Genomic DNA, 87,345 nt, shown 5'->3' on the forward strand with positions numbered 1-87,345 from the left:
ACCGCCGCCGGCGTCCAGGAGGCCGCCGACCGCATCCTCGCCGCCCACGCCGCCGGCACCCCGTGCGAGCCCGTCCGCGACCTGATCGACGGCCCCGACGCCGCGTACGCCGTGCAGCGCCGCCTCATCCAGCGGTGGCTGGCCGCCGGCCGCCGCCTGACCGGCCGCAAGATCGGCCTGACGTCGCGGGCCGTGCAGGAGCAGCTCGGCGTGGACAGCCCCGACTGCGGCGCGCTGTTCGCCGACATGGCCGTGCCGGACGGCGCGGAGATCCCGGCCGGGACGGTGCTGCAGCCCCGCGCCGAGGCCGAGGTCGCGCTCGTGCTGGAGCGCGACCTGACGCACGAGCGGCACACCGTCGCCGACCTGATCCGCGCCACCGCGTTCGCGCTGCCGGCCATCGAGGTCGCCGGCAGCCGCATCCGCGACTGGGACATCTCGCTCGAGGACACCGTCGCCGACAACGCCTCCTCCGGCGTGTACGTGCTGGGCAACCGGCCCGTCCGGCTGGCGGACGTGGACCTTCGGCTGTGCGGCATGGTGCTGGAGCGGCGCGGCGAGCAGGTGTCCACCGGCACCGGCGCCGCCTGCCTGGGCCACCCGCTCAACGCGGCGCTGTGGCTGGCCGACGCGATGGTCGCCCTCGGCAGCCCGCTGCGCGCGGGCGACACCGTGCTGACCGGGGCGCTCGGCCCGATGGTCCCCCCGGAGCCCGGGGACGTGCTGGAGGCCCGCATCGACGGCCTCGGCGACGTCCGCGTCGCCTTCGCGAAAGAGCCCGCCGAACAGCCCGCCGAAGAGTCCGCCGGGGAGGGGTCGTGACCGATGTGAACGCGCTGGCCGACGCGCTGGAGGCGGCCGAACGCGACGTGCGGCCCATTCCGAGGCTCACCGACTCGGTGGAACTGGACGTGCCCACCGCGTACGCCGTCCAGCACGCCGTCGTCGAGCGGCGCCGGGCCCGCGGCGAACGGCCCGCCGGCGTCAAGATGGGCTTCACCAGCCGCGCCAAGATGGCCCAGATGGGCGTCGACGACGTGATCTGGGGCCTGCTCACCGACGCGATGGCGGCCGGGCCGGACGTGGACGCCGCCCGGCTCATCCACCCCCGGATCGAACCGGAGATCGTCTTCCTGATCGGCCGGGAGGTCCGCTCGCCCGCCGAGGCGGACGCCGCGGTCGACGCCGTCGCGGTCGGCTACGAGATCCTCGACTCCCGGTACGAGGGCTTCTCCTTCACCCTGCCCGACGTGATCGCCGACAACGCCTCGGCCGCCCGGTTCGGCGTCGGGCCCTGGCACCGGCCCCGCGACGTGTCCAATATCGGGCTGCTGCTGGAGATCGACGGGCGGCCCGCGCAGACCGGCTCGTCGGCGGCGATCCTGGGCGACCCGGTCCGGTCGCTGCGCGCCGCGGCCCGCCTGGCCGCCGCGTCGGGGATCGTCCTGGAACCGGGATGGATCGTGCTCGCCGGGGCCGCCACCGCCGCCGTCCCGCTGGCCCGGGGCGCCCACGTCCGCGTCACCGGCGCGGGCCTGGGCGCCGTGGAGGTGACCGCCCGGTGAACGAGGCGTACCTGGTCGACGGCAAGGCCCGGCCGCGCGGCCGGTTCCCGCACCTCAAGCGGGCGGGCGACCTGGTGTTCGTGTCCGGGACGAGCTCGCGGCGGCCCGACGGCACGTTCGCCGGGGCGCGCGCCGACGCCATGGGCGTCACCGACCTGGACATCAGGGAGCAGACCCGGGCGGTCATCGAGAACGTCCGCGACCTGCTGCGCGCCGCCGGGGGAGACCTGTCCGACCTGGTCAGCGTCACCGCGTACCTGGTGAACATGAACGACTTCGGCGGGTACAACGAGGTCTACGGCGAGTACTTCGACCAGACCGGCCCGGCCCGCACCACCGTCGCGGTGCACCAGCTGCCGCATCCGCACCTGCTCATCGAGATGTCGTGCGTGGCCCACATCCCCCGGGACCGCGCCCCCGACCCCGTCCGGGACGGCGACCCCGGACGGGACCGCAGCCCCCACGAGGAGGCCGGAACATGACCATGCCCAGGACACTGCCGAAACTGTCGCACGGCCGCCCGTTCGACTTCGCCCGCTGGATCGAGGACCACCGCGACCTGCTCAGGCCGCCGGTCGGCAACGTCCAGGTCTGGGACGACGCCGGGATGATCGTCATGGTCGTCGGCGGCCCCAACCAGCGCACCGACTTCCACGACGACCCCACCGAGGAGTTCTTCTACCAGCTCAAGGGCACCATGGTGCTGCGCGTCATGGAGGAGGAAGGGCGGCCCCCGGTCGACGTGCGGATCGGCGAGGGCGAGGTGTTCCTCCTGCCCCCGCACGTGCGCCACTCGCCCCAGCGCCCCGAGCCGGGCAGCATCGGCCTGGTCGTGGAGATCGCCCGCCCCGAGGGGCTGCACGAGGCGTTCGAGTGGTACTGCACCGAGTGCCACCGCCTGGTGCACCGCGCCGAACTGCAGGTGCGGTCGATCGTGGACGACCTGCCCCCCGTGTTCCAGGGCTTCTACGACGGCGACCGCCGCTGCCCCCACTGCGGCGCCGTCCACCCCGGCAAGGAGTGGCCCGAGCACATGCGCCCCCGGACCCGATGAACGCGCCGACGTCCGCCCCCTGCGTCATCGACGTCCACGCCCACGTCTTCCCCCGCGTGTCGCGCGCCGAGGCCCGGCTGCTGGCGGGCGCGGGGGAGCCGTGGCTGCGCGAGCACGGCGACGGCACCGGGATGATGATGAGCGGCGGCGACGAGTACCGCCCCGTGCGCGCCGAGCTGTGGGACGCGGACGCGCGCCTGGCCGCGATGGACCGTTCCGGGGTGGACGTGCAGGTGGTGTCGTCCACGCCGCTGATGTTCGGCTACGCCGCCGAGCCCGCGCGCGCGGCGGACTGGTGCGAGCTGGTCAACGAACGCATCCTCGACTTCTGCGCGCAGGCCCCCGGACGCCTGGTGCCCCTGTGCCAGGTGCCGCTGCAGGACGTCGAGACGGCCTGCGCCATGGTCACCAAGGCGGCGGCGGCCGGGCACCGCGGCGTGCACATCGGCAACCACGTCGGCGCCCGGTACCTCGACGACGCGGCGATCGTCGACTTCCTGGCGCACTGCGCCGCCGAGGGCGTGCCCGTCCTCGTCCACCCCTGGGACATGCTCGGCGGCGACCGCATGCACGGCCGCTACATGCTCCCGTGGCTGGTCGGCATGGCCGCCGAGACGCAGCTGTCGATCCTGACGCTCATCCTGTCCGGCGCGTTCGATCGGCTGCCCGAAACGCTGCGGCTGTGCTTCTGCCACGGCGGCGGCAGCTTCGCCTACCTGCTGGGACGCGCCGACAACGCCTGGCGCAACCGCGACATCGTCCGCCGCGACTCGCCCCGCCCGCCCTCGGCCTACACCGGCCGCTTCCACGTCGACTCGGCCGTGTTCGACCCGCGGGCGCTGCGGCTGCTGGTGGACGTCATGGGCGCCGACCGGGTGATGCTCGGCACCGACTTCCCCTTCCCGTTGGGCGAGGGGGAGCCCGGCGCGGCCATCCGCGCCTGCGCCGGGCTCACCGACGACGAGTGCGCCGCCCTGCTCGGCGGCAACGCCCGCGCCTTCTTCGCCCTGGACGCCCCCTGACGGGCAGCGCCCCGCCACCCCGCGACCGCCCCCGAGAACACGAACTAGCGAGAATGCCCCATATGCAGTCTTTGTCGTCCGAGGATTCCGGCGCCGCCGAGGCGCGGCGGCTGGACGAGACCGACCCGCTGCCGACCCTGCGCGCCGAGTTCCACGTCCCGGCCGCCCCGGACGGCGGCGAGGCCGCCTACTTCGCCGGCAACTCCCTGGGCCTGCAGCCCCGCGCCGCCGCGGAGCTGGTCGGCGAGGAGCTGGCGGACTGGGCGCGGCTGGCCGTCGAGGGCCACCACCGCGCGCGCCGCCCCTGGATCGCCTACCACGAGCTGTTGCGCGAGCCCGCGGCCCGCCTGGTCGGCGCGCTGCCGCACGAGGTCGTCGCGATGAACTCGCTGACGGTCAACCTGCACCTGATGATGGCCACCTTCTACCGGCCGGCCGGGGACCGCACCCGCATCCTGATCGAGGACTCGGCGTTCCCGTCCGACTCCTACGCGGTGGCCAGCCAGGCGGCGCACCACGGCCTCGACCCGGCGGAGGCGGTGGTGCGGCTGCGCCCCCGCCCCGGCGAGCAGCACCTGCGCACCGAGGACGTCGTCGGCCATCTGGAACGCGAGGGCGACCGGGTCGCGCTGGTCCTGCTCGGCGGCGTCAACTACCTGACCGGGCAGCTCATGGACATCCCGACGATCACCAAGGCGGGCCGGGCCGCCGGCGCCGCCGTCGGCTGGGACCTGGCGCACGCCGCCGGGAACGTCCCGCTGCGCCTGCACGACTGGGACGTCGACTTCGCCGCCTGGTGCTCCTACAAGTACCTCAACGGCGGGCCCGGCGCGGTGGCGGGCTGCTTCGTGCACGAACGCCACGCCCGCAACGCCGCGCTGCCGCGCCTGTCCGGCTGGTGGGGCAACGACCCGGCCACCCGCTTTGCGATGCGGCCGGACTTCGCGCCGGTCGCCTCGGCCGACGCCTGGCAGCTGTCCAACCCGCCGATCCTGGCGATGGCGCCCGTGCTGGCCTCGCTGCGGATCTTCGACCGGGTCGGCATGGACGCGCTGCGCGCCAAGAGCCGCCGGCTGACCGGCTACCTGGCCGGCCGGCTCGCCGGGATCGGCGGCCTGGAGGTGGTCACGCCGTCCGACCCGGCCCGGCGCGGCTGCCAGCTGTCGGTCCGGGTGGCCGACGCCGCGGGCCTGGTCCGCCGGCTGGCCGACGAGGCCGGGGTGATCGCCGACGCCCGCGAGCCCGACGTGGTGCGCCTGGCCCCGGCGCCGCTGTACAACACGTTCGCCGACTGCCACCGCGCCGCCGAGGCCCTGGCGGCCCTGCTCCACTGACGACGCTGCGCCGACGCCGGCGCCGACGCCGCGCCTCAGGCCTTCCTGGATCGGTCCAGGCGCTCGCCGTGGCGCAGCCGGTCCAGGCCGAGCCAGATGAACTCCACCGCCATCCGCTCGGCCCGCTCGCGGGGCGTGTCGGGGTGCTCCAGCCACCACGACACCATCGACAGCATCGCCCCGTACATCAGCGGCACCAGCAGCCGCGCCCGCCGCTCGTTGACCTCCAGCGCGGCGGGCGACAGGGCGGGGTCGGCGCGGCGGCGGCGCAGCAGGATGTCGGCCAGCGCGGTGCCCATCCGCTCGCGCAGCTCGTGCAGGCCCGGCCCGACCTCCGGCTTGTCCAGGTGCCGGATCACCAGCGCCCAGGCGTCCGGCTCCTCGGTGGCGTAGTCGAACAGCGCCCCCACGATCGCGGCGATGTTGTCGACGCTCTCGCGGGCGGGCGCCACGGCCGCGTTGAGCCGCCCCGTCAGCTCGGTGACGATCATCTCGGTCACCTCGACGAACAGCTCCTCCTTGGAGCCGAAGTGCTGGTAGAGCAGCGCCTTGGAGACCCGGGCGGCGGCCGCCACGTGGTCCATCTGGGTCAGGTGGTAGCCGCGCCGCCCGAACTCGCCCAGGGCCGCCGCGAGCAGCTGCTCGCGGCGGCGGGCGTGCGACATCCGCCGCCGCGCGCCCGCCCCTGCGCCCGCCGCAGCGCCCGCCGCAGCGCCCGCCGCAGCGCCCGCCGCCAGGGCGGCCGCCTCCGGCCCCTCGTCCGGAGCGGCCGCAGCGTCCCCGGCGTCCCCGGCGTCCCCCGTACCGTCCGTCATCGGCCGAGGTACTTCCCCAGCTCGGTGCGCGCCACCGACCGCACGTGCACCTCGTCGGGGCCGTCGGCCAGGCGCAGCGTGCGCGCCCCGGCCCACATGGCCGCCAGCGGCGTGTCGTCGCTGACGCCCGCGCCGCCGTGCACCTGGATCGCCTTGTCCAGCACGTCCAGCGCGACGCGCGGCGCGACCACCTTGATCGCCGAGACCTCCGAGCGGGCCGCCCGGACGCCCTCGGTGTCGATCAGCCAGGCGGTCTTGAGGGTGAGCAGCCGGGCCTGCTCGATCGCCATCCGCGACTCGGCGATCCACTGCTGGATGACGCCCTGCCGGGCCAGCTCCTTGCCGAACGCCACGCGCGACACCGCCCGCTCGCACATCAGCTCCAGGGCCCGCTCGGCCATGCCCAGGGCGCGCATGCAGTGGTGGATGCGGCCGGGGCCGAGCCGGGCCTGCGCGATGGCGAAGCCGCCGCCCTCCTCGCCGACCAGGTTCTCCACCGGCACCCGCACGTCGGTGAAGCGGATCTCGCAGTGGCCCTCCTGGTCGGAGTAGCCGAACACGGGCAGCGACCGGACGATCTCCACCCCGGGCGTGTCCACCGGCACCAGCACCATGGACTGCTGCCGGTACGCGGGCCCGTCCGGGTCGGTCTTGCCCATCACGATCAGGATCTTGCAGCGGGGGTCGGCCGAGCCGCTGATCCACCACTTGCGGCCGTTGATGACGTAGTGGTCGCCGTCGCGCTCGATCCGGGTGGAGATGTTGCGGGCGTCGGAGCTGGCCACGTCCGGCTCGGTCATGGCGAAGGCGCTGCGGATCTCGCCGTTGAGCAGCGGGACCAGCCAGCGCTTCTTCTGCTCGGGGGTGCCGAACAGGTGCAGCACCTCCATGTTGCCGGTGTCGGGCGCCGAGCAGTTGAGCGCCTCGGGCGCGATGTGCGGGACGCGGCCGGTGACCTCGGCCAGGGACGCGTAGTCGACCACGCTCAGGCCGTGCGAGGGCGTCTCCTCCTCGCACACCGGCGGGTGCAGCGGTTCCTGGCCGCCGGGGTGCCGGGCGGGCAGGAACAGGTTCCACAGGCCGCGCCGGCGCGCCTCGGCCTTGAGCTCTTCGACGATCGGCGGAAGGGCGTGCTCCCGGCCCGCGGCGCGCAGCTCGCGCCGCTGCTGCGCGTAGACGGGTTCGGCCGGGTAGACGTGGGCATCCATGAAGTCCTGCAGCCGGGCGAGATGGTCGCGGGCCCGTTCGCTCAAACCGAAGTCCATTCGGTTAGAGTAACTGACGAGTCAGTCAGTTGTGGAGGGGAGTCGTCGCATGACCCCGAACGACGCCGCAGGCGCCGCACCGGGCGCCCCGCAGGGCCGGCCCGGCCTGGACGGAACCGTGGCACTGATCACCGGCGGGGCCAACGGCATCGGCGCGGCCGTGGCCCGCCGGCTGGCCGCCGAGGGCGCCCGGCTGGTGCTGGCCGACGTCGACGCCGAGCACGGCGCCGCGCTGGCCACGGAGCTGGACGCCGTGTTCGTCCGCTGCGACGTGCGCGAGCCGGCCGACAGCCGCGCCGCGGTCGCCGCCGCGACGGACCGGTTCGGCGGCCTGGACCTGGCCTTCCTCAACGCGGGCGTGGCCAGCGGCTGCGGCCTGGACGGCGACTTCGACCCCGAGCTGTACCGGCGCGCCATGGCGATCAACGTCGACGGCGTCGTGTACGGGGTGCACGCCGCGCTGCCCGCGCTGCGCGCCCGCGGCGGCGGGAACATCATCGCCACCGCCAGCATGGCCGCCCTGACCGCCACGCCGTTCGACCCGGTCTACGGCGCCAACAAGGCCGCGGTGGTCGGCCTGGTCCGCGCCCTCGGCCCCAACCACGCCGCCGAGGGCATCCGGATCAACGCGCTGTGCCCGTCGTTCGCCGACACCGACATCATCGGCCCGCTCCGGGACCACCTGCGGCAGACCGGCTTCCCGATCCTGGACGTCGCCGACGTGGTGGAGGCGTTCATGGCGCTGCTGGCCGCCGACGGGACCGGCGAGGCCTGGTACGTCGTGCCCGGCCGCGAACCCGGGCCGTTCCGGTTCCGCGGCGTCCCCGGTCCGCGCTGAGCGGGCCACCGACCACGCAGGAGGAACACGATGCGCGCGATCCAGATCACCGAGTTCGGCGGCCCCGAGGTGCTGACCCTCACCGACCTGCCCGACCCCGAGCCCGGGCCGGGCCAGGTGCTGGTGGAGGTGTCCCGGGCCGGGATCAACTACGCCGACACCCACCAGGCCGACAACAGCTACCTGTCGGCCACGTCGCTGCCGCTGGTGCCGGGCGGCGAGGTCGTCGGCCGCACGCCCGGCGGCCGCCGGGTCGTCGCCCTCACCGGCACCGGCGGATACGCCGAGAAGGCGGTGGCGGCCGAGGCCCTGGCCTGGGACGTCCCCGACGGCATCGACGACGTGACCGCCCTCGGCATGGTCATCCAGGGCGCGACGGCGTGGGTGCTGCTGCGCAAGAGCGTCCACCTGGAGCCGGGCGAGTCGGTCGTGGTGCACGCCGCCGCGGGCGGGGTCGGCACGCTGGCGGTGCAACTGGCCAAGGCGTGGGGCGCGGGACGGGTGATCGCCACCGCCTCGTCCAAGCAGAAGCGGGAGCTGGCGCTGGAGCTGGGCGCCGACGCGGCCGTGGACCCGGCCGAGCCGGACCTGAAGGCCGCGCTCATCGACGCCAACGGCGGCGACCGCGTGGACGTGGTGCTGGAGATGACCGGCGGCCCGGTCACCGACCAGAGCCTGGCCGCGCTGGCCCCCTTCGGCCGCCTGGCCTACTACGGGATGGCCTCGCGGCAGGACGCCAAGCCGGTCAAGCCCGCCAACCTGCTGCGGCACTCGACCACCATCGCCGGGATGTGGCTGGCGCACGTGTTCCAGGCCCGCGGCGACCTGATGCGCACCGCGCTGGACGAGCTGTTCGCCCTGGCCGCCGACGGCCGCATCCGGGTCGTCAACGGCGGCGAGTACGGGCTGTCGGAGGCCCGCCGCGCGCACGAGGACCTGCGGGCGCGCCGCACCACCGGCAAGCTCGTCCTCGACCCGTCCCGCTGAGCGGGCGCCCGCCCGGGGCCGGCCCGCCCGGGGCCGGGGCGCCTCAGGAGCCCGCCAGGCCGTTCTCGTAGGCGTAGACGACCGCCTGGGTGCGGTCGCGCAGCGACAGCTTGGTCAGCACGTGGCCGACGTGGGTCTTGACGGTCTGCTCGGCCAGCACCAGCTCGGCGGCGATCTCCGCGTTGGACAGGCCCCGCGCGATCAGCCGCAGCACGTCCAGCTCGCGCGGGGTCAGCGCGGCGGCCGCCGCCGGGTTGGGCCGCTGGTGGCGGCGGCGCCGGGCGAAGTCGCCGATCAGCCGGCGGGTGACCGACGGGGCGAGCAGCGCGTCCCCGCCCGCCACCACCCGCACCCCGTTGATCAGGTCGGCGGCGGAGGCGTCCTTGAGCAGGAAGCCGCTGGCCCCCGAGCCGAGCGCCTCGTAGACGTACTCGTCCAGGTCGAAGGTGGTCAGCACCAGCACCTTGGGGCGCTGCTCGGCCGGGTCGGCGCCGGCCGGCACCGGGCCGCCGACCAGTTCGGCGGTGGCGGCCAGCCCGTCCATCTCCGGCATCCGGATGTCCATGACCACCACGTCGGGGTCCAGGGCGCGGGCCAGCTCCACCGCCTCCCGGCCGTTGCCCGCCTGCCCGATCACCTCGATCTGCGGATCGGAGGCCAGCAGCGCGGCCAGCCCGTCGCGGATCATCACCTGGTCGTCAGCGATCAGCACCCGAATCGTCACGACAGCACCCTATGGCCGCCCTCGCCCGCCGATGCTCGGTTTCCGGAGCCGGCGGCCGCTACGGGGCGCCGTAGGGCAGGTCCGCGACGACCGACCAGCCACCCCCCTCGTGCGGGCCCGCCTCCAGCGTGCCGCCCAGCATCGCGACGCGCTCGCGCATGCCGACCAGGCCGTGGCCGCCGCCGTGCGACTCCTCGGGCGTCTCGCGCGGGCCGTCGTCGGTGACCGCCAGCCGCAGCAGGTCGCTCCCGTAGCGCACCTCGATGCGCACCTGCGAGCCGGGCGCGTAGCGCGCCGCGTTGCTCAGCGACTCCTGGACGATGCGGTACGCCGACAGGTCCACCCCGGCGGGCACCGGACGCGGCACGCCCACGATCGCCGAGGTGACCTTCAGGCCGGACCGGCGGGCCGCGGCGACCAGGTCGTCGAGCCGGTCCAGGCCCGGCCGCGGCGTCCGCTCGGCGGCGTCGCCGTCGGACCTCAGCAGCCCCACCACCCGCCGCGTCTCGGTCAGCGCCTCGCGCGCCGCGTCGCGCACCACCGCGAAGGTCCGGCGCGCCTCCTCCGGCAGGTCCGGGATCTTGTAGGGGGCGGCCTCCGCCTGCATCGCGATCACCGACATGTGGTGGGCGACGACGTCGTGCAGCTCGCGGGCGATGCGGGCGCGCTCCTCCAGCACCGCCTGCCGGGCCAGGTCCTGCCGCCGCAGCTCGGCCTGCTCGCGCAGGGTCAGCTCGGCGACGAAGCGGGCGTGGATCGCATCGCCGAAGGCCAGCGCCAGCGCCACGATGCCGGCCAGGATGAGGCCGTACCAGTCGGGCATGGCCCCGATCACCACGGCCGGCACGATCAGCCCGCCGACGCTGATCAGCCCGACCCCCGCGGTGACGCGGCGCTCGTGCCCGACCGCGGTGAGGAACACGATCACCACGAACGCCAGCCACGAGGTGACCGGCCACGGCCAGAAGTACCGCTCCTGCAGCAGGAACGCGCCCAGCAGGAAGCCGGCCGCGCTCACCCGCCAGGCCCGCAGCGGCCAGCGCACCGCGAACAGCAGCGGCGCCGCCTGCAGCAGCCCCAGCACCGCGGCGACCATCGGCGCCGGCCGCGGCTCGAAGACGTTGAGCGGAATGGCGATCGCACCGCCGGTGAACCCGACCGTCATGGCGAACAGCAGCGCCAGCAGCGCGGCGCGCAGCCAGGGCGTCGCGGGCATCAGCAGGCCGGGCGGCTCGGCGGTGTCCCGGCTCACCGCCGGGCGCAGGACGCGCAGCAGGGACAGGCCGAGGTGCCGCGGAGGGACGGAGACGTTCATTTGACGCCGAGCCTAGGCGCTGCGCGGCGGCGGGGCGTGACCCGCAGGAGGGAGATGCCGTCCGGTCCCCGGGTATCAGCCCGCTCGCTTCCATATATTCCTGATTGACTTAATAGGAAATCTGGGTCAGTCTTGATCGCGTGAGCCGCACCGCAACCCTCGTGGCGCGCCTGCACGTCGACCTCCGGCGGCAGGCGAGCAGCCTGTGTCGGTCCGCCTGAGCGCAAGCCCGAGCACGCCCTTCCGCCGCCCGCAGCCGCGGCGTCCCCCGAACACCGAGTCCCTGCAAGCGACCGCCTGCGAAGGGTCCGTTCCGCCGTGTCAACGTCCTCCGTGTCACCGTCGCCCGTGTCACCGTCTTCCGCGTCACCGTCTTCCGCGTCACCGTCTTCCGGGTCCACGTCCGCCGCGTCCAGCCCGCCGTCCCTCGCCCGCGCCCCGAGCCGCGCGCGCCCGGCCCCCGGCCTCGCCAGACGGCAGCGGGCCGCGCTCGCCCGCCTCGTCGCGCCCCTGGTGCTGCTGGTGCTCTGGCAGGCCGCCGCGGGCACCGGGCTGCTGCCCGAACGCCTGCTCCCCGCGCCCACCACCATCGCCTCCACCGGCCTCGACCTGATCCGCGACGGCACCCTGCCCGACGCGATCTCGGTGTCGGTGCGCCGCGCCGCCGTCGGCTTCCTGCTCGGCGCGGCCGCCGGGGTGGGCCTGGCGGTCCTCGCCGGGCTCAGCCGCCTCGGCGAGCACGCCGTCGACCCGCTGATGCAGATGCTGCGGGCGCTCCCGCTGTTCGGGCTGATCCCGCTGTTCATCCTGTGGTTCGGCATCGGCGAGACGCCCAAGGTGGCGCTGGTCGCGCTCGGCGTGGCGTTCCCGCTCTACCTCAACACCTTCTCCGGCATCCGCGGCGTCGACGGCAGGCTCGCCGAGGTCGCGGACGTGCTGCGGCTCGGCCGGTGGGGCCTGGTCCGGCACATCGTGCTGCCCGGCGCGCTGCCCCAGGCGCTGGTCGGGCTGCGGCAGAGCCTCGGCATCGCCTGGCTGGCGCTGATCGTCGCCGAGCAGATCAACGCCTCGTCCGGCCTCGGCTTCATGATCAACAACGCCCGCGAGTTCCTGCGCACCGACGTGGTGGTGCTCGGGCTCGTGGTGTACGCGGCGCTCGGCCTGCTCACCGACGCGCTGGTCCGGCTGCTGGAAAGGAGGGCGCTGACATGGCGCAAGGGCTTCCCGGTGTGACCGAGCGGACCGACCCGCCCGCCGCGGCGGCCGCCCGGCCGGTCGTGCGGGTGCGCGGCCTGACCAGGAGGTTCGGCGAACGCGCCGTCCTGGACGGCGCCGACCTCGACATCGACCGCGGCGAGTTCGTCGCCCTGCTCGGCCGCAGCGGCTCGGGCAAGTCCACCCTGCTGCGCGCCCTGGCCGGCCTGGACCGCGACACCGGCGGCGAGCTGTCGGTCGACGGCACCGTGGCCGTGGCCTTCCAGGAGCCGCGCCTGGTCCCGTGGAAGCGGGTGCGGGCCAACGTCACGCTCGGCCTGCGGGGCCCGGACCCGCGCGCCGCCGCCGACCGGGCGCTCGCCGAGGTCGGCCTGACCGAACGCGGCGACGCCTGGCCGCTCACCCTGTCCGGCGGCGAGGCCCAGCGCGCCTCCCTGGCCCGCGCCCTGGTGCGCGAACCCGACCTGCTGCTGCTCGACGAGCCGTTCAGCGCCCTGGACGCGCTCACCCGCATCACCATGCACCGGCTCGTCTCGGACCTGTGGGAGCGGCACCGCCCCGGCATCCTGCTGGTCACCCACGACGTGGACGAGGCGCTGCTGCTCGCCGACCGCGTCCTGGTGCTGGACGGCGGCGCCATCGCCCACGAGTCCCGCGTCGGCCTGGACCGCCCCCGCCGCCGCGACCACCCCGACCTCACCGCGCTGCGCGCCGCGCTGCTCGCCCAGCTCGGCGTCACCCCCGAGGAAGGAACCGCATGAACCGGCTCAGCACACTGCTGGCGTCCCTGCTCACCGCGACCGCCCTGGCCGTGGCGGCGGGCTGCGGCGGCGGGACGGACGGCGACGGGGCGGCGGTCGGCGCGGACGGCTCGGTCGACCTGTCCAAGGTCACGCTGCGCGTCGGCGACCAGAAGGGCGGCCAGCGCGCCCTGCTCGGCGCCGCCGGGGAGCTCGACGGCGTCAAGTACCGGATCGAGTGGAAGCAGTTCACCTCCGGGCCGCCGCTGCTGGAGGCGGTCAACGCCGGGGCGCTGGACGTCGGCGCGGTCGGCAACACTCCGCCGGTGTTCGCCGCGGCGGCCGGCTCCAAGATCAAGATCATCGCCGCCGCCGACATCGGGCTCACCGGGCAGGCCGTGCTGGTGCCGAAGGACTCGCCCATCCGCACCCCCGCCGAGCTCGAGGGCAAGCGGATCGCCGTCGCCAAGGGCAGCTCGTCCCACTACCACCTGCTGACCGTGCTGAAGCGGGCCGGGCTGACCTTCGCCGACATCCAGCCGCAGTACCTGGCGCCGCCCGACGCGCTGGCCGCGCTCAGCTCCGGCAAGATCGACGCCTGGGCGATCTGGGACCCCTACACCGCCCAGGGCGAGGCCCAGGCCGGCGCCCGGATCCTCGTCGACGCCCGCGGCTACACCACCGGCTACCAGGCGATCGTCGCCGCCGACCGCGCCCTCTCCGACAAGGCGAAGGCGGCCGCGCTGCGCGACTACCTCGCCCGGCAGCGGCGCGCCCTGCTGTGGGCCAACGACCACGTCAAGGAGTGGGGCGCGGTGTGGGCCAAGGACACCGGCCTGCCGGTCGCCATCGCCGAGAAGGCCGCCGAACGCCGCGCCGCCCGGCTCATCCAGGTCGACGACACGCTGGTGCGCAACGAACAGCAGATCGCCGACGCCTTCGCCGACCAGAAGCTGATCCCCGGCCGGGTCGAGATGGCCGACTTCGTCGACCGCCGCTTCAACGACATCGACATCCAGGCCAAGTGACCCCCGCACCGTGACCCCCGCACCGTGACCCCCGCACCGCGAGCGACGAGGACACCGCGATGACGCTGCGCTTCCACTGGTTCCTGCCCACCACCGGCGACAGCCGCGCCCTGGTCGGCGGCGGCCACGGCATCCCGCGCGGGGTGGGGCGGCCGCAGCCCCGCCCCGGCACCGCCGACCAGGTCCGCCCGCCGGACATCGACTACCTGGCGCAGATCGCCCGGTCGGCCGAGCAGCTCGGCTTCGAGGCCGTGCTCACCCCGACCGGCACCTGGTGCGAGGACGCCTGGCTGGTCACCGCCGCGCTGCTGCGCGAGACGTCCCGGCTGAAGTTCCTGGTGGCGTTCCGGCCCGGATTCGTCTCGCCCACGCTGGCCGCGCAGATGGCCGCCACCTACCAGCGCATCTCGCGCGGCCGCCTGCTGCTGAACGTCGTCACCGGCGGCGAGTCGGCCGAGCAGCGCCGCTTCGGCGACCACCTGCCGCACGGCGAACGCTACGCGCGCACCGACGAGTTCCTGACCATCGTGCGCGGCGCCTGGACCGGCGAGCCGTTCGACTTCAAGGGCGAGCACTACCACGTCGAGGGCGCCCTGGTGGCGCGCCCGCCGCAGCCGCCGCCGCAGCTGTACTTCGGCGGCTCGTCGCAGGCCGCGGGCCCGGTCGCGGCCCGGCACGTGGACGTCTACCTCACCTGGGGCGAACCGCCGGACCAGGTCGCCGAGAAGATCGCCTGGATCCGCGGGCTGGCCGCCGAGCAGGGGCGCCGGCTGCGCTTCGGCATCCGCCTGCACACCATCAGCCGCGACACCTCCGAGGCCGCCTGGGCCGAGGCCGGCCGCCTGCTGGACCGTTTGGACCCCGCCCACATCGAGCAGGCCCAGCGCACCCTGGCCGCCAGCGAGTCGGTCGGCCAGCGGCGCATGGTGCAGCTGCACGAGAAGTACCGCAAGAGCGGCTCGCCCCGCGACCTGGAGATCCACCCCGGGCTGTGGGCGGGCGTCGGGCTGGTGCGCAGCGGCGCGGGCACCGCCCTGGTCGGCTCCCACACCGAGGTCGCCGACCTGGTCGAGCAGTACGCCCAGCTCGGCATCGAGGAGTTCATCCTGTCCGGCTACCCCCACCTGGAGGAGGCGTACTGGTTCGGCGAGGGCGTGCTGCCCGAGCTGCGCCGCCGGGGCCTCACCGGCGACCCGCCGGAGGCGCAGGCCGCCGTGTGAGGGCAGGCCGGCCGGGACGTTGGCGCCGCGCCGCATCGGAGTCGTCTCGCTGGGAAGATCCGCTCGCATGACCGCAGGAGACAGCGGAAGACCGGCCGACGACGCCGCGCACGAAGCCGCGCACGAAGCCGCGCACGAAGCGACGGGGCCGTCCCACGCGGCCGCGACCGCCGTCCTGCTGGCGGGCGCGGCCGCGCTGGGCGGCTTCCTGTTCGGCTACGACTCGTCGGTCGTCAACGGCGCCGTCGACGCGCTGCGTTCCCAGTTCCACCTGAACCCGGTGGCGGTGGGCCTGGTGGTGTCGTCGGCGCTGCTCGGCTGCGCGGCCGGCGCCTGGTCCGCCGGGCCGCTGGCCGACCGCATCGGCCGGGTCCGCACCATGCTGGTGGCCGCGGCGCTGTTCGTCGCCGGCGCGCTGGGCTCGGCGCTGGCGGTCGGCGCCGCCGACCTGACGTTCTGGCGGGTGGTGGGCGGGCTGGCGATCGGCGCGGCGTCCGTCATCGCGCCCGCCTACATCGCCGAGATCGCCCCCGCGCGGCTGCGCGGCAGGCTCGGCTCGCTGCAGCAGATGGCGATCGTGCTGGGCATCTTCGCGGCGCTGGCGGCCGACTACCTCATCGCCCGGGTGTCGGACGGCGGCGCGTCCGGGCGGTTCCCGTGGGGCGGCACCGCCTGGCGGTGGATGTTCGCCAGCGCCATCGTGCCCGCCGTGCTGTACGGGGTGATCGCCACCACCATCCCCGAGTCGCCCCGCTACCTGGTCAAAAAGCACCGGCTCGGCAGCGCCCGGCAGGTGCTGGCCAGGGTGATGGGCCGCGGCGACGTCGACACCAGGATCGGCGAGATCGCCCGGTCGATCGCCGCCGACAGGCCCGTCCGCCTGCGCGACCTGCGCGGCCGCCGGTTCGGCCTGCTGCCGATCGTGTGGACGGGCATCCTGCTGTCGGTCTTCCAGCAGTTCGTCGGCATCAACGTGATCTTCTACTACTCGAACTCGCTGTGGCGGGCGGTCGGCTTCACCGAGAACGACGCCATGCTCACCTCGGTGATCAATTCGACCGTCAACGTGGCGGCCACGCTGGTGGCGATCGCGCTGGTCGACCGGGTCGGCCGGCGCCCGCTGCTGCTGACCGGCGCCGCCGGGATGGCGGTCACCCTGGGCACCCTGACGCTCTGCTTCGCCGCCGCGCCCGTCGTGGACGGCGAACCGCGGCTGGGCGGCCCCGCCGGCATGGTCCCGCTGGCCGCCGCCAACCTCTACGTCTTCTCGTTCGCCGCGTCCTGGGGCCCGGTGGTGTGGGTCATGCTCGGCGAGATGTTCGACAACTTCATCCGCGCCGCGGCGCTGGCCGTGGCCGCCGCCGCCCAGTGGATCGCCAACTGGGTGATCACCACGACCTTCCCCGGGCTGTCCGGCGCGTCCCTGGGCCTGGCCTACGGCCTCTACACGCTGTTCGCCGTGCTGGCCCTGGTGTTCGTGTTCCGCGCCGTCCCCGAGACCAGGGGCCGCGAACTGGAGGACATGGACGGCCTCACCGCCGGGCGCCGCGGCCGCACCCCGGCCTGACGGGACCGCCGACCGCCGGGCGGCCACCTGCGCCGTCGGGTAGCATGAGCCCATGCTGGTCGTGTCACAGGCGGTGACCCGTCCGCCGGCGGCGGGCGCGAACCGCGCACTGACGACGACGCCGGGCGACTCCCGGCGCGACGACCGCATGCCTTAGACATCGCAAGCGGCAGGGCCCCGGGAGGTGCTCCCGGGGCCCTGCCGCGTTCCGGGCCGCCGGCGCCTCCCGGGCCCCGCCCGACCCGACGACAGGAGCCCGACCATGGAGCCGGATGCGTCCGACGCGGCCGCCGAGTCGCTAGCATCGAAACCCGCCGATCCCGTCCCACCATCGCGAGGAGAATCCGTGTCCACCGTGTCCGAACTGCGCATCACCCTCGACGGCGACGAGCGGGTGGTGCCGGCCGGAACCACCGCCGGGCAGGCCCTGCAGGCCGACGGCCGGACCGTGATCGCCGCGCGGGTGGACGGCGAGCTGCGCGACCTGGACCACGAACTGAGCGACGGCGCCGTGGTGGAGCCCGTCGAGATCGGCTCCGCGGACGGCCGCGCCATCATGCGCCACTCCACCGCGCACGTGCTCGCCCAGGCCGTGCAGGACCTGTTCCCCGAGGCCCGCCTCGGCATCGGCCCGCCCGTCGAGAACGGCTTCTACTACGACTTCGACGTCGCCGAGCCGTTCACCCCCGACGACCTCAAGCGCATCGAGAAGCGCATGCGCGAGATCGTCAAGCAGGGGCAGCGGTTCTGCCGCCGCCCCGTCAGCGACGAGCAGGCCCGCCGGGAGCTGGCCGACGAGCCGTACAAGCTGGAGCTCATCGGCCTCAAGGGGGCCGCGGGTTCGGACGACGGCGCGGACGTCGAGGTGGGCGCCGGCCAGCTGACCATCTACGACAACCTCGACGCGGGGAGCGGCGAGCTGCGCTGGAAGGACCTGTGCCGGGGCCCGCACGTGCCCACCACCAAGGCCATCCCCGCGTTCAAGCTGATGCGCTCGGGCGGGGCGTACTGGCGCGGCAGCGAGAAGAACCCGCAGCTGCAGCGCATCTACGGCACCGCCTGGGAGTCCCGGGAGCGGCAGGACGAGTACCTGAAGTTCCTGGAGGAGGCCGAGAAGCGCGACCACCGCAAGCTCGGCGCCGAGCTGGACCTGTTCTCCTTCCCCAACGAGATCGGCAGCGGCCTGGCCGTCTTCCATCCCAAGGGCGGCGTGGTCCGCAAGGTGATGGAGGACTACTCCCGGCGCCGCCACGAGGAGGCCGGGTACGAGTTCGTCAACACCCCGCACATCACCAAGGGCGCCCTGTTCGAGACCTCCGGGCACCTCGGCTGGTACAAGGACGACATGTTCCCCGCCATGGAGGTGGACGGCGGCGAGTACTACCTCAAGCCGATGAACTGCCCCATGCACAACCTGATCTACCGGGCGCGGGGGCGGTCGTACCGGGAGCTGCCGCTGCGGCTGTTCGAGTTCGGCAACGTCTACCGGTACGAGAAGTCCGGCGTGGTGCACGGCCTCACCCGGGTGCGCGGCATGACCCAGGACGACGCGCACATCTACTGCACCCGCGAGCAGATGGTCGGCGAGATCAAGAACCTGCTCGCGTTCGTGCTGGACCTGCTGCGCGACTTCGGCCTCAGCGAGTTCTACCTGGAGCTGTCCACCCGGGACGACTCGGAGAAGTTCATCGGCTCCGACGAGTACTGGGAGCAGTCGACCGCGGCGCTGCGCGAGGCCGCCGCCGACTCCGGCCTGGAGCTGGTGGACGACCCGGGCGGCGCGGCGTTCTACGGCCCGAAGATCTCCGTGCAGGCCAAGGACGCCATCGGCCGCACCTGGCAGCTGTCCACCATCCAGGTGGACCTCAACCAGCCCGACCGGTTCGACCTGGAGTACCAGGCCGCCGACGGTTCGCGGCAGCGCCCGGTCATGCTGCACCGCGCGCTGTTCGGGTCGATCGAGCGGTTCTTCGGCGTGCTGCTGGAGCACTACGCCGGCGCCATGCCGCCGTGGCTGTCCCCGGTGCAGGTGGTCGGCATCCCGATCGGCGACGCCCACGTGCCGCACCTGGAGAAGGTCGCGGCGCGGCTGCGCGAGCGCGGCATCCGGGTGGAGGTCGACGCCTCCGCCGACCGGATGCAGAAGAAGATTCGCAACGCGCAGAAGCAGAAGGTGCCGTACATGCTGCTGGCGGGCGACGACGACGTGTCCAAGGACGCGGTGTCGTTCCGCTACCGCAGCGGGGAGCAGAAGAACGGGGTCCCGATCGACGAGGCGGTCGAGGAGATCGTCAAGGCGGTCGAGGCCCGCATCCAGATCTGACCCGGGCCCGCACCGGGCCCGCTCCGGCCCTGCCGCGGCGGCCCGGGCCCGCACCGTGCCCGGGCCGCCGCATGATCGTTGCGCGGTTTGCCCGCGCGGCGCCCCCTCGGCGCGAGACACTCTGCGTAAGCAAGCCCATCCGAAGGGGCGCCCCCGTCATGGACGATCGCTACATCGAGGAAGTCGCCCGGCTCATCGCGCAGGCCGACGCCCCCGCCGCCTGCCCCGGCTGCGGCGGACACGACCAGATCACCGCCGCCGTCCCCCTGGACCCCGACACCGCGGGCGTGGCGGCCATCCCGGTCACCTACTGCCGCACCTGCGACGCCGGAGACCCCACCGCCGCCGAGATCTTCGCCTGCATGGACCGGGCCCTGCGCGACGACGGCTGACCCGCCGTCCGCGCGACCGTCTCCGAGCGGCCACCCGCCGCGCGCGCAAGTTGGTAGCCTCAGCGGGCGGTTTCGACGAGCGGGAGACGGCGCGATGAGAACCACGCGGCGGCCGGGGACGGCGCACCGTCCGGTCGTGGTCCGGGTGCTCGGGTACGGCGGGTCCGTGGTGCTGGCCGTGGCGGCCGTCGTGGTGCTGCTCATGCCGCTGTTCGACGGCGGGCGCGGGGCGGCGTCCAGCGAGGCGGCCGACCGGATGACCCCCGAGGCCACCGCCTCCGGGAGCCGGGCGCCGTCGGACGGCGCCGCCCCGGCGGCCGACCCGGCGGCGACGCCGACGCCGACGGCCACCGCGTCCCGGCAGGGCGGGACGGGCCCGTCCGCCCCGCGGCAGCAGTCCGGGCCGAGCCCCGAGCAGCAGACCGGCACCACCGTCACCTGGTGCCCGGAGGGCAGCGCGGTGTACCGCGCCGGCGACGGCGGCCTGGAGGTGACGGTGAACGCGTCGGCCAGCGGGTTCGCGCGGGCGCAGGTGTCGCTGCGCAGCGGGTACACCGCCGACAAGCAGGCCACGGTCCGCAGCGGCGTCCCGCACACGTTCCAGTTCACCGGCGTCCCGGCGGCCGAGGTGGAGCACGTGAAGGTCACCACGATCTCGGTCGGAGTGTCCACGCAGACGTGCTACGCGCGTCCCGCGGCGTGATCCCCCGGTGACCCTCTCGGGGTGGCCTACACCGGCGGCTCACTCGGGCACGCGCACGTCCTCGACCGACACGTTGACGGCCAGCACGCGCATGCCGAGCATCAGCCCGATGACGCGCGCCACGTTCGCCTTGACCGCCTTGGCCACGTCCATGATCACGCTGCCGTACTCGACCGCGACGGCCAGGTCCAGGGTGACCGCGTTGTCCCGCAGGTGGATCCGCACGCCGGGGGTGCCCGGCCGGCCGGCCCGCTCCGGGCCGCCCGCCAGCCCGGCGACCCCGCCGACCTCCAGCGCGGCCAGCCTTGCGATCTTCTCGACGACCTCGTCCTCGATCGTCACGCGGCCCTTCACCGTCGCGGTCGTGCCGGGGGAGGGCGGGGCGTCCTCGCCCGCGGGCCGGTCGGCGGGCCCGGAATCCGGCGCGGGCGGCCGCCCGGCCTCCGCACGCGGCGGAGCGGGGGCCGCCGGGGGTGAACCGGAGGCCGGGGGCGGCACCGGCGGCGGGGAGCTCAGCGGCACCCCGGCCGAGGAGGGGACGCCGCCGGCGCGTCCGCCGAGGCCGGGGAAGAAGGGCGCGGACCGGACCTCCGGGTGCGGCGCGTCCCCGCCCTCCCCGGGGCGGCCCTTGTCGAGATCGGTCATCGATCGGTCCACCCTTTCTGACAGGAAGTCCATGGTGGCGTAGGCGCGCCTGTCACGTCACGCGAAGCGGACGCCGAACGGCTGCCCGCGCGGGGCCGCGGCGGGGCGGGCCGGCCGGCATCCCCGGCTTCAGGCCGTCCGGCTTGCCTCTCTATGCTGCTGGTCAGGCCGTGGACAATAAGGAGAGCGCCGCCTTGAGCGTAGAGCCGGAGGAGCCCGTGGTGGAGGAGGCGCGCAAGGACGCGCCCGAGTCGGGGAAGAGCCCCGGGAAAGAGCCCGTCGTCGAGGAGGAACGCGGCGGAGCGGGCGTCCCGGACAGCTTCCAGCGGCTGTGGACCCCGCACCGCATGGCCTACATCAAGGGCGAGAACAAGCCTTCGGGCGCGGGGGCCGAGGACGGCTGCCCGTTCTGCGAGATACCGAAGATGACCGACGAGGAGGGCCTGATCGTGGCCCGCGGCGCGTCGGTGTACGCGGTCCTCAACCTCTACCCGTACAACTCCGGCCACCTGATGGTCGTCCCCTACCGGCACGTCGCCGACTACACCGAGCTCGACGCGGCCGAGTACACCGAGCTGGCCGAGCTGACCCGCAGCGCCCTGACCGCGCTGCGCAAGGCCAGCGGCGCCCACGGCTTCAACGTCGGCATGAACCTCGGCCAGGTCGCGGGGGCGGGCATCGCCGCGCACCTGCACCAGCACGTGGTGCCGCGCTGGGGCGGCGACACCAACTTCATGCCGGTGGTCGGGCGCACCCGGGTGCTGCCGCAGCTGCTGCGCGAGACCCGGCAGATCCTGGCCGACGCCTGGCCGCAGGCGTGAGCCCCGCGATCGGTGATGATGGGGGCATGACACGACGCGAGCGGCCGGTGCTGGTCTACGACGGCGACTGCGGATTCTGCACCACGTCGGTGCGGTTCATCGAGCGCCGTATCCCGACGTCCGCGCAGATCGTCGCGTTCCAGTTCGCGGATCTGGACGCGCTCGGCACCACCGCCGAGCGGGCCGAGTACGAGGTCCTGTGGGTGGACCGGGCGGGCCGGGTGAGCGGCGGGGCGCAGGCCATCGCGCGGCTGCTGATGGACGCGGGCGGGCCGTGGCGGCCGGTGGGCGCGGTGCTGCGGGTGCCGCCGGTGCGGTGGATCGCCCACGGCGTGTACCGGCTCGTGGCCGCCAACCGCCACCGCATGCCGGGCGGCACCGCCGCGTGCGCGCTGCCCGCCGCCCAGCGCCCCGGGGCGCGGCAGCACGGCTGACCAGACCGGCGCCCCGTCCCGCCCGGGAGGCGGGCCGGCGTTCAGGACGGCAGCGGCTCCTTGCCGGCGGACGCGGCGGGGGCCCCGGCGGTCCGGCGCAGCGCCCGCACGCGCGGCAGCGGCAGCCGCTCCAGCGGCAGGAACGCCAGCAGCCAGATCGTGTGCGGCAGGAAGTGGATGGCCAGCAGCGCGTAGGTGACCAGGTGGAACCCCGCGAAGAACACCACGCCCGCGTACAGCGGGCGGCCGCGCGCGAACAGCAGCAGCGGTGAGGCCAGCTCCGCCACGAACATGATCCACTGGCCGGCCTTCAGCGGCAGCGGGTGGTCGAGCAGGACGCGGCCCAGCGGGGTGCCGCGGCGGTCGAGGGCCCACTGCACGGTGGAGCCGTTCGGCCAGTCCGGGAACCCGCCGATGCGGACCTTCGCCCACGCCGACAGGAAGTAGGCGGCCACCACCGCCACCTGCACGCACCGCACCGACCAGCCGGACGCCTCGCACGGCGCGGGGTCGCCGAGGCGGGCCCGGCCCACGGTGGGCAGCACGAACAGCGCGACGACCAGCGCCAGATGGTCGTGGTCGACCTTGCCGTAGGACATGCTGACCGTGACCCACCACAGGTACCCGCCCGCGGCGACGAAGCCGGACGCGCGCGGCGCCAGACGCCCCGTCGCGGCGACCAGACCCGCCGCCAGCGTGACCGCGAGCAGCGTGTACATCGCGGCGGGGGTGGGGGCGGGCAGGTGCAGCCAGCGCGCCAGCCGCACGGGCTGGTACAGGTCGCCGGGCAGCCGGGCGTGCGCGAGCGCGCTGTTGGTGAACAGCAGCATGTCGACCGGCAGGAACCCGTAGGCCAGCAGGCGCAGCCAGGCGACGCGGGCGCGCGGGATCGGGGCGTACCACCAGCGGCCCCAGGGGGTGGCCGCGGTCACCGCACGGTCCACACGGCGCGGTTGCGGACGCTGGTGGAGGCGACCTTGCCGTCGCGCAGCGTCTTGACCTGGTGCACCAGGTAGATCCGGGTCAGCGGGGGGCGGCCCGGGTGCAGCCGCCGCTGGGCGTCGGCGATGCCCTGCAGCAGCGACGGGTCGCGCACGATCCGGGTCATCTGGCCTTCGATCTCGGCGCGTTTCATGCCGGCCCCCACGGCGTCCATCGGCAGCTTGACATGCGTCCCCGCGGCGGTGTCGGCCTCCAGCCAGTGCGAGTGGATCTCACCGCCGTCGTCCTTGACCGAGAACGCGAACTGCGTCATCGGCCCCAGCGGGAAGTCGTCGTCGGTCCCGCGCGCAGTGGTGTAGAGCAGCGTGCCGATCACCGTGGCGGCGGCGAGGGTGCGCCACAGGCGGCCGGGCGTGCTGAGTCGGAAGACCCCCGGATCCACGGCAGCAGGGTAGCGCGATCAAGGGCGCCGGCCGGGGGCGTCGTCCGCCCCGGTGGCGGGACGGACGGCGCCGGAGGCGGCGGGGTCAGCCGGAGGCGGCGGCGACCTTGTCGGCCAGGTGCGACGGCAGCGGCTCGTACCGCAGGAAGGTGCGGCTGAACGTGCCGGTGCCCTGCGACAGCGACCGCAGGTCGACCGCGTACCGGACGATCTCCAGCTGCGGCACCTCGGCCCTGATCATCGTGCGGCCGCCCGGCACCGACTCCGAGCCGAGGACCCGGCCGCGGCGGGCGGTCAGGTCGGACATGACCGCCCCGACGTACTCGTCGGCGACCAGCACGCCCACCTCGTCCACCGGCTCCAGCAGCAGGATCGGCACCTTGGCGGCGGCGTCCTTGAGCGCCAGCGCGCCCGCGGCCTGGAACGCCATGTCGGAGGAGTCCACCGAGTGGGCCTTGCCGTCGTACAGGGTCACCCGGATGTCGACCACCGGGTAGCCGGCGGAGACGCCGCGGGCCATCTGCTGGCGCAGCCCCTTCTCCACCGACGGGATGAACTGGCGGGGGATCACCCCGCCGACGATCTTGTCGACGAACTCGAAGCCCGCGCCGGACGGCAGCGGCTCCACCTCGATGTGGCAGATGCCGTACTGGCCGTGCCCGCCGCTCTGCTTGACGTGCCGGCCGAGGCCTTTGGCGGGGGCGCCGAACGTCTCGCGCAGCGGAATGCGCAGGTCGATCCGCTCCACCTCCACGCCGTAGCGGGAGCTGAGCCGGTCGATGAGCACGTCGGCGTGCGCCTCGCCCATGCACCACAGCACCAGCTGGCGGGTCTCGGAGTTGTTCTCCAGGCGCAGCGTGGGGTCTTCGGCGACCAGCCGCCCCAGCGACTGGCTGAGCTTGTCCTCGTCGGCCTTGGAGCGCGCCTGGATCGCCACCGGCAGCAGCGGGTCGGGCATCGTCCACGGCGCCATCACCACGGGGTGCGCGGGGTCGGACAGGGTGTCGCCGGTCTCGGCGCGGCCCAGCTTGGCGACCGCGCAGATGTCGCCCGCCACGCACGCCGAGATGGGGCGCTGGTGCTTGCCGAGCGGGGACGACAGCGCGCCGACGCGCTCGTCCACGTCGTGGTCCTCGTGCCCGCGGTCCTCCAGCCCGTGCCCGGACAGGTGCACCACCGTGTCGGGGCGCAGCGTCCCGGAGAACACCCGCACCAGCGAGATGCGCCCCACGTACGGGTCGGAGACGGTCTTGACGATCTCGGCCACCAGGGGGCCGTCGGGGTCGCACCGCACCTGCTCGGGGGAGCCGCCGCCGACGGCGGTCACGGCGGGGATGCCGTGCTCCGGCGGGGACGGAAACGCCTGGGTGATGACCTCCAGCAGCTCCAGCATCCCGACGGCCGGCCCGGCGTCGGCGCCGTGCGGGACCGCGGTGGCCAGCACCGGGTAGAAGCTGCCGCGCGCGACCGCGGTCTCCAGGTCCTGGGTGAGCGCCTTGACGTCGATCTCCTCGCCGGCCAGGTACCGGTCCATGAGGGTCTCGTCCTCGCTCTCCTGGATGATCCCCTCGATCAGCGCGGCGCGCTGCTCGGCGATCTGGTCGAGGAACTCGGGGTCGGGCTCGCACTCCACCCGCTCGCCGGTGGAGTAGTCGAAGCAGCGCCGCGTCAGCAGCCCGATCAGGCCGCGCAGCCCGTCCTTCGAGCCGATCGGGAAGTACACCGGCGCCACGCCCTCGCCGAAGACGTCCTGGCAGGTCATCACCACGTCGTCGAAGTCGCCGCGCTGCTGGTCGACCTTGGTGATGACGACCGCGCGGGGCATGCCGACCGCCGCGCACTCCTCCCACAGCTGGCGGGTGAGGCCGTCGATGCCGTCCACCGCGGAGATCACGAACAGCGCCGCGTCGGCGGCGCGCAGCCCGGCGCGCAGGTCGCCCACGAAGTCGGCGTATCCGGGGGTGTCGATGAGGTTGACCTTGATGCCCGCGTGGACCAGCGGGGCCAGGGCGAGGTTGACCGAGCGCTGCTGGCGCATCTCGACGTCGTCGAAGTCGCTGACCGTGGTGCCGTCCTCGACGCGCCCGCGCCGCTGGATGGTGCCGGTCGCGGCGAGCAGCGCCTCGACCAGCGTGGTCTTGCCCGCCCCCGAGTGGCCGACCAGCGCGACGTTGCGCACCTTGTCGGGCCGGCCGGCCTCCGGTGCCCTGCCGGGGCCTCCCGCGTGGCCTCCCTTGTCCGCCATAGCTCCACCTCCTCGGACCGCCCCGTGCGGGGCCGTCTGGAACGGAGCCGGGCCGCGCGGGCCCGGCCCTGACGCCCGAGTGCGGCGCTGGGCCACCTTCATGACGTGCGTGACCGGCGTCACACCCGTAGCACCACCATTTCCCGTGAGGGGCCGGATCTCAAGGGGTGGGCGGCAAACCGTGCCATCTCTTGGTCACCCCGGCGTTCCCGCCGCGACGCCGTCCGTTGGGCGGGCGCATGTTGCTTGTTGCGGGGTATGGGGGCCTGCGACCGTGCGCGTGGGGATTGCGTCAGACTTATTAGCAGGTGCCTGGGTTGCGGGGGTCGGTAGGCATTCCGACCCTGTGCGGTTCGTGCACAACCGCGTGCACTCCGTGGTGACCTCCGCGGCTCGCGCGCACCCCGGGGGTGATCGGTCGCACTACGATGGCCCCCTGCGCGGGCCGTGGGCCCTCGGCTTCAGACGGATACGAGAAGATCGGACGGCGATGCTCAATAAAGTGCGGCCCGCGCTGGGACGCGTCCTGACCCCCGTCGGCCGGACCATCGCGCGCACCGGGGTCACGCCCAACGCCATCACGATCATCGGAACCGCGGGCGTGGTGGCGGGGGCCCTCGGCTTCTTCCCGCGCGGCGAGTTCTTCTGGGGCGTCATGCTCATCACCGCGTTCGTGCTGTTCGACATGCTGGACGGCGCGGTCGCCAGGGTGACCGGGAAGATTTCCAAATGGGGCGCCTTCCTGGACTCCACCATGGACCGGGTCGCCGACGCGGCGATCTTCTCCGGGGTGATGATCGGCCTGTACCGGGACGGCCAGGAGCAGCTGGCCGGGGTCGCCCTGTACTGCCTGGTCGCGGGCGTGGTGGTGTCGTACGCCAAGGCGCGCGCGGAGGGCCTGGGCTACACCTGCAACGTGGGCATCGCCGAACGGGCCGAACGCCTGATCGTGATCCTGGTGGCCACCGGGCTGGACGGCCTCGGCGTGCCGTACGTGCTGGCCGCGGCGCTGTGGGTGCTGGCCGTGCTCAGCACCGTCACCGTGGGGCAGCGGTTCGCGACCGTGCGCGCGCAGGCCCTCGCCGACACCGACCCCCGGCCCGCCGCGCCGGCGCCGTCCCCGGACGCCGGGCGCCGCCGGGACCGGCCGTCCGGCAACGCCTCCGGCAAGGCCCCCGAGAAGGCCGCCGGGGACGCCCGCGAGGGCGGCGCCGCGCGGGCCGAGAACGGCGGACGGCGCAGGTGGCACGTGCGCAGGCTCGACTCGGCCTCGGAGCCACGACCATGAGGACGGGCCTGCGCGACGAGGCCATGGACGTCGCGTACGCCCTGGGGTGGACGGTCGTCCGCAAGACCCCCGAACCGGCGGCCCGCGTGGTGTTCCGGGCCCTCGCCGACCACACCTGGCAGCAGCACGGCCGGGGCGTCCGGCAGCTGGAGCGGAACCTGTGCCGCGTCCTGGGCAAGTCCGCCGTGGACGACGAGGTGCGGGTGCTCAGCAAGAAGGTGATGCGCTCGTACTTCCGGTACTGGCTGGAGGTCTTCCGGCTGCCCGAGTACGGCCGCGACCGCATCATCGGCCGCTCCCGGGTGCAGGGCGCGGAGAAGGTGTTCGCGGCGCTGGAGTCGAAACGCGGCGCGATCCTGGCCCTGCCGCACATGGGCAACTACGAGGCGGCCGGGGCGTGGCTGGTGCACCACGGCCACCCGTTCACCACCGTCGCCGAACGCCTCCGACCCGAGTCGCTGTTCGACCGGTTCGTCGCCTTCCGCGAGAGCCTGGGCATGGAGGTGCTGGCCCACCGGGGCGCGTCGGCGTTCGGCCGGATGGCCCGGCGGCTGCGCGCCGGCGGCGCGGTCTGCCTGGTCGTCGACCGCGACCTCACCGAGACGGGGGTCGAGGTGGAGTTCTTCGGCGCCACCGCGCGCATGCCCGCGGTGACCGCCGCGCTGGCCATGCGCACGGGCGCCGCGCTGTTCCCGGTGACCCTCTGGTACGAGGGCGACTACTGGGCGGCCCGGGTGCACGAGGAGATCCCGGTGCCCGAGGAGGGGGACAGGCGCGAGCGCACCCGGGCCGTGACGCAGCGGCTGGCGCGGGAGTTCGAGGCGGGCATCGCCGCCCATCCCGAGGACTGGCACATGCTGCAGAAGGTGTGGGTGGAGGACATGGCCGCCGACGGCCGCCCCGCCGGGGAGGGCGCCCGGTGAGGATCGGCATCGTGTGCCCGTACACCTGGAACGTCCCGGGCGGCGTGCAGCAGCACATCCGCGACCTGGCCGAGGCGCTCATCGGGTTCGGCCACCACGTGTCGGTCATCACCCCCGCCGACGACGACGCGGCCCTCCCGCCGTACGCGGTGTCGACGGGCCGCGCCGTGCCCGTCCCGTACAACGGGTCGGTGGGGCGCGTGGCGTTCGGGCCCCTGTCGGCGAGCCGGGTCCGGCGGTGGATCAACGAGGGCCGGTTCGACGTGCTGCACGTCCACGAGCCCGCCGCGCCGTCGCTGGGCATCCTGGCGTGCTGGGCGGCCGACGGCCCGATCGTCGGCACCTTCCACGCCTCCTACGAGCGCTCGCGGGTGGTGGCGGTGACCGCGCCGATCCTGCAGAGCGCCCTGGAGAAGATCACCGGGCGGATCGCGGTGTCGGAGGCGGCCCGCAAGACCCTCGTCGAGCACCTCGGCGGCGACGCGGTGCTGATCCCCAACGGGGTGGCCACCGAGCGGTACGCGATGGCCGAGCCGCTGCCGGGCTGGCAGCCGGGCCGCTCCGACGGCGTGCAGACCCTGGGCTTCCTGGGCCGCATGGACGAGCCCCGCAAGGGCCTGCCGGTGCTGCTGCGCGCCTTCGAGATCCTGGGCCGCCGGCGGCCCGGCCTGCGGCTGCTTCTGGCCGGACCCGGCGACGCCGAGGAGGTCCTCGGCCGGGTCCCGCGCGAGCTGCGCGACCGGGTCGTGACGCTCGGCATGGTCAGCGAGGAGGACAAGATCCGCGCCTACCACTCGGTGGACGTGTTCGTGGCGCCCAACACCGGCGGCGAGAGCTTCGGCATCGTGCTGGCCGAGGCGATGTCGGCGGGCGCCCCGATCGTGGCCAGCGACCTGGAGGCGTTCGACCGGGTGCTGCTGGGCGGGCGCGCCGGGGCCCTGTTCCCGGTGGGCGACCACGAGGCCCTCGCCCGGGTCGCCGGGGAGCTGCTGGACGACGCGCCGCGGCGCAAGCAGCTGTCGGCCGAGGCGCGCGCGGCGGTCCGGCGCTACGACTGGTCCGCCGTCGCGCGCGACGTGCTGCGCGTGTACGAGACGGTCGCCCTGGACGGCGCCGGGGTCGTGGAGTCGCCCGGCGCCGGCCGGGCCGGGCGTGAGGCGCGGCCGTGAGCTACGACTGGATCATCGACGTCCTGCTCTGGATCGCCGTCGTGTTCCTGGTCGGCGTGTACGTGTCCTGGCGTGCCACCCGCCTGGACCGGCTGCACGTGCGCGTGGAGACCGCCCGGGCCGCGCTGGACGCCGCGCTGGTGCGCCGCGCGGCGGTCGCCCTGGAGCTGGCGGCCTCGCGGCTTCTGGACCCCGCGACGAGCCTGCTGCTGGCCACGGCCGCGCACGAGGCCCGCACCGCCGACGCCGAGTCCCGCGAGTTCGCCGAGAGCGACCTGTCGCGCGCGCTGCGGGCCGTGGCCGACCAGCCCGGGTTCGCCGCCGCCGTGGCGGCCCGCGACGACGGCAAGGCCGTGCTGGAGGAGCTGGCGGGCGCCGCGGCCAAGGTCGTCTACGCCCGCCGCTTCTACAACGACGCCGTCGCCGCCGCCCGCATCGCCCGCCGCAAGCTGCTGATCCGGGTGCTGCCGCTGGCGGGCAAGGCGCCCCTGCCGGACTTCTTCGAGATCGACGACGACCCGCCCCGCCTGTGACCAGGCGCCCCGGGGACGGACCGACGGCGCCGGGGCCGAGCCGCCCGGCCGCGCCGTCCGTACCCCGGTACGGCCGCTTCCGTCCGGGCGGGGCCTGCAATATGCCGGTTCGCTACCCTCGGGCGGGTCGCAGGAGGAGGGACATCGTGCGATTCGCAGGGGTTGTGCGGAGCACGCGAGGCGGCCGGGCGGCCGCGGGGCTGGCCTGCGCCGCCGTCCTGGGCGGGGTCCTGGCGGGCTGCTCCGGGCGCGGCGCCGAGGACGCCGCGCCGCCCGTCGCGTCCGGCGGCACCGCCCCGTCGGCGGGCGCGACCAGCTCGCCGACCCCGGCGACCCACCCGTTCACCGGCGGCACGCGCGGGCTGCGCAACCCCGTGCTGGCCGTGAAGATCGAGAACACCCGTCCGGCGATGCCCCAGTACGGCGTGACCGCGGCCGACATCGTCTACGTCGAGCAGGTGGAGGGCGGCGAGACCCGGCTGATGGCGGTGTACTCGTCCCGGTATCCGCGCCGCGTCGGCCCGGTGCGCAGCGCCCGCATCTCCGACCTGCACATCCTGCCGCAGTTCGGCCGGCCCGCGTTCGCCTTCTCCGGCGTGCAGAGCAAGATGAAGCCGTACGTGCGCCGGGCGCCGGTGTACGACGTGTCGCAGGAGAACGGCGGGTCCGCCTACTTCCGGGCCGGGCCCAAGCCGATCCCCTACAACCTGTACGCCGACCCCAGGAACCTGCTCAAACTGGCCCCCCGCGCCGAGCCGCCCCGCGACATCGGCTTCCGGTTCGGCCCCGCCCCCGCGGGCGGCAGGCCCACCAAGACCTTCACCGCGCGCTGGCCGTCGGCGACCATGGCGTTCACCTGGTCGGCCGAAAAGAAGCGGTGGCTGGCGTCGTTCGGCGGACGCGTCGACGTGGGCGCCGAGGGCGACGTCCTGGGCGGCCGCACCATCGTCGTCCAGTACGCCAAGACCACCCGGTCGCAGTTCCACGACTTCCTCGGCAGCTACACGCCGCTGATCCAGACCACGGGCACGGGGCGCGCGACGGTGCTGCGCGACGGCATGGCCTACGACGTGCGCTGGTCGCGCCCCTCCGAGACGCAGGGCACCACATTCACCACCGCCGACGGCAAGCCCATGACGTTCGCCACGGGCCAGGTGTGGGTGGTCCTGGTCAACGACGGCCGACCCTACATGCCCTAGACGTGCCCTGGACATGCCCTGGACATGCCCTGGACATGCCCCAGCCTCCCGGGGCCGACAGGGCGTAAAGGCGGCGGCGCGCAGGATGACGCACTGGCGGGTCCGTTTCTCGCCCGAGCAGGCAATATCATGGGAAATGACGTTGTCGTCCCTTCCATGTGAGGAATGCCCGTGTCCACTACCGACGTCCCCGCCACCGCGAACGCCGCCCCCGAGACCGGGACCGCCCGCGTCAAGCGCGGCATGGCGGAGATGCTCAAGGGCGGCGTGATCATGGACGTCGTCACACCCGAGCAGGCGAAGATCGCCGAGGACGCGGGCGCGGTGGCGGTCATGGCACTGGAGCGCGTTCCCGCCGACATCCGCGCCCAGGGCGGCGTCGCCCGGATGAGCGACCCCGACATGATCGAGAGCATCATCGAGGCGGTGTCCATCCCCGTCATGGCCAAGGCGCGGATCGGCCACTTCGTCGAGGCGCAGGTGCTGCAGGCCCTCGGCGTCGACTACATCGACGAGTCCGAGGTGCTCACCCCCGCCGACTACGACAACCACATCGACAAGTGGGCCTTCACCGTGCCGTTCGTGTGCGGCGCCACCAACCTCGGCGAGGCGCTGCGCCGCATCACCGAGGGCGCCGCGATGATCCGCTCCAAGGGCGAGGCCGGCACCGGCGACGTCTCCAACGCCACCACCCACATGCGCCGCATCCGCGCCGAGATCCGGCGGCTGCAGTCGCTGCCCGAGGACGAGCTGTACGTGGCCGCCAAGGAGCTGCAGGCCCCCTACGAGCTGGTCAAGGAGGTCGCGCAGGCAGGCAAGCTGCCGGTCGTGCTGTTCACCGCCGGCGGCATCGCCACCCCCGCCGACGCCGCCATGATGATGCAGCTGGGCGCCGAGGGCGTGTTCGTCGGCTCGGGCATCTTCAAGTCCGGCGACCCGGTCAAGCGCGCCGAGGCGATCGTCAAGGCCACCACCTTCTACGACGACCCCGACGTGGTCGCCAAGGCCTCCCGCGGCCTCGGCGAGGCCATGGTCGGCATCAACGTCGCCTCGCTCGGCGAGGATCAGAAGTACGCCGGCCGCGGCTGGTGACCGCCGCGGGGGAGTGACTGCGGACCCGCTCCCCCCTCCACACGGTGCCACCGGAAGGTTTACGCTGGCCGCGCGGCCGGTCGGGGGCTGCCACGCCCCCGGGCGGCTCCGGCCGTGGGAGGGGACGACGATGGCTTGGTCGGTCGCGCTCGCCTGCGCCAGCGCGGGGGAGCCCGCCGAGGTGTTCGGCCCGGGGCTGCGGCCCGATCCGGACGCGGCGGCCCGGCTGGCGCACGGGCTCTACCCGGCCGCGACCCTGGTCGAGACCGGCGACACGGTGCTCGACTTCGCGCTGTGGCCGTACGAGGACGAGCTGTTCGTCGGCGCCTACGGCCGGCGCGCCCTGCTGCTGTGCGACCGGCGCCTGTTCTGCCTCGACGACGACGCCCGCCGCGTCGCCGACTCGGTCGCCGCGGCCCTGCCCGGGGCGCGCTGCGGCGTGCTCGTCCTGCACAGCGTCATCTCCGGCTGCTGGTTCCGCTGGTACGAGGGGGGCGCGCTGCGCCGCGACGTGTTCGTCACCAAGGAGGACGGCGTCGTGGTCGACCAGGGCGAGCGGCTGCCCGTCGAACGCCCGTTCTGGACGGCCATCGACCAGGGCGCCGGGGACGTCCCGCTACCGTTCGACCCCGAGGACTTCGGCCTGGCGCTGGCCCGCTCCCACATGTTCGGACGCGGCATCGCCGACCGCGGCACCGACGGCTTCCTGCCCCTCGAACTGCCCCTGCGCCGCTTCAAACTGTGCTGATCCGGACCGGCCGATCCGAGCCGTGCCGACCCCGCCCCCGGAAGAGCGGCGATGCCGGGGGCGTTGTAAGGAACGGCTAGGGTTCTGCCCTGACGCCCCCGTGCCCGTCCACGCGTACCTCCCGGAAGGTTCATCGGTGACTGCTGTGCCGACCGTGCCGTCTGAGCCGACGATCGGCGTGCTCGCCCTCCAGGGCGACGTGCGCGAGCACGCCCGCGCCCTGGAGGCCGCGGGCGCGCGGACGCTCGCCGTCCGCCGCCCCGGGGAGCTGGAACGCTGCGACGCCCTGGTCATCCCCGGCGGGGAGTCCACCACCATGTGGCGCCTGGCCCGCGCCTTCGAGCTGCTGGAGCCGCTGCGCAAGCGGATCGAGGCGGGCATGCCCGCCTACGGCTCCTGCGCCGGCATGATCATGCTCGCGGACCGCATCCGCGGCGGCGTGGCCGGGCAGGAGACGATCGGCGGCATCGACATGACCGTGCGGCGCAACGCCTTCGGCCGCCAGGTCGACTCCTTCGAGAGCCCTGTGCGGCTGGCGGGCATGGGCGATACGCCCTACCACGCGGTGTTCATCCGCGCTCCCTGGGTGGAGTCGGTCGGCGACGGTGTGGAGGTCCTCGGCCGCGCCGAGAGCGGCCCGAACGCCGGTAGGATCGTCGCGGTCCGTCAGGGCCGCCTGTTGGCGACCGCCTTCCACCCTGAACTGACGGGCGACTTTCGCGTGCATCGCTACTTCGCCGACCTGGTGCGCCGGGCGGCGGCCGGGGGTGGGTCCCCCATGAGGGGGTCGGAATGAGCACTGAGCAGGAGGGTTGACGGATGTCCGGCCATTCCAAATGGGCGACGACCAAGCACAAGAAGGCCGCCCTCGACGCCAAGCGGGGCAAGCTCTTCGCCAAGCTGATCAAGAACATCGAGGTCGCGGCGCGGACCGGCGGCGGGGACCCCGACGCCAACCCCACGCTGTACGACGCCATCTACAAGGCCAAGAAGAACTCGGTCCCCAACGACAACATCGAGCGGGCCCGGCGCCGCGGCGCCGGCGAGGAGGCCGGCGGCGCCGACTGGCAGACGATCATGTACGAGGGGTACGCCCCCGGCGGCGTCGCCCTGCTGATCGAGTGCCTGACCGACAACCGCAACCGCGCCGCCTCCGAGGTGCGCACCGCCGTCACCCGCAACGGCGGCTCGATGGCCGACCCGGGCTCGGTCTCGTACCTGTTCAACCGCAAGGGCGTCATCATCGTCCCCAAGGCGGGCACCACCGAGGACGACCTGATGCTGGCGGTGCTGGACGCCGGCGCCGAGGAGGTCAACGATCTCGGCGAGAACTTCGAGGTGGTCTGCGAGGCGGGCGACCTGATCGCGGTGCGCAGCGCGCTGCAGGACGCCGGCATCGACTACGAGTCGGCCGACACCAACTGGCTGCCCAGCGTCACCGTCCCGCTGGACGAGGAGAACGCCAGGAAGGTCTTCCGCCTGCTGGAGGCCCTGGAGGACTCCGACGACGTGCAGGAGGTCTTCGCCAACTTCGACGTCTCCGACGAGGTCATGGCCAAGGTCGAGGCCTGAGCCCTGGCCTCCGGGGGCCTTCCACCGGCGGGAGCAGCGGCCCCTCCGCGCGGCGGAGGGGCCGCTGCTCGCGTTCGCCGCACCGGCGGCCGGGCGCGGGGGACACCGGGCGCGGGGGACACGGCGGCCGCCGGTGCGCGACGATGTCCGGGGCGTTCGGTACGGTGGCCAACACCGAACAGATGATCGAAGGAGCGGCCGTGCGGGTGCTGGGAGTCGACCCCGGTCTCACCAGATGCGGAGTCGGCGTGGTGGACGGCGCGCCGGGCACGCCGCTGACGCTGGTGGCGGTGGACGTGATCCGCACCAGCCACGACGACGAGGTCCCGGTGCGGCTGCTGGGCATCGAGGCGGGCCTCGAGGCGCTGCTGGACGAGGTGCGGCCCGACGCCGTGGCCGTCGAACGCGTCTTCTCCCAGCACAACGTGCGCACCGTCATGGGCACCGCGCAGGCGGCGGGCGTGGCCATGCTGGCGGCCGCCCGGCGCGGCCTGCCGGTCGCCCTGCACACCCCCAGCGAGGCCAAGGCCGCCGTCACCGGCAGCGGCCGCGCCGACAAGGCCCAGGTGACCAAGATGGTGACGCGGCTGCTGCGGCTGGACGCCGCGCCCCGGCCCGCCGACGCCGCCGACGCGCTGGCGCTGGCGATCTGCCACGTGTGGCGCGGCGGCGCGCAGGCCCGGCTGGCCGCCGCCCGCCGCGGCGCCCTGCCCGGCGCGGCCCCCGTCCACGGCAGGAGCAGAGGAGGAGCGACGCAGTGATCGCGTTCGTCAGCGGCCGGGTCGCGGCCACCGGACCCGACACGGCCGTGATCGACGTGCACGGCGTGGGCCTGGCGGTGCAGTGCACGCCCGCCACCCTGGCCGGGCTGCGGGTCGGCGAGCAGGCGCGGGTGCCGACCTCGCTGGTGGTCCGCGAGGACTCCCTCACCCTGTTCGGGTTCGCCGACGAGGACGAGCGCGCCGTGTTCGAGCTGCTGCAGACCGCCAGCGGCGTCGGACCCCGGCTGGCGCTGGCGATGCTGGCCGTGCACTCGCCGGACGCCCTGCGCCGCGCCGTCGCCGCCGAGGACGTGGCCGCGCTGACCAAGGTCCCCGGCATCGGCAGGAAGGGCGCCCAGCGCATCGTGCTGGAGCTGCGCGACCGCCTCGGCGCCCCGTCCGGCGACGGGCCCGGCGCGCCCGCCCCGGCCCGCGCCGAACCGTGGCGCGAGCAGGTCCGCACCGGGCTGGTCAACCTGGGCTGGTCCGCCAAGGACGCCGAGGCCGCGGTCTCGGCCGTCGCCGCCGACCTCGCCGCCGACGCCGACGGCGGCGACCCGCCGCCGGTCTCCGCCCTGCTGCGGGCCGCCCTCAAGAAGCTGAGCAAGTGATCGACACGGCGGGGAGGGGCGCGCGATGAGCGCGGAGGAACGGCTCGTCTCGGCCGACGCCGGCGGGCCCGACGAGCAGGTCATCGAGGCGGCGCTGCGGCCCAAGCGGCTGGACGACTTCATCGGCCAGCAGCGCGTCCGCGAGCAGCTGTCGCTGGTGCTGCACAGCGCGCTGCGGCGCGGCCGCACCCCCGACCACGTGCTGCTGTCGGGCGGCCCGGGCCTCGGCAAGACCACCCTCGCCATGATCATCGCGGCGGAGCTGGGCAAGCCGCTGCGGATCACCTCCGGCCCGGCCATCGAACGCGCCGGCGACCTGGCCGCCGTGCTGTCCACCCTGTCCGAGGGCGAGGTGCTGTTCCTCGACGAGATCCACCGCATGGCGCGGCCCGCCGAGGAGATGCTCTACATGGCGATGGAGGACTTCCGGGTCGACGTGGTCGTCGGCAAGGGCCCCGGAGCCACCGCGATCCCCCTCGACATCGCCCCGTTCACCCTGGTCGGCGCCACCACCCGGGCGGGCATGCTGCCCGGCCCGCTGCGCGACCGGTTCGGGTTCGTCGCGCACATGGACTTCTACGAGCCCGCCGAGCTGGAGGTCATCGTCAAGCGGTCGGCCCGGCTGCTGGACGTGCGGATCACCGACGACGGGGCCGCCGAGGTGGCCGGGCGCTCGCGCGGCACCCCCCGCATCGCCAACCGGCTGCTGCGCCGCGTCCGCGACTACGCCGAGGTGCGCGCCGACGGCGTGATCACCCGCGAGCTCGCCCGCGACGCGCTGACCCTCTACGAGGTCGACGAACGCGGCCTGGACCGCCTCGACCGGGCCGTGCTGAGCTCGCTGCTGCGCAAGTTCGGCGGGGGGCCGGTGGGCCTGTCGACGCTGGCGGTGTCGGTGGGGGAGGAGCCGGAGACGGTGGAGGTGGTGGCCGAACCGTTCCTGGTGCGGCAGGGGCTGCTGGCCCGCACCCCGCGCGGCCGCATCGCCACCCCCGCGGCCTGGGCGCACCTGGGCCTGACGCCCCCGCCCACCGCGCCGATGGCGGGCACGCTGTTCGACCTCGGTGACGGCGATGACCAGGACTCGGTGATCAGCTGATAACGGGTTGGGAACTTCCGGCGTGCGTCGCTCGTCACGTCGTTGCCGGGGTCTGACGTACTCTCTAGACTCCGGGACTTGGTCACCTCTCCAGCCGCCGAACCTGTGACGAGGCCGATTTCCGGCGACCGGCTGGCACAGCACATCGGAAGGATGCCCGAGCGAAGGGCAGCGACATGAATTTTGCAGCAGAGCAGAGCAGCAGCGGGCCCCTGAACCTGCTGCTGCTGCTCGCGATCCCCGTGATCTTCTACTTCCTGTTGATCCGGCCGCAGAGCAAGCGGCGCAAGGAGCAGCTGCAGATGCAGAGCTCCCTGCGGCCGGGCGTGCGGGTGATGACGACCAGCGGCATGTACGCCACCGTGGTCGCGGTGGACGACGACGGCGTGGTCCTGGAGATCGCGCCCGGGGTCGAGGCGCGGTTCGTCAAGCAGGCCGTGATGCAGGTCGTCACCGAGACCGACAGCGCGGACGACGAGCTGGACGACGACGCCGACGACGCCGATGACAGCGGCGAGACCGGCGACTCCGACGACCGGATCGACCTGTCCAAGAAGGACGCCGGCGACGCCGAGAAGCCCGAGAAGGCCGAGGACGCCGAGACCGAGGAGACCCCCAAGGCCAAGGCCGCGGGCAAGACGTCGTCCTGACGCGGCGCTCCTCCGTCCGCCGCTTCGAACGACCGCCCGTCCGTCGCGCGCGGGCGCTCGCGCGGCCGGGGGAGGACGCGACGCCGCCGCCCGACGCCGTACGGCGTACCACCGACACGGGAAGTACAACGACCAGTGGCTCCGCCTCGTAGCAACGTTTCCAAGCCCGGGCGCACGCTCCTCGGGCTGTTCGCGGTCATGGCGGTCCTGACCTGCGTGATGTTCCTCCAGGGGCAGCCCACGCCCAAGCTGGGGCTGGACCTCGCCGGCGGAACCACCGTCACGCTCACCGCCAGGACCGAAAGCGGCGCGACACCGCCCGACGCCCAGATGACCCAGGCCGTCAAGATCATGACGCAGCGGGTCAACGGGCTGGGCGTGTCCGACGCCGAGGTCGCCAAGCAGGGCAACCGCAACATCGTCGTCAACGTCCCCGGAGAGGGCCAGGACCGCGTCGTCCAGCTCATCGGGACCACGGCCAAGCTGCAGTTCCGGCAGGTGTTCGCCGTCGCCGACGGCACGCCGACCACGGGGACCTCACCGAGCCCCACGCCCAGTACGAGCGGCAGCGCCAAGCCGTCGGCGAGCTCTTCGGCGAGCTCCTCGCCGAGCCCGTCGGGGTCGGCCACGCCGCGCGGCAGGGCGGTGCCGGAGGCGCTGGCGGCGCCGTCGCCGTCCGCCTCGTCCAGCGGCGGCGCGTCCCCGTCGACCTCGGCGTCGGCCTCGGCGTCCCCGTCGGCCTCGCCGTCGGCGCTGCCGAGCGACCTGCTCACCGGGCAGGACTACAGCGCCATCGACGACAGGGCCGTGATCGAGCAGTTCGAGAAGCTGGACTGCACGGGCGCCGACAAGCGCGCCCCGGGCGCCAACGACCCCAACCGCAAGTGGGTGGCGGCCTGCGACCAGGACGGCACGGCCAAGTACATCCTCGGCCCGGTGCGGGTGGAGGGCACCCAGGTCTCCGACGCCAACGCCCTGCCGCCGGACGCCCAGCAGGGCCAGAGCAGCTGGACGGTCGCGCTGAAATTCAAGTCGCAGGGCGCCCGCCAGTTCGGCCAGGTGACCAGCGAGGCCTACCAGGCCCCGGCGGGCAGCCCGCAGCGGCAGGTCGCGATCGTGCTGGACGGCCAGGTGATCTCCGCGCCGAGCATCGACAACGGCGCGATCACCGGCGGCACCGCCAGCATCTACGGCCCGCCGGAGAGCTTCACCCAGAGCTACGCCACCGACCTGGCCAACGTGCTCAAGTACGGCGCGCTGCCGCTGGAGTTCACCCAGAGCTCCATCGACGAGGTGTCCTCCACGCTCGGCTCCGACCAGCTGCGCGGCGGCCTGATCGCCGGCGCCATCGGCCTGGCACTGGTGGTGCTGTACTGCCTGCTGTACTACCGGGGCCTCGGCCTGGTCGCGGTCGGCAGCCTGCTGGTGGCCACCGCCATCACCTACGTGTCGGTGGTGATCCTGGGCGAGAACATGGGCTTCCGCCTGTCGCTGCCGCACATCATCGGCCTGATCGTCTCCATCGGCATCACCGCCGACTCGTTCATCGTCTACTTCGAGCGGCTGCGCGACGAGCTGCGCGCCGGCCGCACGTTCCGGCCGTCGGTGGAGACCGCCTGGCGCCGGGCCCGGCGCACCATCCTGGTCGCCGACGCGGTGACGTTCCTGGCCGCCCTGGTGCTGTACTTCCTGGCCGTCGGCGGGGTCCGCGGCTTCGCGTTCGCCATGGGGCTGACCACGCTGATCGACGTGGTGGTGGTGTTCTTCTTCACCAAGCCGCTGGTGGCGCTGCTGTCGCGGACGAAGTTCTTCGGCCGCGGCCATCCGCTGTCGGGCCTGGACGCCAAGCGGCTGCGCAGGACGACCACGACCACCACGACCCCGACCGGCCAGGAGGCGTGATGCTGGGGCTGCGCGCAGTCATATCCCGGATCTACCGGGGCGAGATCAGCGCCGACATCGTCGGCCGGCCGAAGCTGTGGTACTCGATCTCCGGCCTGCTGCTGGTGCTGTCCATCGCCGGGCTGGTGGTCCAGGGCCTGAACTTCGGCGTGGAGTTCCGCGGCGGATCGGTGTTCACCTTCGGCGCGCCCGGCCACTCCATCGAGGACGTGCGCGGTGCGGTCCAGGGCGGCGGCGCCCACCAGGCCATCGTGCAGAAGGCCGGCGGCGACTGGCGGGTCACCACCGAGAGCCTCAGCTCCGCCGAGGTCAACGAGGTCAAAAAGAGCATCTCCGAGGACCTCGGGGTGCCCGCCGCCAAGGTCAGCACGCAGGTGGTCGGGGCGTCCTGGGGCGGCGAGGTCTCGGCCAAGGCCTGGCAGGCGCTCGCCGTCTTCATGGTGCTGATCATCGCCTATCTCAGCCTCGCCTTCGAATGGCGGATGGCGCTGGCCGCGCTGGTGGCGCTGGTGCACGACCTGATCATCACGGCGGGCATCTACGCCTGGTCCGGGTTCGAGGTCACCCCGGCGACGCTGCTGGGCTTCCTGACCATTCTGGGCTACTCGCTGTACGACGCGGTCGTGGTCTTCGACATGATCAAGGAGGTCACCCGGCCGCTCGGCCCCACCTCCAAGATCACCTACAGCCAGGCGGCCAACCGGGCGCTCAGCAGCACCCTGGTGCGCTCCCTGAACACCTCGCTGGTGGCGATCCTGCCGGTGGCGGCGATCCTGTTCATCGGCACCACGCTGTTCGGCGCCGGGACGCTGAAGGACCTGTCGCTGGCCCTGTTCGTCGGCATGATCGTCGGCACCTACTCCTCGATCTGCGTCGCCACCCCGCTGCTGGTGCAGCTCAAGGAGCGCGAGCCCCGGTACCGGCAGCTGCGCGAGAACATCGCCCGCCGCGAGGCCAGCGCCAAGCGGCAGGCCAAGACCGCCCGGACCCGGGCCGCGGTCGCCGACGGCGAGGACGACGCGCCGTCCGGCGACTCCCCGGGCTCCGACGGGGCCGCGCCGAACGGCGCCCGGTCCGGCGGCGGCGAGCAGGCCGCCGAGGAGGTGCCCGTGACGGTCACGGTGCGCAAGGTCGTCCAGCAGGGGCCCCGGCAGCAGCCCAAGCGGGGCACCCGCCAGCAGCGCCGCCGCGGCAGATGACCGCCTGAGCGGTCCTCGGATCGTCGCCCGGCACCGCCGGGCGCGCAATCAACCGGCAACCGGCCGTGTGCGGGCTACCCCCCGAAGGCCCGCACACGGCCGCCGCATGAGCAGGAGAACACCGCCTGTGGACCTCGAGAAGCTGATCCACGACCGGATCCGCGACGTGCCCGACTACCCCAAGCCGGGCGTGCTGTTCAAGGACATCACCCCCCTGCTGGCCGACCACGTGGCGTTCGCCGGCGTGGTCGACGCGATCGTCAACCACCACGGCCGCGGCACCATCGACAAGATCGTCGGCATCGAGGCGCGCGGTTTCATCCTGGCCGCGCCCGTGGCCTACCACTTCGGCGCCGGATTCGTTCCGGTGCGAAAAAAGGGAAAGCTGCCCGCGCGGACGTACGAGGAGACCTATGATCTCGAGTACGGGACCGAGACCATCGAGGTGCACGCAGACGCCTTCGGTCCCGGAGAACGGGTTCTGATCGTCGACGACGTCCTGGCCACCGGGGGCACCGCGCGAGCGGCCGCCGAGCTGGTGGGCCGGGCGGGCGCCCAGGTGGTGGGCCTGTCGGTGCTGCTGGAGCTGTCCTTCCTGCACGGCCGCGACCGGCTCGGCGACCTGGACGTGCACACCCTGGTCACGGTCTGACGGCCCTGGTCGCGGGCATGGAACCGGACATGGGTGGATAGACTGGCGGGAATCAGGAGCCGGTGGGGCGGGCGCCGCCCGCGCGGGGCGGTACCGACGGGGACGGCGTCCACTGGACTAGGGAGGCCGGGTGCCGGGTGAGGTGGTATCGACCGACGCGGTGAACGGCGCCGCGGTGAACGGGGCGGACGACGCCGCCGGCCGTCCCGCGGAGCGCGCCGTCCCGGCCCGCGCCGCCGGACCGCGGGCCTCGGGCGCGGGCGCCGCGGCCCGCGGCGGAGCCCGGCACGACGGGCCGAAAGCCGACGGGCCGAAAGAGAGAGCGCTGAACGGCGAGGCGCCGAAAGCCGCGCCGGCGAAAGACGAGCCGGCCAAAGACGAGCCGACACACGACAAGAGGCGGCTGAAAGGCGAGGGCGGCGCCGGCCCGGCCCGCCCCGCCGAGCCCCGGCGCGACCGCCCGCAGCCCGCCGCCTCCGCCGCGAAACAGCCCGCATCCGCCGCCTCCGCCCCCACCGTCCCGACCCGGCCTTCACCGGCCCCGACCCCGCCGTCCGCCGTCCGGGTACGCCGCAGGCTCGCCCGGCTGGGGGCCCAGCGCGGCACTCCTATGAACCCGGTACTGGAACCACTGATCAAGACCGTCCGCAACACCCATCCCAAAGCGGATCTGCGGCTGATCGAACGCGCCTACGACGTCGCCGCGCACTACCACCGCGACCAGAAGCGCAAGAGCGGCGACCCCTACATCACCCACCCGCTCGCCGTCGCCACCATCCTCGCCGAGCTCGGCATGAACACCGAGACGCTGTGCGCGGCGCTGCTGCACGACACCGTCGAGGACACCCCCTACACCCTGGAGGAGCTGCGCGCCGACTTCGGCGACGAGATCGCCGCGCTGGTCGACGGGGTGACCAAGCTCGACAAGGTCAAGTACGGCGACGCGGCCGAGGCCGAGACCGTCCGCAAGATGGTCGTGGCGATGTCGCGCGACATCCGGGTGCTGGTCATCAAGCTGGCCGACCGGCTGCACAACATGCGCACGCTGCGCTACCTGCCCCGGCACAAGCAGGAGCGCAAGGCCCGGGAGACGCTGGAGATCTTCGCTCCGCTGGCGCACCGGCTCGGCATGAACACCCTCAAGTGGGAGCTGGAGGACCTGGCGTTCGCCACCCTCTACCCCAAGCGGTTCGACGAGATCGCCCGGCTGGTGTCCGAACGGGCCCCGCGCCGCGACGTCTACCTGCAGGAAGTGATCGAGAACGTCTCCGCCGACCTGCGCGAGGCGCGGATCAAGGCGACCGTGACCGGCCGCCCCAAGCACTACTACTCGATCTACCAGAAGATGATCGCCCGGGACGTCAGTTTCGACGACATCTACGACCTCGTCGGCATCCGCGTCCTGGTCGACAGCGTCCGCGACTGCTACGCCGCCCTCGGCTCGGTGCACGCGCGATGGAACCCGGTCCCCGGCCGGTTCAAGGACTACATCGCGATGCCGAAATTCAACATGTACCAGTCGCTGCACACCACGGTGATCGGCCCGGAGGGCAAGCCGGTCGAGCTGCAGATCCGCACCTGGGGCATGCACCGCCGCGCCGAGTACGGCGTCGCCGCGCACTGGAAGTACAAGGAGGAGACGGTCGCCGGCCGCAAGGCGGGCGACATGCAGTGGCTGCGCCAGCTGCTGGACTGGCAGAAGGAGACCGCCGACCCGGCCGAGTTCCTGGAGTCGCTGCGGTTCGACCTGTCGGTCTCGGAGGTCTTCGTCTTCACCCCCAAGGGCGACGTGATCGCGCTGCCGCAGGGCGCCACGCCCGTCGACTTCGCCTACGCCATCCACACCGAGGTCGGGCACCGCTGCATCGGCGCCCGCGTCAACGGCCGGCTGGTGCCGCTGGAGTCCGCGCTGGACAACGGCGACACCGTCGAGGTGTTCACCTCCAAGTCGCCCGACGCCGGGCCCAGCCGCGACTGGCTGGGGTTCGTCAAGAGCGCCCGCGCCCGCAACAAGATCAAGCACTGGTTCTCCAAGGAGCGCCGCGACACCGCGATCGAGTCCGGCAAGGAGTCGATCGCCCGTGCCATGCGCAAGCAGAACATGCCGCTGCAGCGCATGATGTCCGGCGAGGCCCTGCTGGCGCTGGCCCGCGACATGAACTACGCCGACGTGTCGTCCCTGTACGCCGCGGTCGGCGAGGGCCACGTCTCGGCCCAGCACGTCGTGCAGCGCCTGGTGGACGCCCTGGGCGGGGTGGAGAGCGCCGAGGAGGACCTGGCCGAGATCGCCCTGCCGACCCGCCGCAAGCGGGTCCGCCCGGCGGGCGACCCGGGGGTCGTGGTGGCCGGCGACCCGGACGTGTGGGTGCGGCTGTCGCGCTGCTGCACCCCGGTGCCCGGCGACGACATCGTCGGTTTCGTCACCCGGGGGCACGGCGTGTCGGTGCACCGCGCCGACTGCGCCAACGTCGTCCAGCTGCGCTCCCAGCCGGACCGGCTGATCGACGTCAAGTGGTCGCCCACCGAGGACTCGGTGTTCCTGGTCGCCATCCAGGTGGAGGCCCTGGACCGGCCCCGCCTGCTGTCGGACGTCACCCGCGTGCTGTCCGACCAGCACGTCAACATCCTGTCCGCCTCGGTCACCACCAGCCGCGACCGCGTCGCCGTCAGCCGCTTCACCTTCGAGATGGGCGACCCCAAGCACCTGGGGCACGTGCTGAAGGCCGTCCGCTTCATCGACGGCGTCTACGACGTCTACCGCATCACCAGCGGCACCCACCGCTGACCCGCAGATCCGAAAACCCGCAAGTCCCGCAGACCTTCAAGACCCCGGCGAACCCGAAGGGCGGCCGGCGCCGACGCGCCGACCGCCCTTTGCCGTTCACGGCCCGGGGGCCGTCAGGACCGGGCGTCCTCCTCCTCTTCGGGGATGACGTCGACGCCGGCCTCGGCCCGCTGCTGCGGGGTGATGGTGGTGGGCGCCGAGGTGAGCGGGTCGAACCCGGACGCGGCCTTCGGGAAGGTGATCACGTCGCGGATCGAGTCGCCGCCCGCCAGGAGCATCACGATGCGGTCCCAGCCGAACGCGATGCCGCCGTGCGGCGGCGGCCCGTACTTGAACGCCTCCAGCAGCCAGCCGAACTTGGACTCGGCCTCCTCCTTGGTCATGCCGAGCACGTCGAACACCCGCTGCTGCATCTCCGCCCGGTGGATTCGGATGGAGCCGCCGCCGATCTCGTAGCCGTTGCAGACCAGGTCGTAGGCGTTGGCCAGGGCCTCGCCGGGACGGTCCTGGAAGTCGTCGGCGAACTCGGGCTTGGGCGCGGTGAACGGGTGGTGGACGGGCGTCCAGCCGATCTGCTCGCCCTTGTCGTCGTACAGCGGTTCGAACACCGGGGCGTCGACCACCCAGGCGAACGCCCACGCCGACTCGTCGATCAGGCCGCAGCGGCGGCCGATCTCCAGGCGGGCGGCGCCCAGCAGCTCGCGGGACTCCTGCGGACGGCCCGCGGCGAAGAACACCGCGTCGCCGGGGGATGCGCCGACCTTGCCGGCCAGGCCCTCCCGCTCGGCGTCCGACAGGTTCTTGGCGACCGGGCCGCCCAGCGTCCCGTCCTGCTGGACCAGCACGTAGGCCAGCCCGCGGGCGCCCCGGGCCCGGGCCCAGTCCTGCCAGGCGTCCAGCTCCTTGCGGGTCTGGGACGCCCCGCCCGGCATCACCACGGCGCCCACGTACGGGGCCTGGAAGACGCGGAACGACGTGCCCGAGAAGTACTCGGTCATGTCGGTCAGCTCCAGGCCGAACCGCAGGTCGGGCTTGTCCGACCCGTACCGCGCCATCGCCTCGGCGTAGGTGAGGTGGGGGATCGGCCGCGGGATCTCGTACCCGGCGATGTCCTGCCACAGCCGGGACACCAGGTCCTCGGCGACCCGCAGCACGTCCTCCTGGGTGACGAACGACATCTCGATGTCGATCTGGGTGAACTCCGGCTGCCGGTCGGCGCGGAAGTCCTCGTCCCGGTAGCAGCGGGCGAGCTGGTAGTACCGCTCCACGCCGCCCACCATGAGCAGCTGCTTGAACAGCTGCGGCGACTGCGGCAGCGCGTACCAGTGGCCGGGCCGCAGCCGCACCGGCACCAGGAAGTCGCGGGCGCCCTCGGGCGTCGAGCGGGTCAGCGTGGGCGTCTCGACGTTGACGAACCCGTGCTCGCGCATCACGTCGTGCACCACGAACGACGCCTCGGAGCGGATCCGCACGGCGCGGGCGACGCTGTCGCGGCGGATGTCGAGGTAGCGGTACTTGAGCCGGACCTCCTCGTTGACGTTGACGTCCCCCTCGATCGGGAACGGCAGCGGCGCGGACTCCGACAGCACCTCGATGTCGGTGGCGGCGACCTCCACCTCGCCGGTGGGCAGCTCGGGGTTCTCGTTGCCGGCCGGGCGCACCCGCACCTCGCCGGTGACCTTGACGCAGTACTCCGAGCGCAGGTCGTGCGCGGTGTCCTCCTCGCGGAAGACCACCTGGGCGACGCCGGACGCGTCGCGCAGGTCGATGAACGTGACCCCGCCGTGGTCGCGGCGGCGGGCCACCCAGCCGGCCAACGTGACCTGCTGCCCGGCGTGCTCCCGGCGGAGCGTCCCCGCCTCGTGCGAGCGGATCATCGTGCGAGCCTCTCCCTCAACGTCGTGACGATCTCGGTGAGCGGTACGGCGGTCTGGTCGCCGCCGGCCAGGTCCTTCAGCTGGACGGACCCGGCGGCGATATCTCGCTCGCCGAGGATCACGGCGTACCGGGCGCCGGACCGGTCGGCGTCCTTCATGGCGCCCTTGAGCTTCTTGCCGCCGTAGGCCATGTCGGCCGCCACCCCCGCGGCGCGCAGCTCGGCGACCAGGCCGAACAGCCTGCGCTCGGCCTCCTCGCCGAGGGCGACGCCGAACACCTGGCAGCGCGGCGGCGCGGTGAACGCGGCCTCCTCGTCCTCCTCCTGCTCGGCCTCCAGCGCGAGCAGGGTGCGGTCGAGGCCGAGGCCGAATCCGATGCCCGGCAGCGGCGGGCCGCCGATGTCCTCCGACAGCCCGTCGTAGCGTCCGCCGCCGCCGATGCCCGACTGGGCGCCCAGCAGCGGGTGGTCGAACTCGTAGGTGGTGCGGGTGTAGTAGTCCAGGCCGCGCACCAGCGTGGGCGTGTCCTCCCAGGGGATGCCGAGGTCGGACAGCAGGCCGCGGACCCGGTCGTGGTGGGTCTTGCACGCCGCGCACAGGTGGTCGGCCACCAGCGGCGCCCCTTCGAGCTGAGCGCGGACCTGAGGGCGCTTGTCGTCCAGCACGCGCAGCGGGTTGATCTCGACGCGGGCGCGGGTGGCCTCGTCCAGGTCCAGGCCGCGCAGGAACTCCTGCAGGCGGGCGCGGTAGGCCGGGCGGCACTCGCGGCACCCCAGCGAGTTGAGCAGCAGCCGCACCCGGGTCAGCCCGAGCGAGCGGTACCAGTTCCAGGCGATCGCGATGGTCTCGGCGTCGACCTGCGGGTCCTCGCTGCCGATCGCCTCCAGGTCCAGCTGGTAGAACTGCCGGTAGCGGCCCTGCTGGGGGCGTTCGGCGCGGAACGCCGGGCCCGTCGTCCACACCTTGACCGGCAGCCCGCCGCGCTTGTGCAGGCCGTGCTCCAGCACGGCGCGCAGCACCCCGGCGGTGAACTCCGGGCGCAGCGTCAGGGAGCGGCCGCCGCGGTCGGTGAAGGTGTACATCTCCTTGCTGACCACGTCGGTGGACTCGCCGACGCCGCGCCGGAACAGGTTGGTGTCCTCGAAGACCGCCAGCTCCAGATAGCCGTATCCGGCCAGCCGGGCCTGCTCGGCGAACCGCTGCCGTACGGCCTGCAGCAGGTCCGCGCGCGGCGGGACGTACTCGCTGACCCCCTTGGGGGCCTGGAAGCTCGAACTCATGGTCCTTTGTTGGGTCACATCCCCGTGCGGGGACCGTCGGCGGGCGCCAGGTCCGCCAGGAACGGGTTGGTCGCGCGTTCGCGGCCGATGGTGGTCTGCGGGCCGTGGCCGGGCAGGACGGCGGTCTCGTCCGGCAGCGTCAGGCACACCCGCGACAGGCTCTGCAGGATCTGCTCGTAGGAGCCGCCCGGCAGGTCGGTGCGCCCGATGGAGCCGGCGAACAGCAGGTCGCCGGTGAAGATCACGTCGGGTGCGCCGCCCTCGGCGGGCGTGCGGAACGTCACCGAGCCCGGCGTATGGCCCGGCGCGTGGTCCACGGTCAGGCGCAGCCCGGCCAGCTCGATCACCGCGCCGTCCGACAGCTCGCGCACGTCGTCGGGCTCGCTGAGCTCCAGCCCGCCGAACAGCTGCTGCCCGGGGCCCAGGCCCAGGCCCTTGGCGGGGTCGGTGAGCAGCTCGCGGTCGTCCGGATGGACGTAGGCGGGCACGTCCTTGGCGCCGCACACCGGCGCCACCGACCAGACGTGGTCGAGATGGCCGTGCGTGAGCAGGACGGCGACCGGCTTGAGCCGGTGCTCGCGCAGCAGCTCGTCGATGCCGGCCTCGGCGTCCTGGCCGGGATCGACGATCACGCACTCCTCGCCCGCGGCGGGCGCCACGACATAGCAGTTCGCGGCGAACGATCCTGCGGGGAACCCGGCGACGAGCACGGTCGTCCTTCCCTTCGAGCCTGTGCTGCCGGCCCGCGCCGCCACCGGCGGGGCCGTGCCCGGCCGCCCGTCGCGGCGGGTCGTCCGGGGCCGGGCGTCCGAGGGATCGTCCGGCCGGGCGGCCCGGCGGCGCAGGCGGCGGCGTTTCGAGGGTACCGGCGAGGCCAGGGGCATAGCGAACGAGATCGGCCGTTCGCCGTGTCGCCGGGCCGAACCCGCGCCCGGCGGGCCGGCCCTGGTGAAAGAAGTCGCATGCGGGGGGCTTGGCCATACACGGGCCATATGCCGGTACCGCTACTATGCGCTGCACGTTCCCCTGATCACATCCTCGGCGGGGTGCGCCGGGGGCGGGGCGGACGGTTCGACGCGACGGATCCGCATCACCGGGAGGGGCAGCACGTGGCGGGGAAGGACCGCAAGAAGCAACTGGCGCGCCAGCGCTACGAGCGGCAGCAGCAGCGCCGCAGGGCCCAGGAGGCCCGGGCCCGCCGCGTGAAGATCATCGGCTCGGTGCTCGCGGTGGCCGTCGTCGCGGGCGGCGTGACGGGCGTCGTGGCGCTGGTGGGACGCGACGACGACTCCAAGGCCGACGCCGCGGCCAGTCCCCAGGCGTCGCCCAGCGCGCGGACGAGCTCGGCCAAGCCGGGCGAGTGCGCCTACAACGACGCGGGCGATGCGGCCAAGGACGTCGGCAAGCCGCCCGCCAAGCCCGCGTACGACAAGACCGTCGAGGCGACCCTGAAGACCAACCAGGGCGAGGTGGAGCTGGAGCTGGACGGCAAGAAGGCCCCCTGCACCGTCAACTCCTTCGCCTACCTGGCGAAGAAGAACTACTTCGACAAGACCGACTGCCACCGGCTGACCAGCGGCGAGCTGAACGTCCTGCAGTGCGGCGACCCCAAGGGGGACGGCACGGGCGGCCCGGGCTACCAGTTCGCCAACGAGAACACCGAGGGCGCCAAGTACGTCAAGGGCACCCTGGCCATGGCCAACTCCGGCCCGGACACCAACGGCAGCCAGTTCTTCATCGTGTACGCCGACTCCACCAGCCTGCCCGCCGACTACACGGTGTTCGGCAAGATCACCTCGGGGCTGGACGTGGTCGAAAAGATCGCCAAGGGCGGCTCCGAGCCGAAGGGCGACGGTAAGCCGACGACAAAGGTGACGATTCAGGACGTCGCGATCGCCGGGAATTAGGCGAACGGGATACTAAGGTGTGGAGGGTCCGGTGAGTGTGAGCACGATCGGACCGTGATTCAGGAGGCAAGGGTGTCCAGCGCGACCGATCCCTGGGGCCGGGTGGACGAGGACGGCACCGTCTATGTGCGGACGGCGGACGGTGAGCGGGTCGTCGGTTCCTGGCAGGCCGGCGCCCCCGAGGAGGCCCTGGCCTACTTCCGGCGCAAGTACGACGCTCTGGTCACCGAGGTGGGCCTGCTGGAGCAGCGGGTGCGCACCACCGACCTGCAGCCGGGCCAGGCCCGGCAGAGCATCCAGCGGCTGCGCGAGGCGGTGCGCGACGCCCACGCGGTCGGCGACCTGGACGCCCTGCTGCGCCGCCTCGACGCGCTGGACGAAGAGGTGGAGCGGCGGCGCGAGGAGCTGCGGGCGGTGCGCGAGCACGCCCGCGACGAGGCCCGCGCGATCAAGGAGCGGATCGTCGCCGAGGCCGAGCGCATCGCCGCCGAGGAGACGCACTGGAAGCACGGCGGCGAGCGGCTGCGCCGGCTGGTGGAGGAGTGGAAGGCGGCCGAGCGGATCGACAAGCCCACCGAGACCGCGCTGTGGAAGCGGCTGTCGGCGGCGCGCAACGCCTTCACCAAGCGCCGCAAGGCCTACTTCGCGTCGCTGGACGACCAGCGCGAGGAGGCCCGGCGGGAGAAGGAGCGCCTGGTCGCCGAGGCCGAGGCCATGCAGGACTCCACCGACTGGGGCGAGACCGCCGCGGCCTACCGCGACCTGATGCGCCGCTGGAAGCTGGCGGGGCGGGCGGCCCGCGACGTGGAGGAGCAGCTGTGGGCCCGCTTCAAGGCGGCCCAGGACGTGTTCTTCCACGCCCGCAACGCCGCGTTCGCCGAGCGCGACGCCGAGCTGCGGGTGAACGCCGAGGCGAAGGAGGAGCTGCTGGCCGAGGCCGAGCGGCTGGTGCCGGTCGGCGACGTGCGGGCCGCACGGCAGGCGCTGCGGTCGATCCAGGAGCGCTGGGAGGCGGTCGGCCCGGTGCCGCGCGACCAGCGCGACCGCCTGGAGGGGCGGCTGCGCAAGGTCGAGGAAGCGGTCCGCGGCGCCGAGGAGGCCGAGTGGCGGCGCACCAACCCCGAGGCGCGGGCGCGCGCCGAGGCGACGGTGGCGCAGCTGCGCAGCTCCATCGACCAGCTGGAGAAGCGGCTGGCCAAGGCCCGCGACGCCGGGCGGGACAAGGACGTCAAGGAGACCGAGGAGGCCCTGACGGCCCGCCGCGCCTGGCTGGAGGAGGCCGAGCGCACCCTGGCCGAGTTCTCCCGCTGACGCGCCCCGCGCCGGCCCCCGGTCGCGGCTGCCGGGGCGCGCGATGCGAGGTGATGCAGAGGTGACGCGGACGTGACGCGGACGTGACGCGGACGTGACGCGGCGGCGCGGCCCCACCGCGGGGCCGCGCCGCCGGCGTTCACGGGGTTGCGCCGCGTTCGGCGAGCATCCGGGTCATCAGGGTGATCTCCGACTGCTGCCCGTTCACCATGCTCTGCGCCAGCCTGCGGACCCGGGGGAGGTCCGTGCGCTCCAGGACGGCCCGGGCCATCTCCACGCCCGCCCGGTGGTGCGCGATCATCAGCCGCAGGTAGCGGACCTCGGCGTCGCGTCCGGACGCCGCCTCCAGCTCCCTCAGCTGCGTGCGCGTCGCCATGCCCGGCATGACGGCCCCGTCCGCGCCGGTTTGCGAACCGGCCTGGGGGGCGGGCGAGGCGCCGCCGTGGTGCCCGCCCATCCAGCGCATGTGGCCCGCCGGATCGGTCTTGGGCAGGCCCCATTCGTCCAGCCAGGCGGTCATCATGCCGATCTGCGCCTGCTGGGTGGTGATGATGTCGTACGCCAGCAGCCGCACCGGCTCGTCGTCGGTGCGGTCGCGGACGATGAACGACATCCGCACCGCCTGCGCGTGGTGGGTGCTCATGTCGCGGGCGAAGCCCGCCTCCGCCGAGTCGGTGCCGGGGTGGCCGGACCGCCGCATCGCCAGGGCGGCCAGCACCGCCGCGGCCAGCAGCACCAGAACCGCCAGCACCACGGTGAGGCGGCGTGCACCGGTGGCGCCGGACGGGCCGTCCGCCTGCTCCGGGCGGGGCGGGCGGACGGCCGCGCCGGCCTCGGCCTCGCTCACGGCGTGTCCTTGGCGCCGTCGCAGGCGGCACCCGGCTCGGGGGTCTGCGGGCCCTTCACGTAGGCGCGCAGGAACGCGTCGATCCGCGCGTCGGAGGCGTCCTGCACCTTCAGCTGCCTGCCCCAGGCGCTGAGGGCGATCGGGGCGTCCAGGCCCGGGTACGGGCTCAGCATCGTGTAGTCGGTGCCCTCCACCCTGTCCTTGAGCCGGTCGAGCTGGTCACCGGCCAGGCCGGGGCGGTAGGTGATCCAGACCGCGCCGTGCTCCAGGGAGTGGACGGCGTTCTCGTTGCGCAGCGGCTGGTCGTAGACCCGTCCGTCGCAGTTCTGCCAGACGGGGTCGTGGGCGCCGCCCATGGGCGGGTCGGTGTCGTATTGCACGGTGCCGCTGGTGTGGTCGCGGCTGAGCCCGTCCTTCTCCACCACGCCGGAGATCGCCGCCGTCTCCGAGGCGGACGGCTCCCGGGTCTGCATGAAGGCGAACGCGATGGCCACCACCGCCACGACGCCGATCACCGTGAAGAAGACGATGCCTCCCCACGGGACCTCCCGCTTGGTGAGCGCGTTCTTCCGGCCGCGGCTGCGGTTCTGCTGGTTGTTGCGCTGGTTCTGGTTGCGGGCCCGCGTACGGGCGCTCTTGGACATTCGCAGTCTCTCCAAGGGAACTTGGGATGAGGCAGGAAACGGCGGCATGGCCGTAGGGCGGCAGGGCCGCACGGCGTATGCGGCGAGCGGGGAAGGCCCTGGCCCTACGGCCGGGCCGTCACAGCCTCAGCACCTGGAGAGCGGCGAGGGAAGGCGGGGAGGGCGGACCGGTCGCCGGAGGGGCGAGGACCCGGTGCCCCCGGGGCACCCGGAACCCGCGCGTGCGCAGCCGCCCCACGGTCAGCGCGAGCGTCACCAGGCTGATCAGCACGGCGAGGCCCAGGCACGCGTGGGCGGGGCTCAGCGGAGGGAGGTCGACCGGGGCCTTCAGGGTCGTCGCCAGGGGCGCCGTCGCGGGATGCGCGGGGTGCGCCCGCTGCGAGGGGCCGCCGGCCTGCGCGGCGGCGGCCGCGGACGGCACCGACAGGGCGTGCTGGGTGCACACGCGCAGCGGCGCCCCGTGCCCCAACCCGTAGCTGGACAGGAGCCCGGCCACCACGAACAGCGCCACGAGCAGGCCGGCCAGCCCGTGGCGCCGCTGCGAGGCGGCGGCCGCCGTGCGGGTCACCGATTCACCTCCGGGCGATGCCAACGCGGTCACGGCCAACGCGGTCACGGCGCTCGGCGTGACCGGCACGACCGGCCTGACGGACCCGGCCGAGCGATCAACGCCGCGCCGCGGTGCCGAGTTCCCCGCCGCGCGGGGCCGGACCGGTCGATATCGGAACGGTACCGTCATTCCGGGCAGTGCTGTCCCGCCCTCCGGGGGCGCCAGGAGCCCTGCCGGAGATGTCGGGCCGGCGGGATAGTGTTCGGAGGGTGAGCAGGGCGCGACCAGACCAGCCGGAGGGGCTTTTCGACGACCCGCTGGAGGAGATCGCGGGCGGTCGCGCGGCCGAACCGGCCGCCGCCGCGCCGTCCGCCGCGGGTGCAGCGGGTCCGGCGGGCGCGCACCCGGCCGGCGCCCGCGAGCCGCTGGCGGTGCGGATGCGCCCGCGCGGCCTGGACGAGGTGGTCGGCCAGTCGCACCTGCTCGGCCCGGGCACCCCGATCCGCCGGCTCGTCGACCGCGACCAGCCCATGTCGCTGGTGCTGTGGGGCCCGCCCGGCACCGGCAAGACCACCCTCGCCACCGTGGTCAGCCGCGTCACCCGGCGCCGCTTCGTGGAGATCTCCGCCGTGACCGACGGCGTCAAGCGGGTCCGCGCCGAGATCGACCTGGCCCGCCGCGAGCTGGGCATGACCGGCCGGCAGACCGTCCTGTTCGTCGACGAGGTGCACCGCTTCAACAAGGCCCAGCAGGACGCGCTGCTGCCCGCGGTGGAGAACCGCTGGGTGTCGTTCATCGGCGCCACCACCGAGAACCCGTTCTTCTCGGTGATCAGCCCGCTGCTGTCCCGGTCGCTGCTGCTCACCCTGGAGCCGCTCGGCGAGGACGAGCTGCGCGAGGTGGTGCGCCGCGCGCTGACCGACGAACGCGGCCTGGCCGGGGCGACGAGCCTGGAGGCCGCCGCCGAGGACCACCTCATCCGCCTGGCCGGCGGCGACGCCCGGCGCGCCCTGACCTACCTGGAGGCCGCCGCCCTGGTCGCCGGGGACGGCCGGCCGATCACCGTCGCGGTGCTGGAGAAGGCGGTCGACCGGGCCGCGGTGCGCTACGACCGCGAGGGCGACCAGCACTACGACGTCGTCAGCGCGTTCATCAAGAGCATCCGCGGCAGCGACGTCGACGCCGCCCTGCACTACCTGGCCCGCATGCTGGAGGCGGGGGAGGACGCCCGGTTCATCGCCCGCCGGCTGATCGTGCACGCCAGCGAGGACATCGGCATGGCCGACCCCACCGCCCTGCAGACCGCCGTCGCCGCCGCGCAGGCCGTGGAGTTCGTCGGGCTGCCCGAGGCCCGCATCAACCTGGCCCAGGCCGTCATCCACCTGGCCGTCGCGCCCAAGTCCAACGCCGTGGTCACCGCCGTGGACGAGGCGGTCGGCGACGTCCGCCGCGGCCTGGTCGGCCCCGTCCCCGCCCACCTGCGCGACACCCACTACAAAGGAGCCGCCAAGATCGGGCACGGAGAGGGCTACAAGTACGCCCACGACTACCCCGGCGGCGTCGTGCGCCAGCAGTACGCGCCCGACCCGGTGCGGGGACGCGAGTACTACCGGCCCACCCGCCACGGCGCCGAGGCCCGCTTCTCGGAGATCGTCGACCGCATCCGCTCCGTGCTGCGCGGCCGCGCCCGCGACACACCGCCCGGAGCCCGCTGACCCGCCGCCCGGAGCCCGCCGGCCGCGCCCCTCGCACGGCCCCGCGCGGCCCCCGCGCAGCCCCGTCGAGGCGGCCCCCGGCGCCCCGGCGACGCGATGTAGGAATTCATTCGGGCATCGCCGGTGTTCGCCCGATAACCTGCCCTGCGACACCCCGGTCACACGGGACCGCGGCGCCCCGGTCCGCCCGCGGCGGGCCGCCGCGTTGCGCGCCCCCGGCGGCCGCGCACCCGCGCTCCGCCGGCCGGTGCCCACGGTAAGGTCTGTCAGACCGGACCAGCCAGCCCGAAAGACACAGCGAACGGAAGTCCTGATGCTCACAGGTGGACAGCTCGCGGGCCTCATCGTGGCCGTGTTCTGGGCCGTGCTCGTCTCCTTCCTCGCCTACACGCTGCTGCGGCTCGCCCGGCTGCTGCGCGAGGCCGGCGACCTGGTCGCCGACATCGCCGACCAGGCCGGTCCGCTCATGGAGGACATGACCCGCACGGTGCGCCGCGCCAACGAGCAGCTCGGCCGCACCGACGTGATCACCAAGCAGGTCGCGGGCGTCACCCAGAACGTCTCGGCCGTCACCACCGTGATGACCTCCGTGGTGGGCGGCCCGCTGGTGAAGGCGGCGGCGTTCTCCTACGGGGTCCGCAAGGCGCTGGCCGCCCGCTCCGAGGCGGGCCGCGCCGCCGGCCGGTCCGAGCTGGCGCCCGCCCCCTCCCGCAACGGCGCCAGGAGCAGGGGGCGCGGGCGATGAAAAGGCTGTTCTGGCTCTCGGTCGGCGCGGGCGCCGGCATCTACGCCAGCCACCGGGTCAGACGCCGGATGGAGCGCCTGGTGCGCACCTGGTCGCCCGAGGGCGTGGCGGCCCGCGCCGTCACCGCCGGACACGACATGGGGGATCGGCTGAGGCATTTCGCCGACGACGTCCGTAGAGAGATGCGGAACCGCGAGGCGGAACTGCGGGAGGCCGTGCAGATCGACACCGTGCCGATCGACCCCGGGCCGGATCCGACCCGGCGGCGCCGGGTGCTCAAGGCGCGTTACACGATCATCGACGACGACAAGGATGGCCACTGATCATGGAGTCGGCAGAAGTCGCACGCCGCTTCCTTTCGTTCTTCGAACGGCGCGGGCACACCGTGGTGCCCTCGGCCAGCCTGGTCGCCGAGGACCCGACCCTGCTGCTGGTGAACGCCGGCATGGTCCCGTTCAAGCCGTACTTCCTCGGCCAGCGCACTCCGCCCTCGCAGCGGATGACCAGCGCCCAGAAGTGCGTGCGCACCCCGGACATCGACGAGGTCGGCAAGACCACCAGGCACGCCACCTTCTTCCAGATGCTGGGCAACTTCTCCATCGGCGACTACTTCAAGGAGGGGGCGATCCCCTTCGCGTGGGAGCTGCTGACCACGCCGCAGTCCGACGGCGGGTTCGGCTTCCCCGAGGACAGGCTGTGGGTCACCGTCTTCCAGGACGACGACGAGGCCGCCGACATCTGGCACACCAAGGTGGGCGTGCCGGTTGAGCGCATCCAGCGCCGCGGGCTGGCCGACAACTACTGGCACATGGGCGTGCCCGGGCCCGGCGGCCCCTGCTCGGAGATCTACTACGACCGCGGCCCCGACTACGGCCGCGAGGGCGGGCCGGTCGCCGACGAGGACCGCTACCTCGAGGTCTGGAACCTGGTCTTCATGCAGTCGCAGCTGGCGGCGGTGCGCAGCAAGACCGACTTCGACATCGAGGGCGACCTGCCCGCCAAGAACATCGACACCGGCATGGGCCTGGAGCGCATGGCCGCGATCCTGCAGGGCGTCGACAACATCTACGAGACCGACACCCTGCGCAAGATCCTCGACCGCGCCGCCGAGCTGACCGGCGCCCGGTACGGCCGCGACGCCCGCGCCGACGTGTCCCTGCGGGTCGTCGCCGACCACGTGCGCAGCGGCACGATGATGGTCGCCGACGGCATCCGGCCCGGCAACGAGGGCCGCGGCTATGTGCTGCGCCGCATCCTGCGCCGCTCCATCCGCAACCTGCGGCTGCTGGGCGGCCAGGACGCCGGGCTGATGCACGAGCTGACCGCGGTGGCGATCTCCGTCATGGGCGAGCAGTACCCCGAGCTGGTCCGCACCGCCGCCAACATCCACACGGTGATCGACGCCGAGGAGGAGTCGTTCCTGGCGACCCTGCGCACCGGCACCGCGATCTTCGACACCGCGGTGGCGGAGACCCGCCGCGCGGGCGGCAGCACGCTGCCGGGCGAGCAGGCGTTCAAGCTGCACGACACCTACGGCTTCCCCATCGACCTCACCCTGGAGATGGCCGCCGAGCAGGGCCTGACCGTCGACGAGGCGGGCTTCCGCCGGCTGATGGCCGAGCAGCGGGAGCGGGCCAAGCGCGACGCGGCCGCCAAGAAGACCGGCAACCTGGACGTGTCGGTGCTGGACGAGCTGCTCACCAGCGCGGGCGGCCGGGTCGACTTCGTCGGCTACGAGAGCGTCACCGGCGAGGCCCGGCTGGTCGGCCTGCTGGTCGGCGGCGCGGGCGTGCCCGCCGCGGGCGAGGGCACCGAGGTCGAGGCGGTGCTCGACCGCACCCCGTTCTACGCCGAGGGCGGCGGCCAGCTCGCCGACCAGGGCGTCATCCGGCTCGGCAACGGCGCGGTCATCGAGGTCCGCGACGTGCAGTCGCCGCTGGCCGGGCTGATCGTGCACCGCGGCGTGGTGGCCGGCGGCGAGGCCCAGGTCGGCGACTCCGCCTACGCCGAGATCGACGTGGAGCGGCGCCGGGCGATCTCCCGGTCGCACTCGGCCACCCACATGGTGCACGCCGGGTTCCGCCGCGCGCTCGGCGAGTCGGCCGCGCAGGCGGGTTCGGAGAACTCCCCGGGCCGGTTCCGGTTCGACTTCACCGCCGCCGGGGCCGTGCCGCACAGCGTGCTGCGCGACGTCGAGGACGAGGTCAACGCCGTGCTGGTGGACGACCTGGACGTGCGGGCCTTCCACACCTCCCTCGACCAGGCACGGGCCATGGGCGCGCTGGCGCTGTTCGGCGAGAAGTACGGCGACGAGGTCCGCGTCGTGGAGATCGGCGACTACTCGCGCGAGCTGTGCGGCGGCACCCACGTGCACCGGTCCGGGCAGCTCGGCCTGGTCAAGATCCTCGGCGAGTCGTCCATCGGCGCCGGGGTGCGCCGGGTCGAGGCGCTGGTCGGCATCGACGCCTTCCGCTTCCTGGCCCGCGAGAGCGTGCTGGTCGCGCAGCTGGCCGAGCAGATGAAGGCGCGCAAGGAGGAGCTGCCCGAGCGGATCTCCGGCGTGGTGGCGCGGCTGCGCGAGGCCGAAAAGGAACTGGAGCGGCTGCGCTCGCAGCAGGTGCTGGCCGTCGCCGGGTCGCTGGCCGACGGCGCCCGGGACGTGGGCGGCGTGGCGTTCGTCGGGCACCGCGCGCCCGACGGCACCGTCGCCGACGACCTGCGCAAGCTCGCCGTGGACGTGCGCGGGCGGCTGGCCGCCCGGCCCGCCGTCGTCATGGTCGCGGGCGTGCCCAAGGACCGTCCGGTCGTGGTCGTCGCCGTCACCGAGGGCGCGCGCGAGCGCGGCCTGAAGGCGGGCGCGCTGGTCGGCGTGGCCGCCAAGGCGCTCGGCGGCGGCGGTGGCGGCAAGGACGACCTCGCCCAGGGCGGCGGCTCCGACGCCGGCGCCGTCGGCGAGGCGCTGGCCGCCGTGGAACGGGCCGTAGGGGCCGCGTGAGCGCCATGGTCGCGCGAGGGCACGGCATGGGCGCGCACCCCGCCCGCGGGCGCCGCCCGGGACGCCGCTCACGGGAGCGCCGTCCGCGGCGGAGCGGAGCACGGCCATGAGGCAGGGCGTCCGGCTCGGCATCGACGTGGGCACCGTCCGCATCGGCGTCGCCCGCAGCGATCCCGCCGGCATACTCGCCTCGCCGCTGGAGACGGTGCGGCGCGGCAAGGGCGACCTGGACCGCCTTGCCGCGCTCGCCGCGGAGAACGAGGCCATCGAGGTGGTCGTGGGCCTGCCCACGTCGCTGTCGGGACGGGAGGGGCCCGCCGCCGAGGCGGCCCGGCGGTTCGCCGCCGAGCTCGCCGAGCGGCTGGCCCCCGGCACCGTCCGGCTGTGCGACGAGCGGCTCACCACCGTCACGGCGGAGGCCGGACTGCGCGCCGGGGGCGTGCGCGGCCGGGCGCGCCGCCAGGTCGTCGACCAGACGGCCGCCGCTGTTCTGTTGCAATCGGCCCTGGACGGGGAAAGGTTGACGGGGCGCCCCCCAGGCGAGATCGTCCGGGGAGGCTCATGAACGACTTGGATCTGTTCTCCGACCCCTACGGGGACAGCCCCCGGGGGCACGGGGGCTACGACGAGGCAGCGCGGCGGCGGCAGGCGCCGCCGCCCGGCGGCCGCCGCGCCGCCCGCAGGCGGCAGCGCCGCAAGCGCCGCAACAGCCGCGCCGCCGTGCTGTTCGCGCTGGCGTTCCTGGTCGCGGTGGGCGGCACCGGCGGGGTGCTCGGCCTGGCCTGGGTGGACGCCCGGCTGCATCCGCCGGACTACGAGGGCTCGGGCACGGGCTCTGTCACGGTCCAGATCAAGGAGGGCGACAGCGGTTCGAGCATCGCCGCCGCCCTGCAGACCCACGGCGTGGTCAAGAGCGCCCGCGCGTTCGTGAAGGTGTACGGCAAGGAGCCCAAGGCGGCCACCATCCAGCCGGGCTTCTACCAGATGCGCAAGCGGATGTCGTCGGCCGCGGCGATGGCGCTGCTGCTCGACCCCAAGTCGCGGGCGAGCAACCAGATCACCATCCCCGAGGGGCTGCGCGCGACCCAGGTCGTCCAGCAGCTGTCCCGCAAGACCGGCATCCCGCAGTCCGAGTTCACCAAGGTGCTGCGGAGGCCGACCGGGCTGGGCCTGCCTTCGTACGCCAAGGGCAACGTCGAGGGCTACCTGTGGCCGGGCCGCTACGACCTGAACCCCAACGCCTCGGCGGAGGAGATCCTCAAGCAGATGGTGGACCGGTTCAAGCAGGCCGCCGACCGGCTGGACCTGGAGAACCGGGCCAAGTCCGCGGAGATCCCCATGTCGCCCGGCTCGGTGGTCATCATGGCCAGCCTGATCCAGGCCGAAAGCGGCCGGGACTCGGATATGCCGAAGATCTCCCGGGTCATCTACAACCGGCTGCAGCACGAGCCCGAGCCGATGTACCTCAAGCTCGACAGCACCACGCTGTACGGGCTGAACAAGTTCGGGTACGTGGCCAGCAGCTCGGACATCCGCTCGCAGAGCCCGTACAACACCTACCAGCATCCGGGGCTGCCGCCGGGCGCGATCTCCAACCCGGGCGAATCGGCCATCGAGGCGGTGTTCGAGCCCGAGCCGGGCGACTGGCTGTGGTTCGTCGCCACCGACCCCAAGAACCGGATCACCGAGTACGCCGACACCGAGGCCGAGTTCAACCGGCTGCGCGCCAAGCTGAACGCGTACCTGCAGAGGAACGGGGGGAACTAGTGCCGCACGCCCTCGTCGCGGGCTCCCCGATCGCGCACTCGCTGTCCCCGGTGCTGCACCGGGCCGCGTACGCCGCGATGGGCCTGGACGACTGGACGTACGACGCGGTCGAGTGCGCCGAGGAGGGCCTGCGCGCCCTTCTCGGCGGGCTCGGCCCCGGCTGGGCCGGGCTGTCGCTCACCATGCCGCTCAAGCGGGCGGCGCTGGCGTCGGCCGACACGGTGTCGGACCTGGCGGCCGCGGTGGGCGCCGCCAACACCCTGGTGCCGCGCGACGGCGGCCTGCACGCCGACAACACCGACGTGTACGGCATCGTCACCGCGCTCACCGAGGCCGGGCTGGGCGAGCCCGCGTCGGTGCTGGTGCTGGGCGGCGGCGCGACGGCCGCGTCCGCCCTGGCCGCGCTGGCGCAGCTCGGCGTCACCGGGGCGCGGCTCGCGGCGCGCCGCCCCGAACGCGCCCGCGGCGCCGCCGAGGCCGGACGGCGGTTCGGCCTGGCCGTCGAGGTCGCCCCGCTCGACCGGCTGTCCGACCTGCTCGCCGTCGACCTGGTGGTCTCGACGCTGCCCGCGGGCGCCGCCGACCCCTACGCCGACCCGGTGGCCGGGTCCGGCGCCGCCCTGTTCGACGTGGCGTACGGGCGGCCGACGCGGCTGACCGGAGCGGTGCGAAGCGCCGGCGCCACGGTCGTCGACGGCTTCCCCATGCTGCTCCACCAGGCCGTGCAGCAGGTGCGGCTGATGACCGGACGCGACGACGTGCCGGTCGAGGCGATGCGCGCCGCCGGCACCGCCGAGCTGCGCCGCCGCGCGCGCGTCCCCCAGGACGCCTGACGCCGCCCCCGCCGCCTGCGCCGCCGTCCCCCTCACTGGGCGATCGGCGGCGGCTCCGCGCCCTGCTGTCCGGGCGCGGGAAGCGCAGGCGGCGGGGAACGGCGCCGCTTGGCCGTCTCGTGCGCGGTCGTCATCACCATCGGCAGAATGACGCTCAGCCAGAAGTCCTTCCACCCCCACGTGCCGGTGGCCACGCCGCCCAGGCTGCCCACCGCCACCAGGGCGAGCAGCACCCTGCTCCAGTTGCGCCGCAGATACGGCACCACCTGGACCCGCAGCCCCTGGGAGGGGAGCAGGGCCGCCAGGGGGCGGTCGCGGGCGTGCGAGCGCTGCACCACGGCCGCGTCCGGAAGCCAGTGAAGCACGTCCCCGGACCCGGCCAACGGCATCCGGGTCAGATCCACCAGCGCCTCCAGACGCCACCACAGCGTCCACAGCGACGTGCGGCCGTTGCCGGGCAGGCCGTTCCACCGGGGCGCGGCCACCTCGCCGTGCACCAGCGTGCGGAACGCGCGGCCCACCGTGGGGCCGTGCACGCCGCGCGGGTCGCGCAGCAGCGCCGACAACGCGATCGGCAGGCCGAAATGCCACAGCGCCAGCCGCCACACCGGCCGCGTGTCCGGCCCGTTGGGCGCCACGTCGTAGGTCTCGATCCAGGTGTGCGAGTCCTCGGCGTCCAGGTTGGCGCGCAGCCAGTCGTAGGCGGCCAGCAACCGGTCGTCGCGCTGCCCGGGACGCGCCTCCGCCAGGGTCAGCAGCGCGAACGCGGTGTGCGTGACGGTCGGGCCCGCCGCCCGCGTCGGCCCCCACGCCGGGCGCCTGCTCGTACGGTCGGACGTCAGCCACTCCACGCCCCGCTCGACCGCGGGATGGTACGGGTTGAGCCGGGTCAACGCGCGCAGGGCCAGGCACGTCTGCCACACCCGCGACGGACACCCGTACAGCGACCCCCAGCCGCCGTCCGGATTCTGGTTGTTCAGCAGCCACCGGTAGGCGCGCCGGATGTCGGGTGCGTCGTCGCGCAGGTCGCAGCGCGCGCATGCCAGAAACCGCGCGATCCACGCCGTCGCCTCCACGACGGGCAGGCCCAGGCTGGTCCGGGTGGCCCAGCCGCCGTCCCTGAGGCGGTCGGCGGAGGATGTCTGGCGCGCGGCCAGATACGCCAGCCCCTCGTCGAAGTGCTCGAACGACCGGCCCGCCTCCGTGAACGCCAGCAGGCCCACCGCCGTCGCGGTCGCCCCCGGGTCGGGGCGCGTCAGGTCGTGGTACCAGCCGCCGCCGACGTCGTCGTCCGGGGCGTAGGTGCGGCGCAGCACGTCGAGCGACTCGTTCAGCCGGGCGTGGAGCACGGCCATGTCGATGCTGGGGGAGGCGCCGGCGGTCGGTGAGGTCGTCACGGTGAAGCGATCTTTGTCAACATGGCCGTCATCTCTTGTGTATGTTCCCGTTAGGCCATGGTTCTGCACCCCCGACGTGCGCAGGCTCTGGCCGGCCGCACCTCACGGAGAGGTAGATCTACCGCATCAGTAGCACGCCGCAGGGCACGTTCTGGGACGCCCCCGTCCCGTTCATGCTCCCAGGAGGCGTCGTGGCCGAACCCGCGATGCGCGCCGACCCCCGAACCGGCCCCCAGACGGACTGCGTCCTGTGCCCCCCGCTCCGATTCCGCTTCAACGCCATGGCCGACCTGCCCGGACACGGCTGCGTCCTGGCCGCCGACGACGTGTTCCTGCTCATGCCCGACCTGGCGCCGCTCACCGACGGGCACCTGCTGCTGGTGACGACCGGCCACCACCAGTGCGCGGCGGCGTTCAGCGCGTCCCTGTGGGGGCGCGCGCTGCGCTGGCGCCGCCACGTCGCCCGCCTCTACACGGCCGCCTACGGCGCCGCCGACATGCTGGTCATGGAGCACGGCCCCGGCAGCCCCCAGGGCGGAGGCGCGTGCATCGACCACGCCCACTGGCACATGCTGCCGACCACGGCGAGCGTACGGGCCGTGCTGGAGGAGCAGGGGCTGCGCGGCGAGACCGCCACGCACCGGGCGCTGCGCGCATGCTTCCGTGCCCGCCGCTCCTACCTTCTGGTGGAGGAACGCGGCCACGCCGTCATGTACCCGGCGGACGGAGTCCCGCGCCAGTACCTGCGCTGGGCCGCCGCCGTGGCGCTGAGCCGCCGCACCGGCGGCACGGCACCGGACGTGTGGCGCTGGCAGGAGATGTTCGGCCTGCCGCAGAGCAGGGACCGCTTCCTGCGCACGCTCGCCGCCATGCGCGCGGCCGTCGCGGCGGCCGGCCCCCACGGGGCGGGTCAGCGCCTCCCCGGTACGCCCCCGCTGGAACGCAACGACAGCCACCAGTAGAGCTCCCCGGCCGCCAGCCGGTCACCGAACCCCGTGCGGCGCACCCCCGGCCCGTAGCCCGTCGGGTACTCCACGAGCACGTGCTCGCGCCGGTACGCCACCACGTCCTCCAGCGAGCTGGGGCCGTGGCGCAGCAGCCACAGCGGCCGTCCCCCCACCATGCGGTCCAGCACCGGCAGCATGTCCCGCACGCCGGACGCGTCGCACGGCACCGGCAGCCCCAGCAGCCGGGCCAGCGTCGGCACCTCGGTGATCACCACGTCGGCCGCCTCCAGCACCGGCACCGCCTCGGCGGCGGGCAGCCTGCGGTCGACGTCGTGCGGCACCAGGTCGAACGCCACCAGCGTGCCGGCCTCCCGCGCGATGCGCACCGCCGCCCGCAGCGCCGCCCGCGACACCGGCGCCAGCAGGGCGTAGCCGTCGGCGAACAGGGCGTCCGCGCGCCGGATCGCCGGGGCCGCCCGGTGCACCTCGCTCTCGGTCAGGCGGCGGCCCGGGCCGTGGTCGTCCACCACCAGCAGCCGCACCCCGCGCCGCCCGTCCGGCCCGCCCCGGCCGTCGCCCCGGCCGCGCGCGGGCGGCTCGGCCCCGTCGCGCAGCATCACCGCCACGCCGTTGGCCGCGCCCGGCTCCACGCACAGCAGGTCGCGCACGCCCATCCGCCGCAGCTCGCGCCGGATCACCGGGGTGAACGCATCGTCGCCGATCTTGCCCAGCACCGCCACCCGGCGGAAGTAGCCGGCGGCGCACCGGGCCATGTTCACCGCGGTGCCCGCCACCACCGCCCGGGCCGGGGCGTAGGCCAGCCGGTCGGCGGCCACGTCGGCGAAGCGCACGCCGGGCAGGTCCGCCCGCGCCTCGATCATCACGTCGCCCAGCACGACCAGGCGGAACCGGCGCTCGGCGGCGCCGTCCAGCCCCGGCCACGCGACGGGCGAGGACGCGGCCGCCCGGCCGCCTGGGGAAACGGCCCGGCCGCCGGGGGAGGGGGCCGCCCCGGAGCAGTCCCCGGTCACCCTGCCGCCGGGTGCAGCCGCAGGAACGCCCGCATCACCGGCCGCAGGTCGGGGATCAGGTCGAACCCGGCCAGCAGGCCCAGCGGCACCCAGGCCGGTTCGCTCAGGTGGTCGTCGGGCATCTGGTGCTCCATGGTGATCTCCGTGGTCACCGCGCGGCAGGTGCGGGCGACCGCCACCACCCTGACCAGCACGCGCCCGCCGTCCGGGTCCGGCGGCCCGCCGTGTCGGCCGCCGTGCCGGCCCGCGGGCGCCCGGCCGGGCATGAACCACTGCCACATGTGGAACGGCGGCCCCGGATCGACCTTGAGGCCGACCTCCTCCCACACCTCGCGCCGGATGTGGTCGTCGAGGTCCAGGTCGCCGGCCACCTCCAGACGGCCGCCCGGCACCTCCCACCGGCCCGGATGCAGCGGGTCGGAGACGGACTTGCGCACCAGCAGCAGCCGGTCGTCATGGACGATGAAGGCCTTCTGTGCGAACTCCAGCCGGACCGGGGAGCCGGTCAGGTCGGCGGTCGTGACGGCCTCGCTCCTGAAAACGGGCATCGCGGGAATTCTTTCCGTGCGGCCGGCCCACGGCGTCCCCTGGGCAGCACCAAGGTAACAAGGGCGCCGCCGGCGGCACAGGGCGCGCCGGTCAGTTCTGATGTGCCTTTCACGGGAAGCCGGTTGTGCCCCCTGCGGCGGCCGAACGGGAATGAACGGGGCGTGCCGGAGGTTTGCCACAGTGACGTACAACACGGCATGACGCACGCGTTCCGGCCCGCTTGTCGATCGGGCGGCGACGCCGGGTGGGGCGCATCAGGACCCGGTAGGTGATAGTCTTGGTGGTCGACCGATCCGGCATGGGTGTCCGAGTGTTCACCCGGGCCGGGCGCAAGCGGAGGCCACCTCCCACCTGACCGGCCGTTGCAGGCCGGTGGGTCTCGGTTCGGCGGACGGGCGCCGGAGGCGTCCGGCACGCCGTCGTCCCCGGGCATCGTCCCGAGGGCGGCCGAAGGTGGCCCCGCATGCGATGCCGTGCGGGGCTTTTCGTATGGGAGGCCCTGGGTACGACCGGTCCGAAGACTTGGAGCAACGGCCCCTAGGAGGTCCCATCAGCGCCGAACCGCGTATCAACGAGCGCATCCGAGTGCCCGAGGTCCGGCTCGTCGGTCCGAACGGCGAACAGGTGGGCATCGTGCCCATCGCCAAGGCCCTTGAACTCGCGCGCGAGGCCGACCTCGACCTCGTCGAGGTGGCCCCCACGGCGCGCCCGCCCGTCGCCAAGCTCATGGACTACGGCAAGTTCAAGTACGAGTCCGCGATGAAGGCGCGAGAGGCGCGCAAGAACCAGGCGCACACGGTCATCAAGGAGATCAAGCTCCGACCGAAGATCGACCCGCACGACTACGAGACCAAGAAGGGTCACGTGGTGCGGTTCCTCAAGGCCGGCGACAAGGTCAAGGTCACGATCATGTTCCGTGGCCGCGAGCAGTCCCGGCCCGAACTGGGCTTCCGCCTGCTGCAGCGGCTCGCCGACGACGTCGAGGAACTCGGTTTCGTCGAGTCCCGGCCCAAGCAGGACGGGCGGAATATGATCATGGTGATCGGGCCGCACAAGAAGAAGGCGGAGGCCCGGGCCGAGCGCGCGGCGGCCCGCTCGCAGAAGCCGGGGTCCGGTTCGGCCTGAGCCGGTCCCGCCTCGGCCCCGCCGCACGCCGCCCTCCGGCGGCGCGGCCGGGCCGCGCGGACGGCCGTCCGGCCGTTCCGTGTGGACCCTGCGCTCATGCAGGGTCGAGACGCACGTACATTGAAGCCTGATCCAGGCGCGTCCCCAACGGGACCCGTGGGGCGCGCCGGTCAGGCGCGCCCCCGTGCACCCGGGGGCCCGGAGTTGAGGGAGACGACGGCGACCATGCCGAAGACCAAGACGCACAGCGGCGCCAAGAAGCGGTTCAAGCTGACCGGCTCCGGCAAGGTGATCCGCCGCCGCGCCAACCGCAACCACCTGCTCGAGCACAAGCCCAGCAAGCGGACCCGGCGCCTGGACGGCACGGTCGTGGTGTCCCAGGCCGACGCCAAGAACCTCAAGAAGCTGCTGCGCAAGTAGTGGCCGCGCCCACCGGATCTGTACGACCGGCCGAGGGCCAGGCTGCCCCGGCCCCCACGAAGGAGTAGTCACGTGGCACGCGTGAAGCGGGCGGTGAACGCCGCCAAGAAGCGTCGGGTCGTCCTGGAGCGGTCGAGCGGCTACCGCGGTCAGCGGTCGCGCCTGTACCGCAAGGCCAAGGAGCAGCAGCTCCACTCGATGACCTACGCCTTCCGGGACCGCAAGGACCGCAAGGGCCAGTTCCGGAGGCTGTGGATCCAGCGCATCAACGCCGCCGCCCGCGCCAACGGCATGACCTACAACCGGTTCATCCAGGGCCTGAAGGCCGCCGAGGTGGACGTCGACCGGCGCATGCTGGCCGAGCTGGCGGTCAACGACGCCGCGGCGTTCGCCGCCCTCGTGCAGGTGGCCAAGAAGGCGCTGCCGGCGCAGGGCTCGGCGGCCGCCTGACCGGGCCCGGACCGACGATGGCGAGCGGCGAGCTGACCTCCGTCCGGTCTCCCCGGGTCAAGGCGGCTCGCCGGCTCGCCAAACGCGCGTTCCGGCGCCGCGACCGCCGCTTCCTGGCGGAGGGACCGCAGGCGGTGCGCGAGGCCCTGGAGGTCCCCGGGCGCCTGGCCGAGCTGTTCACCACCGCCGAGGCCGAGTCGCGGCACCGCGACCTGGTGCGCGCCGCCGAACGGGCCGGCGTGCCGGTGCTGCGGGTCAGCGGCGAGGTCATGGCCGAGCTCGCGCAGACCGTCACCCCGCAGGGCCTGCTGGCGGTGTGCGAGTTCGTGGACGTCCCGCTGGAGGGCGCGCTGAACGCCGCGCCCCGGCTGGTGACGGTGCTCGCGCACGTGCGCGACCCGGGCAACGCCGGCACGGTGCTGCGCACCGCCGACGCCGCCGGATCCGAATCAGTGATCTTCACCGACGCCTCGGTGGACCCCTACAACGGCAAGTGCGTGCGGGCCTCGGCGGGCAGCCTGTTCCACCTGCCCGTCGTCGTCGGGCCGCGGTTCGGCGACCTGATGCCCGCGCTGCGCGGCGCCGGCCTGACCGTGCTGGCCGCCGACGGGGCGGGCAAGCGCACCCTGGACGAGGCGATCGACGACGGGCTGCTGGCCCGCCCCGCCGCCTGGGTGTTCGGCAACGAGGCGTGGGGGCTGCCCGAGGAGATCCTCGACAGCGTCGACGACGTGGTGCGCGTGCCGATCTACGGCCGCGCCGAGAGCCTCAACCTGGCCACGGCCGCGGCCGTATGCCTGTACGCCTCCGCCCGCGCCCAGCGCGCGGGCCGGGAGGGCTAGTTCCGCGCCGTCTGTGCGCACTATTACCGGTGGCCGGATGCGGCCGCCATTGGCCCCGCCGAAACCCGGGTGAACTGGGAAGATGGTTTCCCGCCGGGCGGCGCCGCGGGGGAATCGGCGCGCGTTCGGGCTCGTTCCGGAGGAGGAGCGGGAACCACCCGGACGGCGGATCTCAGGCGTCGTACCCGATGCCTACCGTGAGGGGCGAGAGCGGCGACGAGGCCGCGGAATATGGGGGCGGACATGATGACCGACGATTGCAGGCCGACGCGGCGCGCGCGCCTGGGACGGCGGCGCCCGGAGATGCGGTGCAGGGCGGGGGCGGTCCGAAGGCCGCCGGGCGCGGCGCCGGGGCTGCGGGTGAGCGTCGCCGACGTCTTCACCGACGCCGCCGTCGTGACCGTCGAGGGCGAGATCGACCTGGGCACCGCCGCGACGCTGCGCGGCGAGCTGCTGGCCCTGCACGCCGCGGGCCGCCGCGGCCTGGTGGTCGACTTCGCCGGGGTGCGCTTCTGCGACGCCAGCGGCCTGGGCGCGCTGGTCGCCGCGCACAACCGGGTGACCGCCGGCGGCGGCCGCATCCGCCTGGCCCGCGTCCGCCCGCAGCAGGCGCGGCTGCTGCGCATCACCGGCCTGGACCGGCTGTTCCCCACCCACGACGACCTGGCCGAGGCGGTCGCCGCCGCCCGCTCCTCCACCGCATCCGCGGGGTAGCGCCGGCCGGCGGCATGTACGCCGGGGACACAAATAGCTTGCCGGGGCGGGGCCTGCGGGTGCCGTGAGACGCCGGTGTGCGGCTAGAGTCTCCTCTCGTAAAGACTCGGAAAGGCCGCGATTCCCAACCGGTGACTGGAGGCCGTCGTGGGCGGAGAGCGCTCCCCGGAGCTGTCCGGGCGCGAGGCTCTCGACGATCTGCCCGACGGGGTGCTGGTGGCCGACCGCACCGGGCGGGTCGTGGCGTTCAACGCCGCCGCCGCGCGGATGACCGGCGTCCCGGTGCGCGCGGCACTCGGCCGCGACTTCCGCGACGTGCTGCCGCTGCGCGACGCCGAGGGCCGCGACTGGTGGAAGTGCCTGGCCCCCTACGAGGGCCTGGCGACCCGCACCCGGCACCCCGAGCGGTCGCTGTACCTGCCCGACGGCACCGAGCTGCTGGTGACCGCCGGCTACCGGCGCGGCGAGGGCCGGCGGGTGGAACGGTTCACCGTGTGCCTGCGCGACGCCGCCCAGCGCGCCCGCCGCGAACGCGACCGCGCCGACCTGGTGTCCACCGTCGCGCACGAGCTGCGCTCCCCGCTGACCAGCGTCAAGGGGTTCACCGCCACGCTGCTGGCCCGCTGGCACCGCTTCAACGACGACCAGAAGCGGGTCATGCTGGAGACGGTCAACGCCGACGCCGACCGCGTCACCCGGCTGATCACCGAGCTGCTGGACGTCTCGCGCATCGAGGCCGGGCGGCTGGAGATGCGCCGCCAGGTGGTCGATCTGGCCGAGGAGGTCCGCAAGGTGATCGCCGGACGGGTCGCGGCCGGCGACTCCGAAGACCGGTTCCGGTTCCAGACGCGCGGCCCTCTCCCGGAAATGTGGCTCGACCCGGACAAGATCGGGCAGATCATCGGTAACTTGGTGGAAAACGCGGTGCGGCACGGCGCCGGAACGGTCACCATAGTGGTGGAGCCGGACGTGCACGGGGAGGGAGCGGTCGTGTCGGTGCGCGACGAGGGCGAGGGCATCCCGCCCGAGGCCGCGCAGCGCGTCTTCCGGCAGTTCTGGCGCGGCCCCGGAGGCAACCGGCGCCGCGGCACCGGCCTCGGCCTCTACATCGTCAAAGGCCTGGTGGAGGCGCACGGCGGCACGATCACCGTGCAGCGCGCCCCGGGCGGCGGCGCCGAGTTCCGATTTACCTTGCCCGCCGGGGCTCCCGACTACGCCGTCTGAAGCGGCGCCGCGAGCCGCCGAGCGGGCCGACACCGGAGATCGTTTCCGCCGCGTCCCGGGATCGCGCCGCAGATGGCGCCACTAGACTCGGGGCGTTCCACGCCGACCGGAGTTGTCAACCACCATGTCTGCACCCAACAAGTCCTACGACCCTGTCGAGGTGTCCGCGCTGGCGCCCGAGGAGGTCGAGCGGGCCCGCGACGAGGCGCTGGCCGCCATCGCCGCGGCCGCCGACCTCGACGAGCTCAAGCAGGTCCGCCTGGCGCACGCCGGCGACCGCTCCCCGCTGGCCCTGGCCAACCGCGAGATCGGCGCGCTGCCCCCCGCGGCCCGGGCCGAGGCGGGCAAGCGCGTCGGCGCCGCCCGCGGCGCGGTCGGCAAGGCCCTCAAGGAGCGCCAGGCCGAGCTGGAGGCCGAGCGCGACCGGCGCGTGCTGATCGAGGAGACCGTCGACGTCACGCTGCCGTGGGACCGCGCCCCGCGCGGCGCCCGGCACCCGCTGACCACGATCGCCGAGCGCATGGCCGACGTGTTCGTCTCCATGGGCTTCGAGATCGCCGAGGGGCCCGAGGTCGAGGCGGGCTGGTTCAACTTCGACGCGCTGAACTTCAAACCCGACCACCCGGCGCGCACCATGCAGGACACCTTCTTCGTCGGCTCGGAGGACACCGACCTGGTGCTGCGCACCCACACCTCGCCGGTGCAGGTGCGCTCGCTGCTGGAGCGCGACCTGCCGGTGTACGTGGTGGTGCCGGGCCGCACGTACCGCACCGACGAGCTGGACGCCACGCACAGCCCGGTCTTCCACCAGCTGGAGGGCCTGGCGGTCGACGAGGGCCTGACCATGGCCGACCTGCGCGGCGCGATCGACGCGTTCGTCGGCGGCATGTTCGGGGAGGGCCTGGCGACGCGGTTCCGCCCGTCGTACTTCCCGTTCACCGAGCCGTCGGCCGAGGTGGACATGCAGTGCTTCGTCTGCCGGGGCGCGTCGGTCGAACGGGGCGCCGAGCCGTGCCGCACCTGCTCCTCGGAGGGCTGGATCGAGCTGGGCGGCTGCGGCATGGTCAACCCGCGGGTGCTGGTGGCCTGCGGCATCGACACCGAGCGCTACAGCGGCTGGGCGTTCGGGCTGGGCGTCGAGCGGACGCTGATGTTCCGCCACGGCGTCGAGGACATGCACGACATGGTCGAGGGTGACGTGCGGTTCACCCTTCCGTTCGGGATGGAGATCTGATGCGGGTCCCGCTTTCGTGGCTGCGGGAGTTCGTCGAGCTGCCCGCGGACGTCACCGGCCGCGACCTGGCCGCCCGGCTGATCGAGGCGGGCCTGGAGGTCGAGACGGTCGAGCAGGCCGGCGCCGACGTCGTCGGCCCGCTGGTGGTCGGCGAGGTGCTGGCCATCGAGGAGCTGACCGGGTTCAAAAAGCCGATCCGGTACTGCCGGGTCGATGTGGGGCGGGCCAACGGCACCGGCGAGCCGCAGAACATCATCTGCGGCGCCACCAACTTCGCCGTCGGCGACCGCGTCGTGGTGGTCCTGCCCGGCGGCGTGCTGCCCGGCGGGTTCCGGATCGGCGCGCGCAAGACCTACGGGCGCATGTCCGAGGGCATGATCTGCTCGGTGCGCGAGCTGGGCATCGGCGACGACCACGCCGGCATCCTGGTGCTGCCGCCCGACGCGCCGGTCGGCGCCGACGCGATCGAGCTGCTCGGCCTGCGTGACGACGTGCTCGACATCGCCGTCACGCCCGACCGCGGCTACGCGCTGTCGATCCGCGGCGTGGCGCGCGAGGCCGCCATCGCCTACGACGTGCCGTTCCGCGATCCGGCCGACGTCGAGCCGCCCGACGACACCGCCGAGGCCCACCCGGCGGGCGTCGCCGACCCGACCGCCTGCGACCGGCTGGTGCTGCGCCGGGTGCGCGGCCTCGACCCGAGCGCGCGCACGCCCATGTGGATGCAGGTGCGGCTGTTCCGCGCCGGGATGCGGCCGGTGTCGCTGGCGGTGGACGTCACCAACTACGTGATGCTGGAGCTGGGCCAGCCGCTGCACGCCTACGACGGCGGCAAGCTGGCCGGCCCGATCGTGGTGCGCCGCGCCCGCGAGGGCGAGAGCCTGGAGACGCTCGACCACGTCAAGCGCGACCTGCACCCCGAGGACATCCTCATCACCGACGACTCCGGGCCGATCGGCCTGGCCGGCACCATGGGCGGCCTGGCCACCGAGATCGACGAGGCGTCGACCGACATGGTGATCGAGGCGGCGCACTTCGACGACATCGGCGTGGCGCGCATGGTCCGCCGGCACAAGCTGCACAGCGAGGCGTCGTACCGGTTCGAGCGCGGCGTCGACCGCGAGCTGCCGCTGTACGCCTCGTACCGGGCGGTGCGGATGCTGGCCGAGCTGGGCGGCGCCGAGATCGTCCCGGGCGTCACGCACGTGCAGTCCCCGGCCCCCGCGGCCACCGTCACCATGCGGGCCGACCACCCGGGGCGCGTCGCGGGGGTCGCCTACGACCGGGCGGCGGTGGTGCGCCGCCTGGAGCAGGTCGGCTGCACGGTGGAAGGCGGGGACGTGCTGACGGTGACGCCGCCGTCGTGGCGCCCCGACCTCACCGACCCCAACGACCTCGCCGAAGAGGTCATCCGGCTGGAGGGCTACGAGAACATCCCGGCGCGGCCGCCGCGTCCCGTCGCCGGGCGCGGCCTGACCCCCGCCCAGCGGCTGCGCCGCCGCATCGGCCGGGCGCTGGCGGGCGCGGGCTACGTCGAAACGCTGAACTTCCCGTTCGTCGCCGAACGCGACTGGGAGGCGCTGCAGCTGCCCGCAGACGACCCGCGGCGCACGGCGCTGCGGCTGGCCAACCCGCTGTCGGAGGACGAGCCGCTGCTGCGCACCACGCTGCTGCCGGGGCTGCTGCGCACGCTCGCCCGCAACGTGGGCCGCGGCTTCCCCGACGTGGCGCTGTTCGAGCTCGGCCTGGTGTTCCGGCCGCGTCCGGGCGCGCCGGAGCGGGCGCCGCGGCTGCCGGTCGACCGCGGGCCGACCGCCGAGGAGCTCGCCTCGCTGGAGGTCGCACTGCCCGACCAGCCGCTGCGCGCCGCCGTGGTGCTGGCGGGCGAGCGGGACCGCGCCGGCTGGTGGGGTCCGGGCCGCCCCGCCGGGTGGGCCGACGCGATCGAGGCCGCCCGCGTGGTGGCGCGCGAGGCCGGGGTCGAGCTGACGGTCAAGGCCGACCAGCACGCGCCGTGGCACCCGGGCCGCTGCGCCGCCCTGTACGTCGGCGACACGCTGGTGGGGCACGCCGGCGAGCTGCACCCGCGCACCGTCAAGGCGTACGGCCTGCCGCCCCGCACCTGCGCGATGGAGCTGGAGGTGCGCCGCCTGGGCGAGCCGGGCGCGACGCGGGCGCCGCTCGTGTCGTCCTACCCGGTCGCGACCCAGGACGTGGCGCTGATCGTCGACGCGGACGTGCCCGCGGCGCAGGTCGAGGCGGCGCTGCGCGAGGGCGCCGGGGAGCTGCTGGAGTCGGTGCGGCTGTTCGACGTCTACACCGGCGAGCAGGTGGGGGAGGGGCGCCGGTCCCTGGCCTACACGCTGCGGTTCCGCGCCCCCGACCGCACGCTGACCGCCGAGGAGGCGGGCGCCGCCCGCGACGCGGCCGTGGCCCTGGCCGCCGAGCGCACCGGCGCCGTCCTGCGCGGTGCGTGAGCCCCGCCCTCTGAGGGGGTTTCGACGCGACGAGGCAAACGGCCCCGCACCCTGCTGCGCGGTGCGGGGCCGTTTTTTCTTCTGCGCCCGGGAACAACCCCTGAAACCTTTGTGTTGGAAGGGGCGTCCGGCTACACTGGATCGGTCTTATCGTCGCCCGGCAGGGGAGTCCGTTGGAGAACTGAGGTCGCCGACACCGCGCGGCACCACGCCCAAGGCGTGACGCGCGCACGCGATCTCAGGCGAGGACCTTCCGTCCCGGGCTTTTTTGCTGCCCGCGCGCCGTCCGTGCGCGCGTCCCGCGGTGTCTCCACGTGTTCCGCATCCGATGTCGACGCGTTCATGGAGGGCCGCCCCTGATGTCTTTTTCCATCGTCTGTTCGGACCTGTCGTTCGCCTGGCCGGACGGCACCGTCGTGCTGGACGGGCTGGACGCCGCGTTCGGCACCGGCCGCACCGGCCTGATCGGCGTCAACGGGTCCGGCAAGTCCACGCTGCTGCGGCTGATCGCCGGGGAGCTGCGGCCGGCGTCCGGGACGGTGCGGGTGGCCGGGCGGGTCGGCCACCTGCCGCAGAACCTGCCGCTCGGCACCGCCCGCACCGTGTCCGACCTGCTCGGGATCACCGCGACCCGCCGGGCGCTGCATGCCATCGAGCGGGGCGAGGTCACCGAGGAGCACTTCGCCGCCGTCGGCGACGACTGGGACGTGGAGGAACGCGCCCGCGCCCAGCTCGACCGACTCGGCCTGGCGCACCTCGGCCTGGACCGCACGGTGGCGGCGCTGTCGGGCGGGGAGGCGGTCATGGTGGGGCTGGCCGCGCTGCTGCTGGCCCGTCCCGACGTCCTGCTGCTGGACGAGCCCACCAACAACCTGGACCTGGACGCCCGGCGCCGCCTGTACGACGCGGTCGCCGCCTGGCCGGGCGTGCTGGTGGTGGTCAGCCACGACCGGCGGCTGCTGGAGCTGGTCGACGAGATCGCCGACCTGCGCGACGGCGCCGTCCGCACGTTCGGCGGCAACCTGCCGGCCTACGAGGAGGTGCTGGCGGTGGAGCGGGAGGCGGCCGAACGCGCCGTCCGCTCGGCCGAGTCGCATCTGCGGCGGCAGCGGCGCGAGCTGGAGGAGGCGCGGGTGAAGCTGGCCCGCCGCGTCCGCTACGGCGACAAGATGTACGACAACAAGCGGGAGCCGAAGGTCGTCATGAACTCGCGCAAGCGGGAGGCGCAGGTGTCGGCGGGCAAGCACCGCATCATGCACGAGCAACGCCTGGCCGACGCGCGCGAGCGGCTCGCCGAGGCCGAGGAGGCGGTCCGCGAGGACGAGGAGATCCGGGTCGAGCTGCCCGCCACCGAGGTCCCGGCGGGCCGCACGGTGCTGACCGTCACCGGGCTGCGCGCGCCGGAGCCGGGCTCCCTGGCGGAGCTGGTCGTGCGGGGTCCGGAGCGCATCGCGCTGGTCGGTCCGAACGGCTCGGGCAAGACGACGCTGCTGCGCGCGATCGCCGACGCGGCGGTGCCCGAGGCGCCGCCCGAGGCGGGGGCGGTCGCGGCGGGCACGGCCGTCCGGACGGGCGTGGCGGGCGTGCGGTACCTGCCGCAGCGCCTCGACGTCCTGGACGACGGGCTCAGCGTGGTCGACAACGTGCGGGCCTTCGCCCCGTCGGCGTCGGTGAACGCGGTGCGGGCCGGGCTGGCGCGGTTCCTGTTCCGCGGCGCCCGCGCCGACCGGCTCGCGGGCACGCTGTCGGGCGGCGAGCGGTTCCGGGCGGTGCTGGCGGCGCTGCTGCTGGCCGAGCCCGCCCCGCGGCTGCTGCTGCTGGACGAGCCGACCAACAACCTGGACATGGCCAGCGTGCGCAGGCTTGGGGAGGCGCTGGACGCCTACCGGGGCGCGCTGATCGTGGTCAGCCACGACCTGCCGTTCCTGCGGACGCTGGGCATCACCCGCTGGCTGCGCATGGACGCTGCCGCCGGACTGTCGGAGGTCGATCCCATGTGAGCCGGATATGAGCTGGATATGAACGGGTATGACCCGGAACGATACGGTCTCCTGCCGCCGCCGACGGGGTGTAATGACGCCCTCGCCTTTGCATATTCATCCATCATGATGCATACTCTTGCCGAACAAGGGTGAGAGAAGGGCGGGGTGCGGATGGGCATCCGGGCGGCGGTGGCGGGAGCCAGCGGCTACGCGGGCGGAGAGATCCTGCGGATCCTGGCGGGCCACCCCGAGTTCGAGATCGGCACGGTGACGGCGGGCGCCAACGCGGGCACGCCGCTGGGCGCGCACCAGCCGCACCTGCGTCCGCTGGCCGGGCGGGTCCTGGCCGAGACCACACCGGACGTCCTGGCCGGGCACGACGCGGTCTTCCTGGCGCTGCCGCACGGCCAGTCCGCGGCGATCGCCGAGCAACTGGGCGACGACGTGCTGGTGGTCGACTGCGGTGCCGACTTCCGCCTGGCCGACCCCGCCGACTGGGAGCACTTCTACGGCACCCCGCACGCCGGCACCTGGCCCTACGGGCTGCCCGAACTGCCCGGCCACCGCGAACGCCTGCGCGGCACCCGCCGCATCGCCGTGCCCGGCTGCTACCCGACGGCCGTGCTGCTGGCGATGTACCCGGCGTTCGCCGCCGGGCTGGCCGAGCCCGACGTCGTGGTCGTCGCCGCGTCCGGCGCCTCCGGCGCGGGCCGCGCCCCCAAACCGCACCTGCTGGGCAGCGAGGTCATGGGCTCGGTCAGCGCCTACGGCGTCGGCGGCGTCCACCGGCACACCCCCGAGATGGCGCAGGGCCTCGGCGCCGTCGCCGGCGAGCCGGTCACCGTGTCGTTCACGCCCACGCTGGCGCCCATGAGCCGCGGCATCCTGGCCACCTGCACCGCCCGCGCCCGGCCCGGCGTCACCGCCGAAACGCTGCGCGCCGCCTACGAGAGCGCCTACGCGGGCGAGCCGTTCGTCGGGCTGCTGCCCGAGGGCACCTGGCCCGCCACGTCCATGACCCTGGGCGCGAACACCGCGCTCGTGCAGACCGCCCTCGACGAGCGCGCCGGACGCCTCGTCGTGGTCGCCGCCATCGACAACCTCGCCAAGGGCACCGCCGGAGGCGCCGTGCAGAGCGCCAACCTCGCCCTCGGCCTGCCCGAAGAACTCGGACTCACCACGATCGGAGTGTCCCCGTGAGCGTCACCGCCCCCCGCGGATTCCGCGCCGCCGGCGTCGTCGCCGGGCTCAAGGACGGCGGAACCCGCGACCTGGCCCTGGTCGTCAACGACGGCCCCTCCCGCGCGGCGGCCGGCGTCTTCACCCGCAACCGCGTGAAGGCCGCCCCCGTCCTGTGGTCCCAGCAGGTCCTCAAAGGCGGCCGCGTGCGCGCGGTGGTGCTCAACTCCGGCGGCGCCAACGCCTGCACCGGCGCGCCCGGGTTCCAGGACACCCACGCCACCGCCGAGAAGGCCGCCGAGCTGCTGGCCGACTCGGCCGGCGAGATCGCGGTGTGCTCCACCGGCCTGATCGGCGAGCGGCTGCCCATGGACAGGCTGCTGCCCGGCGTGGAGACCGCCGTGGCCGAGCTGTCGCGCGGCGACGGGGGCCTGGCCGCCGCCGACGCCATCCGCACCACCGACACCGTCGCCAAGATCGCCTTCCGGTCGGGCGACGGCTACATGATCGGCGGCATGGCCAAGGGCGCGGGCATGCTGGCGCCGTCGCTGGCCACCATGCTGTGCGTGCTGACCACCGACGCCGACCTGGACGCCGCCGCCCTCGACCGGGCGCTGCGCGCCGCCACGTCCGTCACCTTCGACCGGCTGGACACCGACGGCTGCATGTCCACCAACGACACCGTGCTGCTGCTGGCGTCCGGCGCCGCCGGCACCGCACCGGACGAGGCGGCGTTCACCGAGCTGCTCACCGACCTGTGCGCCGACCTGGCCCGGCAGCTGCTAGTCGACGCCGAGGGCGCGGCCAAGGCCATCGCCATCGAGGTCGTCGGCGCCGCCAGCGAGGACGACGCGGTCACCGTGGGCCGCTCCATCGCCCGCAACAACCTGCTCAAGTGCGCCATCCACGGCGAGGACCCCAACTGGGGCCGGGTGCTGTCGGCCGTCGGCACCACCGACGCGGTGTTCGAGCCCGACCACCTCAACGTCGCCATCAACGGCGTGTGGGTGTGCCGCAACGGCGCGGTCGGCGACGACCGCGACAAGGTGGACCTGCGGCCCCGCGACGTCACCATCACCGTCGACCTGGCGTCCGGCCCGCACAGCGCCACCGTCTGGACCACCGACCTGACCGCCGACTACGTCCACGAGAACTCGGCCTACTCGACATGAGCGACATCGTCTCCGGAGCGCGGATGCGCAAGAACCGGGCCGGGGTCCTGGACAAGGCGGAGACCCTGATCAAGGCCCTGCCGTGGCTGGAGCGCTTCCACGGCAAGACCGTCGTGATCAAGTACGGCGGGCACGCCATGACCGACGAGGCGCTGCGCTCCTCGTTCGCCGAGGACGTGGTGTTCCTGCGGTACGCCGGGCTGCGCCCGGTGATCGTGCACGGCGGCGGCCCGCAGATCAACGCCGCCCTCGACAAGCAGGGCATCGAGTCCACCTTCACCGCCGGGCTGCGCGTCACCACCCCCGAGGCCATGGAGGTGGTGCGGATGGTGCTGGTCGGGCAGGTCGGCCGGGACGTGGTCGGGCTGATCAACCGGCACGGCCCGTTCGCCGTCGGCATGTCCGGCGAGGACGCCAACCTGTTCACCGCCGAACGCAAGCACGCCGTCGTGGACGGCGAGCCGGTCGACATCGGCCAGGTCGGCGAGATCGTCGAGGTGCAGGTCGGCGCGGTGCGGGCGCTGCTGGACGACGGCCGCATCCCCGTGGTGTCCAGCGTCGCCCGCGGCGACGACGGCGAGATCTACAACGTCAACGCCGACACCGCCGCCGCCGCGCTGGCCGTCGCGCTCGACGCCGCCAAGCTGGTCGTGCTCACCGACGTGGAGGGCCTGTACGCCGACTGGCCCGACAGCGACGACGTCATCGACCGCCTCACCACCGACGAGCTGGCCGCGCTGCTGCCGAACCTGTCCTCCGGCATGGTGCCCAAGATGGAGGCGTGCCTGCACGCGGTGCGCGGCGGGGTGCCGCGCGCGCACGTGCTGGACGGCCGCGTGCCCCACTCGCTGCTGCTGGAGATCTTCACCGAGGAGGGGATCGGGACGATGGTCCTGCCCAGCCCCATGGAGGCGGACAAGTGAACGACGAGCTGAGAAAGCGGTTCGAGGCCGCCTTCATGCCCAACTACGGCGTGCCCCCGCTGGCGCTGGCGCGCGGCGAGGGCAGCCGCGTGTGGGACGCCGACGGCAACGCCTACCTCGACCTGATCGCGGGCATCGCCGTCAGCTCCCTGGGCCACGGCCACCCCGCCCTGGTCGAGGCGGTCACCGCGCAGGTCGCGCGGCTGGCCCACTCCTCCAACCTGTTCCTGCACGAGCCGGAGGTGCTGCTGGCCGAGCGGCTGCGCGGCCTGCTCGGCGGCGACGGCCGGGTGTTCTTCGCCAACAGCGGCACCGAGGCCAACGAATGCGCGCTCAAAATCGCCGTCAAGCACGGCGGGGCGCACGGCCGCACCTACCTCGTCGCCACCGAGAACGGGTTTCACGGCCGCACCATGGGCGCGCTGGCGCTGACCGGAAAGGCGTCCATCCGCGAGCCGTTCGGGCCGTTCGGCTGGGACGTGCGGTTCGTCCCCTACGGCGACGCCGAAGCCCTGGAGGCCGCCGTCACCGCCGAGTGCGCGGCGGTGTTCCTGGAGCCCGCCCAGGGCGAGGCGGGGGTCGTCCCGCCGCCCGAGGGCTACTTCGCCGAGGCGCGGCGGATCTGCGACGCCGCCGGCGCGCTGCTGGTGGCCGACGAGATCCAGTCGGGGATCGGCCGCACCGGCGCCTGGTTCGCCCACCAGCACGACGGCGTCCGCCCCGACGTGCTCACCCTCGCCAAGGGCCTGGGCGGCGGCCTGCCGATCGGCGCGTGCATCGCCCTCGGCCCCTACGGCGAGGTGTTCGCCAAGGGCGACCACGGCTCCACCTTCGGCGGCAACCCCGTCAGCGCCGCCGCCGCCCTGGCCGTCCTGGACACCATCGAACGCGACGGCCTGCTCGCCAACGCCGCCGAGGTCGGCAAGGTGCTGGCCGACGGCATCGCGGCGGTCTCCCACCCGCTGCTGGCGGGCGTGCGCGGCCGCGGCCTGTGGCTGGGCGTGGTGCTGAGCGCCCCGGTCGCCGCCGCCGTGGAGGCCGCCGCCCGCGACGCCGGCTTCCTGGTCAACGCCGTGCAGCCGGACGCGGTGCGCCTGGCCCCGCCCCTGATCCTCACCGTCGGCGAGGCGCGGTCGTTCGTCGACGCGCTCCCGGCGATCCTCGATGCGGCCACCGAGGCCGCACCCGCCGGTAAGGAGAACTGACCGATGGTCCGGCACTTCCTGCGCGACGACGACCTGACCCCCGCCGAGCAGGCCGAGGTCCTGGACCTGGCCGCCGAGCTCAAGCGCGACCGGTTCGCCCGCCGCCCCCTGGAGGGCCCGCGGTCGGTGGCGGTGCTGTTCGACAAGCCGTCCACCCGCACCCGCGTGTCGTTCGCCGTCGGCATCGCCGAGCTGGGCGGCCATGCCCTGATCATGGACGCCGGCGCCAGCCAGCTCGGCCGCGGCGAGCCCATCGCCGACACCGCCCGCGTGCTGGAACGGCAGGTCAGCGCGATCGTGTGGCGCACCTCCGGGCAGGAGCGCATCGAGGAGATGGCCGACGGCACCACCGTGCCCGTCGTCAACGCCCTCACCGACCGGTTCCACCCCTGCCAGGTGCTGGCCGACCTGCAGACCGTCAAGGAGGCCAAGGGCTCCCTCGCCGGCCTCACCCTCGCCTACTTTGGCGACGGCGCCAACAACATGGCCCACTCCTACCTGCTGGGCGGCGCCACCGCCGGCCTGCACGTGCGGATCGCCGCGCCCGAGCAGCTCCCGCCGGACCCCGCCGTCGTCGAACGCGCCACCGAGATCGCCGCGGCCACCGGCGGGTCGGTCACCGTCACCGCCGACGCCAAGCGCGCCGCCGCCGGCGCCGACGTGCTGGCCACCGACACGTGGGTGTCCATGGGCCAGGAGGGCAAGGACACCTCCGCCTACGAGCCGTACGCGATCGACGAGGCCCTGCTCGCCCAGGCCGCCCCCGACGCCTGCGTGCTGCACTGCCTGCCCGCCTACCGCGGCAAGGAGATCTCCGCCGCCGTCCTGGACGGGCCGCACAGCGTGGTGTGGGACGAGGCCGAGAACCGCCTGCACGCCCAGAAGGCCCTGCTCACCTGGCTGCTGGAGCACTGACCATGACCACCCCGCTCACCAAGACCGCCCGCCAGGCCCGGGTGGTCGAGCTGCTCACCCGGCACCCCGTGCACTCCCAGGCGGAGCTGGCCAAGCTGCTGGCCGACGAGGGCGTCGAGGTCACGCAGGCGACGCTGTCGCGCGACCTGGTGGAGATCGGGGCGGTCAAGCTGCGCGCCCAGGACGGCAGCCTCATCTACGCGGTGCCCGGCGAGGGCGGCGAGCGCATCCGCCGCGCCGCCACCGGCACCGAGACCTTCACCGGGCGGCTCGCCCGGGTGGCCGCCGAACTGCTGGTGTCCGCCGAGGCCTCGGCCAACCTGGTGGTCCTGCGCACCCCGGCGGGCGCCGCGCAGTACCTGGCCTCGGCGATCGACCACGCCGAGTGGCCCACCATCCTCGGGACGGTCGCCGGCGACGACACCGTCCTGGTGATCGCCCGCGACCCGGACGGCGGTGAGGAGGTCGCCCAGGCCCTGCTGCGCCTGACGAACGGACGCGACCGACGAGCCTAGGGACCCCAGCGCCCCCCCCGCACGAGCACCTGACCGCGTCCGGCCGGGACCGGGCCCGCATGGGACGGGGCATGCCGCCCTCACCGGCGCAGTGGTCGTACGCTGATGCGGGACATCCCGCGTGCCCCGGCCCGAGACGGCCCGGGGGCAGCCGACGCGGTGGCCAGAAACTCAGCCATGACGGTGGGAAGAGGATTTTCGTGACCAAGGCACCGACGCGACTGTGGGGCGGACGGTTCGAGGGCGGTCCGTCGGACGCGCTCGCGCGGCTCTCGGTGAGCGTCCAGTTCGACTGGCGGCTGGCCCCCTACGACCTCATGGGGTCGCGCGCGCACGCCCGCGTGCTCAACCGGGCGGGCCTGCTCACCGACGAGGAACTCGACCGCATGCTCGGCGCGCTGGACGACCTGGAGCGGGCGTGCCGGTCCGGCGAGTTCCGGCCCACCGTCGCCGACGAGGACGTCCACACGGCGCTGGAACGCGGCCTGCTGGAGCGCCTCGGCACCCTCGGCGGCAAGCTGCGCGCCGGCCGCAGCCGCAACGACCAGGTCGCCACCGACCTGCGCCTGTACCTGCGCGACCACGTCCGGCAGATCGTGCACCGGCTGGTCGAGCTGGAGAACGCGCTGATCGGCCAGGCCGAGCGCAACCTGGGCGTGGCCGCGCCCGGCATGACCCACCTGCAGCACGCCCAGCCCGTGCTGTTCTCCCACCAGCTGCTGGCGCACGTGCAGCCGCTGACCCGCGACATCGACCGGCTGCGCGACTGGGACCGGCGCGCCGCCGTCTCCCCGCTCGGCTCGGGCGCCCTGGCCGGCTCGTCGCTGCCGCTGGACCCGCAGGCCACCGCCGAGGAACTGGGCTTCGACTCCGCCGCGCCCAACTCCATGGACGCCGTCGCCGACCGCGACTTCGTCGCCGAGTTCCTGTTCGCCGCCGCGCTGATCGGGGTGCACCTGTCGCGGCTGGGCGAGGAGATCTGCCTGTGGGCCTCGCAGGAGTTCCGCTGGATCGAGATGGACGACACCTACGCCACCGGGTCGTCCATCATGCCGCAGAAGAAGAACCCCGACGTCGCCGAGCTGGCCCGCGGCAAGGCCGGACGGCTCATCGGCCACCTGGTGGGCCTGCTCACCACCCTCAAGGGCCTGCCCCTCACCTACAACCGCGACCTGCAGGAGGACAAGGAGGGCGCCTTCGACGCCGTCGAGACCCTGCTGCTGGTCCTGCCCGCGATGTCCGGGCTGATCGCCACGATGCGGGTCAACACCGAGCGGCTGGAGGCCACCGCGCCCGACGGGTTCGCCCTGGCCACCGACCTGGCCGAGCTGCTGGTGCGGCGCGGCGTCCCGTTCCGCGAGGCGCACGAGGTCGTCGGCCACCTGGTGGTGTGGTGCCAGGTCAACGACAAGGACTTCGGCGACCTCACCGACGAGGACCTGGCCAAGGTGTCGCCGCACCTCACCCCGGACGTGCGGGAGGTCCTGGACGTCCAGGGGGCGCTGGCGTCCCGCAAGGCCTACGGCGGCACCGCCCCCGACCGGGTCCGCGAGCAGCTGACCGCGCTGCGCACTCTCGTCAACGAGCACGCCGCATGGGCCGCGGGCCCCGACGAGAGCTGACCCCCTCGCCGCCCCGCAGGCGGTACGGTGGCAGGCCGACGCGCACCCCGGGCGCCCCAGGCGCCCGGGCGGCATCACGGTGAGGTCATGGACGAGGTTCTGCTGTCACGGGACTTCTTCGACCGCCCGGTCGAAGAAGTCGCACCCGACCTGCTCGGACGCGTGCTCGCGCACCGCACGGACGAGGGCGAGGTCGCGGTGCGGCTCACCGAGGTGGAGGCGTACGCGGGCCCCCTGGACCCCGCCTCCCACGCCTACCGGGGGATGACGCCCCGCACCGCGGTGATGTTCGGCCCGCCCGGGCACGCCTACGTGTACTTCACCTACGGCATGCACTTCTGCGTCAACCTGGTGTGCGGCCCGGACGGCACCGCCTCGGCCGTCCTGCTGCGCGCCGGCCGGATCGTCGCGGGCGAGGACCTGGCGCGCCTGCGCCGCCCGCGGTCGACCGTCCGGGACCTGGCCCGCGGCCCCGCGCGGCTCTGCCAGGCCCTGGCCATCGCCCGCGAGCAGAACGGCCTGGACGCCTGCTCGCCCGGCGGACGGCTGCGGATCCTGGCGGGGGACGGCCCCGTCGACCCGTCCTCGGTGCGGACGGGCCCGCGCGTCGGCGTGAACGGCGGCAAGGAGACCCCGTGGCGCTTCTGGATCGACGGCGACCCCACCGTCTCCCCCTACCGCCCCCACGTCCCGCGCCGCCGTTCGGCGCCCACCGCCCGCGCCTGACCCGCGCGGGGCATCCGAGGAGGCCACGGCCGGTGCGCGCAGCCCCCTCGGGCGGTGAAATCAATGAAGCATCAGCCGTGTTGAAGCCGTAGGGTATCCAGGTGCCCGGGCTCCGCCGCCGGCGGTCCGGCATCGAGATCGACGAATCCGAGAACGAGGAAGAACGTGACCGACATCCTGAACGATCTGGCGTGGCGCGACCTGATCGCGCAGTCCACCGATCTGGATGACCTGCGGACGCTGCTCGCCGCGGGGCCGGTCACGCTGTATTGCGGGTTCGATCCGACCGCGCCGTCGCTGCACCTGGGCAACCTCATCCAGCTCCTCACCCTGCGGCGCTTCCAGCAGGCCGGGCACCGGCCGATCGGGCTGGTCGGCGGCGCCACCGGGCTGATCGGCGACCCCAGCGGCAAGAGCGCCGAACGCGTCCTGAACTCCGAGGAGACCGTCGCCGGCTGGGTGGAGCGCATCCGCGGCCAGGTGGCCCGGTTCCTGGACTTCGACGAGGGCCCGACCGGCGCCCTCATGGTCAGCAACCTCGACTGGGCCGGCCCGATGAGCGCGATCGAGTTCCTGCGCGACATCGGCAAGCACTTCCCGGTCAACCGGATGCTGGCCCGCGAGACCGTCCGCAAGCGCCTGGACACCACGGGCATGAGCTACACCGAGTTCAGCTACGTGCTGCTGCAGGCGATGGACTACCTGGAGCTGTACCGCCGGTACGGCTGCCGCCTGCAGACCGGCGGCAGCGACCAGTGGGGCAACCTCACCGCCGGCGTCGACCTCATCCGGCGCGTCGAGGGCGGCACCGCGCACGCCTTGACCACCCCGCTGCTGACCAAGGCCGACGGCAGCAAGTTCGGCAAGACCGCCGGCGGCGAGACCTACTGGCTCGACCCCGAGCTGACCTCGCCGTACGCCTTCTACCAGTTCTGGATCAACGCCGACGACCGGGACGTGGAGCGCTACCTGAAGGTCTTCAGCTTCCGCCCCCGGGAGGAGATCGAGGACCTGGTCAAGCAGGGCGCCGAACGGCCCGCCGCCCGCATCCCGCAGCGCGCGCTCGCCGAGGAGGTCACCACCCTGGTGCACGGTGCCGAGGAGTGCGCCCGCGTGATCGCCGCGTCCCGGGCCCTGTTCGGCCAGGGCGAGCTGCGGGACCTGGACGAGCGGACCCTGCAGGCGGCCCTGGCCGAGGTCCCGCGCGCCGAGGTCCGGCCCGGCGAACTGCCGCCGGTGGCCGACCTGCTCGCCTCCTCCGGCCTGTGCAAGAGCAAGTCCGAGGCCCGCCGCACGATCACCCAGGGCGGCGCGTACCTCAACAACACCAAGGTCGAGGCCGAGGACGCCGTCCCGTCCCCCGACGACCTGCTGCACGGCCGCTTCCTGGTCCTGCGCCGAGGCAAGCGCAACATCGGCGGCGTGGAGGTCGTCCACCCCTGACCCCGGCACGGTCTGCGGCCGCCCGCTTGGTTGCGGGCGGCCGCAGACCCACCCGGTGACAAAGGGCCACGCCGCCGGCACCCGCAAGGCCGCGGCCGTGAAGGTCAGCGGACGCGTCACCGCGCGCACACCCTCGCTGACGAGCGAGCCGCCCGTACCGAACAGCCCACCACCCATGCCCACCAGACGGCGAGCGCATGGGCGCATCAGGAGCGTCGTCGGCGCCGGGCCCCGACGACGAGCCGACCTCCCATAAGCGCGTCTCGCGCCTGGCGGTGGGGGTCGGTGACCTGGTCAGCTGCGATCGGCTTGGCCGCGAATGCTTGATCACATGAGGTGTTGGGCCGGGGTCGCGACGGGGGGTGAGCCGAGTGCCGCGAGTGTGTTGAGGGCTTGGTGGTGGAGATGCGCGGGTCGGCAGGTTGCAGTCGACATGGCGGCCGGGCCTGATCACGTGCGTCGGTGCGTGTTTTCTGGTGCGACGGGGTGCGGGCACGCAGGTCTCCGTACCGGCGGCGCCTCAAGTGTCCGGCGGGTGGCGTGGCCTCGCATGTGCTGGCCTGGTGGTGAGCGCGATGGGCGCATTTGAGGGTGCGACGTTGGGTGGCTGTGGGTGAGCCGAGTGCCGCGAGTGTGTTGAGGGCTTGGTGGTGGAGATGCGCGGGTCGGCAGGTTGCAGTCGACATGGCGGCCGGGCCTGATCACGTGCGTCGGTGCGTGTTTTCTGGTGCGACGGGGTGCGGGCACGCAGGTCTCCGTACCGGCGGCGCCTCAAGTGTCCGGCGGGTGGCGTGGCCTCGCATGTGCTGGCCTGGTGGTGAGCGCGATGGGCGCATTTGAGGGTGCGACGTTGGGTGGCTGTGGGTGAGCCGAGTGCCGCGAGTGTGTTGAGGGCTTGGTGGTGGAGATGCGCGGGTCGGCAGGTTGCAGTCGACATGGCGGCCGGGCCTGATCACATGTGTCGGTGCGTGTCTTCTGGTGCGGCGGGTGCGGGCCGGGCGCTCGGCGTGGCTGCGTGTGCCGTGCCGTCGCATGTGCCGGTCAGACGGCGAGCACATAGGACGGTCTGAAACGGCGCGGAGTTGGGCCACCGTGCGGCGAGCCGGCGGGCGCAAGCGCGTCCATGGGCTTGGCGGCGGAGATCGGCGGCCCGGTCAGCGGCGAGCAGCGTGACCGCCCAGGCTTGATCGCGCGCGTTGCGGCCCGAGGTCGGTGCCGTGCCGCGCATACGCCGACCAGATGGTGAGCACATGGGGTGCATCAGGAGGGGCCTGGCGTCAGGGCACCGCGGAGCTGAGGGGCGCAAGCGCATTTCCAGCGTGGCAGTGGGAGAACGGCTGCCAGGGCAGAGGTGATCATACAAGGCGGCCAAGGCCTGATCGCACGCGTCTGGGCGAGCACGTTCGTGGATGTGCGAGGTGCCCGTACCGTGCGTCCCGCCTGATCGGCGATCGCCGTGCCGTCGCACGTACCGGCCGGACGACAGAGAGCACATGGGACGCGGGAGAGGCGGCACGGCCGTCAGGCCATTAGCGGCGAAGCAGCAAGCGTGTTCCGGCCTGGCAGCGAAGCAGGGTGTGGCCAGCCGCGATCAGCTTGGCCGCCTGTGCTTGATCACACGGGTTGTGGGCTGGGGTGCGCTTTCGCCGAAGGCTGCGGGCGCATGAGGTGGTCGTGCCGTGTGTTCCGCATGGCTGGCGGTGCCGTCCTGCGCATGCGCAGAGCAGACGGCGAGCGCCTGGAGCGCATCAGTAGGGGCATGGCGTAAGGCCACCGTGCGGCGAGCCGGGCGTCGCAAGTGCGTTTCGGGCCTGGCGGTGGACGTCGGCCCGGCCAGCCGTGATCAGCATGGTGGCCAGGCCTTGATCGCACGCGTCTGTATGCGGGCAATGTTCGTTGATGTGCACGGCTCGCTTCTGCTCCGGCGCCAACGCTCGCCCAGCCAGAGGCCGGCACGGCGCTCGCACCGGGCATGGTCGGAGGGGAGGAGGCGCGGCCGGTCCGGGCAGCGCTGCTCGGCGCAGTACTCCTCGTACATCACGATGTTGTCCAGCACCTCCCGGGTGTCGCCGCAGACACGGCCGAGGATGTTTAGCCGGCAGCACCAGGTCGTGGTTGCGCGCCAGCAGGCTCACCCGGAAGGCGACCGGCCGTCCAGCGTCGCGGTGGCCGGAATGCCGCCTCGCCGACGGACCGTCTACTGGCCCGGCCGGCATCGGGGACGGTGCCGAGCTACCCCTCGTCCCGCGAGGGCGGGCGCGGCCCGCGCGGGCTGATTTGACGACTCCGTCGGACCTCCCTAATCTTCTTCCTGCCCCGAGGGGATGCGGGACGCCGGACAGCACGGCGGACGGCCCCGGGGAACCTTCTCCCAGCGGGAAAACGATTCGGAGTCTGGTTCGGGTCGTTGTGGTCTGGGGGGACCAGTCTGGACGGGATGCGGGACATCGCGTGTGCGGTGGCCGGCCCGCGGGACTCCTCCGTAAGTGATCTTTTGGGCGATCTTGGTCGTCCGGGTGGTCGGTGTGCGGAGGCCGGGCTGGGTCTGGAGACCGGATCGGATGGTCTGGGTTGACAGGCGGGAAGGTTCCGGTAGCATGGAAGGGTTGCCCCGGAGTCGGGGCCTGCGAGAGCGGGTTCCGCGCGGTGGGTGTCCGTTTCTTGAGAACTCAACAGCGTGTTAAAAGCCAGTGCCTTTTAGTCGGCTGGACGTTCGACGTCTGGCCGCCCCTGTTAGCCCTGGGACTGTTGGTTTCGGGGTGGGGTTTCTTTGAGGCAGGCAGTCCCTTCTGGGGCTGTCGTGCTGGGATTTCTCTTGAGGTTTGGCCTGCCACGGTGTGGTGGGTGTTTGGACCTTGATGGAGAGTTTGATCCTGGCTCAGGACGAACGCTGGCGGCGTGCTTAACACATGCAAGTCGAGCGGAAAGGCCCCTTCGGGGGTACTCGAGCGGCGAACGGGTGA

At 73.8% G+C, this 87,345-nt stretch carries 80 protein-coding genes, 1 rRNA gene and 1 pseudogene (1 of these 82 only partly in view); 65 read left to right on the plus strand and 17 right to left on the minus strand.

Features of this window, described 5'->3' with window-relative positions:
• The 6 genes from QSK22_RS05405 to kynU form a co-directional block, all read left to right on the plus strand.
• Positions 1-822: the 3' portion of a 2-keto-4-pentenoate hydratase gene (locus QSK22_RS05405; RefSeq protein ID WP_285492823.1), read on the plus strand. Its footprint begins 33 nt before the window's first position; the window shows 822 of its 855 coding nt (coding positions 34-855); the start codon falls outside the window, past its left edge; it ends in the stop codon at positions 820-822.
• Positions 819-1,565, plus strand: a complete 747-nt coding sequence (locus QSK22_RS05410; protein WP_285492824.1) for a 2-keto-4-pentenoate hydratase — start codon at positions 819-821, stop codon at positions 1,563-1,565. Before QSK22_RS05405 ends, QSK22_RS05410 begins: the two co-directional genes overlap by 4 nt.
• The gene (locus tag QSK22_RS05415) at positions 1,562-2,047 is read left to right on the plus strand and encodes a RidA family protein (protein ID WP_285492825.1); all 486 of its coding nucleotides are present in this window, start codon (positions 1,562-1,564) and stop codon (positions 2,045-2,047) included. The genes QSK22_RS05410 and QSK22_RS05415 overlap by 4 nt, the downstream gene beginning before the upstream one ends.
• Complete coding sequence (locus tag QSK22_RS05420; protein ID WP_285492826.1) at positions 2,044-2,619, plus strand: 3-hydroxyanthranilate 3,4-dioxygenase; 576 nt, start codon at positions 2,044-2,046, stop codon at positions 2,617-2,619. The genes QSK22_RS05415 and QSK22_RS05420 overlap by 4 nt, the downstream gene beginning before the upstream one ends.
• Positions 2,616-3,641, plus strand: a complete 1,026-nt coding sequence (locus tag QSK22_RS05425; RefSeq protein WP_285492827.1) for an amidohydrolase family protein — start codon at positions 2,616-2,618, stop codon at positions 3,639-3,641. Before QSK22_RS05420 ends, QSK22_RS05425 begins: the two co-directional genes overlap by 4 nt.
• A gap of 62 nt (positions 3,642-3,703) precedes the next feature.
• Positions 3,704-4,975 carry a kynureninase gene (gene kynU / locus QSK22_RS05430; RefSeq protein ID WP_285492828.1) on the plus strand — a complete coding sequence of 424 codons (1,272 nt, stop codon included), beginning with the start codon at positions 3,704-3,706 and terminating at the stop codon, positions 4,973-4,975.
• 35 nt (positions 4,976-5,010) lie between these two features.
• Here kynU and QSK22_RS05435 read toward each other — a convergent pair whose 3' ends face one another.
• Together QSK22_RS05435 and QSK22_RS05440 are read right to left on the minus strand one after the other, a co-directional pair.
• The gene (locus QSK22_RS05435; RefSeq protein ID WP_285492829.1) at positions 5,011-5,790 is read right to left on the minus strand and encodes a TetR/AcrR family transcriptional regulator; all 780 of its coding nucleotides are present in this window, start codon (positions 5,788-5,790) and stop codon (positions 5,011-5,013) included.
• Entirely contained in the window at positions 5,787-7,055 is a 1,269-nt protein-coding gene (locus tag QSK22_RS05440; protein ID WP_285492830.1) for an acyl-CoA dehydrogenase family protein, read from the minus strand. Before QSK22_RS05440 ends, QSK22_RS05435 begins: the two co-directional genes overlap by 4 nt.
• A gap of 49 nt (positions 7,056-7,104) precedes the next feature.
• Between QSK22_RS05440 and QSK22_RS05445 the strand changes: the two genes are divergently transcribed.
• On the plus strand, positions 7,105-7,893 hold the full coding sequence (locus QSK22_RS05445) for an SDR family oxidoreductase (protein ID WP_285492831.1): 789 nt from the start codon (positions 7,105-7,107) through the stop codon (positions 7,891-7,893).
• A gap of 30 nt (positions 7,894-7,923) precedes the next feature.
• On the plus strand, positions 7,924-8,880 hold the full coding sequence (locus QSK22_RS05450) for a quinone oxidoreductase family protein (RefSeq protein ID WP_285492832.1): 957 nt from the start codon (positions 7,924-7,926) through the stop codon (positions 8,878-8,880).
• A 43-nt stretch (positions 8,881-8,923) separates the two neighbouring features.
• Here the strand turns inward: QSK22_RS05450 and QSK22_RS05455 are convergent, their stop codons facing one another.
• Together QSK22_RS05455 and QSK22_RS05460 are read right to left on the minus strand one after the other, a co-directional pair.
• The gene (locus QSK22_RS05455; RefSeq protein WP_285492833.1) at positions 8,924-9,604 is read right to left on the minus strand and encodes a response regulator; all 681 of its coding nucleotides are present in this window, start codon (positions 9,602-9,604) and stop codon (positions 8,924-8,926) included.
• Between the two features lie 58 nt (positions 9,605-9,662).
• Positions 9,663-10,919, minus strand: coding sequence for a sensor histidine kinase (locus QSK22_RS05460; protein WP_285492834.1), 1,257 nt, complete (start codon positions 10,917-10,919; stop codon positions 9,663-9,665).
• Between the two features lie 140 nt (positions 10,920-11,059).
• Between QSK22_RS05460 and QSK22_RS33680 the strand changes: the two genes are divergently transcribed.
• The 9 genes from QSK22_RS33680 (at position 11,060) to QSK22_RS05500 (ending at position 20,107) form a co-directional block, all read left to right on the plus strand.
• Complete coding sequence (locus QSK22_RS33680) at positions 11,060-11,140, plus strand: putative leader peptide (RefSeq protein WP_352231414.1); 81 nt, start codon at positions 11,060-11,062, stop codon at positions 11,138-11,140.
• A gap of 292 nt (positions 11,141-11,432) precedes the next feature.
• Positions 11,433-12,152 carry an ABC transporter permease gene (locus QSK22_RS05465; RefSeq protein ID WP_285492835.1) on the plus strand — a complete coding sequence of 240 codons (720 nt, stop codon included), beginning with the start codon at positions 11,433-11,435 and terminating at the stop codon, positions 12,150-12,152.
• Complete coding sequence (locus QSK22_RS05470; RefSeq protein ID WP_285492836.1) at positions 12,128-12,895, plus strand: ABC transporter ATP-binding protein; 768 nt, start codon at positions 12,128-12,130, stop codon at positions 12,893-12,895. Before QSK22_RS05465 ends, QSK22_RS05470 begins: the two co-directional genes overlap by 25 nt.
• Positions 12,892-13,902, plus strand: a complete 1,011-nt coding sequence (locus QSK22_RS05475; protein WP_285492837.1) for an ABC transporter substrate-binding protein — start codon at positions 12,892-12,894, stop codon at positions 13,900-13,902. Before QSK22_RS05470 ends, QSK22_RS05475 begins: the two co-directional genes overlap by 4 nt.
• Before the next feature lie 59 nt (positions 13,903-13,961).
• On the plus strand, positions 13,962-15,122 hold the full coding sequence (locus QSK22_RS05480; RefSeq protein ID WP_285492838.1) for an LLM class flavin-dependent oxidoreductase: 1,161 nt from the start codon (positions 13,962-13,964) through the stop codon (positions 15,120-15,122).
• 67 nt (positions 15,123-15,189) lie between these two features.
• Positions 15,190-16,689 carry a sugar porter family MFS transporter gene (locus QSK22_RS05485; protein ID WP_285492839.1) on the plus strand — a complete coding sequence of 500 codons (1,500 nt, stop codon included), beginning with the start codon at positions 15,190-15,192 and terminating at the stop codon, positions 16,687-16,689.
• 346 nt (positions 16,690-17,035) lie between these two features.
• Positions 17,036-19,012, plus strand: coding sequence for a threonine--tRNA ligase (thrS, locus tag QSK22_RS05490; RefSeq protein WP_285492840.1), 1,977 nt, complete (start codon positions 17,036-17,038; stop codon positions 19,010-19,012).
• Positions 19,013-19,170: 158 nt separating this feature from the next.
• Positions 19,171-19,404: a hypothetical protein gene (locus QSK22_RS05495; protein ID WP_285492841.1), complete on the plus strand. Its 234-nt coding sequence runs from the start codon at positions 19,171-19,173 to the stop codon at positions 19,402-19,404.
• Between the two features lie 94 nt (positions 19,405-19,498).
• A complete protein-coding gene (locus QSK22_RS05500) occupies positions 19,499-20,107 on the plus strand; it encodes a hypothetical protein (RefSeq protein WP_285492842.1) in 609 nt (202 codons plus the stop codon).
• Between the two features lie 39 nt (positions 20,108-20,146).
• Here QSK22_RS05500 and QSK22_RS05505 read toward each other — a convergent pair whose 3' ends face one another.
• A complete protein-coding gene (locus QSK22_RS05505) occupies positions 20,147-20,752 on the minus strand; it encodes an Asp23/Gls24 family envelope stress response protein (RefSeq protein WP_285492843.1) in 606 nt (201 codons plus the stop codon).
• A 194-nt stretch (positions 20,753-20,946) separates the two neighbouring features.
• On the opposite strand from QSK22_RS05505, the gene QSK22_RS05510 reads away from it, so the two are divergent.
• Positions 20,947-21,573, plus strand: coding sequence for an HIT family protein (locus QSK22_RS05510; RefSeq protein ID WP_285492844.1), 627 nt, complete (start codon positions 20,947-20,949; stop codon positions 21,571-21,573).
• Between the two features lie 26 nt (positions 21,574-21,599).
• Positions 21,600-22,007, plus strand: coding sequence for a thiol-disulfide oxidoreductase DCC family protein (locus tag QSK22_RS05515; protein WP_285492845.1), 408 nt, complete (start codon positions 21,600-21,602; stop codon positions 22,005-22,007).
• A gap of 41 nt (positions 22,008-22,048) precedes the next feature.
• On the opposite strand, the gene QSK22_RS05520 is transcribed toward QSK22_RS05515, so the two are convergent.
• The 3 genes from QSK22_RS05520 to QSK22_RS05530 all read right to left on the minus strand — a co-directional run bounded on the left by QSK22_RS05520 (position 22,049) and on the right by QSK22_RS05530 (position 25,636).
• Complete coding sequence (locus QSK22_RS05520; RefSeq protein ID WP_285492846.1) at positions 22,049-22,939, minus strand: HTTM domain-containing protein; 891 nt, start codon at positions 22,937-22,939, stop codon at positions 22,049-22,051.
• A complete protein-coding gene (locus QSK22_RS05525; protein ID WP_285492847.1) occupies positions 22,936-23,391 on the minus strand; it encodes a hypothetical protein in 456 nt (151 codons plus the stop codon). Before QSK22_RS05525 ends, QSK22_RS05520 begins: the two co-directional genes overlap by 4 nt.
• Positions 23,392-23,476: 85 nt before the next feature.
• The gene (locus tag QSK22_RS05530; RefSeq protein WP_285492848.1) at positions 23,477-25,636 is read right to left on the minus strand and encodes an elongation factor G-like protein EF-G2; all 2,160 of its coding nucleotides are present in this window, start codon (positions 25,634-25,636) and stop codon (positions 23,477-23,479) included.
• A gap of 490 nt (positions 25,637-26,126) precedes the next feature.
• On the opposite strand from QSK22_RS05530, the pseudogene pgsA reads away from it, so the two are divergent.
• The 17 genes and pseudogenes from pgsA to QSK22_RS05615 all read left to right on the plus strand — a co-directional run.
• Positions 26,127-26,714: pseudogene (pgsA, locus tag QSK22_RS05535) on the plus strand (phosphatidylinositol phosphate synthase); the annotation flags it as partial.
• A 206-nt stretch (positions 26,715-26,920) separates the two neighbouring features.
• The gene (locus tag QSK22_RS05540; RefSeq protein ID WP_285492849.1) at positions 26,921-27,847 is read left to right on the plus strand and encodes a phosphatidylinositol mannoside acyltransferase; all 927 of its coding nucleotides are present in this window, start codon (positions 26,921-26,923) and stop codon (positions 27,845-27,847) included.
• Positions 27,844-29,016: a glycosyltransferase family 4 protein gene (locus tag QSK22_RS05545; RefSeq protein ID WP_285492850.1), complete on the plus strand. Its 1,173-nt coding sequence runs from the start codon at positions 27,844-27,846 to the stop codon at positions 29,014-29,016. Before QSK22_RS05540 ends, QSK22_RS05545 begins: the two co-directional genes overlap by 4 nt.
• A complete protein-coding gene (locus QSK22_RS05550) occupies positions 29,013-29,549 on the plus strand; it encodes a hypothetical protein (RefSeq protein WP_285492851.1) in 537 nt (178 codons plus the stop codon). Before QSK22_RS05545 ends, QSK22_RS05550 begins: the two co-directional genes overlap by 4 nt.
• 146 nt (positions 29,550-29,695) lie before the next feature.
• Positions 29,696-30,748 (plus strand): DUF3048 domain-containing protein, encoded by a 1,053-nt coding sequence (locus QSK22_RS05555; RefSeq protein ID WP_285492852.1) that lies wholly within the window; start codon positions 29,696-29,698, stop codon positions 30,746-30,748.
• Positions 30,749-30,919: 171 nt separating this feature from the next.
• Entirely contained in the window at positions 30,920-31,840 is a 921-nt protein-coding gene (pdxS, locus tag QSK22_RS05560) for a pyridoxal 5'-phosphate synthase lyase subunit PdxS (RefSeq protein ID WP_285492853.1), read from the plus strand.
• Positions 31,841-31,970: 130 nt separating this feature from the next.
• Entirely contained in the window at positions 31,971-32,588 is a 618-nt protein-coding gene (locus tag QSK22_RS05565) for a DUF6928 family protein (RefSeq protein WP_285492854.1), read from the plus strand.
• A gap of 154 nt (positions 32,589-32,742) precedes the next feature.
• Positions 32,743-33,384 carry a pyridoxal 5'-phosphate synthase glutaminase subunit PdxT gene (gene pdxT, locus QSK22_RS05570; protein ID WP_285492926.1) on the plus strand — a complete coding sequence of 214 codons (642 nt, stop codon included), beginning with the start codon at positions 32,743-32,745 and terminating at the stop codon, positions 33,382-33,384.
• Between the two features lie 23 nt (positions 33,385-33,407).
• Complete coding sequence (locus QSK22_RS05575; RefSeq protein ID WP_285492855.1) at positions 33,408-34,160, plus strand: YebC/PmpR family DNA-binding transcriptional regulator; 753 nt, start codon at positions 33,408-33,410, stop codon at positions 34,158-34,160.
• Between the two features lie 200 nt (positions 34,161-34,360).
• Complete coding sequence (ruvC, locus tag QSK22_RS05580; protein ID WP_285492927.1) at positions 34,361-34,921, plus strand: crossover junction endodeoxyribonuclease RuvC; 561 nt, start codon at positions 34,361-34,363, stop codon at positions 34,919-34,921.
• Positions 34,918-35,532, plus strand: a complete 615-nt coding sequence (ruvA, locus tag QSK22_RS05585) for a Holliday junction branch migration protein RuvA (RefSeq protein WP_285492857.1) — start codon at positions 34,918-34,920, stop codon at positions 35,530-35,532. Before ruvC ends, ruvA begins: the two co-directional genes overlap by 4 nt.
• A 25-nt stretch (positions 35,533-35,557) precedes the next feature.
• Positions 35,558-36,631 carry a Holliday junction branch migration DNA helicase RuvB gene (ruvB, locus tag QSK22_RS05590; protein WP_285492858.1) on the plus strand — a complete coding sequence of 358 codons (1,074 nt, stop codon included), beginning with the start codon at positions 35,558-35,560 and terminating at the stop codon, positions 36,629-36,631.
• A gap of 176 nt (positions 36,632-36,807) precedes the next feature.
• Entirely contained in the window at positions 36,808-37,281 is a 474-nt protein-coding gene (yajC, locus tag QSK22_RS05595) for a preprotein translocase subunit YajC (RefSeq protein WP_285492859.1), read from the plus strand.
• Positions 37,282-37,479: 198 nt separating this feature from the next.
• A complete protein-coding gene (secD, locus tag QSK22_RS05600) occupies positions 37,480-39,183 on the plus strand; it encodes a protein translocase subunit SecD (RefSeq protein ID WP_285492860.1) in 1,704 nt (567 codons plus the stop codon).
• The gene (gene secF, locus QSK22_RS05605; protein WP_285492861.1) at positions 39,183-40,382 is read left to right on the plus strand and encodes a protein translocase subunit SecF; all 1,200 of its coding nucleotides are present in this window, start codon (positions 39,183-39,185) and stop codon (positions 40,380-40,382) included. Before secD ends, secF begins: the two co-directional genes overlap by 1 nt.
• Positions 40,383-40,488: 106 nt before the next feature.
• The gene (locus QSK22_RS05610) at positions 40,489-41,034 is read left to right on the plus strand and encodes an adenine phosphoribosyltransferase (protein WP_285492862.1); all 546 of its coding nucleotides are present in this window, start codon (positions 40,489-40,491) and stop codon (positions 41,032-41,034) included.
• Between the two features lie 610 nt (positions 41,035-41,644).
• The gene (locus tag QSK22_RS05615) at positions 41,645-43,819 is read left to right on the plus strand and encodes a RelA/SpoT family protein (RefSeq protein ID WP_285492928.1); all 2,175 of its coding nucleotides are present in this window, start codon (positions 41,645-41,647) and stop codon (positions 43,817-43,819) included.
• Between the two features lie 113 nt (positions 43,820-43,932).
• Here the strand turns inward: QSK22_RS05615 and aspS are convergent, their stop codons facing one another.
• From aspS to QSK22_RS05630, 3 genes are read right to left on the minus strand one after another with little or no spacing between them, the layout of a single operon-like run.
• Positions 43,933-45,696: an aspartate--tRNA ligase gene (gene aspS, locus QSK22_RS05620; RefSeq protein WP_285492863.1), complete on the minus strand. Its 1,764-nt coding sequence runs from the start codon at positions 45,694-45,696 to the stop codon at positions 43,933-43,935.
• A complete protein-coding gene (gene hisS / locus QSK22_RS05625) occupies positions 45,693-46,976 on the minus strand; it encodes a histidine--tRNA ligase (RefSeq protein WP_285492864.1) in 1,284 nt (427 codons plus the stop codon). Before hisS ends, aspS begins: the two co-directional genes overlap by 4 nt.
• Before the next feature lie 14 nt (positions 46,977-46,990).
• Entirely contained in the window at positions 46,991-47,686 is a 696-nt protein-coding gene (locus tag QSK22_RS05630) for an MBL fold metallo-hydrolase (RefSeq protein ID WP_285492865.1), read from the minus strand.
• A 399-nt stretch (positions 47,687-48,085) separates the two neighbouring features.
• Here QSK22_RS05630 and QSK22_RS05635 point away from each other — a divergent pair, with 399 nt between their 5' ends.
• Both QSK22_RS05635 and QSK22_RS05640 read left to right on the plus strand, forming a co-directional pair.
• Positions 48,086-48,883 (plus strand): peptidylprolyl isomerase, encoded by a 798-nt coding sequence (locus QSK22_RS05635; protein ID WP_285492866.1) that lies wholly within the window; start codon positions 48,086-48,088, stop codon positions 48,881-48,883.
• A 72-nt stretch (positions 48,884-48,955) separates the two neighbouring features.
• Positions 48,956-50,194: a DUF349 domain-containing protein gene (locus tag QSK22_RS05640; protein WP_285492867.1), complete on the plus strand. Its 1,239-nt coding sequence runs from the start codon at positions 48,956-48,958 to the stop codon at positions 50,192-50,194.
• 139 nt (positions 50,195-50,333) lie between these two features.
• Here the strand turns inward: QSK22_RS05640 and QSK22_RS05645 are convergent, their stop codons facing one another.
• From QSK22_RS05645 to QSK22_RS05655, 3 genes are all read right to left on the minus strand, one after another.
• Positions 50,334-51,041, minus strand: a complete 708-nt coding sequence (locus QSK22_RS05645; protein ID WP_285492868.1) for a DUF305 domain-containing protein — start codon at positions 51,039-51,041, stop codon at positions 50,334-50,336.
• Entirely contained in the window at positions 51,038-51,685 is a 648-nt protein-coding gene (locus QSK22_RS05650; RefSeq protein ID WP_285492869.1) for a thioredoxin-like domain-containing protein, read from the minus strand. Before QSK22_RS05650 ends, QSK22_RS05645 begins: the two co-directional genes overlap by 4 nt.
• Positions 51,686-51,803: 118 nt before the next feature.
• The gene (locus QSK22_RS05655; protein ID WP_285492870.1) at positions 51,804-52,253 is read right to left on the minus strand and encodes a hypothetical protein; all 450 of its coding nucleotides are present in this window, start codon (positions 52,251-52,253) and stop codon (positions 51,804-51,806) included.
• Positions 52,254-52,672: 419 nt separating this feature from the next.
• Between QSK22_RS05655 and QSK22_RS05660 the strand changes: the two genes are divergently transcribed.
• From QSK22_RS05660 to QSK22_RS05690, 7 genes are all read left to right on the plus strand, one after another.
• Positions 52,673-53,950: a replication-associated recombination protein A gene (locus tag QSK22_RS05660; protein ID WP_285492929.1), complete on the plus strand. Its 1,278-nt coding sequence runs from the start codon at positions 52,673-52,675 to the stop codon at positions 53,948-53,950.
• Positions 53,951-54,263: 313 nt separating this feature from the next.
• On the plus strand, positions 54,264-54,695 hold the full coding sequence (locus QSK22_RS05665) for a DUF948 domain-containing protein (protein ID WP_285492871.1): 432 nt from the start codon (positions 54,264-54,266) through the stop codon (positions 54,693-54,695).
• Positions 54,692-55,018: a DUF6167 family protein gene (locus QSK22_RS05670; protein ID WP_285492872.1), complete on the plus strand. Its 327-nt coding sequence runs from the start codon at positions 54,692-54,694 to the stop codon at positions 55,016-55,018. Before QSK22_RS05665 ends, QSK22_RS05670 begins: the two co-directional genes overlap by 4 nt.
• Before the next feature lie 2 nt (positions 55,019-55,020).
• Complete coding sequence (gene alaS / locus QSK22_RS05675) at positions 55,021-57,690, plus strand: alanine--tRNA ligase (RefSeq protein ID WP_285492873.1); 2,670 nt, start codon at positions 55,021-55,023, stop codon at positions 57,688-57,690.
• A gap of 106 nt (positions 57,691-57,796) precedes the next feature.
• Positions 57,797-58,255, plus strand: coding sequence for a Holliday junction resolvase RuvX (gene ruvX / locus QSK22_RS05680; protein WP_285492874.1), 459 nt, complete (start codon positions 57,797-57,799; stop codon positions 58,253-58,255).
• A complete protein-coding gene (gene mltG / locus QSK22_RS05685; RefSeq protein WP_285492875.1) occupies positions 58,252-59,457 on the plus strand; it encodes an endolytic transglycosylase MltG in 1,206 nt (401 codons plus the stop codon). Before ruvX ends, mltG begins: the two co-directional genes overlap by 4 nt.
• A complete protein-coding gene (locus QSK22_RS05690) occupies positions 59,457-60,290 on the plus strand; it encodes a shikimate dehydrogenase (RefSeq protein WP_285492876.1) in 834 nt (277 codons plus the stop codon). The genes mltG and QSK22_RS05690 overlap by 1 nt, the downstream gene beginning before the upstream one ends.
• Positions 60,291-60,322: 32 nt before the next feature.
• Here QSK22_RS05690 and QSK22_RS05695 read toward each other — a convergent pair whose 3' ends face one another.
• Complete coding sequence (locus QSK22_RS05695) at positions 60,323-61,687, minus strand: prenyltransferase/squalene oxidase repeat-containing protein (RefSeq protein ID WP_285492877.1); 1,365 nt, start codon at positions 61,685-61,687, stop codon at positions 60,323-60,325.
• Positions 61,688-61,878: 191 nt separating this feature from the next.
• Here QSK22_RS05695 and QSK22_RS05700 point away from each other — a divergent pair, with 191 nt between their 5' ends.
• On the plus strand, positions 61,879-62,649 hold the full coding sequence (locus QSK22_RS05700; protein WP_285492878.1) for an HIT family protein: 771 nt from the start codon (positions 61,879-61,881) through the stop codon (positions 62,647-62,649).
• Here the strand turns inward: QSK22_RS05700 and QSK22_RS05705 are convergent.
• Together QSK22_RS05705 and QSK22_RS05710 are read right to left on the minus strand one after the other, a co-directional pair.
• Positions 62,598-63,665 carry a carbohydrate kinase family protein gene (locus QSK22_RS05705; protein WP_285492879.1) on the minus strand — a complete coding sequence of 356 codons (1,068 nt, stop codon included), beginning with the start codon at positions 63,663-63,665 and terminating at the stop codon, positions 62,598-62,600. The genes QSK22_RS05700 and QSK22_RS05705 overlap by 52 nt on opposite strands.
• The gene (locus QSK22_RS05710; RefSeq protein WP_285492880.1) at positions 63,662-64,213 is read right to left on the minus strand and encodes an NUDIX domain-containing protein; all 552 of its coding nucleotides are present in this window, start codon (positions 64,211-64,213) and stop codon (positions 63,662-63,664) included. Before QSK22_RS05710 ends, QSK22_RS05705 begins: the two co-directional genes overlap by 4 nt.
• Before the next feature lie 490 nt (positions 64,214-64,703).
• On the opposite strand from QSK22_RS05710, the gene infC reads away from it, so the two are divergent.
• From infC to QSK22_RS05810, 19 genes are all read left to right on the plus strand, one after another.
• Positions 64,704-65,339, plus strand: coding sequence for a translation initiation factor IF-3 (gene infC / locus QSK22_RS05715; protein ID WP_285492881.1), 636 nt, complete (start codon positions 64,704-64,706; stop codon positions 65,337-65,339).
• Positions 65,340-65,564: 225 nt separating this feature from the next.
• Positions 65,565-65,759, plus strand: coding sequence for a 50S ribosomal protein L35 (rpmI, locus tag QSK22_RS05720; RefSeq protein WP_285492882.1), 195 nt, complete (start codon positions 65,565-65,567; stop codon positions 65,757-65,759).
• A gap of 72 nt (positions 65,760-65,831) precedes the next feature.
• Positions 65,832-66,209, plus strand: a complete 378-nt coding sequence (gene rplT / locus QSK22_RS05725) for a 50S ribosomal protein L20 (protein ID WP_285492883.1) — start codon at positions 65,832-65,834, stop codon at positions 66,207-66,209.
• A gap of 17 nt (positions 66,210-66,226) precedes the next feature.
• On the plus strand, positions 66,227-67,051 hold the full coding sequence (locus QSK22_RS05730) for a TrmH family RNA methyltransferase (protein ID WP_285492884.1): 825 nt from the start codon (positions 66,227-66,229) through the stop codon (positions 67,049-67,051).
• Between the two features lie 360 nt (positions 67,052-67,411).
• Positions 67,412-67,765, plus strand: coding sequence for an STAS domain-containing protein (locus tag QSK22_RS05735; protein ID WP_285492885.1), 354 nt, complete (start codon positions 67,412-67,414; stop codon positions 67,763-67,765).
• A gap of 147 nt (positions 67,766-67,912) precedes the next feature.
• A complete protein-coding gene (locus QSK22_RS05740) occupies positions 67,913-68,989 on the plus strand; it encodes a sensor histidine kinase (protein WP_285492886.1) in 1,077 nt (358 codons plus the stop codon).
• 124 nt (positions 68,990-69,113) lie between these two features.
• Entirely contained in the window at positions 69,114-70,223 is a 1,110-nt protein-coding gene (gene pheS / locus QSK22_RS05745; protein WP_285492887.1) for a phenylalanine--tRNA ligase subunit alpha, read from the plus strand.
• Positions 70,223-72,700: a phenylalanine--tRNA ligase subunit beta gene (gene pheT / locus QSK22_RS05750; protein ID WP_285492888.1), complete on the plus strand. Its 2,478-nt coding sequence runs from the start codon at positions 70,223-70,225 to the stop codon at positions 72,698-72,700. The genes pheS and pheT overlap by 1 nt, the downstream gene beginning before the upstream one ends.
• A 359-nt stretch (positions 72,701-73,059) precedes the next feature.
• Positions 73,060-74,700 (plus strand): ABC-F family ATP-binding cassette domain-containing protein, encoded by a 1,641-nt coding sequence (locus tag QSK22_RS05755; protein ID WP_285492889.1) that lies wholly within the window; start codon positions 73,060-73,062, stop codon positions 74,698-74,700.
• A gap of 153 nt (positions 74,701-74,853) precedes the next feature.
• Complete coding sequence (gene argC / locus QSK22_RS05760; protein WP_285492930.1) at positions 74,854-75,882, plus strand: N-acetyl-gamma-glutamyl-phosphate reductase; 1,029 nt, start codon at positions 74,854-74,856, stop codon at positions 75,880-75,882.
• The gene (gene argJ, locus QSK22_RS05765; protein ID WP_285492890.1) at positions 75,879-77,033 is read left to right on the plus strand and encodes a bifunctional glutamate N-acetyltransferase/amino-acid acetyltransferase ArgJ; all 1,155 of its coding nucleotides are present in this window, start codon (positions 75,879-75,881) and stop codon (positions 77,031-77,033) included. Before argC ends, argJ begins: the two co-directional genes overlap by 4 nt.
• A gap of 23 nt (positions 77,034-77,056) precedes the next feature.
• Entirely contained in the window at positions 77,057-77,956 is a 900-nt protein-coding gene (gene argB, locus QSK22_RS05770; protein WP_285492931.1) for an acetylglutamate kinase, read from the plus strand.
• A 35-nt stretch (positions 77,957-77,991) separates the two neighbouring features.
• Positions 77,992-79,161, plus strand: coding sequence for an acetylornithine transaminase (locus tag QSK22_RS05775; protein ID WP_285492932.1), 1,170 nt, complete (start codon positions 77,992-77,994; stop codon positions 79,159-79,161).
• 3 nt (positions 79,162-79,164) lie between these two features.
• Positions 79,165-80,076, plus strand: a complete 912-nt coding sequence (gene argF / locus QSK22_RS05780) for an ornithine carbamoyltransferase (RefSeq protein ID WP_285492891.1) — start codon at positions 79,165-79,167, stop codon at positions 80,074-80,076.
• A gap of 2 nt (positions 80,077-80,078) precedes the next feature.
• On the plus strand, positions 80,079-80,591 hold the full coding sequence (locus tag QSK22_RS05785; protein ID WP_285492892.1) for an arginine repressor: 513 nt from the start codon (positions 80,079-80,081) through the stop codon (positions 80,589-80,591).
• A 200-nt stretch (positions 80,592-80,791) separates the two neighbouring features.
• Positions 80,792-82,213, plus strand: a complete 1,422-nt coding sequence (argH, locus tag QSK22_RS05790) for an argininosuccinate lyase (protein ID WP_285492893.1) — start codon at positions 80,792-80,794, stop codon at positions 82,211-82,213.
• An 87-nt stretch (positions 82,214-82,300) separates the two neighbouring features.
• Positions 82,301-82,939, plus strand: coding sequence for a DNA-3-methyladenine glycosylase (locus QSK22_RS05795; protein WP_285492894.1), 639 nt, complete (start codon positions 82,301-82,303; stop codon positions 82,937-82,939).
• Between the two features lie 165 nt (positions 82,940-83,104).
• A complete protein-coding gene (gene tyrS / locus QSK22_RS05800) occupies positions 83,105-84,382 on the plus strand; it encodes a tyrosine--tRNA ligase (RefSeq protein WP_285492895.1) in 1,278 nt (425 codons plus the stop codon).
• 2,855 nt (positions 84,383-87,237) lie between these two features.
• A 16S ribosomal RNA gene (locus QSK22_RS05810) occupies positions 87,238-87,345 on the plus strand; the annotation flags it as partial.

Origin of the sequence: Actinomadura sp. NBRC 104425 (genome assembly GCF_030269545.1) — a bacterium.
Classification (GTDB): domain Bacteria; phylum Actinomycetota; class Actinomycetes; order Streptosporangiales; family Streptosporangiaceae; genus Spirillospora; species Spirillospora keratinilytica.

Excerpts from the sequence above, each read along its gene's own strand:
- QSK22_RS05795 (WP_285492894.1), top strand. The coding sequence starts at position 82,301 with ATGGACGAGGTTCTGCTGTCACGGGACTTCTTCGACCGCCCGGTCGAA.
- argC (WP_285492930.1), top strand. The coding sequence starts at position 74,854 with ATGGGCATCCGGGCGGCGGTGGCGGGAGCCAGCGGCTACGCGGGCGGA.
- QSK22_RS05610 (WP_285492862.1), top strand. The coding sequence starts at position 40,489 with ATGAGCAGGAGAACACCGCCTGTGGACCTCGAGAAGCTGATCCACGAC.
- QSK22_RS05660 (WP_285492929.1), top strand. The coding sequence starts at position 52,673 with ATGCGCCCGCGCGGCCTGGACGAGGTGGTCGGCCAGTCGCACCTGCTC.
- QSK22_RS05785 (WP_285492892.1), top strand. The coding sequence starts at position 80,079 with ATGACCACCCCGCTCACCAAGACCGCCCGCCAGGCCCGGGTGGTCGAG.
- QSK22_RS05435 (WP_285492829.1), bottom strand. The coding sequence starts at position 5,790 with ATGACGGACGGTACGGGGGACGCCGGGGACGCCGGGGACGCTGCGGCC.
- QSK22_RS05485 (WP_285492839.1), top strand. The coding sequence starts at position 15,190 with ATGACCGCAGGAGACAGCGGAAGACCGGCCGACGACGCCGCGCACGAA.
- ruvX (WP_285492874.1), top strand. The coding sequence starts at position 57,797 with ATGAGGCAGGGCGTCCGGCTCGGCATCGACGTGGGCACCGTCCGCATC.
- QSK22_RS05530 (WP_285492848.1), bottom strand. The coding sequence starts at position 25,636 with ATGGCGGACAAGGGAGGCCACGCGGGAGGCCCCGGCAGGGCACCGGAG.
- QSK22_RS05505 (WP_285492843.1), bottom strand. The coding sequence starts at position 20,752 with ATGACCGATCTCGACAAGGGCCGCCCCGGGGAGGGCGGGGACGCGCCG.
- QSK22_RS05670 (WP_285492872.1), top strand. The coding sequence starts at position 54,692 with ATGAAAAGGCTGTTCTGGCTCTCGGTCGGCGCGGGCGCCGGCATCTAC.
- QSK22_RS05565 (WP_285492854.1), top strand. The coding sequence starts at position 31,971 with ATGGCTTGGTCGGTCGCGCTCGCCTGCGCCAGCGCGGGGGAGCCCGCC.
- QSK22_RS05450 (WP_285492832.1), top strand. The coding sequence starts at position 7,924 with ATGCGCGCGATCCAGATCACCGAGTTCGGCGGCCCCGAGGTGCTGACC.
- QSK22_RS05755 (WP_285492889.1), top strand. The coding sequence starts at position 73,060 with ATGTCTTTTTCCATCGTCTGTTCGGACCTGTCGTTCGCCTGGCCGGAC.
- QSK22_RS05425 (WP_285492827.1), top strand. The coding sequence starts at position 2,616 with ATGAACGCGCCGACGTCCGCCCCCTGCGTCATCGACGTCCACGCCCAC.
- aspS (WP_285492863.1), bottom strand. The coding sequence starts at position 45,696 with ATGATCCGCTCGCACGAGGCGGGGACGCTCCGCCGGGAGCACGCCGGG.
- secD (WP_285492860.1), top strand. The coding sequence starts at position 37,480 with ATGGCGGTCCTGACCTGCGTGATGTTCCTCCAGGGGCAGCCCACGCCC.
- QSK22_RS05515 (WP_285492845.1), top strand. The coding sequence starts at position 21,600 with ATGACACGACGCGAGCGGCCGGTGCTGGTCTACGACGGCGACTGCGGA.
- QSK22_RS05495 (WP_285492841.1), top strand. The coding sequence starts at position 19,171 with ATGGACGATCGCTACATCGAGGAAGTCGCCCGGCTCATCGCGCAGGCC.
- hisS (WP_285492864.1), bottom strand. The coding sequence starts at position 46,976 with ATGAGTTCGAGCTTCCAGGCCCCCAAGGGGGTCAGCGAGTACGTCCCG.
- argF (WP_285492891.1), top strand. The coding sequence starts at position 79,165 with ATGGTCCGGCACTTCCTGCGCGACGACGACCTGACCCCCGCCGAGCAG.
- secF (WP_285492861.1), top strand. The coding sequence starts at position 39,183 with ATGCTGGGGCTGCGCGCAGTCATATCCCGGATCTACCGGGGCGAGATC.
- mltG (WP_285492875.1), top strand. The coding sequence starts at position 58,252 with ATGAACGACTTGGATCTGTTCTCCGACCCCTACGGGGACAGCCCCCGG.
- pheT (WP_285492888.1), top strand. The coding sequence starts at position 70,223 with ATGCGGGTCCCGCTTTCGTGGCTGCGGGAGTTCGTCGAGCTGCCCGCG.
- QSK22_RS05615 (WP_285492928.1), top strand. The coding sequence starts at position 41,645 with ATGAACCCGGTACTGGAACCACTGATCAAGACCGTCCGCAACACCCAT.
- ruvB (WP_285492858.1), top strand. The coding sequence starts at position 35,558 with ATGAGCGCGGAGGAACGGCTCGTCTCGGCCGACGCCGGCGGGCCCGAC.
- QSK22_RS05420 (WP_285492826.1), top strand. The coding sequence starts at position 2,044 with ATGACCATGCCCAGGACACTGCCGAAACTGTCGCACGGCCGCCCGTTC.
- QSK22_RS05730 (WP_285492884.1), top strand. The coding sequence starts at position 66,227 with ATGGCGAGCGGCGAGCTGACCTCCGTCCGGTCTCCCCGGGTCAAGGCG.
- kynU (WP_285492828.1), top strand. The coding sequence starts at position 3,704 with ATGCAGTCTTTGTCGTCCGAGGATTCCGGCGCCGCCGAGGCGCGGCGG.
- QSK22_RS05470 (WP_285492836.1), top strand. The coding sequence starts at position 12,128 with ATGGCGCAAGGGCTTCCCGGTGTGACCGAGCGGACCGACCCGCCCGCC.
- QSK22_RS05710 (WP_285492880.1), bottom strand. The coding sequence starts at position 64,213 with ATGCCCGTTTTCAGGAGCGAGGCCGTCACGACCGCCGACCTGACCGGC.
- QSK22_RS05665 (WP_285492871.1), top strand. The coding sequence starts at position 54,264 with ATGCTCACAGGTGGACAGCTCGCGGGCCTCATCGTGGCCGTGTTCTGG.
- QSK22_RS05500 (WP_285492842.1), top strand. The coding sequence starts at position 19,499 with ATGAGAACCACGCGGCGGCCGGGGACGGCGCACCGTCCGGTCGTGGTC.
- QSK22_RS05650 (WP_285492869.1), bottom strand. The coding sequence starts at position 51,685 with ATGTCCAAGAGCGCCCGTACGCGGGCCCGCAACCAGAACCAGCGCAAC.
- QSK22_RS05480 (WP_285492838.1), top strand. The coding sequence starts at position 13,962 with ATGACGCTGCGCTTCCACTGGTTCCTGCCCACCACCGGCGACAGCCGC.
- QSK22_RS05460 (WP_285492834.1), bottom strand. The coding sequence starts at position 10,919 with ATGAACGTCTCCGTCCCTCCGCGGCACCTCGGCCTGTCCCTGCTGCGC.
- pheS (WP_285492887.1), top strand. The coding sequence starts at position 69,114 with ATGTCTGCACCCAACAAGTCCTACGACCCTGTCGAGGTGTCCGCGCTG.
- QSK22_RS05540 (WP_285492849.1), top strand. The coding sequence starts at position 26,921 with ATGAGGACGGGCCTGCGCGACGAGGCCATGGACGTCGCGTACGCCCTG.
- rpmI (WP_285492882.1), top strand. The coding sequence starts at position 65,565 with ATGCCGAAGACCAAGACGCACAGCGGCGCCAAGAAGCGGTTCAAGCTG.
- QSK22_RS05475 (WP_285492837.1), top strand. The coding sequence starts at position 12,892 with ATGAACCGGCTCAGCACACTGCTGGCGTCCCTGCTCACCGCGACCGCC.
- QSK22_RS05445 (WP_285492831.1), top strand. The coding sequence starts at position 7,105 with ATGACCCCGAACGACGCCGCAGGCGCCGCACCGGGCGCCCCGCAGGGC.
- argB (WP_285492931.1), top strand. The coding sequence starts at position 77,057 with ATGCGCAAGAACCGGGCCGGGGTCCTGGACAAGGCGGAGACCCTGATC.
- QSK22_RS05575 (WP_285492855.1), top strand. The coding sequence starts at position 33,408 with ATGTCCGGCCATTCCAAATGGGCGACGACCAAGCACAAGAAGGCCGCC.
- QSK22_RS05440 (WP_285492830.1), bottom strand. The coding sequence starts at position 7,055 with ATGGACTTCGGTTTGAGCGAACGGGCCCGCGACCATCTCGCCCGGCTG.
- QSK22_RS05775 (WP_285492932.1), top strand. The coding sequence starts at position 77,992 with ATGCCCAACTACGGCGTGCCCCCGCTGGCGCTGGCGCGCGGCGAGGGC.
- alaS (WP_285492873.1), top strand. The coding sequence starts at position 55,021 with ATGGAGTCGGCAGAAGTCGCACGCCGCTTCCTTTCGTTCTTCGAACGG.
- infC (WP_285492881.1), top strand. The coding sequence starts at position 64,704 with ATGGGAGGCCCTGGGTACGACCGGTCCGAAGACTTGGAGCAACGGCCC.
- yajC (WP_285492859.1), top strand. The coding sequence starts at position 36,808 with ATGAATTTTGCAGCAGAGCAGAGCAGCAGCGGGCCCCTGAACCTGCTG.